Origin of the sequence: Streptomyces sp. AC558_RSS880 (genome assembly GCF_019049255.1) — a bacterium.
Lineage (GTDB): Bacteria > Actinomycetota > Actinomycetes > Streptomycetales > Streptomycetaceae > Streptomyces.
Genome location: NZ_JAGMUJ010000013.1, coordinates 81,506 through 196,848, shown reverse-complemented (window position 1 = coordinate 196,848; position 115,343 = coordinate 81,506). Strand labels below are relative to the sequence as shown.

Here is a 115,343-nt window from a genome sequence, read left to right as displayed (position 1 = left end):
CCGGGGCGACCCGGCGCTACGTCGTCGCCCAGGAGGGCGACCGGATCGTCGGCTACGCGGGCCTCACCACCTCCGGTGCGGAGTCCGACGGCGGCGAGGCCGGTGACGGCGACAGTGTCCTGGCGGCCGACGTGCAGACCATCGCCGTCACCCGGGACCACTGGGGCACCGGCCTCGGCTCGCGGCTGCTGACCGAACTGCTGCGGGCGGCGACCGCCTTCGAGTGCGCCGAGGTGCTGCTGGAGTGCCGGGTCGACAACGTGCGCGCCCAGAAGCTCTACGAGCGCTTCGGCTTCGAGACCATCGGCGTCCGGCGCGGCTACTACCAGCCGGGGAACGTGGACGCCCTGGTGATGCGACTGACCGACCCCTCCACCTCCGTGAACCCGGCGAGTCCCGTCGACGGGAACGGCGTACAAGGAACCGAAACCAATGGCTGACGAACCCCTGGTCCTGGGGATCGAGACCTCCTGCGACGAGACCGGTGTCGGCATCGTGCGCGGGACCACCCTGCTGGCGGACGCCGTCGCCTCCAGCGTCGACGAGCACGCCCGCTTCGGCGGCGTCGTCCCGGAGGTGGCGAGCCGCGCCCACCTGGAGGCGATGGTCCCCACCATCGACCGCGCGCTGAAGGAGGCGGGCGTCAGCGCCCGCGACCTCGACGGCATCGCCGTCACCGCGGGGCCCGGACTCGCCGGCGCGCTGCTGGTCGGCGTCTCGGCGGCCAAGGCGTACGCCTACGCCCTCGGCAAGCCGCTCTACGGCGTCAACCACCTCGCCTCGCACATCTGCGTCGACCAGCTGGAGCACGGCGCGCTGCCCGAGCCGACGATGGCGCTGCTGGTCTCCGGCGGGCACTCCTCCCTCCTGCTCTCCGCGGACATCACCTCCGACGTCCGTCCCCTCGGCGCGACCATCGACGACGCGGCCGGCGAGGCCTTCGACAAGATCGCCCGCGTGCTGAACCTGGGCTTCCCCGGCGGCCCGGTCATCGACCGGTACGCGCGCGAGGGCGACCCGGAGGCGATCGCGTTCCCGCGCGGTCTGACCGGCCCGCGCGACCCCGCGTACGACTTCTCCTTCTCGGGGCTGAAGACGGCGGTGGCCCGCTGGATCGAGGCCAAGCGGGCGGCGGGCGAGGAGGTCCCCGTGCGTGACGTCTCGGCGTCCTTCCAGGAGGCGGTCGTGGACGTGCTCACCCGCAAGGCCGTACGGGCCTGCAAGGACGAGGGCGTCGACCACCTGATGATCGGCGGCGGTGTGGCCGCCAACTCCCGGCTGCGGGCGCTGGCCCAGGAGCGCTGCGAGGCGGCCGGTATCCGGCTGCGCGTGCCGCGCCCCAAGCTGTGCACGGACAACGGCGCGATGGTGGCGGCGCTGGGCGCGGAGATGGTCGCCCGGGGCCGCCCGGCCTCGGACTGGGACCTGTCGGCCGACTCCTCGCTGCCGGTGACGGACCCGCACGTGCCGGGCACCGCCCACGCGCACGACCACGTGCACGAGACCGCCAAGGACAACCTGTACTCATGACGGTCGCGCTGATGTGGGAGGCCCGGGCGGTGTCCGGCCGGGGCGCGGACCTGGTGGCCTGGGCCGAGGAACACGCGCGGGAGCTCGCCCGCCGCCCCCTGCGCCGCGAGACCTTCCGTGCCCCGCAGGACCGCGTCCTGGTCATCACCTGGTGGGACGCTCCCTACGACGCCGATCTGCCCGAACTGCCGGAGCCGGACGGGGGTTTGATCACCCGTCCGGTGCACCGGTGGCGGTTCGAGTCGCTCGGGGGCGTCTGACCCGGCGCCTTCACACCCCGTTCACGGCGGACCGGTCGCGTTCATCGTCCCGGCGAACGGAATTCATCCGTCCTCCCCGAATCGCTCTTAGCTTGACGTGGCCACAGCAAGATCATGCTGGACGGGGGAGGGCCGGGATGGTTCGTCGTGCGCGCAGTCGCCGGAGGGCGGGCGGATCCGTCGCCACGGTCGCGATCAGTGCGGCCATCGGAGTCACGGTCGGACTGCTGCCCTGGGGGGCGCTCCCGGCTCAGGCGGTGGGACCCGCCGGGGCCACGGCCTCGGCACCGGCCGCCGGGACCGGGGAACCGGCCGTCGCGGCCACCGAGGAGGAGGCGCTCGCGCAGGCCGCGCGCCTCGGCCGGAACGTCGAGGTGCTCTCGCTGCGCGGCGAGTCGAGCGACGTGTACGCCACGCCCGAGGGCACCCTGGAGGCCCGCGAGTACCTGCGCCCGGTGCGGACCCGTGTCGACGGCGAGTGGAAGGCCGTCGACACCGGACTCGCCCCCGTCGCCGAGGGCCCGGACCAGGGCATGGTCGCGCCCGTGGCGGCCTCGGTCGGGCTCGCGTTCTCCGGGGGCGGCGACGGCCCGCTGGTCCGGCTGGAGCGGGCCGGACGGACCCTCGAACTGTCCTGGCCGGGTGACGTACCGCAACCGCGACTGGACGGCGACACCGCCACCTACCCCGACATCCTCCCGGACGTGGACCTCCGGCTCGCCGCACGGCCCGAGGGCTTCACCCAGCTCCTCGTCGTGAAGTCGGCCGAGGCCGCCGCGAACGAGGAACTCGACGAACTGCGGCTGCGGCTGGGCGCCGAAGGCCTGACCGTCCGGGAGACCGCGAACGGCGGCCTGGAAGCGGTGGACGAGGGCGCGGGCGGCGCCGTGTTCGAGGCACCCCGGCCCGTGATGTGGGACTCCAGCACGGGCGAGGACACGGCGTCGTCGTCCCCGGAGCCCGCGTCGGCCGTACGACCCGCCGCCCTCGCGGCAGCGGACGACGGACCCGGCGCCGCCGCGGACACGGAGCCCGGCGCCTCCGACTCCGGCCGGCAGGCCCCCGTCGGCGTCGACGTGCCGTCCGGTGGTGACGAACTCGTCCTCACTCCCGACCGGGAGCTGCTCACCGGCGACGACACCGTCTACCCCGTCTACATCGACCCCCAGTGGTACACGCCGCGCGCCACCTCCTGGACGATGGCCTCCAGGTACTGGGCGAGTTCGCCCCAGTGGAAGTTCAACGACGCTTCGGACGCGGGCCTCGGCTACTGCGCCTGGGACTACTGCAAGCCCCACGACCTCAAGCGGCTCTTCTACCAGTTCCCGACGACCAAGTTCGCGGGCCGCAGCATCCTCTCCGCCGAGTTCGTCGTCCGCGAGACGCACGCCGCCTCCTGCCATGCCCGCGAGGTGCAGATCTGGCGCACCAAGGGCATCAACTCCTCCACCACCTGGAACACCCAGAACGCCGCCGGCTTCTGGATCGACCACCTCCAGTCCCGCAGCTTCGCCCACGGCTACGACGGCTGCGCCTCGGCGGACGCCGAGTTCGACGTGAAGACGGCCGTGGCACAGGCGGCGGCGCACAAGTGGTCGACCCTCACCTTCGGGCTGCGCGCCACCACCGAGGACGACCGCTACACCTGGAAGCGGTTCTCCGACGCCGCCTACCTGCGGGTCGAGTACAACCGCCCGCCGCCGCGGATCAGCACCTCCAAGCTCACCATGGACCCCGGCGGCGCCTGTGTGAACAGCTCCGCCCCCGTGCGGGTGCGCTCGCGGGCCACCGTGCGGGCCAGCGATGTGACCGACCCCGACAAGGACCGCGTCCAGGTGCAGTTCCGGGCGCTGTGGGACAGCGGTGACGGCTGGAAGCAGCGCTGGATCTCGGGCAGGAGCACGGAGAAGGCGTCCGGTTCGGACTTCTCCGTCCAACTGCCCACCTCCGTCCCGCAGAACAAGACGGTCGGCTGGCAGGCCCGCGCCTGGGACGGCGGCCAGTGGTCACCGTGGAGCTCGGAGAACGCGCACAGCTGCCACTTCGTCTACGACACCGCCGTACCCGCAGGCCCGTCGATCGACTCCGAGCAGTACCCGCGCTCCGACGCCGCCGACCCGGCCGACCCCTGGTGGGACGGCGTCGGCCGGTACGGCACGTTCACCGTCGACTCGTCCTCCACGGACGTCACCAAGTACTGGCTCGGCCTCAACGGGCCGCCCACCAGCGGCCGTACGCTGACCACCTCCGGCGGCGCCGCCAAGTCGACGAAGATCATGCCGACCAGGACCGGCGTCAACTTCATCACCGCCAAGGCCTTCGACGCCGCCGGCAACGCCTCGGAGACCCGCACCTACTACTTCCGGGTCCGCTCGGGCCAGCCCGACCGGCTGTCGTGGCAGCTCGACGAGGGCGGCGGCGCGAGCGAGGCCATGGGCGAGGGCGGTACCTGGCAGGCCTCGCTGTACGGGGGTCTCGCACCCGGTGGCGAGGGTGCCGAGGGCAACGGCCTCACGCTGGACGGCACCGACGACTACGCGGCCAGCGACTCGCCGGTCCTCAACACCTCCAAGAGCTTCTCGGTGTCGCTGTGGGCGAAGCTGCCGGACGCCCCGACCGGCGCGCCCGTCGCCGTCGCCCAGGCCGGGTCCGACACCAGCGGTTACGAGATCTACTACTCCACCGCGCTCGGCGGCTGGACCTTCCTGCGGCACACCACCGACGCCTCGGGCACCCAGACGGTCCGGGCCACCCAGCCCGCCTGCCCGAGCGGGGACACCGCCTGCCAGGCGGCCAGGGTCGGCACGTGGACCCACCTCGTCGGCGTCTTCGACAACGTCAACCGGGTGATGAAGCTCCACGTGGACGGCGAGCTCGTCGCCACCGCGGCCTTCAGCACCCCCTGGGACGCGCGGGGGCGCACCCTGCTCGGCGCCGCCTCCCACTACGGCACCGTCGGCAACTTCTTCAAGGGTTCCCTCGACGAGGCGCGGTTCTTCGACTACCAGCTCACCGACGGCCAGGTGTCCCGGCTGCACGGCCGGCAACCGGTGGACACCGGCCGTCCCGCGAAGCTGGTCCTCCCGCTGGACGAGGCCGCCGACGCCGTCGCGCTGACCGGCCGCGCCCAGCAGGTCGCCACGCGGCTGAAGAACGGCACCACGTCCGGAGTCACCGGCGTCAACGGCCGCGCGCTCGAGTTCGACGGCACCGACGACTACGCCACCACCGGCCGCCCGATCATGGACACCTACCAGAGCTTCACGGTCTCCGCCTGGGTGAAACTGCCCAAGGACAAGGAAGCGCGGGCGATGACGGCCGTCGCCCAGAGCAGCACGGTCAACCCGGGCTTCGAGCTCTACCACTCCTCGGCGCTCGGCGGCTGGGTGTTCATGCGGCCGGAGAGCGACACGGCCGGAGCCCGGGTGGTCCGCGCCACACAGACCGCGTGCCCGGAGAACTGGCACTGCACGGCCGCGCGGCTCGGCGAGTGGAACCACGTCGTCGGCGTCTACGACATCGACACCGCGCAGCTGCGCCTGTACGTCAACGGCGCGCTGGAGGCCACCGCGGCCTTCGACACGCCGTGGCTGGCCACGGGCGAGGTCACGCTGGGCGGCGCCTACTACGGGGGCAGGCCGGTCAGCCCGCTCAAGGGCGCGATCGACGACGTCCGGCTGTACGACCGGGCCGTCTCCACCGACGAGGTGCGCCAGCTCTTCAAGCGGCACCCGGTGGTCAAGAGCCGCTGGAAGTTCGAGACGGCGTCCACGGCCACCCCGCCGGTCACCCCGGACGCCGGCCCCGCCGGTGCCGGCCTCGGCCTGTACAACGGCGCGGCGGTCGGCTCCGGCTGGGTCGACGGAGGGCTCACGCTCGACGGCGTGGACGACTACGCCGCCACCGCGAGCGGCACGGTGCCCGTCGACACCTCCGCCAGCTTCACCGTCAGCGCCTTCGCGCAGACCGCGGCCACCCCGACCGGTGAGGTGGCGCTGCTCAGCGCCCCCGGGACCAACAAGGACGCCTTCTCCGTGCGGTACGTGCCCTCCGCGACACCGGAGACCGACGGGGGCCGCTGGCGGATCACCACCAGCGACGCGGACACCGGCACCGCGGGCTCCACCCAGGTGGAGAACGGACGGTTCTTCGGCCCCGAGGAGTGGACCCACCTCGCGCTGGTCTACGACGGCTTCGCCCGCGAGCTGCGGCTGTACGTCAACGGCGAACTGGAGGAGGTCGCCTGCACGGACGCCGACGACGACGGCGTGCCCGACGTCAGCGGCTGCACCGAACGGGTGTCGTACGCCGACAACGTCGTGACCTTCAAGGCCGTCCAGTCGCTCCGGCTCGGCCGCGACCGTGCCGGGGCCTACTTCCCCGGGTCCGTCTCGGACGTCTGGACCTTCCAGGGCACCCTCGACGACCTGCAGATCGAGCGCCTCGCGGTCGGCATGCCGGGGACCGGGACGACCGTGCCCGGCAGCGACTGACCGGCCTTCCCGCACATCCGAACCCACCGCCCCGACCGCTCCGTACGACGAAGGACGAGGATGAACGGTAGACCGCGGACGCGAGTCCGTGCCCTGCGCCACCGCGTCGCCCTGGCCTCGGCCACGGTCATGATCGGCACCTTGCTCCAGGCCGTGGCCCAGCCGGCCTCGGTCGCCGCCGACCGCGGCACCGGCCGCCCCGACCTGCCCGCGTCGGAGCAGCCGGTCGAGGTCTCGGCGGTCCCGGTGACGCCGCGCACCCTGGAGAAGGGGCCGCGCACTCCCGCGAAGGCCCCGCGCGCCGCCTGGCCCCTGGCGGGCGTGGCGACCGTCGACCCGCCCGAGGGCTCCTCGTCCGTCGTGCGGGCGAAGGGACTGCCGCTCGCGGTGGGCGGCAAGCAGGCGCCCGAGAAGGTGCGGACCCGTCTGTTCGACCGTGAGACCGCCGGACGGGTGGGCGCGGACGGGCCGTTGTTCAGCCTGGAGGCCGTGGGAGCGGACACGGCCGCGAAGGGAGCCACGGGCACGGAGAAGCGGAGGACCGCCGTACGCGCGCGGCTCGACTACTCCTCCTTCGCCGAGGCGTTCGGCGGTGGCTACGCCGACCGGCTCAGGCTGGTCCGGCTGCCGGCCTGCGCGCTCACCACCCCGGACGAGGCGGCCTGCCGCGAGACCACGCCCGTCGAGGCCGTCAACGACACCGAGTCGAAGACCCTCACCGCCCCGGACGTCGCGCTGAAGGCGTCCGGCGCCACCGTCCTCGCGGCCGTCGCCGACGACGCGAGCATGGGCGGCGACTACAAGGCCACCCCGCTGTCGCCGTCCGCGCAGTGGAGCACCAGCCTCAACACCGGCGACTTCTCCTGGTCGTACGCGATGAACGTGCCCGACGTGCCGGGCGGGCTGCTGCCGAGCGTCGGGATGTCGTACTCCTCGGGGTCGGTCGACGGCCGTTCCGGCAACAGCAACAACCAGGGCTCCTGGGTCGGCGACGGCTTCGACATGTGGCCCGGCTTCATCGAGCGGCGCTACAAGTCCTGCGCCGACGACGGCGTCGAGCGCGCCGACGGCGGCAAACCGGCCGACCTGTGCTGGGCGTACGACAACGCGTTCATCTCCTTCAACGGCAAGGGCGGCGAACTGGTGCCGGACGGCACCGACACCTTCCGGCTGCGCGACGACGACGGCACCAAGGTCCAGCGGCTGCGCGGCTCGTCCTCCGACGTGCGGTCCAACGGAGCCCGGGACGACGAGTACTGGAAGGTCACCACCCCGGACGGGGTGCAGTACCACTTCGGCTACCACCGGCTGCCCGGCTGGACCGACGGCAAGGAGACCACCAACTCCACCTGGACCGCGCCGGTCTTCGGCGACGACGCGAACGAGCCCTGCCACGCCTCGGCGTTCGCCGACTCCTGGTGCCAGCAGGGCTGGCGCTGGAACCTCGACTACGTCGTCGACCCGCACGGCAACGCGATCGCGTACTACTACGACAAGGAGTGGAACTCCTACGGCCGCAACCTGGACGAGAAGGCCAACACCCGTTACGTGCGCGGCGGCTCCCTCGACCGGATCGAGTACGGCCTGCGCTCCACCGGCATGTACTCCGCGCAGCCCCTGGCGAAGGTCGACTTCACCAGCGGCGAGCGGTGCCTGCCGGACGCGGACACCACCTGCGCCGACATCTCCGCGGACGCCTTCCACTGGTACGACACCCCGTGGGACCTGAACTGCGACGAGAACGCCACCTGCGACGAGGGCCGGCTCTCCCCGGTGTTCTTCACCCGCAAGCGGCTCACCTCCGTCACCACCCAGGTGCTGAAGTCCGGGTCCTACGCGAACGTCGACTCCTGGAAGCTCGTCCACCGCTGGGGCATGGCCGACACCGACTACCAGCTGCTGCTGGACTCCGTGCAGCGCACCGGTCACAGCGGCACCCCGGCGGTCACCCTGCCGAAGACCACCTTCGGGTACGTCCAGCTCGCCAACCGGCTCGACCGGACCGGCGACGGCTTCGCCCCGTTCATCAAGGAGCGCCTGGCCACCGTCGCCGACGAGTCGGGCGGCCAGATCGACGTCGGCTACTCGGCGCCGGTCTGCGACGCGAGCGCCCTGCCGACCCCGGGGACCAACACCACCCGCTGCTTCCCGCAGTACATCGGCGGCAGCACCACCGACGACCCGGACCTGCACTGGTTCAACAAGTACGTCACCTCCACCGTCACCCTCACCGACCGCACCGGCGGCTCCCCGGACCAGGTCACCTCGTACGAGTACCTGGACGGCGCGGCCTGGCACTACGACGACGACGACGGGCTGACGAAGGAGAAGGAGAAGACCTGGTCGCAGTGGCGCGGCTACGGCCACGTCCGGGTGAGGACCGGCGGGCAGGGCGGCGCGTCGGCGATGAAGACGCAGGCCGACACCTACTTCCTGCGCGGCATGGACGGTGACCGCCTCGCACCGAGCGGCGGCACCAAGTCCGTCGACGTCACGCTCGGCAGCGGCGAGGGCGACCCGCTCACCGACCACGAGTCGGCCGCCGGGTTCGCCTACAAGACCGTGCAGTACTCCGGCCCCGGCGGCAGGGTGCTCGGCAAGACCGTGAACCGGCCCTGGCACCACGAGACCGCGAAGAAGGTCCGCTCCTGGGGCACGGTGACCGCCAACCTCACCGGCACCGCCCAGGTCCGCTCCTGGACCTCGCTGGACGACGGCGCGGGCGCGAAGTGGCGCACGACCACGGTGAACAACTCCTTCGACACCGTCGCCGGACGCATCACCCGCACCGACGACCGCGGTGACGACGCCACCACCGCCGACGACCGGTGCACCCGCACGTCCTATCCGGCGGCCGGCGCGATCCTCACCCTGCCCGCCCGCGCGGAGACCGTCGCCGTGAACTGCGCCGGCACGCCCGACCGCACCGAGGACGTCATCTCCGACCTGCGCACCGCCTACGACGGCCGGGCCTACGGAGCCGCCCCGACCAAGGGCGACGCCACGGCGACCGCGGTCCTGAAGTCCCACGACGGCACCACGGCCACCTACGCGGAGAGCGGCGCCACCTACGACACCTACGGCCGCAAGCTCACCAGCACCGACCTCACCGGCACCGTCACGGTCACCGTCGCCTCCGACGCCCTGACCCGCACGGCGCGCACCGACGGCCGTACCACCACCACCGCCTACACCCCGACCACCGGCTTCCCCACCTCGGCGAAGGTCACCACACCGCCCGCGACGCCCGGCGACAGCAGCACCGCGCAGTCCACGACCACGACGAACGATCCGGCGCGCGGAGTGCCGCTGACCCAGACCGACACCAACGGCAAGGTCACCAACCTCGCCTACGACGCGCTGGGCCGCACCACCAAGGTCTGGCTCCCCGACCGGACCACGGGCGACGTCCCGACCTACGAGTACACCTACAGGGTCACCGAGAAGGCCCCGGTTGCCGTCGGCACCAAGATCATCGGCAACAACGGTGCCCAGATCACCTCGTACGTCCTCTACGACGGCTTCCTGCGGCCCCGCCAGTCCCAGACCCCGGGCCCGGACGGCGGACGGCTGCTCGCCGACACCTTCTACGACGAACGCGGCCTGACGGCCAAGGAGTTCCTCTCCTACTACGACACCTCCGCGCCCGCCACGACCCTGGTCACGCCGCAGGACGCGCTCGGCGTGGAGACCCAGAACCGCTACACCTACGACGGCCTCGGCCGGCAGACCGAGCACCGGCAGATCTTCGGCAACGGCGACGGCGGCAAGGTCCTCAACACCACCCGCACCCTCTACGGCGGCGACCGCACCACCGTGATCCCGCCCGAGGGCGGCACCGCCACCACCACGCTCACCGACGCGCGCGGGCAGACCACCGAACTGCGCCAGCACCACCAGCGCGCCGCGGAGGCCTCGTACGACACCACCACGTACGGCTTCACCGTGGCAGGAGCCCTGTCCGAGGTGACCGACCCGGCGGGCAACGAGTGGCGCTTCGCCTACGACCTGCTCGGCCGGATGACGCGGTCCGAGGACCCCGACAAGGGCACCACCCGCTTCCACTACGACGACCGGGGCCAGCTCACCTCCACGGTCGACGCCCGCGACACCACCCTCGTCAACGTCTACGACGGCCTCGGCCGCACGACCGAGCTGCGCTCCGGTTCCACCACCGGCCCGCTGCGCGCCAAGTGGACCTACGACACGGTCAGCGGCGCCAAGGGACACCTCGCCGAGTCCACCCGCTACGCGGACGGCGGTCTGGCCTACACCTCCAAGGTGGTCGCCTACGACCGGCTCTACCGGCCGCTGCGCACCTCGGTGACGATCCCGGCGTCCGCCGCCAACACCGGCCTGTCCGGCACGTACCTCTCGGCGACCACGTACAAGGAGTCCGGTCTGGTCGCCGCGGTGGGCCTGCCCAAGGCGGGTTCCCTCGCCGCCTCGACGATGGCCTACGCCTACGAGGACGACACGCTGCGGCCCGTCGCCGTGGACGGACTCGCGGGACTCGAGGCCACCACGTCGTACAGCCTGACCGGCAAGCCGCTGCAGTACGAACTGTCCGACTCGGACGGCAAGAAGGCCTGGGTCACCAACGAGTACGAGCCCGGCACCCAGCGGCTGGCGTACACCCGCGTCGACCGCCAGGACGTCGCGGGCGTCGACCAGGCCTCCACCTTCCGCTACGACGAGGCCGGCAACGTCCTGTCCGTCTCGGACACCTCACGCTCCGGCACGGACACCCAGTGCTTCACCTACGACCACCTGCGCCGGCTGACGGAGGCCTGGACCCAGCCGACCACCGCCTGCGCGAGCACGCCCGACGCCTCGGTGCTCGGCGGACCGGCCCCGTACTGGACCTCCTACGGCTACGACAAGACCGGCAACCGCAGCACCGAGGTCCAGCACGACACCACCGGTGACACCGCGAAGAACGTCACCAGCACCTACGGCTACCCGGCCCCGGGCGCGACCGCGGTCCGCCCGCACGGCCTGAAGACGGTCACCCGCACCGGGCCCGGCGTCACCGCCGGAGACTCCTACACCTACGACGCCACCGGCAACACCGACACCCGCACCCTGGGCGACGGCACCACGCAGGACCTCGACTGGGACGCCGAGGGCCGGCTCGCCAAGGTCACCGAGCCCGTCGAAGGCGGCTCGCCCAAGGTCACGGAGTACGTCTACGACGCCGACGGCAACCGCCTGATCGCCCGGACGCCCACCGAGACCACCCTCTACCTCGGCGGCACCGAGATCACGGTCGCCAAGGGCGGCACCACGCCCAAGGGCACCCGTTACATCGACCTCGGCGGCGGCCACACGGCCGTCCAGGCCGACGACGGCACCGTCTCCTTCACCACCGCCGACCACCACGGCACGGCCCTGCTCGCCATCGACGCGGCCACGCAGAAGCTGACCCAGCGCCGCTCGCTGCCCTTCGGCGGCGTCCGCGGCGAGGAACCGGCCGACTGGCCGGGCACCAAGGGCTTCGTCGGCGGCACCCAGGACGTCTCCACCGGCCTGACCCATCTGGGCGCCCGCGAGTACGACCCGTCCACGGGCCGCTTCCTCTCGGTCGACCCGATCATGGACCTGACCGACCCGCAGCAGATCAACGGCTACACGTACAGCAACAACAACCCGCTGACCTTCTCCGACCCGTCGGGGCTGTACTGCGACGGGTGCAGCGTCGACAACCCGGACTCCGTCTGGGCCCCGGACAAGGGCAACGGGCCGGGCTGCACGACGTACGCCTGCTACGACCGGGACGGCAACGTCGACTACCTGACCAACGGGACCGGCAAGCCGTACACGCCGGCCAAGCAGTCCTCGCCGGCGGTGACGGTCAACGTCACCCAGAAGAAGGGCGAGGTCTTCATCGAGAACATCCGCGTGCCGGCCGCGCGCGAACTGGCGGCGATGTTCCCGCAGTACGAGGAGGAGGAGAAGCAGCTCGAGGCGTGGGCGGAGCGCAAGTGCTTCACACAGGACGCCAACACGAAGGCGTTCTGCGGTGCGGCCGAGGCGCTCGGCATGATCCACCACGAACAGACCCTGTTCGACAAGATCGTCGTATCCCTGGTGGCCCCCGACTTCGACGCCTGGAAGAGCTGCCTGAGCGGCGACAGCCTCAAGGCCTGCGGCTGGGCGGCGACGGATCTGCCCTGGGCGCGGGTGTTCAAGGGCGCGAAGATCGTCAAGTCCTGCAACAGCTTCGTCCCCGGCACCGAGGTCCTGATGGCGGACGGCACGACGAAGCCCATCGAGGACGTCGAGATCGGCGACGAGGTCCTGGCGACGGACCCGGAGACGGGAAGGACCGAGGTCAAGACGGTCACCGCCGAAATCATCGGTGAAGGCCCGAAGAACCTGGTGACACTCACCATTTCCGTGGACGGGGAAGAGGTGGGGATCACCGCGACGGACGGCCACCCGTTCTGGGTGCCGGGCCTCGACGAGTGGATCGACGCCGGCCGACTGGCCGTCGGCCAGGAACTGCGCACCGTCACGGGGAAGACCGTACGCATCACCGGCATTGCCCATGCGCAGCGCCCGGCCACGGTCCACAACCTGACCGTCACGGACCTGCATACGTACTATGTGCTGGCCGGAGACCTTCCTGTCCTGGTCCACAATTCCGGAGGCGGCCCGGACGTCACCGGCATTCAAAACCTCCACGGAATGTCGTTGGACGACGCACACGACTACTTGGAGAGCAAGGGCTTCACCTTGAACAGCTGGTCGGACGGTAAGGGTGGCAAGGGCGGGTACATGACGTATCGGGGTTCCGATGGCAGCAAAATCACCATTCGGGACACCGACGGCAGAGTCACTCGCACCAGCGTCATCGACAATGGCCCCAACAAGAAGAACGGGGTTCAGCGCTGGGACGAGACCGGAAACAAGACGATTTCGCATGACCATGGAGAAGCAGTCAAGTGCTGAATGAGGAAATGCGGACCGAATGTGCTCGACTCGATGAGTATCTGTCCCGGCGCGAGGGGAGCTTCGTCGACGGTGTGTCGTTCTTCGCTTCAGGAGAGCGGGACCTGCTTGAAATTCGGCTGCTGGGAGAAGGGGATCTTCCTGCGGTCACTCTGCACCTGGAAGCTGTGCATTCGTACTCGCTCCAGAAGCCGACTGATCTGGATGGGGCGTTTGTCGATTCCCTGTCCGTGACTCATCTGCCGGCTGGAACCCATCCCTGGCCGGCCGGCGCGGAAAGTCTATTGAAGAAGCATTCCGGACTGCCTGATCTGTATCGGGTTCAGCTCACAGGTCCGTTCGCCCTGGACGCTGCCGGCGGCATACTGACGGTATCGGTCACCGTTTAGCCCTCGGTGACTGAATCCGCAGCCCGAAGACGTGGGCCCTGTCCGGTGATCCGTGCGGGGCCCACGTGACTGCTTGTCTTGGTCATGGGCGGTTCTCGTGGATTCTCCATTGGACCTGGGTTTCTGGTCGGTGGACGAATACCGCAGAAGCCGGGAGGCCGCCCTGAGGGGACTCGGACGCACCGCCACGGCGACCTCGCGCCTCATCGCCTCCCTCACCGCTCCGGCGGCCGCCGACTTCGTCTTCCGTCGGCCGATGTACCGGGACGGGGAGGTGGTGCACGTGCGGAACGCGGTCATCTTCCTGGACGAACTCGACGGACCGTTCGACCCGCAGGAGCCGTGGCGGTCCGTGCGGTCCCGCTGCCCGGTCGACGAGGACGGGAACCGGGTCTCCGAGTGGGTGACGAGCGCGTCCCGGGTGCGGCGGTTCCTCGAGTGCGCCTGGGGGCCTTGAGGACGTCTGCGACGATGTGCGCGGCTGTATCGAGAACAGGGGCGGGACCGTCCGCACGGGACTGGGAGACTGATCGTCGGTGTCGAGGTACTTCAACGTCCGGGGCTTTCTGGACTGTGACTACGGCGACCTGGATGTGATCAGGGACGTCGTGGCGCAGTACCGGAACAGGGCGGCGGAGTTCCAGCTGACCGAGGACGTCGTCGCGCTGTACATGGACGGGTGGCTGTGTCAGAAGAGGGAGATCAACTGGATCGCCCACGCTTTCTTCGGGGCCTCGATGAAGAAGGGCGGCGTGGACCTCGTCCTCGAACAGCTGGAGAGGCTGGCTGAGCTGATTCCCGGGCTTGAGGGAGTGTTCTTCGTCGACGACGACGAGGGCGGGCCCTCCCGGCGATGGGACGTGACGAGCGGACGCGTTTCCGTCCGCTGACGGCCCTCTCGCACACAGATGTCGGCGAATGTTTCGGGCTGGATCTCGAATATTCCGGAGTCCCGTGAGCTCCGAAGGTCTTCGTCAACGGGGCCCGCAGGGTTACGATCGCGGCCATGACTTCCTCGCAGCCCGCTGAAACCCGGACGCAAGGGCGCAGCGCCCGGACGGCGACCCTCGCCGAGATCGCCCGCGAGGCCGGCGTCTCCGCCCCGACTGTTTCGAAGGTCCTCAACGGTCGTGCCGACGTCGCCCCCGCCACCCGGAGCCGGGTCGAGGGGCTGCTGCGCGCCCACGGCTACCGGCGCCGGCGCGCCGAGGCCACCCGCTCGCCCCTGATCGACCTGGTCTTCCACGAACTGGAGAGCGCCTGGGCGATGGAGGTCATCCGGGGCGTGGAGAACGTGGCCCGGGACGCGGGCCTGAGCGTCGTCCTCTCCGAGAGCGCGGGCCGGCTCACGCCCGGACGCACCTGGGCCGACCAGGTCGCCGCGCGCCGCCCGCACGGCGTCATCCTCGTGCTGTCCGGCCTCGACGAGTCCGGGCGGGCCCTGCTGACCAGCCGCTCCATCCCGTTCGTGGTGATGGACCCGGCCGGCGACCCGGGCACCGACGTGCCCTCCATCGGCGCGACCAACTGGCAGGGCGGGCTCGCCGCGACCCGGCACCTGGTCGAACTGGGGCACACCCGGATCGGCGCGATCAGCGGACCCACGCGGATGATGTGCAGCCGGGCCCGTGTCGACGGCTACCGGGCCGCCCTGGAGACCGCCGGGCTGCCGGTCGACCCCGGGCTGATCATGACCGGGGACTTCCATCACGAGGCCGGCTACCGGCAGGGCCTCGCCCTGCTGCGCCGCGAGGACCGGCCCACCGCGGTCTTCGCCGGCAACGACCTCCAGGCCCTCGGGCTGTACGAGGCCGCGCGCGAGCTGGGGCTGCGGATCCCGGAGGACCTGAGCGTGGTCGGGTTCGACGACCTGCCGGTGGCCCGCTGGGTGGGGCCGCCGCTGACGACCGTGCGGCAGCCGCTGACGGAGATGGCGGAGGCGGCGGCCAAGCTGGTCCTCGATCTGGGCGGGGACGAGGACCCGGCGGCGGCGACCCGGGTGGAGCTGGCGACGAGCCTGGTGGTGCGGAGCAGTACGGCGGCGCCGACGGGGGCGTGAGCCGCTCCGAAAGTTTCGGACCGCCGGACGCCGTGCCGGAAGTCTGAGAATTTCACAAGAAAGCCGACCGGGGGTCGCCGCTCGTCATAATTCGGACTTATGTTCTCGCTCGTGAGGGGACATGAGAAGAGCGGCGGAACCGGGGACGGCGGAACCGGGAGCGACGGGGCCGGGAGCGACGGGGCCGGGGACCGCAGGGCCGGTGAGGAGGGCGCGGGTCTCGCGGGCATACGGACGGGCCGGCGGGCGAAGGCGCTGAAGATCACGGGGCTGGCGCTGGCGGGCCTGCTGGTCCTGGGCGCCGGAGCCGCCGGCTGGGTGTACTGGCAGCTCAACGACAACATCACCAGCGTCGACATCGACAACGCCCTGGGCGACGACCGCCCCGCCAAGGCCGCGGTCGCCCCGTCCCCGTCCCCGGACGCGTCCGCCACGGCCCCGCCCCTGCCGACCGGGTCCCTGAACATCCTGGTGCTCGGCTCCGACTCGCGCAGCGGCGAGGAGAACCAGGCGCTCGGCGGCGGCGACAGCGGCGGCGCCCGCTCCGACACCGCCATGGTCGTCCACCTCGACGCCGGCCGGAGTGCCGCGACGGTGGTCAGCATCCCGCGCGACACCCTCGTCGACCGGCCCTCCTGCCCCCTGGAGGACGGGGGGTCGACCCGTGCGGCCTCCGGTGTGATGTTCAACAGCGCGTACGAGGTGGGCGGTCCGGTGTGCGCGGTGAAGACCGCCGAGTCGCTCACGGACGTCCGCATGGACCACTACATCGAGATCGACTTCTCCGGTTTCGCCCGCCTGGTCGACGCGCTCGGCGGGGTCACCGTCACCACCGAGGAGGACATCGACGACGACCGGAGCCACCTCACCCTGGACGCCGGCACCCACCACCTCGACGGCACGGACGCCCTCGCCCTGGCCCGCACCCGGTACGACATCGGCGACGGCAGCGACCTCGGCCGCATAGGGCTCCAGCACCAGCTGGTGAAGGCCCTGCTGGAGCAGATCGCGGACGAGGACCTGCTGACCAGCCCCACCCGGCTGTACCAGCTCGCCGACACCGTCACCGGCAGCCTCACCACCGACACCGGCCTGGACTCGCTGGGCGAACTGACGCGCCTCGCCCAGAGCCTGCGGGACCTCCCGTCCGACGGCGTCACGACCCTCACCATGCCGGTCGTCCCGGCCCCCTGGGACCGCAACCGCGTGGTGGCGGACGAGCCGGAGGCGGGGGAGCTGTGGGCGTCGCTGAGGTGAGTGGCCCTGTTGATCACCCGTTCGGCTGATCGGCAGGGGATGCGGCGCGTGACGCATCCCGGGTTCGTAGTGTCGTGACGTCGCTCGTGCCGTAGAAGGTGAGGCCTCAGTGGTGGCGGACGAGCTGGATTCCGCGTCGGATTCCGATCCGGACGAGGTCCTGTGGCAGGCGTGGAAGACCATGGAACTTCCCGAGGGGCACCGGGCCGAGATCATCGAAGGCGCGATCGAGATGTCGCTCACTGGGTGCCGTCGCCATGCCGTGCTCGTCAACCGCCTCCGCCGTGCGGTGGACACGCACGTGGCGCACAGCGGCTCCGCGGCCCACAGCGGTGTCAACGTCATCCATCGTCGGAAGGCATGGCTCCCCGACCTCGTCGTGGCCCCGCTCGACCTCGACGAGATCCCGGACGAGGAGGGATTCGGCGTCGATGCCGCCGGGGTCGAGTTGGTCATCGAGATCACCTCGCCCGGCCACCGCGACCTCCAGCGCGACCGGATCCGCAAGCGCCGCGAGTACGCCCGGGCCGGGATCCCGGTGTACGTGGTCGTCGACGACTTCGACGACGACGGAGCGGTGCTCGTCCTGACCTCGCCCGACCGGAAGAAGGGCAAGTACGCGGACGAGCACCGGGCCCCCTACGGCACCGACGCGGTGGTCCCCGAGGGGCCGGCCAAGGGTTTCGCGATCGGCAAGGAGATCGTCGCGTCCTGAGGCGGACCGGTCCGGTCCTGTGTCTCAGCGCACCGGGTGCCCCAGCAGCATCGTCGGGGCGCCGGCGACGCGGGTCAGGAAGACCGTGACGGACGCGGGGCCGTGCGGCTTGGGCAGGACCTTGCGGCGCAGTTCCTCCGGCTCGACGGCCGAGCCGCGCTTCTTCACCGTCAGCGTGCCGACCTGACGCTCGCGCAGCAGCGCCTTCAGCTTCTTGACGTTGAACGGGAGCCGGTCGGTGATCTCGTAGGCGGTGGCGTACGGCGTGCGGTGCGGTTCGTCGGCGGTGACGTAGGCGATGGTCGGGTCGATCAGCCCGCCGTCCAGCTCCTCGGCCACCTCGGCGACCAGGTGGGCGCGGATGACGGCGCCGTCCGGCTCGTACAAGTACCGCCCCACCGGCCGCACCTCGGGGTCCGGGAGCATGGTGTCGGGTGTCACGTGGATGCCGGCTCCGGCGGGCAGCAGCGTCGCGCGCCGTGCCCCCGGCGTCACGTCCGGGCCGAACCACAGCATGGCCTCCTTGACGTCCCCGCCGTCCGAGACCCACTCGGCCGTCGCTTCCGGCGGGATCGCCTCGTGCGGAATGCCGGGCGCGATCTTCAGCAGGCCGAGCGGCGCCCCGAGCGCGGCGGACACGGCCCAGGACAGGGGAGGGGAGTAGGCCTCCGGATCGAAGATCCGGCCGCGCTTGGAGGAGCGCCGGGCCGGGTCGACGAACACGGCGTCGTATCCGGCCGTGTCCACCTCCGTCACGTCGGCCTCGCGCACCTCGATCAGGTCGGCGAGACCGAGCGCGTCGGCGTTGGCGCGGGCCGCCTCGCAGGTCAGCGGATCGCGATCGACGGCCAGCACCCGGATCCCGGCGCGGGCGAACGCGATCGCGTCGCCGCCGATCCCGCAGCACAGGTCGGCGACGGACCGTACCCCGAGCGCCTGGAGGCACTCGGCCCGGTACGCCGCCACACTCGCCCGCGTCGACTGCTCCACCCCGTTGGGTGTGAAGAACATCCGCGCGGCGTCCCGCTCCCCGAACTTGGCCACCGCGCGCTGCCGCAGCCGCGCCTGGCCGAGCGCGGCCGACACCAGGTCGGCGGGGTGCTCGCGGCGGAGGCGGGTGGCGACGGCGAGTTCGTGCGCGGGGTCGGTGTCGCGGACCTCGTCGAGGAGGGCGCGGCCTTCGGGGGTGAGGAGGGGGGCGAGGTCGTTCACGGCCTCATTGTGGGCCAGTCGGTGGACCGTATGCCTCAGGCCGCGGTGTCGGGCCGGATCAGGACCGGACGGCTGCGAGGATCCGGCACCATGCGAGCAGTAGGACAAAACGATAAAAAGTGGCCGTTCGGTGGTGTGCGGATCGGCCTCGCGGTACTCGCTCTCGCCTCCATCGCCTCGGGCTGCGGACCGGACGGCAGCGCTCCGGTCGAACCGGCGGGCGGCCAGCCGCCCTTGAAGGCGCCCCCGGCCCGCGCGCTCGACGCCTACGCCACCAAACTGCGCGCGGCGCACGCCGCGAGGGTCGCCGCCGCGAAACGCTGGGGACTGAAGCGGGTGCCGCTGACCGCCCCGCCGCCCCCGGCGAAGAAACCCAGGATCACCACCCGCGACGGCTTCGAGGTCGACGGCCACCGGCGGCTGGAACTCCCCCCGGTCTTCACCACCGTCCCCACCGACGAGAAGATCCTCTTCCTCACCATCGACGACGGCGCCGAGAAGGACCCGGCGTTCCTGCGGATGATGAGCGAGCTGAAGGTCCCGTACAGCGCCTTCCTCAGCGACTACCTCGTCAAGGAGGACTACGGCTACTTCAAGGAGATGCAGGACCGGGGCGTCGGCCTGCACAACCACACCCTCCGCCACCCCTACCTGCCGGCCCTGTCCTACGCCCGTCAGGAGCGCGAGATCTGCGGCATGCAGCGCGTCATCGAGAAGCGCTACGGCGAGCGCCCCGTCCTCTTCCGCCCGCCCTACGGCAATTACGACAAGGCCACCCTGCGCGCCGCGAAGGCCTGCGGGATCACCCACGTCCCCCTCTGGAACGAGGAGGTCTTCGCCGACCACTGGGAGTACCGCGAGTGGGACCGCGACCTGCACCCCGGCGACATCGTCCTCAGCCACTTCCGGGGCCGCGAGGACTGGGAGGGCACGATGCCGGACATGATCCGCCGCTTCCTGGACAAGGTCACGGCGGAGGGGTACGCGGTGGCCCGCCTGGAGGACTACCTGTGAGGGCCGGCCTCCTGGCGGGCGCCGTCGCCCTGCTGGCCGCGGTCGCCGGATGCGGTCCGTCGGGCGGGGTGGGGGACGGGGCGGGGGACGGGGCGGGCCGGTCGCCCGGAGTTGGTCCGGTACCGGGGGCCGGCGCCCTCCCGCCCGTCGTCGACCGCGTCCCGACCCGTGACAGGGTCGTCTTCCTCACCTACGACGACGGCGCCGAACGCGACCCCCGCTTCGTCGACCTGGTGCGCGAGCGCCGGCTCCCCGTCAGCCTGTTCCTCACGGACAGCGTGGTGGGCCCCGGCTACGCCCACTTCGCCCGGCTGCGCTCGGTCGGCGCGAGCCTGCAGAACCACACCCTCGACCATCCCGCCCTGCGCGGTCTGCCGTACGCCGGCCAGCGCGCCGAGATCTGCGGCCAGCAGCGCAAGCTGAAGTCCCGCTTCGGCGTCCGTCCCCGCCTCTTCCGCCCGCCCTACGGCACGTACGACACCACCACCCTGCGCGCCGCCGCCGACTGCGGCATCGCGGCGGTGGTGCTGTGGCGGGTCACCCTGGAACCCGACGGCCACCTCACCTACACCGACGGCCCCCACCACCTGAACCCCGGCGACATCATCGCCGTACCGTCGGGCGAGGCCCCGACCCTGTCGTTGACGGAACGGACCACTCGGCTGCTGACCGAGTTGGAGGAGCGGGGGCTCGAGGTGGGGAAGCTGGAGGACCACGTCGGCCACATCAGCCCGTCGGCGGTCCCTGGCGAGCACCGCTCACCTCTCAGCCCGTCCGGCGTTTGAGGACGAGGCCCGTCCAGGGCCGAAGGGGGCCTGGGGGCACAGCCCCCGGAGACGGTCACTGCACCACCGGCAAGCTGCACACCCCGGTGTGAACGACGTACCCACCCCGCGACGCGCCGCAGGCAATTGGCACTCCGCTTGACCGAGTGCTAACCGCAGTCATAGTCTCAGGTCTGGCACTCCCCCCTGGAGAGTGCCAACACACGCGACGGGCAGGTCCGGCACCCGCGACGACGGATCCACCTGGTCGCCACCTCAGACAGTTAACCCCGTGAGATCTCCGAAGGGGGAGGTCGGATCGTGACGACCGCCAGCTCCAAGGTTGCCATCAAGCCGCTCGAGGACCGCATCGTGGTCCAGCCGCTCGACGCCGAGCAGACCACGGCTTCGGGCCTGGTCATTCCGGACACCGCCAAGGAGAAGCCCCAGGAGGGCGTCGTCCTGGCCATCGGTCCGGGCCGGATCGAGGACGGCAAGCGCGTCGAACTCGACGTGAAGGTCGGCGACGTCGTTCTGTACAGCAAGTACGGCGGCACCGAGGTCAAGTACAACGGCGAGGAGTACCTCGTCCTCTCGGCCCGCGACGTCCTCGCGATCGTCGAGAAGTAAGGGAGATCCGGGGGTCACCCCGGACAACCCGACCTCGTAGCAAGCACTTTTGCTCGAACACCGCGCCCCTGGCCCCAGCATCCGACAAGGAGCCGGGTGACCGGGGGCGCGGTGATTTCACCTAGATTTCCGAGAGGGCTCCCGCTGCCATGGCGAAGATCCTGAAGTTCGACGAGGACGCCCGTCGCGCCCTCGAGCGCGGCGTCAACAAGCTTGCCGACACGGTGAAGGTGACGATCGGCCCCAAGGGCCGCAACGTCGTCATCGACAAGAAGTTCGGCGCCCCCACCATCACCAACGACGGTGTCACGATCGCCCGCGAGGTGGAGATCGAGGACCCGTACGAGAACCTCGGCGCGCAGCTGGTGAAGGAGGTGGCGACCAAGACCAACGACATCGCGGGTGACGGCACCACCACCGCCACCGTGCTGGCCCAGGCGCTGGTCCGCGAGGGCCTGAAGAACGTCGCCGCCGGTGCCTCCCCGGCGCTGCTGAAGAAGGGCATCGACGCGGCCGTCGCCGCGGTCTCCGAGGACCTGCTCGCCTCGGCCCGCCCGATCGACGAGAAGTCCGACATCGCCGCCGTCGCCGCGCTGTCCGCCCAGGACCAGCAGGTCGGCGAGCTCATCGCCGAGGCGATGGACAAGGTCGGCAAGGACGGTGTCATCACCGTCGAGGAGTCCAACACCTTCGGTCTGGAGCTGGACTTCACCGAGGGCATGGCCTTCGACAAGGGCTACCTGTCGCCGTACTTCGTGACGGACCAGGAGCGCATGGAGGCCGTCCTCGACGACCCCTACATCCTCATCACCCAGGGCAAGATCGCCTCCATCGCGGAGCTGCTGCCGCTGCTGGAGAAGGTCATCCAGGCCAACGCCTCCAAGCCGCTGCTGATCATCGCCGAGGACGTCGAGGGCGAGGCCCTGTCGACCCTGGTCGTCAACAAGATCCGCGGCACCTTCAACGCGGTCGCCGTCAAGGCCCCCGGCTTCGGTGACCGCCGCAAGGCGATGCTGCAGGACATGGCCGTCCTCACCGGCGCCACGGTCGTCTCCGAGGAGGTCGGCCTCAAGCTCGACCAGGTCGGCCTGGACGTGCTCGGCTCCGCCCGCCGCGTCACCGTCACCAAGGACGACACCACGATCGTCGACGGTGCCGGCAACAAGGAGGACGTGCAGGGTCGCGTCGGCCAGATCAAGGCCGAGATCGAGACCACCGACTCCGACTGGGACCGCGAGAAGCTCCAGGAGCGTCTCGCGAAGCTGGCCGGCGGCGTGTGCGTCATCAAGGTCGGCGCCGCCACCGAGGTGGAGCTGAAGGAGAAGAAGCACCGTCTGGAGGACGCCATCTCCGCGACCCGCGCCGCGGTCGAGGAGGGCATCGTCTCCGGTGGTGGCTCCGCGCTGGTCCACGCCGTCAAGGTCCTCGAGGGCAACCTCGGCAAGACCGGCGACGAGGCCACCGGTGTCTCCGTGGTCCGCAAGGCCGCCGTCGAGCCGCTGCGCTGGATCGCCGAGAACGCCGGCCTCGAGGGCTACGTCATCGTCTCCAAGGTCGCCGAGCTCGAGAAGGGCAACGGCTACAACGCCGCCACCGGCGAGTACGGCGACCTGGTCAAGGCCGGCGTCATCGACCCGGTCAAGGTGACCCGCTCCGCCCTGGAGAACGCCGCCTCCATCGCCTCCCTCCTGCTGACGACCGAGACCCTGGTCGTCGAGAAGAAGGAAGAGGAAGAGCCGGCCGCCGGTGGTCACGGCCACGGCCACGCCCACTGAGCGACCCGCTCGCAGAACGCCCCGAGGGCCCGGCACCGCTGCTGTTCAGCGGTGCCGGGCCCTCGCCCTGTGCGGTGTGCCCTACTCGTACGTGACCTCGGAGGTCTCGTAGACGCAGGACGTGCCGTCGGGGCCGCTGCCGAGCGCGGTCGGCTCGTCCCCGCTGTCGTTGCCCTCGAAGCGCTCGCAGACGATGATCTTCTTCTTGCTGTCGCCGACGATCGTCACGTCCGAGAGGGTCGCGGTGTCACCGTAGTTGGCGTTGACCCCGGTGATGACCTTGCCGGGGCTCGTGACCAGGACGTTGTCGATCACGACGTGGCGCTGGTACTGGGTCCCGCAGTTGCCGCACGAGCGGTAGAGCTTGCCGAAGTCGGACACCTGGAAGTTCTTGACGGTCAGGGTGCCGGCGCCGTTGTGCTGGAAGACCTTGTCGTCGGCCTTGCGGGCACCGCCGCCGTCGACGACGTAGGCCGCCGAGGCGGACTTGCCCTTGAAGCTGGCGGCGTCCTCGCCGACGTCCTCCCACCACACGTTGATCAGGGTGCAGCTGCCCGAGCAGTGCACGCCGTCGGCGGCGGGCGAACCCAGGATCACGTTCTTCAGCGTCGCGCCGTCGGCGAGCTTGAACATCGGGTCCTGGCCCTCGTCCTGGCCGCTGCCGCCGAGGTCGCCCGAGCCGTGGAAGCGCTTCAGGGAACCGTCGTACACGCCCTTCACCTCGATGGTCGAGGAGACGGGCTGCTCGTCGGTGGCGGTGGGCCAGGAGGCGAACGCGGTGTCACCGGCCGGCTCGTCGTCAGCGGAGGGAGAGGGAGAGGCGGGGGCGCTCGCCGTGGGGGCCGCGGTGGGGGTCGCCGCCGGGGGCGTCGAGCCGTTCACCTCCTGCAGGGTCCAGGTCTTGCCGGCGGCGTTGTCGCAGGAGTTCTGCTGCAGCAGACCGCCCTTGGGGTTCAGGCACTTCTCGCTGTGCGCGTTGACCAGGCGGTAGGCGTCACCGACGGCACTCACCTTCCAGACCTGGGAGGAGCCCTCGCCGCAGTCCTGCTGCTGCACGGCCTTCCCGGCGGAGACCGAGTCGCCCTTGACGCCCGCGCACAGGCCGGTGGCGGACGACGTCACGGTGAAACCGTCACCGGAGTCGGCCAGTTCCCAGCTCTGGTCCGCGCCCCCGTCGCAGTCCGCCAGGGCCAGCTGCACCCCGGCGCCCGTGCTTCCCGACGGGACCTCCAGACAGGTGTCGCTCGCCGCGTTCACCAGGCGGTAGGTACCCGCGCCCGGTTCCGCCGCGGACGCCGACATCAGCACGCCGCCGACCACGGCGCCGCCCACGAGCGATGTGGTGAGAGCACCGATCAGGACGGTACGGCGCCGGCCGTTCTTTCTCCGGTGCCCCGTGCGCGGGGCGGTGTTACCAGTACTGCGCATGTCACGGCTTTCGTTCGATGTGCGATGGCCCTCGTTGTCCACCGCCCTGTGGTCGCCGCCGCACGGCGAGGGGTTGCCGCGCGGCGGCGATGTTTTTCGACGGGCATCCGGTGTGTGAGGGTGGGACCGCGGTGCCGGCCGGGAAGCCGGCGGGCAGGAGGGGGAGGCGATGAGCCAGGTGCTCTACGGGGAACGGTCCCGGAACCCGTTGGCGCGGACCGTGGAACTCACCGAAGGCGGGCTGCGCAGAGGCGGCCGGACGACACCGCCGGCCGAGCTGAACCTCGGCGCCATGGCCGAGGCGTACCTTCGGGGGTGTTGGCTCGGCGGCGGCGGCACGGAACGCCCCCTGGCCTCGCTGGCGCCGGGCCCCGGCATCGTGCCGGTCACCCGCGTGACCGGCACGACCACGCCTCTGAAGGTGCGCCGGGCCGCCGACTTCGCCCGCGCCCTGGGCGAGTGGGCGGTCCGCGGGTGCGGCGGGGCGGACCAGGTGGCCGCGCTCGCCGCGCGGGCGCGTGCGGAGGGCGTACCGCTGTGGATCGCGCGGCGCCACGCGCCCGGCCCCGCCGGACCGGTCGCCGTCGCCGTGGACCGGCGCCTGGTCCGCGTGGACGTCTGGGGCCCGCACGCCCCCGCCGTACGGCTCAGGGCACCGTACGGCTTCCTCGGCGACTCCACCGTCCCGGGCAGCGGCCTGGTCATGACCGTCGGTGACACCAGGGCCCGGCTCGTCCTCCAGAAGAAGTTCCGCAAGTCCAGGAGCAGCGTGGAGATACGCCTGCCCGACCGGCACTGGACGCTGCGGCGCGAGAACGCGGAGAGCTCGTGGCTGCTGCGCGGCGACCGGCGGGTCGCCCTGCTGACCCGTCCGCCACGCCGACCGGACCCCGTACCCGGGACGGTGCTGCTGCCGCTGGCCACCGTGTACCACGAGAGCCCCGACCCCCTGGACGCCGTGATGGCCCACGCGGTCGCCGTCTCCTTCGGCCTCGGGGACACGACGGGCCTGGCCAGGTTCCGCCCCCGCTCCCGGGAAGAGGCGGAAGCCGGCGCCTGGGACCTCCCTTGGTTCAGCAACCTCGGCACCGGCCGCGACGACAACGAACGCGGCGGCGGCGACGGCTGGGGCAGCGACGGCGGGGAGGGCGGCGACGGGGGCGGAAGCGGCGACGGCGGCGGTGGTGACGGGGGAGGCGGCGGAGGAGGCGGTGACTAGCCGGCGGGGACTCAGCGCATCGCGACCAGGACGACGCTGCTGAGCACACTCGTGAGCACGAAGAACGGCGCGTTGAGGACGCCGTAGTACAGCGGGCGCGGGAAGTTGGGGTTGATGGCGATCTGGAAGGTCATCGCGCTCAGATAACCGACGCCGACGAGGAGCCCGAAGACCACGGCGTCCCCCATGCCCGTGATGTCGAGCGCCTCGACGAGCACGGCGCTGGTCAGGACGGTGACGAGGAGACACACCGGCGGCCCCGCCATGGTCACCGCCGTCTGCGCGGGCGCCGGCGCGCCCTCGCGGCCGAGGGCCACGGCGTACGGCTTGGCGATCACGACCGCGAACCACACACCGGCCAGCAGGACCGAGGCGACGGCCGCGACGGCGACGGCCGCCCAGTTGATGTCGGCGAGAACGGAGAACACGCGCGGACTCCTTGCGGAACGAGCGGCCCCTGTGGCCGCGGAGGGCACGAGTCTCGGGGACGTACAGGACAGGGTGTGTCCGCTTCCCCACGGGGAGCCCTTCCTGCCGGTGGGCCATGCGACTCGTACCGGATCCCTGTACCATCGAACTGGTACGGTTTCCCTGTACCAGTTCAGTTGGAGGAGGGGTTGTGTCCATCACCGCCAGCGAGGCTCGGGCCAGGCTTTTTCCGCTGATCCAGCAGGTCAACGACGACCATGAGCCGGTGGAGATCACTTCCAGGGGCGGCAACGCCGTACTGATGTCGGCCGACGACTTCCGTTCCTGGCAGGAGACCGTCTACCTGCTGCGTTCGCCGGCCAACGCCGCCCACCTCATGGCGGCCGTCGCCGCGGACAAGGCCGCCGACACCCCGGTGATCACCAGGAGCATGGCGGAGCTGGAGGCCCTGGCGGAGGACGGCGAGTGAGGGACGTGCGGTTCCGTCCCACCGGGTGGGAGGACCTCCTGTACTGGCAGGCCGCCGACAAGACGCTGTTCCGCAAGCTCGTCCGCCTGATCGGCGAGATCCAGCGCGACCCCTTCACCGGCATCGGCAAACCGGAGCCGCTGAAGGGCGACCTGTCGGGCTACTGGTCACGCCGGATCGACGACGAACACCGACTCGTCTACCGGGCCACCGAGAAGGAAGTCGTGATCATCAAGGCCCGGTACCACTACTGACGGACCGGCGCGGTGGCCACCACCGCCCAGACGGTCTTGCCCGGGGCGCCGGGGCGCGGGGCCGTTCCCCACTCCTCGGCCAGGGCGGCGACGAGGAGGAGTCCCCGCCCGCCGTCCTCACCGGGTCCGGCGTCCCGGGCCTCGGGCAGCCGCTCGCCCCGCGCGTCGCTGACCTCGATGCGTACGCGCCCGCCGTCCTCCCTGCTGAGCCGCAACTCGGCGTCCCGGCCGGGGACCCGGCCGTGGGTCACGGCGTTGGCGGCCAGCTCGGCCGCGATCAGTTCGACGGAGTCGTGCGCCGGGGTGCCGTACCGCCAGCCCCAGGCGTCCATCTGGCAGGAGGCGAGCCGACGGGCGAGCCGGGCGCCGCGCGGGGACGGGGTGAAGCGGAACGAGAACACCGGCTGACCGGCGAGGGGAAGCGGCAGCGCGGACCGCCGCTCCGTACGAGGGGAAGTGGTCATGCCCCGAAGATTCCGCGCCCGCACCCCCGCCCACCAGCTGCGATGCCCCCACGGCAGTCGTCTGTCGGGGTGGCGGGGGAGGGTGCCGGGCTTGTCGGGGTGGGTGTTCGTCGGCCCACCCCGCCCCGACGGCCGCCCGCTGTAGCCGTACGTGCGGTCAAGCGGGCCGTGCCGAGCAGAATCGCGCTGACCTGATCGTGGAATTGAAGGGGCATCCGCCGTCCAACGGCCGCTGCCCCTTTCTTCTTGTCCCTGTGGAGCCCCCAGCTTCTACGGCCCTGTCGGCGGGTGACTGTAAGGGGGGATGAGGTCCCTTACCCGGTAGTGGGCGCACCCCGTTGTCGTCTGTGACCTCGTACACGTCGATCCGCAGCAGCTCGCGGACGCGGGCGGGAACCCGCTCGACGGTTGTGCCACTCCGCAGTTCGCGCAAGGCCAGGCTCGCGGACGGGTTGTCACAGGGGAGGGTAGGCGCTGATGTGTACGGTGCCGTCGAGAGCATCCACCCAGTTGGTCGTGGTGACGGATTCGGTGCCCTCCTCGTGGGGAGGCCGGCTGTTCACGATCCACTCGGGCCGCCATCCGTGACCCCGGTCGTTCGCCTTGAGGGTGAACGCGTCGACGGTGACATCAGAGGGCGGGTTCCCGCTGGCTTCGGCTTCCTCCCGGAGGTGGCCCAAGACCAGTTGCTCGGCCTGCCCCTTGCTGATCTTTGGGTCGGGGAGGTCGAGTTCGGTGGGGCCCATGGTGACGTCGATCTGCGAGATGCGTCCGGCACGGTTGACCTGGACGTCGAGCATGCGTGGCATGAGGATGTCGTTGTCCATGAAACGCCAGCTGGTGATCCACCCGAACTCGGCATCCTCTCCGACGGGTTCGGTTCGGTGCAGAGTGGCTCCTGCAGCCCAGCTGTAGTGGCCGCGCATGTAGGTCTCGGCGGTCCGGTAAGCGTCGTCCTTGTCTTGCGGAGCTGTGGCAGTCGCGACGGGGAAGCTGTTGGCGCCGGGCTCGCTGCTGGCTTCGAGCAGGATGTTCAGGTGCCGTTGATCGGGCCACTCCAGGGTGCCCGTGCCGTCGCCGCCGACATTGAAGATGAGATTGGTGCATTGGACGTCGAGACAGGGCTGGACGTAGACGTTCGTGACGGGAAAACGGTCACCGAAGGCTCGCTGGACGGCCTGGGTCACGGCCTCGTGCTGGTCTTCCCCCGGTGCGCTGAGGCCGGTGCCGTCGTAATGGACCGAGCTCACCAGGGTGCGGAAGACCACGGTCCCGGCGATGGCGACGGCGAGACCGGCGACGGCGGCAGGTTTGGCCCAGCCGCTCCAGTCGAGTCGGCGCTGCCGGGCCAGGAAGGCTCCTGCGGTCAGCAGCCCGATCAGGCCGCCCAGGAGGTTCATCTCGACATCGGCACTGTCACAGCCCCGGGCAACGAACGGGACTGTGGCCTGGGAGAGCTCGATCAGGCAGGGAAGCACCGCCGTGCCGAGGAACGCCGGCACCGGCCGGCGCAGGGCCAGCAGGGCGAAGCAGCCGACGGGCACGAACATGGCCAGGTTCAGCAGGCCTTGAGCCGTATGGAACGGCTCGGCGAGGTCATGGTTGATGACGCACTGTCTGCTCGCCTGGCCTCCCCCGAAGGAGGTGACACCGATGACACCGGTCACGGTAGCTGTCAGGGCTAACCACCACAGACCGTGGGGGTTCCCCTTCCTGGTCGCTGTCCACCATGCCAGGCCGCCCATAGCGAGGCCGACGAAGGTGAGGGCGGCCAGAAAACCGTAGTGGCCGTCGAATATGGCTGCAAACATGTTCGTCTTTCACGTCGTGGGCGCCGGCGCCCCACCGTATTCGGAGCGCCGGCGTCTCATGGCGATGCTCAGCAGTGGGCGGCCGGCGTCTGGTACGACCCACCGCTGTAGGAGAGCAGACCGACGCTGTTCAGGCAGGCCTTGTCGCCCGAGACTGTCCAGCTCTTCTGCTTGTTCTGGCCCGCGGCGATGCTGACGGCGCTGGCGTACTTGGTGGTGCCGCTCATGCTGTAGCCGAGCCTGGCGGAGATGGTGCTGCCGCTGTCCGGGTCCGTTCCTGGCTCCGTCAGACCCGTGCACCGGCCGGTGGTGGGGTGAGGCATCGTCGGCAGAGGGTTTCGTCGCCGGTCGGCCGGAAGAGGGTCGCCTGTACGTGGTCGCCCTCGCATTCTCGGAGGGCGGCGAGGCGGCTGGACGGGCGTGCGGGGGTGGGCTGTTCGGCGGCTGGGACGCTGCTGGTCGGGGTGGGCGCGGGCGGCACGTCGCGGAGCAGGTAGCGCAGGAGGCCGCCGGGGCGGTGGACGGGGGTGCCGTCGTCGGGGAGGCCGCGCAGGATGTGGGTGCGGACGGTGGTGGGGGTGTGGCCCGCCGCGAGCCAGCGGGAGATGAGCCGGGCCAGTTCGTCGTGCATGCCTCGGGGGATGCGGCGGAGGTCCGGGGAGAGGTGGGGGAGGGCGGCGACGAGGGCGCGGGCGGCTTCGGGGGTCTCGGTTGCCTCCGGGGCGGGCTCCGGCTCCCGCTCCGGTTCGGCGGGACGGTGGGAGGTGTTTTCCCCGGGGTCTTTCTTTGGATGACCGTCGGCGGGCCAAGGGGTCGGAGCACCGGCGGCCGGAACGCGGGCACTCGGTACGAGCTGGGGCGACACGGGGGCGTCGGGTACGGGTACGGGCATCCGGGCGAGGATCTTGGCGGCCTCGGCGTCGCTCAACGGCACGTTGGAGACGAGCTGTTGGGTGATCCAGTGACCGCCGGGCCCCTGGAGCCGCCGCTCGTGCACGAACCCCTCCTCCTTGAGCTGCCGCTTGGCCCGCGTGAAGGCGCACGCGCCGATGCGGGCGCGCTCGGCGGTGCGCGACAAGGGCTCGCGCGCCCCGTCGGGGAGCGAGAGCTGCCAGGTCAGCAGCCGCACGGCGTCGGAGGACAGCCGGGGGTGCCGGATGAGGTCGTGGGAGAACTGCGTGAAGGCGCGCGGGGGCGCGATATGGTGCCGGTAAATCACGGTGGGAGCCCTTACTTCCACTGGTGGTCCAGGCCCTCGCGGACGGCTGCAACCGGCGCGGGGGCCGCCTTCGTTCCGTGCCCGGCGTGGCACGCGGAAGACGTGATGTCGAGGTGACGGTACAGCACTCAGCGTGTACGCATGGATGCGTTGGGTGAAGAAAGCTCTCGCGAGGGTGCCCCTCTCGCCGGCGTGCTTCTGTGCGCCCTTGCCCGTCGTTCACGCGCTGGTGAGGCTTCGCCCCATGGGAACCAGGGTGTACGTAGCCGGGTCCGACTGGGATCGCATCGCCGTCGTCAACCCAGAGCTCGTTTCGGCGAAAATCGAGCACTTCTCCATGCATGGCACGGGCAGTGATGGCGGAGGGACGGAGTCGGGCGGGGGAGGTATCGACATCGTCTCCGTCACGGTGACTCTGGCGCTCGTACCGTTCCTGCAAGCGGTCACGGGAGCCCTGGGGGGCAAGGTCGGTGACTTCCTGTCGGCGCAGGCCCCGAAGAAGGTGGTCGACCTGTTCCGCAGGAGGCGGGAGGAAACCGCTTCGCTGGTCGGTGACCCGAACTTCAATTACGTGCTGCAGGTGAGCGACACGAACATCAGGATCAGGCTGCCGCGCGATCCGGCCGAGACGGCGGAAGCCGTGCAGGCGCTCTTGGGCGTGACGTTCGAGCACTTCGGGAGCCAACGGGTGGGGATCTCCTGGGACGGATCCCGGAAGTCCTGGGAGGCCTGGGTGACGGGCGATGCGGAGGTCACCCTGTGGCGGTGGGACCAGGACGGCCGGGAGTGGAAACCGGTGCGGCCGTAGTCCTGTTCGGCGAGCTGAGGCCGGGTCACATCGGCTCCCGTGCAGGTGTTCACCCGTACGGCGCAACTTGTGTCGCTTCCGGCGTGGTTGACATGGGGTCGTCCTACGGTGCGAGCACGGATGACCGGTGGACGGATGTGCTGAGGGGGCGGGTGCGATGGAGTCGGGAGCGGACTCGGGTGCGGGCGTGGAGGCCGGTGCGGGCGCCGATTCCGGCGGGGAGTTCCTGCGCTGCTTCGGCCGCCAGATGAAGCTGATGCGGGAGGCTACGGGGCTGACCCAGGCGCAGTTGGGCGAGCGGGTCGGGTACGGCGAGGCTCAGATCGCGGCGGTGGAGCAGGGGCGGCGGATTCCCCGGCCGGAGCTGGTGGACGCGGTGGACCGGGAGGTGGGGGCGCGGGGGGTGCTGGTGGCCATGAAGGGGGAGGTGGCGAAGGCCCGGTATCCGGGGTTCTTCCGGCGGTACGCGGAGCTGGAGGCGCAGGCGGTCGAACTGCACGCCTACTCGAACCATGTGGTGAAGGGGCTCCTGCAGACCGAGGAGTACGCACGAGCGGTCTTCCGCATGTGGCGGCCTCTGCTCGATGAGGAGACCGTGGAGCAGCGTGTGGCAGCTCGTATGGAGCGGAAGAAGTTCTTCGCACGGCGTCCGGCTCCTCTGCTCAGCTTTGTGATCGATGAGCATGTGTTGCGTCGTCCTCTCGGTGGACCGGAGGCCCTGCGTAGTCAGCTGGAACAACTCCTGCTCTACGGTCACGAGCGGAACATCGAGATCCAGGTCATGCCGACCGGGCGTGATGAACACGCAGGTTTGGCAGGCCCGTTCACATTGATCCATCTCGCCGATCAGCGCAGGATGGCCTATGTGGAGGTGCAGGGAATGAGCGCCCTGCACACGGAGCCCAAGAAGGTCAGCTCGCTGGAGGCGACGTACAGAGTCCTCGCGGCACAGGCGCTGACTCCCAGAGATTCGCTGATCTTCATCGAGAAGTTGTTGGGAGAGCTATGAAGGCAAGCAGCCCCGAGCCTGCCGTCGGTGACCTGCACTGGTTCAAGAGCAGCTACAGCGCGGGCGATGGCGGTGACTGCGTCGAGGTCGCGGACGCCGGTACGGCCGTACTGATCCGCGACTCCAAGCGCCCGGACACGGCGATCCTCGATGTGCCGTCCGCCCAGTGGACGGCGTTCGTACGGATGGCCGCAGGCGTCTGAGACGAACGAGGGGCGGTGGGAAGCCGTTTGTGCTCCCCACCGCCCCTCACTCATGTCCGGGGGGTGACGCTCACGCGCTTTTCTTGCGCCGCCCGCCTGCCTTCTTCTCCGGACGCCAGTTGACGGGATCCGCCTCGGACAGTTCGCGCTCCGCGCGGCCGGTGTCGAGGGCGGCCTGGAACTCCTCCGCGGGGTTGCCTCCCACTCCTCGTCGTACTCCCCGTACCACTGATGCACCCAGGGCAGCACCTCACGCAGACCGGATCGATGGGGAGGCCGCGCTGCGGCGACAGCCCGCCGCAGTGCTCGTAGGATGCCTGGATGCCCGAGCCGATACGGACGAGCCGCCGCACGTGGGTTGCCGCGTGGGTGGTGCTGTGCGCGGCCGGCCTCGTCGCCACCGCCGGACTGAACGCCTCCTCGGCACCGGACCCGCGGCCCGAGAGGCCCGTCAGCGCCGAGTGCGCCGAGTACGTCGCGGACATCGAGGCGCAGCTGGCCGAGGCCGAGAAGGAAGACGAGGGGGACGGAGTGCTGGCCTTCTCCCGAGTCAGGGTCGGCACCGGGGACGACTGCACCGAAGAGCTCCGCGACCACTTGCGTGGCGACCGGTGAGCCGCGGTGGACGGCTCGCCGCGATGGCAGCACTGGCCTGCGTCGGTGCCGGGGCGATCATCGCCGTGGGCGCCGCGCCGGAATCGGAACCGGAGCCGCGGCCCACACCGCCACGGGTGTACTCCTCTTGCCTGGCGGCCGACACCGAGCCGGTGCCCGCGGGCGGCGACCCGTGCGGCGGCCGTTGAGGAACGACTGGACGACCGTCCGCCGCGGGACGGCAGGGGCACCCGGACCCGAGCGGCTCCCCGGGACGACGGAGGGCCGTCAGTCCTCGTCCGGGACGGCCTCGGCACCGTTCCGTCCGTGCATCCCGGTGAAGAACGGGTTGGCCGCGGCGGTGCCGGTTTCCAGGGCGTCGGCCTCGTCGGGCCGGCCCTCCGCCCGCAGGGCACGGACGACGTCGTGGACCACGGCCGCCTCGTTCCACGCGTAGTCCCCCGACCGGTAGGCATCGAGGGCGGCGTCGAAGTCGGCGTGTGCCTCCGCGTAGTGGCCGAGGTCGCGGTGGGCGATCCCGCGCAGATGACGGGCCATGGCGTTGGCGTAGGTGTCACCGGCGCGTTCGGTCACCTCGATGGCGTGGCTCAGCGGTCCGAGGGCCTCCGTGGGCCTGCCTTCCTTCAGGTGCAGCCAGCCGACGTCCCGCTGGGTGTGGGCGACCCACATCTCATCGCCGACCTGCTGGAAGATCCCGAGAGCCGTCCCGGCCGTCTCGCCGGCCGCGTCCAGGTCGCCCATGCCCGCCAGGACGCGGATCCTGGCGTTGGCGACCCGCCCCACCCAGTGCCGTTCGCCCATCGGCCCGAAGATCTCCTCCGCCCGCCGGTAGCAGTCGAGCGCTTCGGCACGGCGGCCGAGGAGACGGTAGATCTTGCCGAGGGCGTAGAGACCGGCCCCCTCCCATCTGCGGTCGTTCAGCATCCGGAAGTCGTGGATCGCCGATTCCAGCAGTGGCGCCGCCTCCTCCGGCCGACGCAGGTAGCCGAGGGTTTCCGCGAGGGTCCGCCGCAGCCGGGCGCGCGCCCGGAGGTCACCGGCCTGCTCGGCCAGCCGCAGTGCCTCCCGCTGGCTCCGCTCCGCGAGTTCCGGCTTTCCCCGCCACCTCTGGAACTCACCCAGTTTCTCCAGGGAGTTCAGGACGTGCCAGGAGTCACCGGTCGTCCGCAGCCGGTCCACCGCCCCGGTCATGTGCCGCAGGGCGTCCCGGAAGTCGTGCTTCGCCGCGTGTGCGGCGGCGACGACCATCTCGTCCCTGGCCTGCTCCATCGCGTCCGGCGTCTCCCCGGCCTCCGTGCCGCCGGCCACCAGCAGCGCCAGTGCCGTGTCCGGCGAGCCCTCGGCCAGCGCCACCGTCGCGCGGGCCCGCCGCAGACTGCGCCGCACCCGCGGCCTGGTCCCGGACGGCGCGCTGAACAGCCAGTCCGCGGCACCGGACGGCAGGGTGATGTCGTTGAGGAAGTACGACAGCGCCTCGCCGATCTCGGCCGCCTCCGCGTCCATGCCGAGACTCCGGCCCCGGCCGATGGCCCACTCCAGCCGCTTCTGCTCGCCCGAGACCCAGGCGGCGGCCGACAACCGGTCCAGGCCGCCGACCCGCTCCGCGGACACCTCCGTCGCGAGCTCCGGGGCACGCTGTGCGGCGAGGTGGACGACGGCGTCGCGGAACGCCCGCACCAGGCGGGCCTCCAAGTGCCGCTGGTCGTCCGACGGCAGCCGGTCGTACTGCTCGGCCGCGTAGACCCGGATCAGGTCGTGGAGGCGATAGCCGGGGTCCGCTCCGTCGTCGCCCCGGGCCTCCATCAGGCTGACCTCGACCAGCTCGTCGCAGGCCGCGACCGCCGTTCCCCGGGCCCCCAGGACGGACGCGAAGTGCCAGTCGGTGAGCCGCCCGACCGGTAACGAGGCGATCAGACCGAAGGCCACCCGCGTGGGCTCCTCCAGCTCCCGGTGGCTGAAGCCCAGACAGGCCTCCAGGCTCCCGTCGGCATGGGAGAGCTCCCGCAGCCGGTCCCGCTCGTCCTCGAGGCGGTCCCGCATCTGGGTCAGACTCAGGTCAGGGCGGTTCCTGAGCTTCGAGCCGACGATGCGCAGGGCCAGGGGAAGCCGGCCGCAGAACCGCGTGATCCGGAGGGCGGCGGCGAGATCGGCGGCGATGCGGTCCTCGCCGGCCCAGTGCGCGAGGACACTCAGCGCGTCGTCCTCGTTCGGGAGGGACACGTGCACGGGGGGACGGGCCACGTCTCCGACGGAAAGCGCCCTGCGGCTGGTGATCAGCACCGCGCACCCCGCCCCCACCGGCAGCAGGGGGCGCACCTGTTCGGCGTTGTGCGCGTTGTCGAGCATGATCAGCAGTCGGAGGTCGTTGGTCAGCGACCGCAGGCGCGCGGCCCGGTCCGCGACGCGGGCGGGGATGTCCTCGCGCGCGACATCGAGCCTCAGCAGGAGCTCCTTCAGGGCGTCCGCACTCGTCATGGGCTCGTCGCCGTCACCCCGCAGCGCGAGGTGCAACTGGCCGTCGGGGTATTCGTCCTTCACCCGGTGCGCCGCGTTGAGGGCGAGCGTCGTCTTTCCCGTGCCGGGTGCCCCGTGGACGGCGACGATCTTCGACTGGCTGTGCGAGAGGTCGACGGACAGGGCCCCGCCCGTCGGTGCCGGAACGTCCCGGAGCATGGCGAGCAGGCCGTCGAGCAGCGTCCGGCGGCCCACCCAGGGGGCGGTGGGCGGCAGTTCGTGCCGTGGCACACCGCGTGCGACCGGTTGGGTGACCGTCGCGGGCCGGGTGCGCGCCGCGTGATACCAGGTGAGGCCACCGATCAGCACCGCCGTTCCGCTTCCCACGGCGACGGCGGTCGACCCGTCGAAGAGGTCGAAGATGATGTCACCGGTCGCGCCCAGCGCGGCCACGGTGCCGCAGAGGGCGCCGGTGGCCCAGTACGGCGAGCGACGTGAACTGACTTGATCCGCCATGGAATTCCCCCGAAAAGCCAACGTGGCGCGAGCCGATGATGCCACGATCACGAGCCCGTGCACAGCGGTGGGCGGGGGCGCGTGCCACCGGGCCCGCGCTCCCACCCGGTGGCGGATCAGCCGTCCTCATGAATCAGATCCGGTCCCGCTGAGCCGCAGGTCCTCACAGGTCCTGCAGTGCGGCGGGCGCACGTCGTGCCCGCTGAAGACCGCGGCAGCACGCGAGAAGCCGCTCGAGAAGGACAGCCGGGAAGAAGCAGGATCGGGTCGCCCCGACGGCATGGTGGCGTCATCCCGTGCCGTCCACATGAGGGCGGGCCAGGCGGCGCAGCGGGGACGTCCTGTCCCACACGTGCCAGCGCGCACCGCACACCGGGTCCGTCGCGTAGGTCACCTCGGCCGGGAAGCCGTCGACCGCGACCCGCTCGGCCGGCGGATCGACGAGGCGCCTGCCGCAGCGGGGACAGTGGTCCGGGGTCCGCATGGGATACATGCCCATCGCTCTGCTCCTGTGCCTACACCGACGCTCGTCCGGACGCCACCCACCCGCTCACCGCCACGGCACCGCTTCCGCACGCCAGGACCCGCCAGGCATCGGGGGTCCAGGCGAACACCGCGTCCTGGCCGAAGCGACGCCCGAGGTCACGCGCCGCCGCATCGCTCAGGCCGAGGACGGCGACGCTCTCCTCCCGATGCGTGCCGCGCACGTCGCCCCCCACCGCGGGCCACGAGGTGAGACCACGGTGACGGATCCCGTCGAGCAGTACGCGCTGGGCGCGGGCGTTGGCGTCGTCCGACGCGGTACGGCCGTAGGGGTTCCAGGCGGTGATCACATGGATGGTGGCGCCGCTGCCGTCCGGTACCGGGAAGAAACCCTCCGCCGTGCCCCGAGGGCGCGGTTCGACCCGCACGGCCCGGTCCCCGAACCGGATGTCGACGACTGCCGTCCGGTAGAGATCCCAGTCACGGGGCGTGCCGGGTGCGTCGATGGCGTGCACAAGGGCCTCCTGTGGAACGAAGACCCCCTTACACCTCGTGCAGGGAGATCGGTGCCCGCCCCCACGGGATCATGGAGGCGTCGGCCGCAAGATTTCATGATCCGAGCCCTGGAGCAAGAGGGCTGTGAAGGCATTGCGGAAGATCGGCGCGGGTGTCGGCTTCCCGTCCGGTCGTGTGACGGCCGACCCGCGTGAGGTGCGTGGGAGGCACGGATCACCGGGGTGCGGCAGCGCGCCACCGGGATCCTTCGGCTCCGGGAGGCCACCCGAGGTGCCCACACCCTCCGAAACACCGCGAAACCGCGCCGGCCTGCCGATCGTCGACCTCGCCGCCGCGCGGGAACTGTTCCGCACGGCCGGGTCGAGCGGCCTGGGCCGGCCGGGAACCGACGGGATCTTCGACCAGTGGCTCGACGAGTCCTGCGACCTCGCCTTCCACCGCGGCGCGGACCGGCCCTCGCAGGCACGGGCGGTCGATCAGGAGGGGGTGCGCGGCCACGTCCGCCCGGTGGGTGCGGCGGAGCCCGGTCGTGACCCGGCACGGGTGTCCGGGGCTGTCCGGGACAGTCCCGGACACCGTGAAGTGCTTGCCGTGGCGGCGCGGACCCGAGCAGTGTTCCTGTCGCACGAGCGGCGGGAACGGACTTCCCGCCCGTGCCTCACATGACCATCGAAGGGGAGGGAACATCCATGCGCAAGCACCTGGGCATGGGGCTGCCGTGCCTGGCGGCGGCCGTGGTGATCGTGGTTCCGAGCGGGCCGGGGGCGCTGGCCGCGCCGGTCGCCGGGGGCGAGGACGTCACCGTCTACGTGGGCTCCGGTGGGACGTCGTTCGCCGGGCTCTCGGGGAAGTCGCTCCTGCGGGCGGCGGGGAAGGCCGGCCTCACCGCGCAGAGTCCGGTCGGGTCCCTGCGGGACGCCCAGGCCGTGCTCGCGGCCAGGAACACGAGGAACGCGACGATCATGCTCCGCGGCGGCACCTACACCGATGCCGGGGTGGAGTGGGGGCCGGGCATCGCCGACGGTACGGTCACGGTCAAGGCCCAGCCGGGGACGGGCCCCGTCACCTTCGACGGGCGGGCGGCCAAGGCCGGGTACTGGACGAAGGTGGGCCCCAAGTCCCCCAAGCTGAACTTCCAGGGGCCGTACACCGTGAAGCGCTACGGCGACGGCGGGATCAAGGCCACGGGGACCAAGAAGGACGGTCCGGTCAAGGGGCTCGTGGTCAACCGGATCACCTTCAAGCAGATCGGCAACGCCTGGGTCAAGGGCGGCAAGGGCTACGCCGGCGTGCACCTGAACTACGTCTCGAAGGCCAAGATCACCAACAACTCGTTCGTCAACCTCGAGAACAAGACGGTCCCGGGGAACACCCACGGCGTCTACCTCGCCTTCAACCAGACGCAGAAGACCCCCGGGAGCAACGGGAACCTGGTGGAGAGGAACACCTTCCAGGTCATCTCCGGTGACCCGGTCCGCGCCAGCGACGGCAGCAGCGGTAACAAGGTCCGGAAGAACGTCTTCAGGAAGGGCCGCGACCACAAGGGGAAGACCAGGGGGAACGGCAACCACGGGATGTTCACCTACTGGGCGTTCCCGAGGGCCAACACCTGCGGAAAGGGTGGGAACACCTTCTCGGGCAACACCTACACCGTGAACTACTACAACAAGAAGGCGCCGGCCGTCCGCTCGGGCTCCGACACCGGCCGCACCTGCAGGTCCGTCAAGGACGGGGGCGGCAACACCTACAAGCGCTAGGCGGGCGGCGCCGGCAGCGCGAAGGGCGATCCGTGCTGTCAGTGGGGCCCGTTACCGTCGGCCCATGTCGATCACCGCACAACTGCGCGACTCGGTGAGGCTGCCGGGTGGAGGCGCACTGGTCAACGGCTTCGCGTTCGAAAGCCGTGGGGACGGTTCCGGCCGCGCCCTCCTCCGCAACGGGCACGAGCTGGAGGTCTACGACCTCCGGGAGTTGTTCGCGGGGGAGCGCGCGCCGACGGCCGTCTTCCCTCTTCCCTGGCCCCGGTGGGACCACGGCGTCCACTCGGTGAGCCCGGACGGCACGTTCGCGGTGTTCTCGGGGCAGCGCGCGGTACGGGCCATGGGCAAGGGGGGAGAGACGCTGTGGGAGTACCGGCACGGCTGTTGGGGACCCGAGCTCGGCCACCCGCACACGGGGGACGAGCAGGAGGTGTGCCGGGGCCTGGAACACGGCTCCTGCCGGATCTCGGACGACGGCCGGCTCGTGTGGGCGCACGTGGTGGGAGAACCGGAGCCGGGCGGCTGGGAAGAGCGCTGGGTGGTCCTGGACGCGCGTAACGGAAGGGAGTTGGCGCGGCTGCCGCTGGAGAGCGCGGCGGCCGGTTCGAACCACCTCTCCCACCCGGACGGTGTCCACATGGGGCTGAGCATCGGCATGGGCCAGGACGGCATCCTGCTGCACTGGGCGCGCTGGGACGGTGGGAAGCTGACCGGCTGGGACGTGAACGAGGGCCTGGACCGCATCCTGGCGGACGTCCACGCGGGACACCCGGGCTTCCTGACGGTCGAGCACTACGGCACGGACCTGCAACTGCACGCCCTGGACGGCACGGTGATCGCCGAGCAGGAGCCCGAGTCGGCCGACGACGAGGACGAGACCTACTGGGACTACGCCTGCGGCTTCGTCGACGCCGACACCGTCATCGCCTCGACGGTCGACTCCGACGAGGAGCCGGAGGAAGCCCGCCACTGGCTGCTCGACGCTCACACCCTGCGGATACGCGGGGTGGTCGCGTACCCGACGGGCCCCGTCGACAGTTACGTACGTCCGCTCGGCGACGGGACCTGGCTCACGTACGACGACAAGAGCGAGACGCTCAACCGCTGGACGCGGTCGGCGCCCGGGACGAGCTGACCGGCCTGCCCCCGAGGGCTCCACCCGGCCGGGGCGCGGTCGGCGTCAGGACCCGTCGATCAGTTTCCGTACCTCCGGGGGAAGCTCACCGCCCGAGTGGGCGGCCACGAAGGTGGTGTCGTCGGGGCTGTTCCCGACGGCGACGGCCACCTCGGAAGGGACGCCGTCCACCTTGTAGGCGGTCGTCGTCTCCCCGGCCTGTCCGGCGTCATCCCGTCCGCCGGTGTCGTCGCACGGCGGGAGGGTGGCGGGACCGAGCTCCTCCCCTGCCGTGAACCGCACGTCGGCGACGTCCCGGTAGGTGCGGTCCTGGTAGAGGACGCGGTAGGCGCAGGATGCCGCCTGCTCGCCTCCTTCGTCGCCACCGCTCTCCGACGTGCAGGCCACGGCCAGCATCAACATGGCCGCCACCAGTGGTGGGCGCGTGGTTCGTCCCGGCCGATTCATTGTTCCTCCCCGGCGATCGTCCTGGACGCGCACGAGTTCGTGTACGTCGCGAGGCCGGAGTGGTCGAGCCGACGCGTCCCGATGTGAAGACGCGTCCGGCCTCATGAGGACGACGGGGTGGATGCGGTGTTCGTTCGAGCAGCAGCCGGTCGACTCGTTCGTGAAGCCGTGGTCGCGGATCCCGGACCGGACCGGACCGGTCGGATCGCGTGGCCGCCGGACCGGTCGGACCGCGTGGCCGCCGTTACGACCCCGTCGGCTCCAGCGCCCCCAACTGCACCATCAGCCCCAGCCGGTCGTACTGCCACCAGCCCTCGACGATCTTCCCGTTGTCGCCGAAGCGGAAGATGGTCGTGCCCGTCATGGCGGCCTTCCTCCCCGTCGCCGGGATGCCGAGGAAGTCGCCCTTGTGGGTGCCCTCCCAGCTCCACCGGGTGCACACCCGGTCCCCTCGCGCGAGCTGGTCCTCGATCCGGAACGCGAAGTCGAAGCCGCCGCGCCACACGTCCATCTCGCGCCGGAAGTGGTCGAGGCCGATGACGTCCTGCTCGTTGGCCGGATCGTGGTCGTGGTAGTGCTCCTCGATCAGGCCCGTCATCGGGGACAGGTCGTCCGCGGTGGCGACCACCTCGAAGAAGCGCCGCGCGGAGTCCGTGTTCAGCTGCGCGTCGCGCACCACGTCCAGGTCCGTGAACGTCGGCACACCGTCACACAGGGCCACCATCTCCCGGAAGATCCGGTCGGTCTCCGGCAGCTTCGAGTTCCGCATCGCCTCCTCGTACGACGGGAACTCCACGATCTCGACGACGTGCGACGTGTCCGCGCGGTCCTTGCCGACCACCGCGTGGGTCGCCGTCCGCTTCCCCCTGGTCTGCTCGACCCACTGGTCCATGAGCCGGTCCATCTCCTCGAACCGGCTGGTCCGGCAGTCGATGAGCTGTACGAAGGTCATGGTGCTCGCCTCCGGTCCCCTGGGTCCGGGTCGGTCTGTCAGCACCCATTTTCTCCCGGGGAGCGGAGTCCGTCCCGCCGTGACCGCGCGACCGTCGGACCACGGCTACCGGGGCCCGTACTTCCGTCCCGTCCGCGACGAGATCCCGCCCAGCAGCCCGCGCGGGACCAGCTTCGCCGCCCCCATCAGCGCCTTGTAACGCGGATCCGGGATCGACAGCGTCTTGCCCCGGGCCAGGTCCGCGAGCGCCGCCGTGGCGACCTTGTCCGCGTCCAGCCACATCCAGTTCGGGATGTTGTCCGTGCCCATCCCGGCCCGCGCGTGGAACTCGGTGCGCACGAACCCGGGGCACAGCGCCATCAGCCGTACGCCGTGGCCCGCCAGGTCCTGCGCCGCACCCTGGGTGAACTGCACGACCCACGCCTTGGACGCCCCGTAGGTCCCGCGCGGCACGAACGCGGCGGTCGAGGCGACGTTCACGACGCCTCCGCGTCCGCGCTCGCGCATCGTCTCCACCGCCGCCGACGTCAGCCGGAGCACCGCCTCGCAGTGCACCTTGAGCATCCTCAGCTCGTCGGCCATGGGGACCTCGAGGTAACGGCCCCGGTGGCCGAAGCCGGCGTTGTTGATCAGCAGGTCGACGGGGTTCTTGCGGTCGCCGAGGCGGTCGGCCACCGCCTCGATGCCCTTGTCCTGGGCCAGGTCGGCGGTCAGCACCTCCGCCTCGATGCCGTGGCGGTCGTGCAGCTCGGTCGCCTGTTCGCGCAGCCGTCCGGTGTCGCGGGCGACCAGCACCAGATCATGTCCGTCGGCCGCCAGCCGCCGCGCGAACGCGGCACCGATCCCAGCCGTCGATCCCGTAATCAGAGCCGTTGTCATGGCGCAAGAGTAGTTACCCGGAGTGGAGTCGTCCGCTTCATGTCATCCCATGGACATGCGGTCAGGCGGTCGGCCCCGCCCCGTACTTCTCCACGTACGTCCGCGCCATCGCCAGCGCCTCCGGATGCAGCGCCCCGCCGGCCGCCAGCAGCCGGGGCAGCAGCGTCCGCTCGGTCGTCACCGCGCGGAACTGCAGCGCGACCGTCACCTCGTGCTCCGGCCGGTGCATGATCCGTACGGCGTCACCCGCGCGTATCTCACCGGGCCGGATCACCCGGAAGTACGCGCCCGGCGCGCCCCGCTCGGTGAACCGCTTCACCCAGCCCTTCTCACCCAGATGGCCCTGGAAGGTGCGGCAGGGGATACGCCCGGAGGTGACCTCCAGCACCACCTCGGGACCGACGGCCCAGCGCTCGCCGATCAGGGCGCCGGACACGTCGATCCCCTCGGTGGTGAGGTTCTCGCCGAACATCCCGTTGGTCAGCGTGCGCCCCAGCGTGCGCTCCCACTCGTCGAGGTCCTCGCGGGCCACGGCGTACACCGCCTGGTCGTCCCCGCCGTGATGCCGCGTCTCGCACACGGCGTCCCCGGCCAGACCGCTCGCGCCGGTCCCCTTCGCCCCCGGCGCGGCCACCCGCACCGGTCCGTCCACGGGTTGCTTGTCGATGCCGGTCACGCCGTCGCGCTGCTCCGTGTACGGCACGGCCTTGGGTCGCCCCAGGTTCACAGACAGAAGCTTCATGAGTCGCACGGTAGGCGATGGGCATCAAAGCGTCGACGCATTATCCGGCGCCGTGTCAAAGGTCGGCTTATCCTTGAGGGGTGATCGAAGCCCGTCATCTCCGCGTGCTGCGCGCCGTGGCCACCACCGGTTCCTTCTCCGCGGCGGCCCGCGAACTGGGCTGCACCCAGCCCGCCGTCAGTCAGCAGATGAAGGCCCTGGAGGCGTCCGTCGGCACGCCCCTGCTCATACGCAGCGGCCGCGAGATGCGCCTGACACAGGCCGGAGAGGCGTTGGTGCGGCACGCGGCCGGGATCATCGCCGGACTGACCGCCGCCGAGGAGGAGGTCGCCGCCATCGCCGGGCTCCGCGCGGGCCGGGTCCGGCTCGTCTCCTTCCCCAGCGGCAGTTCCACGCTCGTCCCCACGGCCCTCGCCGCCCTGCGCGCCGCCCACCCCGGCACCCGGGTCTCCCTGGAGGAGGCCGAACCGCCCCGCTCCGTGGAGATGCTGCGCGAGGGCGACTGCGACGTGGCCCTCGCCTTCCGGTACGAGGGGGCGGCGGGCGCCGAGGAGTGGGACGACCTCGTCGTGCGGCCGCTGCTGTCGGACCGGCTGGTGGGGCTCGTGCCCGAACGGCACCGGCTCGCCCGCGCGGAGTCGGTCGCCATCGGCGAACTCGCCGACGAGCCCTGGATCGCCGGCTGCCCGCGCTGCCGGAGCCAGTTGGTCGAGGTGTGCGAGACGGCCGGCTTCACGCCGCGCATCGACTTCGCGACCGACGACTATCCGGCCGTCGCCGGACTGGTCGGCGCCGGGCTCGGGGTGGCGGTGCTGCCCCAGCTGGCCATCGAGTCGGTACGGCCCAGGGGCGTGCGCACCGTGGCGCTGGAACCCGCCGTGCGCCGGGAGATCGTCGCGCTCACCCTCCCGGACCTCGCCCAGGTGCCGGCGGTCACCGCGACGTTGGAGGAGCTGGCCGGAGCGGCCGCCCGGTAAGGGGGTTCCGGGTACGTGGGTCACCGTGCGTAAGGACCGATGGGTCACCCCCAGTGACGGAACGAGGTCGCGTGCGCGTGCCCCGTGCCGTGAAGAAACGTTCCCTCAGCTGTTCGAAGCGGCGTGCCCTCCCATGGCCGACGCCGACACCAGGCGGTTGCGCGCCCGCCCCATCAGCTCTTCGCGCTCGTCCTCGGTCAGTCCGCCCCACACGCCGTACGGCTCGCGTACCGCCAGCGCGTGTGCGGCGCACTCGGCGCGCACCGGGCACCTCATGCAGACCTCTTTGGCCGAGTTCTCGCGAGCGCTTCGAGCCGCACCACGCTCGCCCTCCGGGTGGAAGAAGAGCGAGCTGTCCACCCCGCGGCAGGCAGCCAGGAGTTGCCAGTCCCATAGGTCCGCGTTCGGTCCGGGAAGGCGGGAGAAATCTGCCATTGCGTGACCCCTTGTAGCCGTTCTGGGCGGATCCGGTGTCCACGACCGTACAACTACGATCCAAGGAGATGAAAATATGACTCATTGCGAATCTAGTACCGGACACCAGCAAAAGGGAAGAAAAGGGGCTGAATGGGGCATGGGTTGTGATGAAAGTTCGAGGGTACGTCGCGCATATCTGCACCGTGTCCGTCTCCTCACGTAGAGTGCCGAAGGTGGCAGACAGCCCCGTAACTCTTTCGAGTGACCGTCGTTGAGAGTGCGAGGCGGTTGAAGGAACAAGCGCTCGGGCGGGCGCCCGAGACGGTCGACCGCACAGGTGACGATTTCGTACCAGCCTGGAGGCTCAAGGTGACGCGCATCAGCTGCGGAGGGCGGCCATGACTTCCGTCCTCGTCTGCGACGACTCCCCGCTTGCCCGGGAGGCGCTCCGCCGCGCGGTTGCGACCGTGCCCGGCGTCGAGCGCGTGACGACGGCTGCCAACGGCGAGGAAGTCCTCCGCCGCTGGGGGGCCGACCGCTCGGACCTGATTCTGATGGACGTACGCATGCCCGGTCTGGGCGGCGTCGAGACGGTCCGGCGGCTGCTGTCCGCCGACCCCGGAGCGCGCATCATCATGCTCACGGTCGCCGAGGACCTCGACGGTGTGGCGCTCGCGGTGGCCGCCGGTGCGCGCGGCTATCTGCACAAGGACGCCTCCCGCGCGGAGCTGCGGGCGACGGTCACACAGGCGCTCGCCGACCCGACCTGGCGGCTCGCCCCGCGCCGGCTGCGCTCCGCCGAGATGGGTGCGGCGCCCACGCTCACCGCGCGGGAGATCCAGGTCCTCGAAGGCATGAGCCACGGCCGCTCCAACGCCGAGATCGGCCGCGAGCTGTTCCTCTCCGAGGACACCGTCAAGACGCACGCGCGGCGGCTCTTCAAGAAGCTCGGCGCGTCGGACCGGGCCCACGCGGTGGCGCTCGGTTTCCGGTGGGGCCTGGTGCGCTAGGGCCTTGCGTGGGGATCACGCCGGGTAGCGAGCAGGGCCCCGTGCCCTGCACCGCGGGACGGCGGCGAGGACCCGGGGCACAACGCCGGGCGCCTGTGCCTGTGCCTGCGCGGCCTGGTGCGGAACCGGGGCCACGGGGCCGGCACGATCCGAACGGCAGGCCCTGGGCCCGTTCCGCCCCGGACCGGTCCGCCCCGGTGTGCGGCATCACACGGCAGCCGATGTGCGGGGGCCTGCGGACGTCCCCGTCCGGGATCCGGCCGCGACCGCCGACGCGACACCTCCGCGTGATCGGTCGCATGCGCACCGGGCCTGAGCGAAGCTCGCCGGCCGACGGTGCGGAGTTCGGCGGCCACGGGGTTCCGCGACCCGGTGGAGCGTGGTTTCGGCGGACGTGGAGCCTGCGGTTCCGCGCGGTGCGCTTCTGGTGGGGGTGCGGGGCGTGGCTTTGTGCGGTGTGTTCTCGGTGGGGGTGCGGGGTGTGGCTCCGCGTGGTGCGCTTCCGGTGGGTCCGGGGTTTGTGGCCCCGCGCGGTGTGCTGTCGGCGCCCGGAAGGGCCGTGGCCCCGGCTGACGTCTTGCCGGTGGGCGCGAACCTCGTCGTTCCACACGGCGCGCCACCGGCCCCGCGGACCCGAACCGAGCCGTACGGCAGGCCACCGGCCCCACGGACCCGAACCGAGCCGCACGACAGGCCACGGCCGAGTGGGCCCGGGAGCACGCCGAGCCGGCGCAGTCGGCCGGATCCACCGTGCCGGAGGTGCGGACGCGTCCGTCGTTCGCCGTGCCGGGGGCGCGGACGCGTCCGTCGTTCGCCGTGCCGGAGGTGCGGACATGTCCGTCGCCCGCCGTGCCCGGGGCGTGGAAGTCCTCGTCGTCCACCGTGCCCGAGGGACGGAGAACCCCGTCCACCAGCGCATCGGCGACAGCCGCCGGACGCCCGCTGCTCGTTTCGCCGCGGATGCCGCATCCTTGAGGTGTGGAGTTCCTCGGGGACGAGTCGGTCGAGCGGAAGGGGAGGGCGCAAGGGATGAGTTCCGGCGCACCTGCTCATAACGCTTCGGTGCACAACCAGGGACACGGTGCCGCGGACCAGACGTCCGCAAGGCACCATGGACCGATGCGCGACGACGAGGCGGGCACTGCCCACGGGGCGATCGGTGCGCTCGTCCATCGCGCGGTCGACGGGGACGAGCAGGCCACGCACGATCTGCTCGCCCATGTCCACCCCCTGGCGCTGCGCTACTGCCGCACCCGTCTGTCGCGGCTGCCCGGCGACGCCCGGCACTTCGTCGAGGACCTCGCCCAGGAAGTCTGCGTCGCGGTGCTCCTCGCGCTGCCCCGCTACAAGGACACCGGCCGGCCCTTCGAGGCGTTCATCTTCGCCATCGCCTCCCACAAGGTCGCCGACCTGCAGCGCGCGGCGATGCGGCACCCCGGTTCGACGGCCGTGCCGTCCGACGAGATGCCCGAACGCCCCGACGACTCCCTCGGCCCGGAGGAGCGCGCCCTGCTCAGCAGCGACGCCGAGTGGGCCAAGAAACTGCTGGCCAACCTGCCCGAGAACCAGCGTGAGCTGCTTCTGCTGCGGATCGCCGTGGGCCTCACGGCGGAGGAGACTGGACAGATGTTGGGAATGTCACCCGGCGCCGTCCGGGTGGCCCAGCACCGCGCGCTGAGCCGACTGCGCGCCCTGGCGGAGCAGTAACCGCCGCCGCCGCGCCGCCCCTTCGGCGCATGAACGGACGACCAGCCGTTCCCGTACGAACATACGAAGCCGGGAGTCGTGCGAAACCGTGGAATGTGACACCCCCACTTCCCGTTAGCATGGACATCCGCACCGATCAAGGCCATTTGGGGAAGGTGTCATGACTGCCAACGTCGACGGAGTGCCCGGTAAATTCGCGACACTCGGGCTGACCTACGACGACGTGCTGCTGCTGCCGGGCGCGTCGGACATGGCGCCCGACGAGATCGACACCGCCTCGTACGTCTCCAAGAACGTGCGGGTCAACATCCCGCTGCTGTCCGCCGCCATGGACAAGGTCACCGAGTCGCGCATGGCGATCGCGATGGCCCGCCAGGGCGGTGTCGGCGTACTGCACCGCAACCTGTCCATCGAGGACCAGGCCAACCAGGTCGACCTGGTGAAGCGCTCCGAGTCGGGCATGGTGGCCGACCCCATCACCATCCACCCGGACGCCACCCTCGGCGAGGCCGACGCGCTGTGCGCCAAGTTCCGCATCAGCGGCGTCCCGGTCACCGACGGCAACAAGAAGCTGCTCGGCATCGTCACCAACCGCGACATGGCCTTCGAGACCGACCGCTCCCGTCAGGTGCGCGAGGTCATGACGCCGATGCCGCTGGTCACCGGCAAGGTCGGCATCTCCGGCGCGGACGCCATGGAGCTGCTGCGCCGCCACAAGATCGAGAAGCTGCCGCTGGTCGACGACGACGGCGTCCTCAAGGGCCTGATCACGGTCAAGGACTTCGTGAAGGCCGAGAAGTACCCCCACGCGGCCAAGGACGCCGAGGGCCGGCTGCTGGTCGGCGCCGCGGTCGGCGTGGCCGGTGACGCCTTCGAGCGCGCCCAGGCGCTGATCGAGGCGGGCGTCGACTTCATCGTCGTCGACACCGCGCACGGCCACTCCCGTCTGGTCGGCGACATGGTCGCCAAGATCAAGTCGAACTCCTCCGGCGTCGACGTCATCGGCGGCAACGTCGCCACCCGCGACGGCGCCCAGGCCCTCATCGACGCCGGCGTGGACGGCATCAAGGTCGGCGTCGGCCCCGGCTCCATCTGCACCACCCGCGTCGTCGCCGGCATCGGCGTCCCGCAGGTCACGGCCATCTACGAGGCGTCGCTCGCCGCCAAGGAGGCCGGTGTCCCGGTCATCGGCGACGGTGGCCTCCAGTACTCCGGTGACATCGCCAAGGCCCTGGTCGCGGGCGCCGACACGGTCATGCTGGGCTCGCTGCTCGCGGGCTGCGAGGAGTCCCCGGGCGAGCTGCTGTTCATCAACGGCAAGCAGTTCAAGTCGTACCGCGGCATGGGCTCGCTCGGTGCCATGCAGAGCCGCGGCGACCGCAAGTCGTTCTCCAAGGACCGCTACTTCCAGGAGGGCGTCGCCTCCGACGAGCAGCTCGTGCCCGAGGGCATCGAGGGCCAGGTGCCCTACCGCGGCCCGCTCTCCTCGGTCGTCCACCAGCTGGTCGGCGGCCTGCGCCAGTCGATGTTCTACGTCGGCGGCCGGACCGTGCCCGAGCTGCAGGACAACGGGCGGTTCGTGCGGATCACCTCCGCGGGCCTCAAGGAGAGCCACCCGCACGACATCCAGATGACGGTCGAGGCGCCGAACTACAGCCGCAAGTAGTCGTAAAGGCCTTCCTGGGCGGTCCCGGACACCTCCGGGACCGCCCTCGGCGTGTCCGTCGGGGATACTGGAAGGCGCTGCAACGCATCAGGGAAAGGCCACAGACGTGACTGAGATCGAGATCGGGCGCGGCAAGCGCGGCCGCCGGGCGTACGCCTTCGACGACATCGCCGTCGTCCCCAGCCGCCGTACGCGGGACCCGAAGGAGGTCTCGATCGCCTGGCAGATCGACGCCTACCGCTTCGAGCTGCCGTTCCTGGCCGCTCCCATGGACTCGGTCGTCTCCCCGGCCACCGCGATCCGCATCGGCGAGCTCGGCGGCCTCGGCGTGCTGAACCTCGAGGGCCTGTGGACGCGCTACGAGGACCCGCAGCCGCTGCTCGACGAGATCGTCGGCCTGCCCGCCGAGGCGGCCACCCGCCGCCTGCAGGAGATCTACGCCGCCCCCATCAAGGAGGAGCTGATCGGGCAGCGCATCAAGGAGGTGCGCGACTCGGGCGTGGTCACCGCCGCCGCGCTCTCCCCGCAGCGCACCGCCCAGTTCTCCAAGGCCGTCGTCGACGCGGGCGTGGACATCTTCGTCATCCGCGGTACGACGGTCTCGGCGGAGCACGTGTCCGGCGCGCACGAGCCGCTGAACCTGAAGCAGTTCATCTACGAGCTCGACGTCCCGGTGATCGTCGGCGGCTGCGCCACCTACACCGCCGCCCTGCACCTCATGCGCACCGGTGCGGCGGGCGTGCTGGTCGGCTTCGGCGGCGGCGCCGCGCACACCACGCGCAACGTGCTCGGCATCCAGGTGCCCATGGCCACCGCGGTCGCCGACGTGGCGGCCGCCCGCCGCGACTACATGGACGAGTCCGGCGGCCGGTACGTGCACGTGATCGCGGACGGCGGTGTCGGCTGGTCCGGCGACCTGCCCAAGGCGATCGCCTGCGGCGCGGACTCCGTGATGATGGGCTCCCCGCTGGCCCGCGCGACGGACGGTCCGGGCCGGGGAAACCACTGGGGCATGGAGGCCGTCAACGAGGAGCTGCCGCGCGGCCAGAAGGTCGACCTCGGCACGGTCGGCACGCTGGAGGAGATCCTCACCGGTCCCTCCCACACCCCCGACGGCTCGATGAACCTCTTCGGCGCCCTGCGCCGCGCGATGGCCACGACCGGCTACAGCGAGCTGAAGGAGTTCCAGCGCGTCGAGGTGACGGTGGCGGACTCGCAGCACCGGCGGTAGAGACCGGGCGGGCTTTGATACGGCACGGAGGGGCCGGTCACCTGGTGACCGGCCCCTTTCGCATGTCCAAGTGGGGCGCGCGTGGCGCTCAGGGGGCGCACGGTTGTTTTCGGGGCGAATCTGAGCCGACGGGGTGAATTCCGTCGGTAATGTCCGTGTTCGGCGACCCAGTTCTCTGGGGCGCCCCCTTCCAAGGAGATCGTCCCCGGACCCCGGCCCTCGGGGCCCGGCCCGATTCCAGACGGACCGCCTACCGGGTTATGGGCGGCATCGTGGAAGGGGGCGCGCCATGGGCCGTCACCGCAAGCCCACAGCCTGGGACCGGATCCGTCTGCGGATGGTGAAGTTCCGGAGGAGGTGCATCTTGTGGCGCTACGGGAAGTGAGCGGCCACCCCTACGAGAATTAGGGGTGGACACTCCGTTCACTTTCAGGAGCCTGCCGCAGCTAACCCCTGCGGTGGGCTCCACCTCTTACGGTCCCGAAGTCGCTGTGAGGCGGTCCGGTCCCGGAGGAGGTACCTCTTGCGGATCCAGGAAATACGTTACCCGGCGATCCCGCTGCCCACCACCAGCCTCTGTGGCACTTGAATCCGCGCGCCCCCTCCTCACAACCGATGCGCCGCCCCCGTAGGCGTCGCCCCCCGCGTGTCCAGCATCAGCTGGGCCTTCACCGACAGGCCCTGGAGGTCGTACGTGCGGTGCTGCTGGAGGAGGATCGTCAGGTCGGCGTCGGCGGTGGCCTCGTAGAGGGAGTCCGCGCGGGGGACGGGGCGGTCGAGGACGTTCCAGAACGGCACGTACGGGTCGTGGTAGCTGACGGAGGCGCCCAGCTCCATCAGCCGGACCGCGATCTCATGGGCCGGGGAGCCCTGCCGGTCGGCGAGGTCGGGCTTGTAGGTGACGCCGAGGAGGAGCACCCGCGCGCCGCGCGCGGACTTGCCGTGCTCGTTGAGGAGGGCTGCGGCGCGCTGCACGACGTAGCGCGGCATGCGGCCGTTGACCTCCTGGGCGAGTTCCGCCATGCGCAGGGTGCGGCCCGCGTGGGCGGTCAGGTCCTGGGGGACGGTGTGGCCGCCGACGCCGGGGCCGGGGCGGAACGCCTGGAAGCCGAAGGGTTTGGTCTCCGCGCAGCGCAGGACGTCCCACAGGTCGATGCCCAGGTCGTGGCAGAGGGCGGCCATCTCGTTGACGAGGGCGATGTTGACGTGCCGGAAGTTGGTCTCCAGGAGCTGCACGGTCTCCGCCTCGCGCAGGCCGCGCGCGCGTACGACCTTGTCGGTGATGCGTCCGTAGAAGGCGGCGGCCGACTCGGTGCAGGCGGGGGTGAGGCCGCCGATGACCTTCGGGGTGTTGGCGGGGGTGTGGTCGCGGTTGCCGGGGTCGACCCGGCTGGGGGAGTACGCGAGGTGGAAGTCGTGTCCCGCGCGGAGACCCGACACCGACTCGAGCAGGCGCAGCAGGGGGCCCTCCGTCGTCCCCGGGGGCACGGGGGACTCGAGGATCACCGTGGTGTGCGGGCGCAGCCGCGCGGCGAGGGTGCGGGCGGCCGCCTCCACCTGGCCCAGATCCAGCCCGCCGTCCGCGCCGCGCGGCGTCGGCGCGCAGATGACCGCGGTGCGCACCCGGCCGAGCTCGGTGGCGTTGGCGGTCGTCCGGAAACCCTGCGCGAGCATGCGGCGCTGTTCGGCGGCGCTGAGGGAGCCCTCCTCGGGGCCGGTCCGGTAACCGATGGTGGGGATGCCGGCGGCGACGGCGGCCTGGGCCAGGGGCAGGCCGTACGGGCCGAGTCCGATGACGGCGAGATCTGCGGGCATGGCGTGGGCCGTCCTTCCCAATAACCGGAGTGCGACAGATGCGCAAGCCCTGTGGACCGAGCAGGCGAGCGCAATGTCAGACTAGGAGTAAATATGACCGATATGTGGGATTGGTCGGCCGAGTTTCGGTGAGTCGTTCCGCGGGTTTGTCCACAGGTCGGAGGCCGTGGTGGCTGAAGTCGGGCAAGCCGGTCAGAATTTGGGCATGAGGGTGGGGGACCGGGCTTCGCCCGACGGGTGCGGCCGATGCGACCGATGAGCGGGAGGCAGCGGTGAGGACAGCGACACTGGGGCCGGCGCAGCGCGCCGAATCACTCGCGTCCATGGCCGAGCACGAACTGGACGTGCTGGTGGTGGGCGGCGGCGTGGTCGGCGCGGGTACGGCGCTCGACGCCGTGACGCGCGGTCTGTCCACGGGCCTGGTCGAGGCGCGTGACTGGGCGTCGGGCACGTCCAGCCGGTCCAGCAAGCTGATCCACGGTGGCCTGCGCTACCTGGAGATGCTCGACTTCGTGCTCGTGCGGGAGGCGCTGAAGGAGCGCGGCCTGCTGCTGGAAAGGCTCGCTCCGCATCTGGTGCGCCCGGTTCCGTTCCTGTACCCGCTGCAGCACAAGGGCTGGGAGCGGCTCTACGCCGGAGCGGGCGTCGCGCTGTACGACACCATGGCGATGGCCCGGGGACACGGGCGGGGCCTGCCCGTGCACCGCCACCTGACCCGCCGTCACGCGCTGCGGGCCGCCCCCTGCTTGAAGAAGGACGCGCTGGTCGGAGCGTTGCAGTACTACGACGCCCAGATGGACGACGCCCGGTTCGTGACGACGCTGGTGCGCACGGCCGCGGCGTACGGCGCGAAGACCGCCAACCGTGCGCGGGTCACGGGGTTCCTGCGCGAGGGCGAACGCGTCGTGGGCGCCCGGGTGCAGGACGTCGAGGGCGGTGGCGAGTACGAGGTCCGCGCCAAGCAGGTCGTCAACGCCACCGGGGTGTGGACCGACGACACGCAGGCGATGGTCGGCGAACGCGGCCAGTTCCACGTGCGGGCCTCGAAGGGCATCCACCTGGTCGTCCCCAAGGACCGCATCCACTCCACGACCGGGCTCATCCTGCGCACCGAGAAGTCCGTGCTGTTCGTCATACCCTGGGGCCGGCACTGGATCGTGGGCACCACGGACACCGACTGGAACCTCGACAAGGCGCACCCGGCCGCGTCCAGCGCGGACATCGACTACCTGCTGGAACACGTGAACTCGGTGCTCGCGGTGCCACTGACGCGGGACGACGTGGAGGGTGTGTTCGCCGGTCTGCGGCCGTTGCTCGCGGGCGAGTCGGACGCCACGAGCAAGCTGTCCCGCGAGCACACCGTGGCCCATCCCGTGCCCGGCCTCGTCGTGGTGGCGGGCGGCAAGTACACGACGTACCGGGTCATGGCCAAGGACGCGGTGGACGCGGCGGTGCACGGACTCGACGTCCGCGTCGCCGACTGCGTCACCGAGGACACGCCGCTGGTCGGCGCCGAGGGCTACCACGCGCTGTGGAACGCGCGTGCGCGCACGGCCGCGCGCACCGGACTGCACACGGCACGGGTGGAGCACCTGCTGCACCGGTACGGCGCGCTGGCGGAAGAGGTCCTGGACCTCATCGCCGCGGACCCCGCGCTGGGCGAGCCGCTCCGGGCGGCCGACGACTATCTGCGTGCCGAGATCGCCTACGCCGCCTCGCACGAGGGCGCACGGCACCTGGACGACGTGCTGACCCGGCGCACCCGCATCTCGATCGAGACGTTCGACCGGGGGACGCGCAGCGCCCGTGAGGCGGCCGAGCTGATGGCGCCGGTACTGGGCTGGGACAAGGACCAGATCGAGCGCGAGGTGCAGCACTACGAGAAGCGGGTGGAGGCCGAACGGGAGTCGCAGCGGCAGCCCGACGACCTGACGGCGGACGCGGCACGGCTGGGGGCACCGGACATCGTTCCGTTGTAGTCGCGCCGGGAGCCGGCCCCGGAGCGAATCACTCGAACGGGTGGCGGAAACCGGGATCTTCGTTCGGAACCCGGTCGTTCTAGGAAGTGCGAGGGCAGAACTCGGCCGCGAGCACCGCGGGTTCGAGACCGGTATCCGCCATCGTGTCCGTGTTCACCCGGAAGGTGAGGACATGCCGGCCGTCGGCGGTGGCCGCGGTGCGCACGTAGCTGCCGGAGATGCGCCCGTTGTGCCCCCACACCGTGGTGCCGCACGGAAGCCGCACAGGAAACAGGCCCATGCCGTACGAGCCGTGTGCGGTGCGGGTGTCGAGCATCTCGCGCAGTCGGCGCGGGGGCAGCAGTTCACCGCCGAGCAGGGCCCCGTAGAAGCGGTCCAGGTCGGCGAGCGTGGTCACCAGCTCGCCCGCGGCGCCGGCCACCCGCGGGTCGAGCCGGGTGACGTCGGTGCCGTCGGCCGCGTAGGAGCGGCCGTGCGGCGAGGGAAGAGAGGTCCGGGAACCGGGGAAGGAGGTGCCCGTCAGGCGCAGCGGAGCGATGATGCGGCGCTCGGCCTCGGCGGCGTACGAGCGGCCGGTGACCTGTTCGACGACCAGGCCGAGCAGGACGTAGTTGGTGTTCGAGTAGGAGAAGCGGCCGGGGTCGGCCGGGGGGTGGGTGAGTGCGATGCGTACGGCTTGAAGGGGGGTGGCCGGCACGGTGCCTCGCGTGTCCGCGGAGAAGTCGTGGAGGCCGCTGGTGTGGGTGAGCAGGGAACGCAGGGTCAGCGCACGGCCGTCGTTGCCCGCTCCCCGCACCAGGCCGGGCAGATGCTCCTCCACGGTGTCGGAGAGGGACAGACGGCCTTCGTCGGCCAGTTGCAGGACGACCGTGGCGACGAACGTCTTGGTGATGCTGCCGGCGCGGAAGTGGTCGGCGCGCTCGATGCCCGAGCCGGCGTCGGCGTAGCGGGCACCGGTCTCCTCCAGGGCCAGCAGGGCCGCGGCGGGGGCGCCGCCCCGCGTGACCAGGAGCGGAAGGAGTGCGTCCGTAGGCGGGACGGCCGGGGCCGAGGAGGCGTTCGGGGCCAGGGCGAGCAGGGCCAGGGACACAGGAACGGCCAGGAGCGTCCGAATCGGCGGCATCCCGGCTCCTCCCATGTCGGAGGCCCATCATGCAGGGCTGGGGAGGGCATCCGTCACCCGGGTGCCGTGCGCGCCGGGCCCGGTGTGCGGCCAGAGGCACCCTGGGCGTCGACCACTTGTCGGGTGAGGGACAATGAAGGCTCTGTCAGGGCGGGTTGCATGAGGGGACGCATGTCGGAGGCGGAGCGGGCGGAGACATCCCGTCAGAACAAGAGCGCACGTCTCCTCGCCGGGCGGTACCGGCTGGGAGATGTGCTCGGCCGCGGCGGCATGGGCACGGTGTGGCGGGCCCAGGACGAGACCCTGGGGCGGACCGTCGCCGTCAAGGAGCTCCGCTTCCCGTCGAACATCGACGAGGAGGAGAAGCGGCGGCTGATCACCCGGACCCTGCGCGAGGCCAAGGCGATCGCGCGGATCCGCAACAACAGCGCCGTGACCGTCTTCGACGTGGTCGAGGAGGACGACCGGCCCTGGATCGTGATGGAACTCGTCGAGGGCAAGTCGCTCGCCGAGGTCATCCGGGAGGACGGCCTGCTGGAGCCGCGGCGCGCGGCGGAGGTCGGTCTCGCCGTCCTGGACGTCCTGCGCTCCGCGCACCGCGAGGGCATCCTGCACCGTGACGTGAAGCCGTCGAACGTGCTGATCGCCGAGGACGGCCGGGTCGTGCTCACGGACTTCGGCATCGCCCAGGTCGAGGGCGACCCGTCCATCACCTCGACCGGCATGCTGGTCGGCGCCCCCTCCTACATCTCCCCGGAGCGGGCCCGCGGGCACAAGCCGGGGCCGGCGGCCGACCTGTGGTCGCTCGGCGGGCTGCTGTACGCGGCGGTGGAGGGCACTCCGCCGTACGACAAGGGGTCCGCGATCGCGACGCTCACGGCGGTGATGACCGAGCCGCTCGAGGAGCCGAAGAACGCGGGACCGCTCAGGGACGTCATCTACGGGCTGCTCACCAAGGACCCCGCCCAGCGGCTCGACGACAGCGGTGCCCGGGCCATGCTGAACGCGGTCGTCAACGCGCCCGCGTCCAAGGAGGGCGGGGAACCGGCGGACGCGACGAAGGTCGTGCCGCTGCCCGAGCAGCCGGACGCCGGAGGCAGGCGTGGTGAGGAGGCCGGGGAGAAGCTGCGGGGCGCGCTGCGTTCCGTGCGGAAGGCGGCGGTGGCGGCCGGCTCGGCCGGTGCCGCCGCGGCGGCCCGCGCCAAGTCCGGCAGTGGCGGCACCGCTTCGGCCGCCGCCCCGGCCGCGGGAACCAGGAACACGCCGGCGGGCGCCTCCGGGACGCGGCCCGGCACGGCATCGCCCTCCGCCCCGGCCGCGAAGCCGGCCCAGGCGTCCGGCTCGAGTGCGCGGAGGACCACGCGGCAGGAGCCGGCCACCGGTGGCCGCAGTTCGGGCTGGCCGGTGATGACGCCTCCGGACCTGCCGGCGAGGACCGTGCCGCGGGCGCCGCTCACCGATGTGGTGCCGCGACGGACACTGATCATCATCGCGGTGGTCGTGGTGCTCGCCGTGCTCGGCACCGTGCTGGCCCTCACGCTCGGCGGTGACGACGAGGGCGACAAGGGAGCCAAGGGCAGCGGCGGCGCGACCGTCGTCAGCGGGACCCCGAGCGCCGACACCAAGGGCGACGAAGGCGACGGCACCCGCACCGACGGCACGGCGACCGAGTCGACGGGCACGGGAACGGGAGCGGGGGAGGCGACCGCCGGCGCCGGCGGTTCGGCCGAGGCCGAGGACGAGGCCGGGGGAGAGGGCGAGGAAGAAGACGGCGGCGGTACGTCGGCGGCGCAGACGTACAACGGGAACCAGGGGTACTCGATCGGGCTGCCCGAGGGGTGGAAGTTCCAGTCGACGGGGGCCGCCGGGGACCGGTTCACCGGGCCGAACGGGCAGAAGCTGCTCATCGGCTGGACGACCACGCCGAAGGACGACCCGGTCGCGGACTGGAAGAACCAGGAACGCGCCATGGTGCGTGCCCAGTACCAGCGCATCCGTATCGAGGCGGTGGACTACCGCGGCTGGGACACGGCCGACTGGGAGTTCACCTATGTGGAGAGCGGGACGAAGTACCGGTCCATAGACCGGGGGACCGTCGTCGGCGACCGGCTCGGGTACGGGCTGATGTACACGGCCAAGGCCGCCGACTGGGGCAGCGACCAGCGCAAGGACACCTGGCGGACGCTGACGAAGACGTTCCGGCCGAAGTCCTGAGCATGACCGGCCCGCGGAATGGGGAGTCAGATGTGGCATCCCCTCTCTACGGGTTGCCTCCGGCACGTATCGTGAATGCTCGCGGACCGTACGCAGCCGGAACGGCCCGCCGGGCGAACGAAACCGACCGACCGTAGTGCCGGGGGAGGCAACGTGGACGACTATGCGGGACGGGTTCTCGCCGACCGCTACCGCCTGCCGCTGCCGCCCTCCGACGAGTACGAACTGACCGAGACCCGCGCCTTCGACACCTACAGCGGGCAGGAAGTCCTGGTCAGGCAGGTTCCGTTGCCGGAGGTCGTCGAGGCCGAGGTGCTGGACGCGGGAGGGCTGCCCGACGGTTTCACCGCCCGTGACGGGGGTGTGCGGCGTGGCGGTCCCGGGCCCGCGAGCGGGGGCCCGCGGCGGCCCGCCGACCCGGTCGTGCGGCGCGCCATCGAGGCCGCGCAGGCGGCGGCCGCCATCCCCGACCACCCGCGCCTGGACCAGGTCTTCGACGTGTTCGCGGAGGGCGGTTCGCTGTGGATCGTCAGTGAACTCGTGTCGGCACGTCCGCTCGCCGCCCTGCTCGCCGAGAAGCCGCTGTCCCCGTACCGGGCGGCGGAGGTCGCCTCCGACGTCCTGACCGCACTGCGGGTACTGCACTCCCACGGCTGGGTGCACCGCAACATCACCGCGCGCACGGTGCTCGTCTGCGACGACGGCCGGGTGATGCTCACCGGTCTCGCGGTCGGCGCGGCCGAGGAGGCACTGTGCGGGTACGACCCGGTGCCCCCTCCGGACGACGAGGAGCCGGGCCCCGCGGCGGCGCTCGAGGCCCTGGGCCCGGTGACACCCGCGGGAACACCGGATGCCGGGCGCGGCCCGTCCTGGCCGCCCGGGTTCACCGCTGACCCCGACCCCGACCCCGACGCCGCGCGCCGGGCCGCCATCGAGGCACGGGCCGGCCGGATGTCCGGCGCCGGGGCGGACACGGCGGGCGGTCTCTCGCCCGTGGCGGCCCCCAAGGCCCTCGACAGCGCGGGCGACGTGCGGGCGGCCCGCGCGGGGGCGATCGCCGCGTACCGGGCGGGCACCCGTGCCGCAGCCCGGGTGCAGGAGGCCCAGCAGAACGGCCGTGCCGCCCTGCCCGGCGCCCGGCCCGCCCCCGAGGGCGGCGGCCCGGCCTCCGCCCCGCAGCACGGCAGCGGCTCCGCACGGCCGCCGTATGTCTCCCGGCCGGGGGACGAGGACGCGGGCACGGCCGCCGCCGCGATCCCGCCGGGGCAGATAGCCGACCCCTACGGTGTGGGCGCCACCGACCGGCACGGGGCCGTGCCCCGCACGGGCGGCGGCAGCGGACGCACCGCCCCCGGAGCCCCCGCGGCCCTCGAACCGGCAGCCGGCGCCGCCCCGCCCGCACGCTGGGACGACCTGGCGGCCCACGCCCCCGCGCGCCGCGGCCCGACCACCGCGCTGGCCGCCGAGCGGGCGCGCCAGGCACGCATGGCCGTCGTCGGCCCCGTGACCGAGCGGTGGGCGCCGGAGCAGGCCGGACCCGTGCACGAGAACTGGCAGTTGGCTGCCCCGATCGGCCCCGCCACCGACCTCTGGGCACTGGGCTCCCTGCTGTTCCGGGCCGTACAGGGACACGCCCCCTACCCGGAGGAGTCGACGGCCGAGCTGGTGCAGATGGTGTGCGCCGAGCCGCCCGCGTTCGCCGAGGAGTGCGGACCGTTGCGGCCGGTCGTGGAGTCGCTGCTGCGTCAGGACCCCACCGAGCGCCTCGACTTCGAGGAGCTGCGCGGCTGGCTGCGTTCGCTGGTGCGGTCGGCGCCCGAGCCCGAGGCGGGCGTGCACGTCATAGCGGCGCCGCCCGTGGACGCCAGCCGGCTGCCCGTCATACGGCGCCGGGGAGAGCTGGTGCGCAGGCGCCGCGCCGGGCTCCCCGCGCACCACGGACGGCACAAGCGGACCAAACAGGACGCCGGTTCCCCGCGCAGGCTCGGCCGCACCCTGCTTCTGCTGGTGCTGCTCGCCATGGCGGCGGTGGTCGCGTACGCCATGCTGTTCATGCCGAAGTCCGGTGAGGACACCTCGGGTGCGGACGACCGCACCGGCTCAGCCGGTGCGGTGAGCCCCGCACCGAGCCCGCCGGACACCGGCGGGGAGCCGGAGGACGGGAAGAACTCGCCGAAGCCGGAGGACGGTTCCCAGGACGGCCCCGAGGAGTCGGCCGCCTCCGCCGAGACGCAGACCACCGACCCCGAGGTCGCCGACGGCTTCACTCTGGCCAAGGACCCGGAGGGTTTCCGGGTCGCCGTCGCCGAGGGCTGGCAGCGCACCGCGAAGAACGGCAGCGGCCAGGTCGTCTACGCGAGCGGCGACTTCGAGCTCATCGTCGTACCGGGCCGGGACAGCGCGCGGACGTACGGCAGCGATCCCATGGCCTACCAGCGGGACGACGAGCGCGAGCTGCAGCCCTACCGCGACTCCAGCTGGGCCACCTCCACCGGTCTGAAGACCATCGAGGTGGGCGGGCGGACCATGGCCGAGGGCCAGTTCACCTGGACCGGTGACGGCGGCGAGCTGTACGTCCGCAACCTCGCGGCGTTGATCGACGGCCGCTACCACGTGGTGCAGGTACGCGGACCGGAGGCCGAACGGGACGAGGTGACGCGGCTGTTCGAGCAGGCGGCGGCGACCTACCGGTTCACCGGCTGAACCACCGACTCCACGCAGTCGCAGGGGTTTTGGTTGCCTCCCGTCCCCAACAGCGACAACTGTCACAGTGCTGTCTCCATGGCACGCCCTCGGTTCCCAGGACGCGCCGGGATACTTACGCTGACCCTGTCAAGACCATTGCGGGGCAACGTGAATCAGATGCAGGGCTCGCTCGTCGCGGGCCGCTACCGGCTCGGCGAATCCATCGGGAGCGGTGGCATGGGCCGGGTGTGGCGCGCCCATGACGAGGTGCTGCACCGGGCCGTCGCCATCAAGGAACTGACCGCGGCGCTCTACGTCTCCGACAGCGAACAGGCCATGCTGCTGGCACGCACCCGCGCGGAGGCGCGGGCGGCCGCGCGGATCAACCACTCCGCCGTCGTCACGGTGCACGACGTGCTGGAGCACGACGGCCGGCCGTGGATCGTGATGGAGCTGATCGAGGGCCGTTCGCTGGCCGACGCGGTGAAGGAACAGGAACGCGTCGACCCCCGCGAGGCCGCGCGCATCGGCCTGTGGGTGCTGCGCGCGCTGCGCGCCGCGCACACCGCCGGCGTGCTGCACCGTGACGTCAAGCCCGGCAACGTCCTCCTCGGGCGGGACGGCCGGGTGCTGCTCACCGACTTCGGCATCGCGCAGATAGACGGCGACACGGCCATCACCCGCACCGGCGAGGTCGTCGGCTCGGTCGACTACCTCGCACCCGAGCGGGTCCGCGGCCACGATCCCGGCCCCTCCTCCGACCTGTGGGCGCTCGGCGCGACGCTGTACGCGGCGGTGGAGGGCGTCTCGCCGTTCCGCCGCACCTCACCGCTGACCACCATGCAGGCGGTCGTCGAGGAGGAGGCCGAGGAGCCCCGGCACGCCGGCCCGCTCGGGCCCGTCATCAGCGCACTCCTGCGCAAGGATCCGAACACCCGCCCCGACGCGGCCCGGGCCGAGCAGATGCTCGCCGAGGCGGCCGAGGGGCGCCGGCCCCGGGCGGCGCAGGAGTACGTGCCGACCCGGGCCGTCGACGCCCGTGCGCCCCTGCCGTACGAGACCGGACCGGAGACGGTCCCCCAGGGCCCGCAGGTTCCCCAGGGCCCGCAGGTTCCCCAGGGCCCGCAGGCCCCGCAGTACCCCCAGGGCGGCCCCACGGTCGTTCAGCAGCCGTACGCGCCCCCGGCCGTCGCGCCCCGCCGGCGGGTGCGCGGACGGGTGATCGCCCTGGTCGTCGTCCTGGCGGCGATCATCGGCGGGGGAACCGCGGTGATGCTCCAGCAGGAGGACCGGGGCGGCACCACGGCCGGCCCGTCCCCGACGGTCACCTCCACACCCACGCCCACGCCCGGTCCCACGGAGACGGGGAAGACCGAGTCGCGAGGAGGCCTCCCGGAGGGCTGGGTCCGCCGCAGCGACCCCTACGGCTTCAGCATCGTCCTGCCCGGCGACGACTGGGAGCGCGTGGTCTTCGACGAGGCGACCCGGCAGGTCGACTACACGCCCGACGGCGGCGAGCACTTCATCCGCATCGCCGTTGACGACTCGCCCGACTTCGACGACCCGTACGAGCACCTGCGCGATCTCGACCAGCAGATAGGGCAGCGCCTGGTCGACTACCAGCGGATCGTCCTGGACCGCCGCGTCTACCGGGACCGCGAGAGCGCCCGGCTGGAGTACGGCTGGACCGCGCTGGCCAAGGACACCGAGTTCCCGGGGCCGCGGCGGGCGGTCGACCAGATGTACCTCTCGCGGGACGGCGTCGAGTACGCGATCTACATGTCCGGGCCGGCCGAGGACTGGGCCACGACCAGCGGGCAGTTCGAGACGGTACTGAAGGGGTGGCGCGAGCCCTGACCCCCGTGGCGGACGCAAACACGCGCCGCTTGGCCGAATCGCCGTACCGGAGGGGACACATCCGGTGGGGCATGATGGGCCCATGGGGACCGACGGGGACGCCGAGAACGCGACCGCCAGGACCAACGGCCGGGTCATCGCGGGCCGTTACCGTCTGGAGTCGAGGCTCGGGCGCGGCGGCATGGGTGTGGTCTGGCGGGCCACCGACCAACTGCTCGGACGGGGTGTCGCCGTCAAGGAACTCCCCCTCGACGAGACGCTCTCCGCGGAGGACGCCCGGCGGCAGCGGGACCGCACCCTGCGCGAGGCGCGTGCCCTGGCCCAGCTGAGCCACCCGCACATCATCGTCGTCCACGACGTCGTCGAGGACGACGAACGCCCGTACATCGTCCTGGAGCTGATCGACGGGCCGTCCCTCGCCGACCGTGTCGCGGAGCAGGGCCCGGTCGACGCCGCCGAGGCCGCGCGCATCGGCATCGACCTGCTCGGGGCGTTACGGGCCGCGCACGCGGCGGGCGTCCTGCACCGCGACCTCAAGCCCGCCAACGTCCTGCTGGAGAACGGCACCGACCGGGTCGTCCTCACCGACTTCGGCATCGCCCGGCTGTCGGGCTCCACCACGCTCACCGAGACCGGCTCCTTCGTCGGCTCGCCCGAGTACACCGCTCCCGAGCGGATGTCCGGTGCCAGGACGGGACCGGAGTCCGACCTGTGGTCACTGGGCGCGCTGCTGTGCACGGCGCTCAGCGGCGAGTCGCCGTTCCGGCGCGACTCGCTCGGCGGGGTCCTGCACGCCGTCGTGGTCGACGAGATCCGGCCGCCCGTCGAAGCGGGACCGATTCTTCCCGTGGTGCTCGGCCTGCTGGAGCGCGACCCCGACCGTCGGCTGGACGCGGACCGGGCCGAGCGGATGCTGCGGGCGTTCCGGGAGACGGGCCGTACGCCGGAGTCGGCGCCCCCCGGACCGCTGCCCCCGCACCGGGACGCGCCCCGCCGACGGCCCCCGGTGCGGCGGGAGGAAGCGGGCGGGAGGCCCGAGGCGCGTCCGGTCCGGCGGCAGCCCACGAGGGGCGTGCTCGTCGCGGCACTGGCGGTCGCCGCCATGGCGGGAGCGGGGCTGTCCGCGGCGGCGCTGCTCCTGCAGGACCGGGGCGGCGACGGGGGCGGTACGCCGACGAGCACGGCGCCGGAGACACCCGTGGGCGCATCGCCCTCCGGCTCCCCGCGTCCCTCGGCCAGTCCCACACCGGCCGACTCCTCGGTCCGGCCGCATAGCCCCGTAAACGGGAGATAAGTCGCCGCGAGGGTCACGGGTCTGTGACCGGTCGGCATCCGCAGTGGATACGTGGGAGCTTGGCGCGATATGGATGAACCATGAGCAGCAACGGGGGAGCCCGCCACGGGGCCGACGAGCCAACCAGTTTTGGTCTGCAGCCACCGGACCCGAAACCGCCCGCGGCCGTGCCGCACCCCGACAACCCGTACGCGGCACCGACCCAGGTGGTACCACCGCAGCCGCGACCGCAGCCGCAGCCGCAGCTACAGCCACAGCCACAACCGCAGACACAGCCGCAGGACGACCCCGGTGCCGGCCGGCTGATCGCCGGCCGTTACCGGCTGCTCGCCAAGCTCGGACACGGCGGCATGGGCACGGTGTGGCGGGCCATGGACGAGACCGTGGACCGCGAGGTCGCCGTCAAGGAGCCCCGCGTCCCGGACCACCTTCCCGAACGCGAACGCTCCAACGCCTTCGAGCGGATGCGCCGGGAGGCCCGCGCCGCCGCCCGGCTGGACCATCCCGCGGTGGTCGACGTCCATGACGTCGCGGTGGTCGACGGCCGGCCGTGGATCGTGATGGAACTGGTCCGGGGCCGTTCACTGGGCGCCGTGCTGCAGGAGGAGGGCACCCTCTCCGTGCGCGAGGCGGCCAGGATCGGCCTGGAGGTGCTCGGCGCGCTGGAGGCCGCGCACGCGGCGGGCGTCCTGCACCGGGACGTCAAACCGGACAACGTGCTGCTCGGCCGGTACGACCGGGTCGTCCTCACCGACTTCGGCATCGCCCAGATCGAGGGCGAGACCAATCTGACCGACACCGGCGGATTCGTCGGTTCGCCCGAGTACATCGCCCCGGAACGGGTGCTGGGCCAGCGCCCCGGCCCCGCCTCCGACCTGTGGTCGCTCGGTGTCGTGCTGTACGCGGCGACGGAGGGCGTCTCGCCGTTCCGCCGCAGCAACACCCCCGCCACCCTCCAGTCGGTCCTCAACGCCACGCCGGCGCCGCCCGCCTCCGCGCAGGGCCCGCTGGCCGAGGTCATCACCGGGCTGCTGCAGAAGGACCCGGCGCGCCGTCCGAACACCGCCCAGGTCCGTGCCGCGCTGGAAACGGCCGCGAACCCGCCCGCGCCGCAGCCCACTCAGGTCGCCCAGTTCCCCGTTCCGGGGTCCGGCGGCAAGGGCGTCCGGATCGGCCGCAGGACGCTGACGGGACTCGGCGCGGCGATCGTCGCGGGAGCGGTGGCCGCGTACCTGGTGATCGCGGACCCGTTCGCGGGGCCGCTGCCGGACGGCTGGAAGAAGCATGACCTCGGGGACCGCGTGGGTGTGGCCCTCGCGGTGCCGGCGGGCTTCGTGAAGGACAAGCCCGCCGAGGACTCGGACGGTACCGTCGCCTCCTTCACCGACCCGAGCGGGACGGTGCGGGTCGAGGTCGACCGCGACCTCAAGTCCGAGGACAAGGACGGCGCGCTCGAGGCATCGGCCTCGGAGCGGGCGTTCGCCCACTGGGAAGAGCTCAGGGACGGCGAGTACGGCTGGGGCATCGCCGACACCCCCGCCCCGAAGGGGAGGCCGCGCGAGACCACGTACAAGGACCACGAGGCGGCCACCAACACCATCGTCTACACGACGACCACCGATCCGGCGCTGGTGCGCGAGGTGCAGGTCATGTACTACCGGAACAAGGACGGCGACATGTACCGGCTCTGGATCGTGTATCCGGGCAAGGGCCACTTCACCGAGGCCGGCCGGGAGATCGCCCGTACGGTCATCGACTCGTGGGACATCCGCGAACTCTGAACGGTCGGTGTCACGGTCAACGCCCTGATCAGGGGCTTTGTTGCCAGCGTTCACTGGCGATGTGTGAGCGGTGGGTGAATCTGTTACCGACGGGTACACAAAGTGTTCCCCCGGGCATACCCTGCGGCTCATGACGGACGCGCAGACCCGGGAAACGACCGGCACCAACCCCCTCGCCCCCGCGCCGACGGGTGCCCGCACCGCCGCCGACGTGGTCACGCCGGAGCTGGTCGCCCAGCTCACCAAGGGCGTGGCCGGCTCCGGCCGGACCGCCAACCACACGCCGTTCACCGGCGAGAAGCTGGCCGACCTGCCCGAGTCGACGCCCGAGGACGTGGCGAAGGCCTTCGAGGCGGCCCGCGCCGCCCAGGCCGTCTGGGCGCGGATCCCGGTACGGGAGCGCGCCGCCGTCCTGCTGCGCTTCCACGACCTGGTGCTGAGCCGCCAGGCCGAGGTCCTCGACCTGATCCAGCTGGAGACCGGCAAGGCCCGGCTGCACGCCCACGAGGAGGTGCAGGCCGTCGCCGTCGCCGCCCGCCACTACGGCCGCCGGGCCGCCGCCTACCTGCGGCCCAAGCGGCACGCGGGCGCCGTGCCGGCCCTCACGAAGGTCACCGAACTGCGCCACCCGCGCGGTGTCGTCGGCCAGATAGCCCCCTGGAACTACCCGCTCGAACTCTCCGTCGGCGACGCGCTCCCGGCGTTCGTCGCGGGCAACGCGGTCGTGATGAAGCCCGACACGGAGACCTGCCTCACCGCGCTGTGGGCCCGTGACCTGCTGATCGAGGCCGGACTGCCCGCCGACGTCTTCCAGGTCGTGCTCGGCGAGGGCCCGGTCGTGGGCCCCGAGGTCGTCCGGCACGCCGACTACGTCTCCTTCACCGGCTCCACCCGCACCGGCCGCGAGGTCGCCCAGGGCGCCGCCGCCCGGCTGGTCGGCGTCTCCCTCGAACTCGGCGGCAAGAACGCCATGCTGGTGCTGGAGGACGCGGACCTCGACAAGGCCGCCGCGGGCGCCGTCCGCGCCTGCTTCTCCTCCGCCGGCCAGCTGTGCATCTCCATCGAGCGGCTGTACGTCCACGAGTCGGTCGCGGACGCCTTCCTGGAGCGCTTCGCCGCCCGCACCAGGGCGATCCGCCTCGGCACGTCCCTCGCCTACGGCGCCGACATGGGCTCGCTGGTCGGGCAGCGCCAGCTGGACGCCGTCACCCGGCACGTCGACGACGCCGTCGCCAAGGGCGCCAAGGTGATCGCGGGCGGCACGGCCCGCCCGGACATCGGCCCGTACTTCTACGAGCCGACCATCCTCGACGGCGTCGAGGCCCCGATGAGCGTCTGCTCCGAGGAGACCTTCGGCCCGGTCGTCTCCGTCTACCGCTTCACCTCCGACGACGAGGCGGTCGAACGCGCCAACTCCACCCCGTACGGCCTGAACTCCTCCGTCTGGACCAGGGACGCCCGGCGCGGCCGCGAGATCGCCGCCCGGCTGCGCACCGGCACGGTCAACATCAACGAGGGGTACGCGCCCGCGTACGGCAGCGTCCAGTCGCCGATGGGCGGCATGAAGGACTCCGGACTCGGCCGCCGGCACGGCTCCGAGGGCATCCTCAAGTACACCGAGGCCCAGACCGTCGCCCACCAGCGCGTGCTGCCCATGGCCCCCTCGCTGGGCATGGACGACGAGAAGTACGCGGCCTTCATGAGCCGCAGTCTGCGCCTGATGAAGGCATTCCGGTTCAGGTGACCGACCCGAAAGGGGCGCGGGCCGCATCGATGTGCGGCTCCGCCGCGCGAGCACGCTCGGCCAAAGACGACCCGCACGCGAACTCGAAGGGGAGCCCTCCGTGCCCAAAGACGCTTACGACTACGACGTCCTCGTCGTCGGCTCCGGCTTCGGCGGCTCCGTGACCGCCCTCCGCCTGACCGAGAAGGGATACACCGTCGGCGTCCTCGAAGCCGGCCGCCGCTTCACCCGCGACACCCTGCCCAGGAACTCCTGGGACCTGAGGAACTACCTCTGGGCGCCGAAACTCGGCATGTACGGCATCCAGCGCATCCACCTGCTGGGCAACGTCATGGTGCTGGCCGGAGCGGGCGTCGGCGGCGGCTCGCTCAACTACGCCAACACCCTCTACGTACCGCCGAAGCCGTTCTTCGAGGACCCGCAGTGGGGGCACATCACCGACTGGCAGGAGGAGCTGGGCCCGTACTACGACCAGGCGAAGCGCATGCTCGGCGTACGGCTCAACCCGACGATGACCCCGTCGGACGTGCACCTGAAGGCGGCGGCCGAGCGGATGGGCGTGGGCGACAGCTTCCACATGGCCCCGGTCGGCGTCTTCTTCGGTGACGGCGAGGACGCCGACGGGAAGGTGCGGGCGAAGCCGGGACAGGAGGTGCCCGATCCGTACTTCGGCGGGGCGGGACCGTCGCGGCGGGCCTGTGCCGAGTGCGGCGAGTGCATGACCGGCTGCCGGCACGGCGCGAAGAACACCCTCAACGAGAACTACCTCCACCTCGCCGAGAAGGCGGGCGCGGTCGTGCACCCCATGACGACGGCCGTGTCGGTCACGGAGGACTCGCGGGGCGGGTTCGCCGTCGCCACGCTCCCGACCGACGACCGCCGCAAGGGCGAGGGCCGCACCTTCCGCGCCCGCCGGGTCGTCCTGGCCGCCGGCACCTACGGCACCCAGACGCTGCTGCACCGGATGAGGGCGGGCGGCCAGCTGCCGTACCTCTCGGACAGGCTGGGCGAGCTGACCCGCACCAACTCCGAGGCCCTCGTCGGCGCGCAGACCGACGACCGCCGCTACCGCAGGGCCACCGGCGCGCCGAAGGCCGACTTCACCCGCGGTGTGGCCATCACGTCGTCGATCCACCCGGACGAGAACACCCACATCGAGCCGGTCCGCTACGGCCGCGGCTCCAACTCGATGGGCGGGCTGTCCATCCTCCAGGTCCCGTACGCGGGCGGCGGCTCGGGCGCCGCCCGGGTGCTCGGCTGGCTGGGCAACGCGGCGCGGCACCCCTGGCTGCTGCTGCGTTCGCTGTCCAACCGGCGCTGGTCGGAGCGGACCATCATCGGCCTGGTGATGCAGTCGCTGGACAACTCCCTGACGACGTACCTCAAGCCGTCCGGGGCCGGTCGCGGGCTGCTCACCGCCCGGCAGGGCCACGGCGCCCCCAACCCCAAGCAGATCAAGGCGGCCACGGACGGCGCGTCGGCGCTGGCGGCCGAGATCAACGGCTTCGCCGGCTCCAACGTCGGCGAGCTGACGGGAATGCCGCTGACCGCCCACTTCCTGGGCGGCTGCCCGATCGGCGCGTCCCGCGAGACCGGTGTGATCGACCCGTACCACCGCCTCTACGGACACCCCGGCATCTCGGTCGTGGACGGGGCGGCGGTCTCGGCGAACCTGGGCGTCAACCCCTCCCTGACCATCACGGCACAGGCCGAGCGGGCGATGTCGTACTGGCCCAACAAGGGCGAGGCCGATCCGCGCCCCGCGCAGGGGGAGGCCTACCGGCGCCTGGAGCCGGTCGAGCCGAAGTCCCCGGCGGTCCCGGCGGAGGCGTTCGGCGCGCTGCGGCTGCCGTTCCTGGGGATGCCGGCGGTGCCGCCGAAGAAGTAAAGAGAAGAGGACCTGTGCCCCCCTCCGAGCTCAGGTCCTCTTCCCTTGTCCTGGGTGATGCCGCACGCGGTGCGGCCGGGCGGCGTTACGCCTCCGAACCGGCCTTGCGCCGGCGCACCACGAACACCGCACCGGCACCGGCCACGACGGCGACACCGCCGGCCAGGCCGATCATCGGCAGGGCGGAGTTCGAACCGGTCTCGGCGAGGCTGCCGGTGACCTTGACGTCCTTCACCTCGTCGAGCTCGACCTTGCCGCCGGTCTGCGGCTTGGCGTCGTTCGGCTCACCGGGGTCGGAGCCGGCGGCCAGGATGTCGAAGAAGTAGATCCAGCCGTTGGAGTCGTCGGCGATCCAGCAGCCCTCGTCGTCCGCGTACTCGGCGAAACCGCCGGTGAGGCCGAGCGCGTCGGGCACCTTGCCGCTGACGCTCAGCCGCAGCTGGTACGAGACCGACTGACCGGCACCGAGCGAGAACGCGGCGAACGTACCGCCCTCACCGGCGGCGTCCGCGAGCGTGTTCCACGTCCCGGTGGCCTTGTCGAAGACCTGGACCGTGATCTGGCCGGAGTAGTCCTCCTCGTCCCAGCCGAGGGCCGCGACGCCGATCAGCGGCTTGATGTCCTTGATCTCGTCGTCGCTGCGATTGGACACGTTGAACGAGAACGCCGTCCAGCCGCTGCCGGCGACGATCGTCTCGGGCAGCCCCGACAGACCGCTGCGCAGGTCGGCGCTGAGCTCGGCGGTGCTGTTGCCCTCCTCGTCGAGGCAGAGCTCGACGTCGTCCTCGCCTTCCGCCGGGGGGTTTTCGTCCTCGGCGGGAGGGTTCTCGTCTTCCGCCGGAGGGTTCTCGCCTTCGGCGGGCGGGTTCTCGTCTTCCGCCGGGGGATTCTCGCCGTCTGCCGGAGGGTTCTCGTCCTCGGCGGGCGGGTTTTCGCCGTCTGCCGGGGGGTTCTCGCCTTCGGCGGGCGGGTTCTCGTCTTCCGCCGGGGGGTTCTCGCCTTCGGCGGGCGGGTTCTCGCCTTCCGCCGGGGGGTTCTCGTCCTCGGCGGGCGGGTTCTCGCCTTCCGTCGGGAGGTCCTCGTCCTCGACGGACGTGCTCGTCGACGTGCTCGGCGTCTCCTCGCTGCCGGTCGCGAAGGCTGCCGGAGCCGAGAGCAGGGCCAGTGGCGCGATGACGGCCGTCGCGGCCGCTGCGGCCATGGCACGGCGAAGCTTCATGAAGACCTCGGTGAGTCCGGCGTACTGCTCGGGTGCGGTACGAGAGGGGAGGCTCCTCCGCGGAGGGAGCCACGGGTGTGATCCGTGAGGATTCGGTGAGTTCGATCAACAAGGCCGGTGGATGGTTGTCCTGCCCTTCACGGAATTTTTATGTGAGGTGGATCACAAGTGAGGGGTGATCATCATGTGGCGTACGCTCGGCCGCCTACGACCGCCATCGAGAGAAAGCCCGCGACCCCGTGGCCGAACAGCCGTCCGAAGAGTCCGGACCGGAGTCCTTGTCCCTCCCCGATGACGTCTGGGAGAAGTTCGTCCAGGACAGTGAGCGCGACATCCGTGCCTCCGCTCCCAAGGAGCCGTCGGCGCGGGCGCGCATGGTGACCGAGCGGCTGCGGGCCATGGACGAGGCGCAGGCCGGGGCGGCCGGTGGCGGCAAGCGCCGCTGGGGCAGGAAGCGGACGCCCGTGCGGCCCGCCCGGCCCGAGGGGTGGCGCACGGGCCCGGCCTGGCAGGAGACGAACGGCCGCACCTCGCGGCGGCGCCGGGTCTGGAGCGCGGTCGGCGTGGTGGTGGCCGCGGCGCTGGCCGTGGTCGTCGTCAATCCGTCCGCCGCGCTGTCCTGGCTGCCCGGCGGCCTCGGTGAGGGGTCCGGCGCGGCGGACGGGGCACGGACGGCCGACGCCACGCCGCTGGCCCCCGAGACCGCCCGGCCCAGCACCGCGCCCTCCGCCGTCCCCGCGGACGTCCCCACCCGTGCGAGGCCGTTCGCCGGATCCCCGGCCGCCCGGTGGGAGGCGGGAGCGGATGCCGTCCGGCTGCCCGAGGCCGAGGCCGTCAACGGAGTCCCCGCCGCCCGGATCGAGGCCGCGCTGAAGGGGACGAAGGAGTTCCTGGTCGCCTCCAACCTCGATCCCGCGGTGCTGAAGGGCGGCCGGCCGGGGAAGGCGTTGGACCTCGTGGACCCGCTGGAGAAGGACTACCTCGCCGAGCTGCGCGCCGGGCTGCGCGAGCCCACGGTGAAGAACGACCCGGTATGGACGTTCACCCGCTTCGATCCCGAGGAGGTCGAACTCGTGGGCGACGTGCGGGTCCGTGGCCGTATGACGGTCGAGGCCGTGAGCGGAACGGCCGGGAGGGCCGTGATCAAGGCCGACTACACCTTCGTGTACCCGGTGGCCCGGGTCGGCGGCGGTGACGAGGTGACCCGGGCCGTCGTTCGCCGGTCGGTCGAGGTGGAAGCCGTGGACCCGGCCAGGTTCCAGAACAGCGAGGGGCACATCTGGCTCGCCGCCGTCAACAGCGAGATAGCCAACGACGACTGCCGGGAGGGTGACGGCGTGATCCGTCCGCAGTTCTTCGCCGACCGGCGGACCGCCGCTCCCGAGTCGTCCGGGGAGGCGCGCGATCCGTACGACCGCAGCAAGGAGCTGACGGCGGACGGGCGCGACGAGGAGTGCGGCGTCGTGACCCGTACCTGAGACGCGCGCCGTTCGTCCGGCACGGTCTCGGACGGTTCCCGCCGGCCGGTCCCGGGCGTCCCCGGGACCGGCCGTTCTCTGGGGTGACCGGGCCGCTGTCCCCTGCTGTCCGGTCACTCCTCCGGAGCGAGGTCCCACGGCGTACGGCGGAGCCGCACGCCTCATCGCTCCGGAGAGCCACGCGTGATCCTCCGGGTCCGTCCCTGGCCGGCACGGACACCGGTACCAACGAAGCGGTCCCGGTGCCGGTCACGCGCCGGACGGGTGAGGAGCACGCGTACGTCTGTACCGCGAACGCGGACTCAGATCCTGCCGCGGCACAGCTCCAGCAGGGTCATCGCGAGCGCGGTGCCCGGCTTGCCCAGGGCGTCCCTGTAGTGGGCGAGGACCTCCATCTCGCGGGACAGGTTCACCCGCCGTCCGCCGGAGGCGATCCGTTCCTTCTGGATGACGGCCGACACGGCCATCCGTTCCTGCACCAGACCGATGATCCGGTCGTCGAGCGCGTCGATCCGCTCGCGGGCGTTGGTGATCAGCTCGGCGGCCTCGGTGGTGCGGGCGCCGGTCTTCTCGGTCGACTCCGTCGTGGTGGCGGTCATGCCGGGGCTCCTCGGTGGGTGGGTGCGGTGCCCCGGAGCGGCAAGGTCCGGATGAAAACGCCAGGCGCCCCGGACCTTGTCGGCCCGGGGCGCCTGGGAAGTCGCTTGTCAGTTGCTCAAGCAGCACGACCATGGCAGCCGGCGGGCCGGTCGCCATAGGTAAAGAGGAAGGTCGGGTGCGTGAGCATGGGGGCAAGTATGCCCGGCCCGCCGCGGCTGTCCAACACGGATCGCATGGTGAGACGGGGCCCCGGCGGGGGCGCTGACCCGGTCCGGGACGTGCCCCGCCGCCACCTCGGTAGAATTGGGAGGCACAAGACCCCCGCCCCACCGCCGGAAGGCACCTCGTGTCATCAGCGTCTCCCGCTGCCAACGCGCCCGACACCGTCCTGGTCGTCGACTTCGGCGCGCAGTACGCCCAGCTCATCGCCCGTCGCGTCCGCGAGGCGCGGGTCTACAGCGAGATCGTGCCGAGCACCATGCCGGTCGAGAAGATCCTCGCCAAGAACCCGGCGGCGATCATCCTGTCCGGCGGCCCCTCGTCCGTGTACGAGGAGGGCGCCCCCCGTCTCGACCGCGAGATCTTCGAGGCCGGCGTCCCCGTCTTCGGCATGTGCTACGGCTTCCAGCTCATGGCCCAGAGCCTGGGCGGCCAGGTGGACAACACCGGCGCCCGTGAGTACGGCCGTACCGACCTGCACGTCTCCAAGAACTCCTCCACCCTCTTCGAGGGCACCCCGGACGAGCAGGCCGTCTGGATGTCGCACGGCGACGCCTGCTCCGCCGCCCCCGAGGGCTTCTCCGTCACCGCCTCGACGGACGTCGTCCCGGTCGCCGCGTTCGAGAACGACGAAAAGAAGCTCTACGGCGTCCAGTACCACCCCGAGGTGATGCACTCCACGCACGGGCAGCAGGTGCTGGAGCACTTCCTGTACCGGGGCGCGGGCCTCACCCCGGACTGGACCACCGGCAACGTCATCGACGAGCAGGTCGCCGCGATCCGCGAGCTGGTCGGCGACAAGCGCGCCATCTGCGGTCTGTCCGGCGGCGTGGACTCCGCCGTCGCCGCCGCCCTCGTCCAGAAGGCCATCGGCTCCCAGCTGACCTGCGTGTACGTCGACCACGGTCTGATGCGCAAGGGCGAGACCGAGCAGGTCGAGAAGGACTTCGTGGCCGCGACCGGCGTGCAGCTGAAGGTCGTGGACGCGCAGGAGCGGTTCCTCACGGCTCTGAAGGGCGTCTCCGACCCCGAGGAGAAGCGGAAGATCATCGGCCGGGAGTTCATCCGGGTCTTCGAGCAGGCCCAGGCCGAGATCATCGCGGACGAGGGTCCGGCGGTGGAGTTCCTGGTCCAGGGCACGCTCTACCCGGACGTCGTCGAGTCCGGCGGCGGCACCGGCACCGCCAACATCAAGTCCCACCACAACGTGGGCGGCCTGCCCGAGGACCTCGAGTTCCAGCTGATCGAGCCGCTGCGCAAGCTGTTCAAGGACGAGGTCCGGATGGTCGGCCAGGAGCTCGGCCTGCCGGAGGAGATCGTCCAGCGCCAGCCGTTCCCCGGCCCGGGCCTGGGCATCCGGATCGTCGGCGAGGTCACCAAGGAGCGGCTGGACCTGCTCCGCGAGGCCGACGCCATCGCCCGTGAGGAGCTGACCGCGGCCGGTCTCGACCGGGACATCTGGCAGTGCCCGGTCGTCCTGCTCGCGGATGTGCGCTCGGTGGGCGTCCAGGGCGACGGCCGCACCTACGGTCACCCGATCGTGCTGCGCCCGGTCTCCAGCGAGGACGCCATGACCGCCGACTGGTCCCGGCTGCCGTACGACGTCCTCGCGAAGATCTCGACCCGGATCACCAACGAGGTGCGGGACGTCAACCGCGTCGTCCTCGACGTGACCTCCAAGCCGCCGGGCACCATCGAGTGGGAGTAGTCCCCACCGTCACGTCCGCCTGAGAGTGCGCACCGGCTCTCCGGGCTTCCAGACCTGGACGACCAGGTACTTGTCGTCCTCGACGTAGGTCCGTACGACCTCCGTCAGCTCGGTGCGGAAGAGGTGGAACGGCTCCGGCGGTTCCACCTCTTCGGCGTATCCGGCCCGGGTCTCCGTGTCGTCGTCGGCGATCTCGACCGCCCGGCCGCCGATCCGGACGTCCCCGCCGCCCATGCCCGTGCCGTCACCGGGGTTCGCCTGGAGCGCGAAGCGCGGGTCGCGGCGCAGATCGAGTGCCTTGAGCGAGTCCGGCATCATGCCGAGCCAGAGTTCTCCTTTCAGGAAGCGGACCTCCAGGCCGGTGGTGCGTGGTGAGCCGTCCTTGCGCAGGGTCGCGAGGACGTGGTGGGTGTATGCGGCGAAGCGTTCCTCCACGGTCTTCGCGAAGTCCGGTTCGGCGGCGGCGAAAGCCTCCCAGTTCGTGTTCATGACGCCGAGTGTGGCGGGGATATCGGACACCTTGTGTCGGGTATCGGCGGTGTCCTCCGGATGGAGCAGCGAGGCCCGCGCCGCTTCTTTATCGAAGAGAGCTGTCGTCCGGGGCTGCCCGCCGGTAACTTCCGCCCCGTACGCAACCCCCGCGGGAGGATTCATGCACGGGCCCACGCCGCCCCTGCCGTTACCCACCGACAGGCTGCGCTTCGCCATGCCGCCCCGGCACGAGTCGGTCGAGGACGAGCGCCGGCACCGCAAGGAGCGGCTCGCGGGCGCGCTGCGGCTCTTCGGGCGGCTCGGCTTCGAGGACGGTGTCTCCGGGCACATCACCGCACGCGACCCGGAGTTCAGCGACTGCTTCTGGGTCAACCCGTTCGGGATGTCCTTCCGGCAGGTCACCGTGAGCGACCTGGTGCTCGCCAACCGGGACGGCCAGGTCGTCGAGGGCGGCCACCACGTCAACCAGGCCGCGTTCACCGTGCACGCCCAGGTGCACGCGGCCCGGCCCGACGTCGTCGCCGTCGCCCACTGCCACTCGGTGCACGGCCGCGCCCTCGCCGCCCTCGGCGGCCTGCTCGACCCGATCACCCAGGAGAGCTGCGCCTTCTACGAGGACCACGCCCTCTACGACGCCTACAGCGGTGTCACCGTCGACGCCGAGGAGGGGCGGCGGATCGCGGGTGTGCTCGGCTCCCGCAAGGCGCTGGTGCTGCGCAACCACGGGCTGCTCACCGTGGGCGACTCGGTGGACGCGGCGGCCTGGTGGTTCGTGGCGATGGAGCGGTCCTGCCAGGTGCAGCTCGCCGCGAAGGCGGCGGGCCGGCCCGTCCTCATCGACCACCGGCAGGCGGTGGCGACGCGGGAGCAGCTGGGCGGGGACCTGGTGGCGTGGATCAACTACCAGCCGATGTGGCAGGACATCAGCCGGAGCGAGCCGGATCTGCTGACATAGGCGGCGGGTCAACCTGGCGTTGTGAAGTTCACTCGTACGGACCGGGCCTGCCGGACGGGTAGGGGACGGGGTAGGGCACAATTCGCTGTCGTCACCGGGGACTTGCGCGGGGGGCGGTGGCAGTGATCGTGGGTCGATTCGTGGTCGTGACGGTGGGGAAGGCGGGCTTCGGGCGTGGCGGTGCAGGAGGCGAGGCAGGGCGGTCCCGACAGGGGCGCCCACGGGGGTGGCTGCACCTGCGGGGACTGTCCGCACGGGGTGCGTGAGGGGCATCGGCGCGCGGTCGCCGCGTTCCTGCTGAAGCGGGACGAGTTCGCGGCCGGGCAGGGGGTGCCGGCCGCGGTGGCCCACTCCGCCTCCGCTTCCCGGCAGTGGGTGTCGGAGGAACTGACGCAGGCCGCGGAGGTCGTCGCCGAACGGGGGCGGGCCGAGGGCGCGGCGTGGCTGGTGCGGCTGTGGCGGCGGACCGCGGGTGTGGTGTGGGCGGGCGTCGTGCTGCTGCTCCTGGGGCAGGCGCTCACGGCGATCGGCGCGGGGTGGACCGCCGCGCGCACCGCCGGGTTGCTGGCCGCGCTGGTGGTGGCCGGGGCGCTGACCGCCGCGTCGTGGTTCCACCGGGCGCGCGGGGGTGTGCTGGCGCCGGTGATCGGGGAGGACAACCGGCTCTCCACCTCCCGTGCGGTGGCCGCGTGCTGGGTGCTGTTCCTGGCGTTCGCGGTGCTCGTTCTGGTGGGGCGGCTCGCGGCCGCCTCCGGCAACCGGGAGCGGGACGCCCTGATCGACGGGCTGGAACTCGCCCGCGGTGCCGGTGTGGTGACCGTGCTGGCCGTGGTGTGCGGGATCGCCGTGCTGGTGCGGCGGGTGGTCGGGCTGCGGGTGCTGGGGCAGCGGCTGCAGAAGGTACGCGCGTACCGGCCCAGGGCGGCGGACCTGCTGACCGACGACTCGGGGCGGGGGAGCTTCACCGACATCCAGTACGTCGTGATCAGCGGTGTCGCCCTGGCGTTCGCGGCGGTGCGGCTGGCCCGGCGGCCGGACCAGTTGCCGGATCTGCCGTGGGGGCTCGCGGTGGTGGTGCTGGTGTCGGCGGCGACGTATCTCGCGGGGAAGTACGCGGAGGGTGGGCGTCCGGTCATTCTGTCGGTGGTGCGGGCGCGGGAGGCCGGCGATCTGGACGCGCCGATCCGGACCGGGGACGACATCGAGATCCGGGGGGCCGGGTTCGTACCGGTGGGGGCGCAGGGGGCGGACCGGTTGTCGCGGATGGTGGTGCGGGTGGGGCCGGTGAACGTACATGTGCCGTTGGTCCCTGTGACGGGTGGCTTCGACAACCCGACGGACGCGCTGCTGACCGTGCCCGTGCCGGCGGAGGTGGAACCGGGGCGGGTGGAGGTACAGGTCGTCACGGCGGCGGGCGTGGAGACGAACCGGTACGCGATCGACGTGACGGACTAGCACCTACGGCCGGTGGGTGGGTCGGGGCCACGCCGGAGGTGTCTGCCCCCTGGCCCGCATGGACCCGCGCTGCTTCTGAAGAAATACCCTTCGCTCAGGGTTGAGCCGGGATCGATTGTCGTACGTATGGACTGACGCGGAGGCCCCGGCACGGCAGTGAGAGGCGGCGGACAGCGATGACTCACGGTATGCGCGCGGACACGCACTCCCCACACTCCGGCGGCGACAGGGACTGGCGGGACACCGCCACCCGCTACGCCCTCGTGCCCCTGCGCGTCTTCCTGGGCATCACCTTCATCTACGCCGGCCTCGACAAACTCACGGACAGCGCGTTCATGAAGGACGCCGGCGCCGGATCGATCGGCGACATGATGCGCGGCGTCCGCGACTCCTCCGCCGTTCCCGCGCTGGTCGACATGGCGTTGGAGAGCCCTGTCGCATTCGGTTACGTCATCGCCCTCGGGGAGTTGGCCGTCGGGATCGGCACCCTGCTCGGCCTGCTCACCCGCCTGGCCGCCCTGGGTGGCGCGCTGATCTCCCTCAGCCTGTGGCTGACCGTGAGCTGGGCCGCCGATCCGTACTACTACGGCAATGATCTCCCGTACATGTTTTGCTGGGTACCCCTCGTTCTGGCCGGCGCGCCCCTCTGGTCACTGGATGCCCTGATCAGGAGCCGACGCCGCAGGAGGGCCTGCTAGGGCATGTCCGATGGGTCGTGTGAGCTTGCCTGGACGGTGTCCTAGTGTTTGGTGCTGAACCCAGGGGGATCGCTTGGCGCGGGATACGGCCGATGCGGAGGCGGGGATGAAGGGGATCACGTTCCCTGCCTGGCACGGAAATCACTACGTGACCCTCGCCGAACTACTGGTCCGCCTCGGCAGCTTCGGCCTGGACCTCACGTGGCGCGTCGAGTTCGACGAGATCGTGGATCCTCGCTGCGTCGAGGTGGAAAGACGGTCCGCCGGCGCCGGCATGGACACGTTGACGTTGTTGTCGTTGACCACCCCGTTCCTCCAGCTGATCGACGCCAAAGCGTGTGGGTTCGCTGAGGACGTGCTGGTGATCGTCCTGACCGAAGCGGATAGCTCGTTGTGGGACGTCAGGGCCGCCGACGAGCGCGTGATCAGCGAACTCCGTCGCCACTGTCCGGGCGCGACGGACCTCTGAGCGGGTCCTTCATCCGGGGCGGAGCCACAGGCGGATGGAGGCCACGGTCACCGTGCCGTGAAAGACGTAGGCCCTCTTGTCGTAGCGGGTGGTGACCGCGCGGAAGGTCTTCAGTCTGTTGACCGTCCGTTCGACTTCGTTGCGGTGACGGTAGGTCAAGCTGTCAAAACCGGTCGGTCGGCCGCCTCTGTTGCCGCGGCGCTTGCGGTTGGCCCGCTGGTCCTTGGGCTCTGGGATGGTGTGCTTGATCTGGCGACGCCTTAGGTAACGGCGGTTGCGGCGGATCGTCGGCTGGGTCCGAAGCCACCGCGCTCGTGGCCGCTCGAGGCGACTACGCGTCGCGCCTCTGCAGCAGCAGGCCGCCGACCAGCATCGCGGCCGCGGCCCACGCGGCGAGCACACCCAGGCCGGCCCACGGGCCGATGGGCATCCCGGACAGATTCACGGTGGCCTGGACCGTGAGTCCGGCGGGCATCGGCGCGATCCGCTGGAGGTGGCGCTGCCATTCCGGGTCGTTGACCACCTGGGTGACGACCGGGAAGAGGTAGAGCAGCCCGAGCGTGATCCCGATGGCTGTCGCCGCCTCCCGTACCGCCATCGCCACACCGAGGCCGATCAGGGCGATCAGGCCGAGGTAGAGGACCGAGCCCGCGGCCGCGCGCAGGGTCGGGCCGTCGGCCAGGGACAGCGGGGCGTAGCCGTGCGCCTCGGTGAATCCGTTGCCGGGCAGGATGTAGTGGCCGGCGAGGAGGGAAGCCAGGACGGCGATCGTCCCGAAGGCCAGGACGACCGTGGTGAGGCCCGTCGCCTTGGCGATGAGGACGGTGAGCCGGTTCGGCACCGCCGTGAGCGTGGTGCGGATCATCCCGGTGCCGTACTCGCCGCTGACGGCCAGCACCGCGAAGACGGCGATGACCGCCTGCCCGACGGTGACGCCGGTCAGGGCGAGTTTGACGGCGTCCTGGCCGCACCTCGTGTCGGGGCACTTCACGGCCTTGGCGGTGCCGCAGCCGACGGCCACGGTCAGAGTGACGGCGAGCAGGAGCAGCCAGCCCGTTCCCTCTGCGGTGCGCAGCTTCGTCCACTCCGCGCGCAGGGCGAGGCCGAAGCCCTCGAGCCCTGTGCCGTCCGCCTTGCTCATGGGTCGTGGGTCGCGCAGGAGACTCATACGTCCCTCCTGCGCAACCGCACCACGGCCAGGCCGAAGGCGATCACGGCGTAACCGCACAGCACGGCAGAACCGGCCCACGGAGCCAGCGGGTAGTACCCGGTCGACGGCTCGTACACGCTGAGCACCTGCGCGTAGTAAGGCAGGGTCTGCTGGACGGCGAAGCCCGCCGCCGGAGTCACCCGCAGCAGCCACTCCGAAACGCCCGGGGGCAACACGCCGGAGGTGGCAAGCAGGAAGGGCAGCACGATCGACGCGATGACCAGGGCAGCCGCCGTGGCGCTGCGCCGCAGCAGGGTACCGACGCCGAGGGCGAGCACGGCGGCGGCCGCGCAGAGCAGTCCGGTGCCGGCCACGACGCGCAGTTCGGTCGCCACCGTGACGGGAAAGACATGGAAGCCCCGGCCGAGCGCGCCGCGTTCCCCGATGGGGATGGTGATCGCGGCGGCGACCAGACCGACGGTGAACGCGACGCCCCCGGCCACCAGCGCCTTGGCGCCAAGTACCCGGCCTCGCAGTGGGATTGCCGTCACGGTCGTACGCAGCAGACCGCGCCGGTACTCGCCGGTGATGAACACCGTGCCCACAGCGATCACCACGATGAGCCCGGCGAACGTACCGACAAGGAAGTTCTCGACGGAGAAGCCGACGCCCATGACGGGCCCGCCGACGACCGGCGCGATGTCACCGGCCCCGGTCACGGTGAACCCGCCGACGGTCTGGGTGAAACCGCCCCTGGTGGTGGTCGTGTAGCTGCCGGATGTGCCCGCGTCGCCGCCCACCTGTGTGCCGCTCCACGCGCCCCGGGACCAGCTGCCCTTGAGTTCCGGGGCACCGAAGGTGCCAGTGGCCACGGCGGGGCTGAAGCCCGTGCCCGCCGCGGTGTCCTGCTTCGCCTCCGGTGACGCCGCGAAGAACCCGGCCTGCACGGTGTGCGTCAGGCCGGGCAGCTTCACGCTGTCGACTTCCGTCCAACGGGAGCCGTCGGTGGAGGCGTAACCGGTGAGACTGTCGCCGGAGCGGACCAGGCGCAGCCGGAGTGAGGAGTCCATGGAGAGCTTGCCGGAAGGGCCCGCCGTGTCGTGGGTGTAGTCGTACTGCATGCGCACGCCGTGGCCGCCGGTCGCCATGACCGCCGCATACGAGGATCCCGGGGTGAGGCTCTCCTTCATGATGATCCCGGCCTTTGCCCAGGGCTGGGCGCCCTTGGCCGGCTTGTCGCCGATCCCGGTGTCGGCCACTCCGGTCAGGGATCGCAGTTCGACGGTGATGCTGCCGTCGCCGGTCAGCTTCTTGTGGACGAGGTAGAAGTTGTCGTTGACGGCCTCGCCGCCGGGGCCCTTCGGATAGGAGGCGGAGCCGGTGCCGGGGCCGGTGGAGCCCGGCGCGGCCGTACCGAGCAGGCCGACGACGATCGTCGCCAGGAGCGCCGCCGCCATGGCGAGTACCCAGCCCCGTACCGTACGGAACTTCGTCCACTCGGCATGCAGCGTCGCGAGGAATCCACCTCGTTCAGCGCGTCGCGTGGTCGGGGGACGTGGGGTGAGGGTGGTGGTCATCGCGTGGCCTCCCCCGTCGGGACGCCCCGGTATTCCACCGCGTCCCGGGTGAGCTCCATATACGCCTCTTCGAGCGTCGCCCGGTGTGCGGACACCTGCGAGAACGGCACCCCGTTCCGGGCGAGCAGGGCCACGATCTCCTCGTCGGGCAGACCCGTGACGCCGAGGGTGTCAGGGCCGGTGGTGACCACTGTGGCGCCCGCGCTGTGCAGCACCTGGGCGGCGTGCGGGGGCGCGGAGGTACGCAGGACGACCCGGCCGCCGGACGTCTCGGCGAGCAGCTCGGACACGCTGGTGTCCGCGACGACCCGGCCGCGTCCGATCACCACGAGATGGTCCGCGGTGTCTTCGAGTTCGCTCATCAGATGACTGGAGACCAGGACGGCGCGACCCTGCCGGGCAAGCGTCGCCAGGAAGCCGCGCATCCACACGATGCCGTCGGGGTCCAGGCCGTTGAACGGCTCGTCCAGCATGACCACCGGCGGATCCCCGAGCAGCGCCGCCGCGATCCCCAGGCGCTGGCGCATGCCCAGGGAGAAGCCGCCCGCCTTGCGCCGGGCCACCGAGCCCAGACCCGCCTGCTCGATGACCTCGTCCACCCGCCCGGCGGGCAGCCCTTGCGAATGGGCCAGCCACAGAAGGTGGTTGCGGGCGGTGCGGCTGGGCTGCAGTGCGGAGGCGTCGAGCAGTGCCCCCAAGTGCCGCAGCGGGCGACGCAGGCTCCGATACGGCACCCCGCCGACCAGCGCCTTCCCTTCCTCGGCCGCGTCCAGGCCCAGGATCACGCGCATGGTGGTGGACTTTCCCGCGCCGTTCGGGCCCACGAAGGCGGTCACCCGTCCCGGGCGCACGCTGAACGTCATCCCGTCCAAGGCCAGCTGCGGCCCGAAGCGTTTGCGTAGACCGATGACCTCGATCGTCGCCTTCGCGGCGTAGCTGTCGTAGCTGCCGCCGTCGACAGCGCTCTCCTCACTCATGGGCCCCAACCCTGTGACGGCATGGGTTACAGGGGCCGAACGGACGCTGTCATCTCACTGTTAGGCGCCGCCGCTTAGCCTGGTCACGGGACCTTGGCCGGGAGGTCCCTGGTTCAGGTCGCGAGAAGGGAGCAGGCGGATGAAGTGGGGTCCGCACCGACGGCTCACAGGCCTGACCGCCCGGCGCGGACTGCGCCGAGGCACCGCCCGCGCCCGCTTCACCGCCTTGTACGTCACTCTCTTCCTGCTGTCCGGAACGACACTGCTCGCCATCACCGCCGTGGTGGCATCCGGCGGATCGAGCGACAGCCAGGCCGCGCCCGGCAACGGCATCGGTCAGCCCGCCACGGCGGCACAGGCCCAGGGCCGCATCGACGAGCTGGAACAGCAGCTGGCCCAGGCGCACGACACCCAGTCCCAGCAGATCTTGATCGGGTCCGCCATCGCGCTCGGCGTCATGGCGGTGATCTCGGTCGGCCTCGGCTGGTTCGTCGCCGGCCGGGTACTGCGCCCGCTGCGCGTGATGACGGCGGCCACCCGCCGGATCACCGCCGACAGCCTGCACGAACGCCTGGCGATCGGCGGGCCCGGCGACGAGGTGAAGGACCTCGCCGACACCATCGACGACCTCCTCGGCCGCCTGGAAGGCTCCTTCGACGCCCAGCGCCTCTTCGTTGCCAACGCCTCCCACGAACTGCGTACCCCGCTCACCACGATGCGGGCCTCCCTGGACGTGGCCCTCGCCAAACCGGGCCCGGTATCCGAGACCACGGCCACCCTGGCGGCCCGCATACGCGTCGAACTCGACCAGGTGGACCGATTGTTGGAGAGCTTCCTCGTCCTGGCACGCACCCAGCACGGCGAGTTCACCGACTCGGGACTGCTCGCCCTCGACCGGCTCGCACTGACTGCCCTGGCCGGACGGGCCGAGGACATCGCGGCCAAGGGGCTGACGGTGTGTGAGAACCCGATCGACGACTCCGCGTGGGTGTGGGGCAGCCAGACGCTGCTGCGCCGCGTGGCCGACAACGTGATCGACAACGCGATCACGCACAACGACTCCGGGGGCTGGATCGGCGTCACGGTACTGGCCGGAGGAGGCGAAAGGGGCGACGGCGGCGCCGTGTCCCTTGTCGTCGAGTCCAGTGGACCGGTCCTCGACCAGCAGCGGGTGGCGGACCTCGCACAGCCCTTCCGCCGCCTCGGCGCCGACCGGACCGGCACCGGCCGGGGCAGTGGCCTCGGCCTCTCCATCGTCGCGGCCATCATCGAGGCCCACCACGGCACCCTGGACCTGCGTGCCCGCCCCGACGGTGGCCTGCGCGTCACCATCGCCCTCCCCCACCCAGGCGACAGGGCGGCAAAAGGCCCCAGCGCAGAGACGGGCGTGGCGCGTTGAGAGTCCTGGTGGTCGAGGACGCCCGCCCTCTCGCCGAGGTCATAGCCGAGGGACTGCGTGACCAGGGCATGGCCGTGGACGTGACCCACGACGGGCTCGACGCCGCAGCCAAGCTGGACGTCAACGCGTACGACGTCGTCGTGCTCGACCGCGACCTGCCAGGCATCCACGGCGACACCCTCTGCCAGATGATCACCGAGCGGGACAGCCGCGCGATGGTCCTGATGCTGACCGCCGCCGACTCACCCGGCGACCGCGTCAGCGGCCTGACCCTGGGCGCCGACGACTACCTCGCCAAGCCCTTCCACTTCCCCGAACTCGTCCTGCGCGTCCGCGCCCTGGCCCGCCGCCGCCCCGCCGCCCGGTCCCGCACCCTGCGCACGGCCGGCATCGAGCTCGACCCGATGCGCCGCACCGTCAGCCGCGACGGCCGCCAACTCGACCTCTCCGTCAAGGAATTCGCGGTACTCGAAGCCCTCTTGAACGCGAGCCCCGCCTTCCTCGGCACGGAGGACCTCCTCGAACAGGTCTGGGACGAGCACGCCGACCCGTTCACCAACACTGTCACGGTGACCATCAGCCGCCTGCGCCGCAAACTTGGCGACCCCCCGGTCATCGCCACCACACCCGGCGTGGGGTACCGGATCATCGACCCAGCTGCCCCACTCGACTGAGCGGCTGGCAGGGGAGGGCCACTGGAGTCCCTGTTCCACCCTGTCTCGTAAACCTTGGCACCCTCAAGTGATCAACGCACCACCCACGGATGATCATGTGAGCGTGGAGGCACAGGTGCGTGACTACGGGTTTTCGCCAGCTCAACAGGATGAGATCTGGAGGCGCTGGCGCGAAGGGCAGTCGTTCAGCTTGATAGGGCGGGCGCTCCGTTGCTGTCCGTGGACACCGCTCTGCGGGCGGGGCGGCCACGGACGGGGGAGTACCGGTAGCTCCCGCTCAGACCGGTAGCTCCCGCTCAGGGTGTCGTCTCCGTGTCGGTTCCCCGGGGGACCGACCTGCCTCGGCGGCGGCGCATGAGGCCGGTCAGGGAACCCACCGCGCCGGCCAGGCAGAGCCCGCCGGTGACCACGGGGATCACCACGAACCACGGGGTCTCCCAGATGCCGCCCGCGTCGCCGGCGTAGATCACCGCGGCGAGGGTGAGGAAGGCGCCGGCGACCAGCCTGCCGGGCTGGAACTCATGACGTAGCACGGCTCACCTCCGCCTGTCCCGCGCCGACCTGGAGATCGAGGTCGAGCGTGCCCGCCTCCTCGACGCCGGCCGGCGGCTCCAGGGTCACCTCCTTGTGCTTGCCCGGTGCCACGTCCACGTCCTTCTGTCTGTCGCCCGGCAACTGGATGTCGCCCATTCCCACATCGATGCTCAGCCTCACGGTCACGTCCCTGGGCACGATCACGTGGATCCGGCCCAGGCCGACATCGGCCCGTGTCGAGACGGTTCCGTCCGCGGGGACGCGTATCGCCGACAGGTCCAGGACGCCTTCGCCGGTGCCCAGTTCGTAGGTCGGGCGTATCTGTGCGACCGAGGTGGGCTCCCAGGTCGTGCGCATCCAGTCGGTGCCGATGTCCTTGGGCACGGCGGCCGATCCGGCGAGCAGGCCCGCCGTGATGATCGCCAGGATGATCGATCCGGCCCCCGTGCGGCCGAGGAAGGCGCTGACGGCCACACCGATGCCGAAGACGGCGAGCGCGCAGGCGAGACCGGTCTGCAGGCTGGTGCCGAGGGGGTGTTCCTCCCACGTCAGCCCGGTGCCGAGGCCGCCGGCGAGCAGGGCGAGCAGGAAGATCCAGCCGCCGGTCCCGCGGGGGCCGCGCGGCTCCGGCGGCCGGCGGAGCGGTGCGTACGCGGTGTCGCGGGTACGGGTACGGGTGCGGGGGTCGAGGCCGATGTCGACGGCGGCGGCGATGTCCATGTCGCGGGAGTCCCGGGGGCCCCACAGATAGCCCGTGCCCCCGACGTGCGTGCCGTCCTTGACGATGGGGTCACGCCACCACGACGGGAAGGCGGAGGGGGCCGGCGGTGCCTGGGGCTCCGGCGGGGCGTCGGCCACGGCCTGGGCGGCGATGTGGTCGGCGCTAGGCGCACCGCGCCGCCGTGACCAGTACCCGGCGCCGGCGAGCAGCAGGGACAGTATGACGGCGAAGCTCAGCACCCCGTCGTTGCTCAGCATGGTGAGGAAGACGCCGCAGCCGACCAGCGCGAACAGCACGGCCGTCAGGGTGTGGCCGTCGACCCGGCCGGTCAGCAGCCGGCGGATCTCGTTCTCGTCCTCGTCCTCGTACGGGACGAAGAGCCAGGCGAAGCCGTAGAAGATGAGGCCGATGCCGCCGGTGGCGGACAGGACCGCGAGCGTGATCCGGAAGATCACCGGGTCCATGTCGCACTGCCGGCCGAGCCCCGCGCACACCCCGCCGAGCATCTGGTGCCGGCGGTCGCGCCGGAAGCGTCCGCTCTCGTCGGCCGGCTCCGGTGGCGGGGCGGTCGCTCCCTCCGGGGCGGAGACGGGTCCCGGATCCGTCGCGGCGTGCTGGTGATCGGTCATGGGTCCATGGTGACGGGCGAGCCGCCGCGGCGGCAGTCGGTACGACCCTGGCCGGACCCTGATATCGGTCCCCGAGCGGGGCCGGGGGAGCGTTCGACGGTCCCGGCCCGTGGAGATCAGGGGAGTCTCCGGGGCCGACCCTGATGCTCCGGTACTTCGGGCGTGTGACCATCATTGGCATGTCGGAAGCCGCAGCAGCGCCCGTAGCCGAGCCGCGGCCGCCGCGCAAGCTCTACCGCAGCAGTGACGGACGCTGGCTCGGTGGTGTGGCGCGGGGGCTCGCGGGACACCTCGGGCTGCCCGTGATCTGGGTACGTCTCGTCTTCGTCGGTCTGTTCATGGCCGACGGCCTCGGCGCGCTGCTGTACGCCGCGTTCTGGTTCTTCGTACCGCTGGGCGTCGGCGGTGTGGACGCGCAGAAGCCGCCCTCCCTGGTGACGACGGAGACCTCGCCGGACGGCCGGCGCAGGCTCGTCACCCGGAAACCGGACAAGGGCCAGATCGTCGCCCTGCTCCTCATGGTCGTGGTGGCCATGATCTTCGTGGGCAACGTGAATCTGAGCAACGGCGCCAAGGCCTACCTCTGGCCGACCGTGCTGGTCGGCGCGGGCGTCGCCCTGGTCTGGCGGCAGGCGGACAACGCCCGCCGGGCCCGCTGGATGGAGGTCGGCCGCCGCCGGCGCACGGTCACGCTGCTGCGTGCGGTGGCCGGCGTCCTGCTGGTGACGGCGGGCGCCTCGGGCATCTTCGTCCTGCGGGGCTCCGGCAGCCACCTCGGCTCGGTGCTCCAGGCGGCCCTCGCGGTCCTCGTCGGCATAACCCTCCTCGCCGGCCCCTACCTCGTGCGCATGACACAGGACCTCTCCGAGGAGCGCCTGATGCGCATCCGGGCCCAGGAACGCGCGGAGGTCGCCGCCCATGTCCACGACTCGGTGCTGCACACCCTCACCCTGATCCAGCGCAACGCGGACAACGCGGGCGAGGTGCGCCGCCTGGCCCGGGCCCAGGAGCGCGACCTGCGCGCCTGGCTCTACAAGCCGGAGGGCAACGGCAAGGACGAGGACGAGGAACCCACCACGCTCGCCGAGGCGGTGAAGCGCAACGCCGCCGAGGTGGAGGACAAGCACGGCGTCCCCCTCGAGGTCGTGGTCGTCGGCGACTGCCCGCTCGACGAGAGAATCAGCGCACAGATGCAGGCCGCGCGCGAAGCGATGGTCAATGCCGCCAAGTACGGTGGCGAGGGAGGTGCGGTGCAGGTCTACGCCGAAGTCGAGGGAAGGACGGTCTTCGTGTCCGTCCGGGACCGCGGCCCCGGCTTCGACCTGGACTCGATACCCGCCGACCGCATGGGCGTCAGAGAATCGATCATCGGCCGCATGGAGCGCAACGGCGGCACGGCGCGGCTGCGCGCGGTGCCGGACGGCGGCACGGAGGTCGAGCTGGAGATGGAGAGGGCGGAGAGGACGTCATGAGCGAGCCGACCGAGGCGAACGGAACGACGGGACCGGCGGAGGGTGCCGGGCGTCATGTGCGCGTCGTCCTCGTCGACGACCACCGCATGTTCCGCACGGGCGTCCAGGCGGAGATCGGGCAGACCGCGCAGACCGGTGTCGAGGTGGTCGGCGAGGCCGCCGACGTCGACCAGGCGGTCACGGTCATCACCGCGACCCGGCCCGAGGTGGTGCTGCTCGACGTGCACCTGCCCGGGGGCGGCGGCGTCGAAGTGCTGCGCCGCTGCGCCCCGTTGATGGGCGACGCCGAGCAGCCGGTCCGTTTCCTCGCCCTGTCCGTGTCGGACGCGGCGGAGGACGTGATCGGGGTGATCCGGGGCGGTGCCCGCGGCTACGTCACCAAGACGATCACCGGAACCGACCTGGTCGACTCGATCTTCCGGGTCCAGGAGGGGGACGCCGTCTTCTCCCCCCGCCTGGCCGGCTTCGTCTTGGACGCCTTCGCCTCGACCGACGCCCCGCCGGTCGACGAGGACATGGACCGTCTCACCCAGCGCGAGCGGGAGGTGCTGCGGCTGATCGCCCGCGGTTACGCCTACAAGGAGATCGCCAAGCAGCTGTTCATCTCGGTGAAGACGGTCGAGTCCCATGTCTCGGCGGTCCTGCGCAAGCTCCAGCTGTCCAACCGCCACGAACTGACCCGCTGGGCGACGGCACGGCGACTGGTCTGAGGGGTCGTTCAGACCACGCGCGTGGCGCCCGCGAAGGGCATCTCGTCGAGGAGGGGGCCACGCGGACCGGGGCCGCCGCCGCGGTACTGCGCCGCCGCCGCGCCCAGGGCGTCCCGTGCGGAGGTGAGCCGGTCCTTCCCGGGGGCCGCCCGCCGTGCGCTGTCGGGTCCCGCGGTGCGCTGCCACCTGGACTCCCGTCCTTGGCCACGACCGCGCGGAGCGGACCGCCGTCCGGCGGTCCGGCGGCGGGTGCACGGGGGAGCGTCCGCCGCCGGACCTACTCGGCGGTGGTGTCCGGCTGCCGCCCCTGGACCGGGCGGCGGTGGAGATCCGGTCACCTGGGGAGGACGCTAGGCCCGGCCGCGCGGCCCCGGCGACGGGTTGTGCGGAAGTGGCGTGAGCGGACTGCCCGTGACCGGGAGTGGCCGTGATCCCGTTCCGGTTTGGCCGTCTTCACTTGGGGTGATGACCGATGTGCCGGAGGAGGGGCGGATGAGGGCGCCGGAGTGCTACGAGGCGGCTATGGCTAGGCTCCGGCCTCATGGACGTACTCATCCACCTCTTCGTCGGTCTGCACATCATCGGCATCGCGTCGCTCCTCGGTGGTTTCCTCACCCAGATGAAGGCGATGGGCGCGGGCACCGCCCGGTTCAGCCCGGCGATGCTGCACGGCGCGCTGACGATGCTGGTCACCGGGGTGGTCCTGGTCGGCCTCAACCAGGCCCAGGACTACTCCGTCGACAACATCAAGATCGGCGTGAAGCTGGCCCTGCTGATCGTGATCCTCGGCCTGGTCTATGTGAAGCGGGACGAGGAGAAGGTGGACAAGGGCCTGTTCGGCCTGGTCGGCCTGCTGACCGTGACGAACGTCTTCATCGCGGTGCTGTGGACCTGACGGCCTTCGCCCGGCGCCGCGTGTCGTAGCGCCGGGCTCCGTGCCCCCGGGCAGGTCAGGCCGGGCACAGCCCTCGGTCAGGTCAGGCCGGGCGCACCACGCTGTGGATCGAGGACTCGCCGTCGTAGTAGATCGACTCCTCGCGGACGTACGTGCCGGGCTTCGGCGCGTGGATCATCATCCCGTTGCCGATGTAGATGCCCACGTGGGTGACGTCGTCGTAGAAGAAGACCAGGTCACCCGGCTGGGCCTGGGAGACGGGGACCGTCGTGCCCGCGTCGACCTGGTCGTAGGTGGTGCGCGGGAGGGTGACGCCGGCGGCCTTCCAGGCGGCCTGGGTGAGGCCGGAGCAGTCGTAGGAGCCGGGGCCGGTGGCGCCCCAGACGTACGGCTTGCCGATCTGCGCGCGGGCGAAGGCGAGGGCCTTCTCGGCCTTGGTGGCGTACGAGGAGTCCGTCGACGGTGAGGTGGTCGAGCCGGAGGATCCGGAGGTGCTGCCCGAGGTACCGCCGTCCTGCTGGGCGGCGGCCTCCTCCTGGGCCTTCTGCCGCTCCGCCTGCTGCCGGGCGAGCTCGGCGGCCTTGCGGGCGGCCTCATCCTGCTTCTTCTTCTCGATCGCCGCGAGCCGCGCCTTCTCCTCGGCGGTCAGCTTCGACATCAGCTCGCGCGCGTCGGTGAGCTTCTTCTGGACGGTGGCCTTGGCCGTCTTCAGGTCGCCCTGGGACTCGGTGAGCGTCTCGAGGCTCTCGGTGGCCTCCTGGCGCTTCTTCATCGTCTCGGACTGCTGGGTGACGTAGTCGTCGACCGCTTCCTTCTGGCGGCCGGTCATCCGGTCCATCAGCTGGGACCGGTCGAAGAAGTCCTGCGGAGTGTCCGCGAGCAGGAAGGTCGCGGTGTCGGGGACACCGGCGCCGGTCCGGTACTGGGCGGCGGCGAAGGAGCCCAGTTCCTCCCGCGCCTCGTTGAGCTTCTGGGTGCGCTCGGCCACGTCGTCGAGGAGGGTGTCGACCTGCTTGCGCTGCTTGGCGGTCTTCTCCTTGGCCGCGTTGTACTTCTCGGTCGCCGACTCCGCCTGGCGGTAGAGGTCGTCGACCTTCTTCTCGACCTCCTCCAGGCTCGGCCTGCCGTCGTCTGAGGGGGCGGCGCCCGCCGTCTGGGACAGCAGGGCCACGGAGGTCAGGGCGGCCGTGGCGAGGGCCGGGGTCCGTATGCCCGCCACGCGGGTGCCGGGGATGCGCGACTTGCGGTGCGACGCCAAGGGAGGCGACTCCTTCCAGTGCTCCGCCTACCGGGTTAGCTGTCGGGTTCGGGCGGGTGTTTCGGAAGGGTTGCCCTACGGCCGCTCCGCGAGGGAGTGGGCCGATTCACCCCAAGGTCTCGGTGGGTCCCCGGCTCCGGCTGCCGCGATCGGCAGGGACGGACTCGGCGGAGGCCGCGCGGCCCGGCGAGGTTCGCCGGTGGGGGTCGTACGGCCCGCCCGCACCGTAGCCAACTGGTGTGGCCCCTGTGAAGGTTGATGGGCGATATGACCGATACATTTTCGTGACCTTACGCGCGGGGTCACGCAGGGTGAGGTGATGGTTCTGGAGGGTGCGTGCCCTGTGCCGGCCGCCGGAATCCGGGGATGTTCCCGGGGTGGCCCCGGGTTGTCGGTGGAGCGCCCTAGACTCGGAGAGCGATGAGCAGCCTCTTTGACGACAGCTTCCTGGCGGACCTCCAGGCCCAGCAGGGCCCCGCGGACGAGCCCCCGCCGCCGCCCGAGGACGAGCACGTACCGGAGCAGATCCCGGACGACCTGTTCGGCGGGAAGTTCGACGTGCCGCCGGACCGATGGGGGTCCCCCCGCTCGAGCGAAGCCGAGAGTGGGGGAGGGTACTACCGCGACGGCGCCCCGCGCCCGGTGATCGACGCCGCCGCGCTCCTCGAAGGGCTGAACGACAACCAGCGCGCCGCCGTCGTGCACTCCGGCTCCCCGCTGCTCATCGTGGCCGGTGCCGGCTCCGGCAAGACCCGCGTGCTCACCCACCGCATCGCCCACCTGCTGGCCGAGCGGCACGTCCACCCGGGCCAGATCCTCGCGATCACCTTCACCAACAAGGCCGCGGGCGAGATGAAGGAGCGCGTCGAGCAGCTCGTCGGCCCGCGCGCGGGCGCCATGTGGGTCATGACGTTCCACAGCGCGTGCGTGCGCATCCTGCGCCGCGAGAGCAAGAGGCTCGGCTTCACCTCGTCGTTCTCGATCTACGACGCCGCCGACTCCAAGCGTCTGATGGCCCTGGTCTGCCGCGACCTGGACCTCGACCCCAAGCGCTTCCCGCCGAAGTCCTTCAGCGCCAAGATCAGCAACCTGAAGAACGAGCTGATCGACGAGGAGGACTTCGCCGCCCGGGCCGCCGACGGTTTCGAGAAGACCCTCGCGCAGGCGTATGCCCTCTACCAGTCGCGGCTGCGGGAAGCCAACGCCCTTGACTTCGACGACCTGATCATGACGACGGTCAATCTGCTCCGCGCCTTCCCGGACGTCGCCGAGCACTACCGCCGCCGCTTCCGGCACGTCATGGTCGACGAGTACCAGGACACCAACCACGCCCAGTACGCCCTGGTGCGTGAGCTCGTCGGCACCTCCGAGCACCCCGCCGACGCCCCGGCCGGGGCCGAGGTCCCGCCCGCCGAGCTGTGCGTGGTGGGTGACGCCGACCAGTCGATCTACGCCTTCCGCGGCGCGACGATCCGCAACATCCTCCAGTTCGAGGAGGACTACCCGGACGCGACGACGATCCTGCTGGAGCAGAACTACCGCTCCACGCAGACCATCCTGAGCGCGGCCAACGCCGTCATCGAGCGCAACGAGTCCCGCCGTCCCAAGAACCTGTGGACCAACGCCGGCGCGGGCGCGCGGATCACCGGGTACGTCGCGGACACCGAGCACGACGAGGCCCAGTTCGTCGCCGACGAGATAGACCGCCTCACCGACGCGGGCGAGGCGAAGGCGGGCGACGTCGCCGTCTTCTACCGGACCAACGCCCAGTCCCGCGTCTTCGAGGAGATCTTCATCCGCGTCGGCCTGCCCTACAAGGTCGTCGGCGGCGTCCGCTTCTACGAGCGCAAGGAGGTCCGGGACGTCCTGGCCTATCTGCGGGTGCTCGCCAACCCCGAGGACTCGGTGCCGCTGCGCCGCATCCTCAACGTGCCCAAGCGGGGCATCGGCGACCGCGCGGAGGCCATGATCGACGCCCTCGCCCAGCGCGAGAGGATCAGCTTCCCGCAGGCGCTGAAGCGCGTCGACGAGGCGTACGGCATGGCCGCGCGGTCGTCGAACGCGGTGAAGCGGTTCAACACGCTGATGGAGGACCTCCGTACGGTCGTCGAGTCCGGGGCGGGCCCGGCGACGGTCCTGGAGGCGATCCTGGAACGCACCGGCTACCTCGCCGAGTTGCAGGCGTCCACCGACCCGCAGGACGAGACCCGGATCGAGAACCTCCAGGAACTCGCGGCCGTCGCCCTGGAGTTCGAGCAGGAGCGCGGCGAGGGCGAGTCGGTCGCGCTGTCCGACTTCCTGGAACAGGTCGCCCTGGTCGCCGACTCCGACCAGATCCCCGACGAGGACGAGGACGGCTCCGGCGTCATCACCCTGATGACCCTGCACACCGCCAAGGGCCTGGAGTTCCCGGTCGTCTTCCTCACCGGCATGGAGGACGGCGTCTTCCCGCACATGCGCGCCCTGGGCCAGACCAAGGAGCTGGAGGAGGAGCGGCGGCTGGCGTACGTCGGCATCACGCGCGCGCGGGAGCGGTTGTACCTGACCCGGTCGACGCTGCGCAGCGCGTGGGGCCAGCCGTCGTACAACCCGCCCTCGCGCTTCCTGGAGGAGATCCCGGCCGCCCACCTGGAGTGGAAGCGGACGGGGGCGAGTTCGCCCGTGTCGTCCGGTCCGGCGTCGGGAGTGGCGGCCTCGCTGTCGTCGTCCCGTTCCCGCTCGTCGGCGTCGGGCGCCTCCGGTTTCGCCACCCGGCGGACGGAGGAGAAGTCCGTGGTGTCACTGGCGGTCGGGGACCGGGTCACGCACGACCAGTTCGGCCTCGGCACCGTGGTCGCGGTGAAGGGCACGGGCGCGAACACGGAGGCGACGATCGACTTCGGGGACACCAAGCCCAAGCGGCTGCTGCTGCGGTACGCGCCGGTGGAGAAGCTGTAGCGGCGCGGGCCGCGACCCGTCGGGGGGACGGCCCTTACGACGGGTCGAGGCCGTGGCTGCGGAACCAGGCGAGCGGGTCGATCGCCGAGCCGCCGCCGGGGCGCACCTCGAAGTGCAGATGCGGGCCGGTCGAGTTGCCGGAGTTCCCGGAGAACGCGATCGTGTCGCCGGCCTTCACGGTCGTACCGGAGGCGACCTGGTAGCTGGAGAGGTGGCAGTACCACGTCTCCGTGCCGTCCATCGCGGTCACGATCATCATGTTGCCGTAGGCGGAGTTGTACTGCGTGCGCACCGTGCCGTCGGTCGCGGCCATGACCTTCGCGCCGTACGAGACGGGGAAGTCGATGCCGGAGTGGACGGACATCCAGTTGATGCCGGACTGGCCGTAGTAGGCGCTGAGTCCGTGCTGCACGACAGGGAGCGCGAACTTCGGGCGCAGCCGTTCCTTGCGGGCCGCCTCTTCCGCGGCCGCCCTGCGCTCGGCCGCCTGCTGCGCCTTGAGGTCGATGCGCTCCTGGGTGCGGCTGGCCCGGTCGGCGAAGTCGTCGGCGCCGGCGGCGAGGCTCTCCAGCTGGGTGTCCAGCTTGATGTTGGCGGCGGACGGTTTCACCGGCTGGACGTCCGCCGCGGTCGTGGCCGTCTCCTGGCCGCCGTCGTCGGTCAGATCGCCGACCGAGGCCGCGGCGATGCCGGCGACGCCCATCACGCACGCCGAGGGCACGGCCACCGTCAGCAGCGCGGAGCGCTTGGCGGGCGTACGGCGGCGGGAACGGGACCCGGAGCGCGAGGCCGCGCGCGGCGCCGGGGCGGGAACGGTCTCCTCCTGCTCCTCGAGCAGGTGCACCGCGGGCAGTTCACCGGTGTCGGCCGGCTCGTCGGCGGCGGGAGCCTCGTAGGGCTCCTGGCCGAACGACTCGGCCTGCGGCTCGTAGGGCTCGGCCTGGTGCTCGTAGGACTCGGCCTGCGGTTCAGGGGAATCGGACGCGGACTCCGGGGCGGTGGTGTCGCCGCCGTCGGAGTTCCACTGGGTGGCGTCGTGGACACCGCTGTCGAAGGTCTGCGTGCCCCAGTCCCACTGCTGGGTCCGGTCGGCGGGGTTCCCGGCCTGATCGGGCTGGAGCCACTCACCGGCGTCCCACTGCCCGCTGGTCTCCAGCGGGGTGGCCTGCGGCGGGATCACCGTCATCGGGTGATGGCCGGTGCCCCAGGCGGTCGCGTCGTAGCCGCCGGTGTCGTACGCGGACGGGTACGGGGCCGCGTACGTGTCGTACTGCCCGGTGTCGTGACCGCCCGCGGGCCAGTGCCCGGTCTCGTACGCGCCCGTGTCGTGGCCGCCGCCGGGGAGGTCGCCGAAGAGGGGGTCGGCGGCGAAGGTTCCGGTGGTGTGGCCGCCGGTCCCGAAGTGGGTGGCGGCAAAACCGGTGGCGTCGTACTCGCCGTACGTGGTGAGGTCGCCGTACTGGGCCTCCTGGGTGCCGTACGACGCGTAGGGCGCCGAGGCGGCATCGGAAGCCGGAGTCGGGTCCATGGTCCCCGACGGGTGACGGTCGTTCACCAACTTCTCTTTCGCCTCGACAACAGGGGCTGCCAGAGCAGTGCGGCGACTGTACCCGGCGGTACGCGGGCACGACAATCTTCCGCAGGTTTCGCGCGCGCAGGAAACGGGCAATCGGTCGTCTTTTGGCGGACGACGGGCGCGGTCTTGGCTTTTTGTTCGAGGTTTGTTCGAAGTGGTGGAGGGGTCGGCGGCGGTAAGTGGGCCGTTCCGGACCGTCGTTGTTCGGATTGTGGGCGAGGGGCGCGCGGTCCCGGCTGTCTCGCGGCGCCGGTGCCGGGCGTGTCGCGTCACTGCCGCGCGTCACCTCCGCGCGGCGGGGTGGCCGGGCCCGGCCGGCTGTCAGGCCACGGTCAGGCCTTCCGGGCGGCCGGTGGACGGCTCCCCGGGAAGCGCCGTGTCCAGGGCCTGCCGTATGCGGGTCGCCACGGCGGGGTGCACGGGCAGGGCGAGATGGCCCACGCCGCTCACCCGTACGTTCATCGTCGTCAGGTCGGGGTGCTCGATGCACGCCGACTCCAGCGGGTCCATGATGTGGTCGAGGTCGCTCCAGAAGGCGACGAAGTGCGTACGACAGCCCGGTGCGGGCTGAGTGAGCTCCTCGAGCACCGGCGAGCCGGGGCGCATCTGGCGCACGATGGGGTGCGCGTTGGCCAGCGGCGCGACGCGGGTGCCGGAGTGCGGGGTGCCGAGCGTGACGAGCGTCCGCACGCGGGCGTCACCGCCCAGGCGCTGCACGTAGTACCGCGCGATGAGCCCGCCGAGGCTGTGCCCGACCACGTCGACCCGCCGGCTGCCCGTGCGTTCGCACACCTGCTCTATGTGTCGGCCGAGCAGTTCGGCCGCGATGCGGATGTCGCAGGTCAGCGGCGAGTAGTTGAGCGACTCGATCTGCTGCCTGCCGTGCTGGGCGAGGCTGCGGCGCAGCAGGACGAAGACCGACCGGTTGTCGATGAAGCCGTGCAGCAGCACCACCGGGGGCTTGGCCTCCGCCGGCAGCTGCGCGGCGCCGCCCGGGGTGGGCAGCGCGGGGCTCGCACCCCGGCGCTCCTGGACGATGCCGGCGGGATAGAGCAGGAGGTGGCCCGCCAGGATCGCCAGCTCCAGGGCGGTCGCCTTCAGCAGGGCCAGGGAGAGATCCGCCAATCGGGTCGGCAGAAGACGCCGACAGAGCGGCAGGAAGGGAAGAGCTGCCTCGGTGACCTTCATGGCCGACCTCCTGTCGGCACGCGGAAGGACAGCCCTGTCCTCCGTGTGCCCTCATGGGAAATCGCTACGAGAGCGGTCGACGGTGCGCGCGTGCGATGCGTGGAGGGGGCGCGGCGGTGCGGCGGCCTCGGTGCGGATCCCTTGTGCGCATGTTCCCACCGTTGCCCGAGTGGTGCACGGGCACGCGGTGTGCGGGGCCCGGAGCCCGGGAACGCTGCGCGGTGAACGTGTCCCTCCGTGTGATTTGCCCCTCGCTGTGCACCGTGAAACTGCCGGTTGCGGGATGCTGGAGATAACGTTCGTTCACTTCTCCGGCCGGTTCGGGCCGGGGTGCCCGAGCGATGTGTACGGCACGACGGATGTGTGCGGTACTTGTCGGTACGGATGGATGTAGTCGCTTCATGGAGGCAGTGATGGGTGTGGCAGCCGGTCCGATCCGCGTGGTGGTGGCCAAGCCGGGGCTCGACGGCCACGATCGCGGGGCCAAGGTGATCGCGCGGGCGCTGCGCGACGCCGGTATGGAGGTGATCTACACCGGGCTTCACCAGACCCCCGAGCAGATCGTCGACACCGCGATCCAGGAGGACGCCGACGCGATCGGTCTGTCCATCCTCTCCGGGGCGCACAACACGCTCTTCGCGGCCGTCATCGAACTGCTCCAGCAGCGGGACGCGGCGGACATCCTGGTCTTCGGCGGCGGGATCATCCCCGAGGCGGACATCGCTCCGCTGAAGGAGAAGGGCGTCGCGGAGATCTTCACCCCGGGCGCGACCACGGCGTCCATCGTGGACTGGGTGCGGGCGAACGTGCGGCAGCCTGCGGAGGCGTAGGGCGGCTTTGTGGCGCCTCGCGTGTCGCGGCTGGGCCGGGGCCCCGGCCCCGGCGCCCCGGAATCGGTGCGGGGCGGGGGTGGGGCACGCCGCCCGGCGTTTGCGGGGCGCCTCCCCCACTCCCGGCTCCGCTCGAGCGGGAGGACCCCCATCGCCCACCTTCCCCCACTCTCGGCTCCGCTCGAGCGGGGGGACCCCCACCGCCCCAGCGGCACGACTGCCCGCAGTCGACGTGGTGCGGCTGCCCGCGGAGACGCGAGCGGGGACGGTCTCGTGGCCGTCCCGGACGGTCAGGGGGCGGCCGGCGTCAGTTCGGTCAGCATGGCCGCGCGCAGGCGCAGGGTGGTGACCAGGCGCTGGAAGGCCTCCGACCAGTAGCCGCCGGCTCCGGGCGACGCGTTCTCCGGCTCGTCCGGTACCGCCAGGAGCGCGTCGAGGCGGCCGGCCTCGGACGGGTCGAGGCAGCGTTCGGCCAGGCCCATGACTCCGCTGAAACTCCATGGATAACTCCCTGCGTCACGCGCGATGTTGAGCGCGTCGACCACCGCCCGCCCGACCGGCGCGGCCCAGGGCACGGCACACACCCCGAGCAGCTGGAACGCCTCGGACAGGCCGTGCGTCTCGATGAACCCGGCCACCCACTCGGCCCGTTCGGCGGCGTCCAGCGTGCCGAGCAGCTTGGCGCGTTCGGCCAGGGACACCGCCCCCGGGCCGCCCGCCTCCGGCGCGGAGGGCTCTCCGAGCAGCGCCCGGGACCACGCCGCGTCGCGCTGTCGTACCGCCGCCCGGCACCAGGCCGCGTGCAGTTCGCCCTGCCAGTCGTCCGCCACCGGCAGCGCCACTATCTCCCGCGGCGTGCGCCCGCCGAGCCGCCGCGACCAGCTGCCCAGGGGTGCCGCCTCCACCAACTGGCCGAGCCACCAGGACCGTTCGCCCCGGCCAGCCGGAGCCCTGGCCACCACGCCGTCACGTTCCATGGCCGCGTCGCATTCGTGCGGCGCCTCGACGACGATCGTCGGTGTGTCCCGCGTACGGTCGACGGCCACACACGCCCCGGCCCGGACCGCCATGCGTTCCGCCAGCGCCGAGCCGGGCAGTGCCGACAGCAGCTCCGCCGCCGTCGCCCGTACGTTGCGGCTGCGGTCGGCCAGGGCCTGCTCGAGGAACGGCTCGTCGTCCGGGCCGAGTCCGGTGCGCAGCGAGTCCAGGAACATCAGGCGGTCCTCCGCCCGCTCCGTCGCCCAGCTCGCCGAGAGGAGTTCCCTCGCGGTGGCCGGCCTGCGGGAGCGCAGGGCGGTGAGGAGGGCGACCCGTTCGGCGAAGAGGCCCTCCTGCCAGAGCCGCCGTATGCCCTCCGTGTCGTGGAGGCGGGGCACGGACGTGCCCCCGCCCGGTGTGGAACGCAGGGCGAACCGCCAGTCCGGGTTGAACCGGGCCAGCCACAGGGCGCGCGGCCCCGCGAACCGCAGTGCCGCCGGACGCAGGTCGGTCCGTCCCCGCGCGGCGTCGAGCAGGGCGGGCAGCGCGGCCGGGGGTGCCGCGAAACCGCGGGCGTTCGCCGCCGCCAGCCACTGGGGCAGCAGCTCCATGAGGTCCGGAGCCGTGCCCCGGCGGCCACCGCCGAAGGCGCCGGGACGGTCGGCGAGCAGCATCGTGAGCCGGCGCGCGGCGGCGGACGGGAGCGGAGGACGCGGGTCCGCGGGGGCCGGCCGCGGACGCTCCGCGGCCCGTGCCGGCCGCAGCCCGGCGCGTCGCCGTACGGTCGCCACGGCCGCCGCGTCCAGCAGGGCCGACGGCGCGCCCGGCCCGGGCGCGGAGCCCGCCGGGGTGCGCCGGTCCGTGCCCAGCAGGGCCGCGGTCACCAGCTCCTCCCAGGAGTCCGGGAGGGAGGCGCCCACGGTGGTGGTCGTCCTGCTCATGAGCTTCCTTTCCGACGGGCGTCCCGGCACGGTCGAAGACTCATGCGCACCGAGTGTCCAGTGATGTCCGAAAGATTCCTGGGGTGGACGGGAACGGGGACGAGTGCACCGCTCAGCACAGCGGCACCGCCTCACCGGGCCCCTCCGGCCATGCCGCCAATGGAGTGAATCCCTGGTGGCCGCACTCGCCGAAGACCCTGACCGGGGCGCCGCCCGACAGGGCGACCAGACGCCACAGACCGGGGCGGGACCGCGCGGCCGGCGTGAGCGGCAGGGCCGCGTCCTCGTCGGCGTCGGCCAGCTGCCAGCCGTCACCGTCCGGAGCCGGTACCACCCGGTCCAGCGTCACCGGGACCGAGTCCAGCCAGGGGTCGTCGCGCAGCGCCTCGCCGTAGCCGGCGGCCGCCCGGGTCGTCGTCGTCCCCGGCGGCCGTACGTCCGTCGGGGCGGGCGGCGCGAACCGCTCACCCAGGGCCATCCGCGGCTGCCCCGCGCCCGGGTACGCGGACAGCTCCGCGTCGAGGGCCAGCCCGACCGGCAGCGCCAGCTCCGGGGCGCGGCCCGCCGCCCCGTAGGAGAGGAGCAGCGCCGTGCGCCCCGAGTCCGTGCCGTACAGCCAGACGCGGCGGGTCGTCAGACGGCTGTCCGCCGTGTCGTACTGGGCGAGGACCAGCCAGCGGTCCCGTATCGCCGGGCCGTCCGCCGACGCGGGCAGGCCGATGCGGGAACGGACCGTCGCGGCCAGGCCCTCCGGCAGCCGCTCCCGGCGCAGCCAGCCCCGGCCGAGGAGGTGGAGCAGCGCGCACTCCTCCAGCAGCCGCACCGGCCCGCCCGGCCCGGTGCCCGCGAGCGCCCCCAGCTCCCGCACCCGGGCGGCCAGCCCCGGCGCCTGGGCGTCGACCATGCGGGCCGCCGTCTCCTCCCACAGCCCGTACCCCGACTGCTCGGCCGCCGCCAGGCCGCCGCGGAGCAGATCCGCCAGGCGCTGCTCCAGCTCCACCGCGCCCGCCGTCACCCGCTCGGCCCGGCGCTCCGCCCTGCGCCGCGCCGCCTCCGGGCCGGCGGAACCCGAGGAGCTCGAGGGGCCCTCGGCCCGCTCCTGTCCCGCGCGCCCGCGCCGGCCCGCGATCCACTGCTCGGCCCACTCGGGCGCCTCCCCCCGCGGCACCGCCCCGTCCCCGCCCGACCAGAGCAGCAGCAGGCCGAGCGCGTGCTTGCACGGGAACTTACGGCTCGGGCAGCTGCAGTGGTACGCGGGCCCGGAGACGTCCGCGACGTCGACGACCGTCCGGTACGGAGTGCTCCCACTGCCCTCGCACAGACCCCACACCGTCCCCTCGCCCGAACTGCCGGCCCCGGACCACGGACCGGCCGCGCCGAGTTTGCTTCCCGCCGTGCGTGACGCGGCGTCAGGCGCCAGTGCCAGCACCTGGTCCGCGGTCCAGCGCACCCCCTGCTCAGTCATGCCACCGAAACTAGATCCCGGCACTGACAATCGCCCTGGCGAAGGCGTTCGTGCAGGTCAGAGCGATTGTCAGTGGTGTGGTGCACGGTTGGTGACAGATCCGAACCGGCCGAGCTGGAGGAGGACTCAACCATGCCTGTCTCTGTTGAACCGACGTCCGTCGACCCGAGCCGGGACGGCTCCGCGCCCGCGGACACGACGACGGCGGAGACGCGGGCGCTGCGACCGCACGCCGAGGACGCCTTCGCCGCCGAACTCGCCGCGCTGGCGGCGCAGGACGACCGTCCCCGACCCGCCCGCTGGCGGCTGTCGCCGTGGGCCGTCGCCACCTACCTGCTCGGCGGCACGCTGCCGGACGGCACGGTCGTCACGCCGAAGTACATCGGCCCGCGCCGCATCGTCGAGGTCGCGGTGACCACCCTCGCCACCGACCGCGCCCTGCTCCTGCTCGGCGTGCCCGGCACCGCGAAGACCTGGGTCTCCGAGCACCTGGCCGCCGCGGTCAGCGGCGACTCCACCCTGCTCGTGCAGGGCACGGCCGGCACCCCGGAGGAGGCCATCCGCTACGGCTGGAACTACGCCCGGCTGCTCGCCCACGGCCCCAGCCGCGACGCCCTCGTGCCCAGCCCGGTGATGCGGGCCATGGCGGAGGGCATGACGGCCCGCGTCGAGGAGCTGACCCGCATCCCGGCCGACGTCCAGGACACGCTGATCACCATCCTGTCGGAGAAGACGCTGCCGATACCGGAGCTGGGCCAGGAGGTGCAGGCGGTCCGCGGCTTCAACCTGATCGCCACGGCCAACGACCGCGACCGGGGGATCAACGACCTGTCCAGCGCCCTGCGCCGCCGCTTCAACACCGTGGTGCTGCCGCTGCCGGAGACCCCGGAGGCGGAGGTCGACATCGTCTCGCGCCGGGTCGACCAGATCGGCCGCTCCCTCGACCTGCCGGCCGTGCCCGACGGCATCGACGAGATCCGCCGGGTCGTCACCGTCTTCCGCGAGCTGCGCGACGGGGTCACCACCGACGGCAGGACGAAGCTCAAGTCGCCCAGCGGCACGCTGTCGACGGCCGAGGCGATCTCCGTCGTCACGGGCGGGCTGGCGCTGGCCGCCCACTTCGGCGACGGCGTGCTGCGGGCCGGGGACGTCGCCGCGGGCATCCTCGGCGCGGTCGTCCGCGACCCGGCGGCGGACCGTGTCGTCTGGCGGGAGTACCTGGAGACCGTGGTCCGCGAGCGCGACGGCTGGAAGGACTTCTACCGGGCCTGCCGGGAGGTCAGCGGTTGATTTCCTCCCCCGTCCGAAGGCGGGGCACCCACGAAAGGACTCAGATGAACGGCAGGAAGGCGGACACCGCGGGGCCGCTGCTGCTCGGCGTGCGGCATCACGGGCCGGGGTCCGCGCGGGCGGTGCGGGCGGTACTGGAGGAGGCCCGGCCGGCTGCCGTGCTGATCGAGGGCCCGCCGGAGGCGGACGCGCTGGTCCCGCTCGCCGCCGAGAAGGACATGCGGCCGCCCGTCGCGCTGCTCGCCCACGCGGTGGACGAGCCCGGCCGCTCGGCCTTCTGGCCGCTGGCCGAGTTCTCCCCGGAGTGGGTAGCGCTCCGCTGGGCGCTGGAGCACGAGGTCCCGGCCCGTTTCATCGACCTGCCGGCCGCGCACACCCTGGCCTGGGAGGACGACGAGGACCCCGGGCCCGGCGCGGGCGACGACGTGCGGGTCGACCCCCTGGGGATGCTCGCCGAAGCCGCCGGGTACGACGACGCGGAGCGGTGGTGGGAGGACGTCGTCGAGCACCGGGGCGTGGGCGAGGGGGACGCGGTCGCGCCGTTCACCGCGCTCGAGGAGGCCATGACCGCGCTGCGGGAGGAGTACGGAAGCGGGGGGCACCGGCGGGACCTCGTGCGCGAGGCGCACATGCGGCTGCAGGTCCGGACGGCGCGGCGGGAGTTCGAGGACGGCGTGGCCGTGGTCTGCGGGGCCTGGCACGTGCCGGCGCTGCGGCACAAGGCCACCGTCGCCGCCGACCGTGCCCTGCTGAAGGGGCTGCCCAAGGTGAAGACGGACATGACCTGGGTGCCCTGGACCCACCGCAGGCTCTCCCGGACGAGCGGCTACGGCGCGGGCATCGACTCCCCGGGCTGGTACGGGCATCTGTTCGGCGCCCCGGACCGGCCGGTCGAGCGGTGGCTGACCAAGGTGGCCGGGCTGCTGCGGGCCGAGGACCGGACCGTCTCCTCCGCGCACGTCATCGAGGCCGTACGGCTGGCGGAGACCCTCGCGGCGCTCCGCGGACGCCCGCTGCCCGGCCTGAGCGAGACGACCGACGCCGTACGGGCGGTGATGTGCGAGGGCTCCGACGTGCCGCTGGCACTGGTGCACGACCGGCTGGTCGTCGGCGACGTGCTCGGGGAGGTGCCGGCGACGGCACCCGCCGTCCCGCTGCAGCGGGACCTCGCGCGGATCCAGCGCCGGCTGCGGCTGAAACCCGAGGCCGGGGAGCGGGAGCTGGAGCTCGACCTGCGCAAGGAGACCGACGCGGAGCGCGGCAGACTGCTGCACCGGCTGCGGCTGCTCGGCATCGGCTGGGGAGAGCCGGCCGCCGCACGCGGCGGCACGGGGACCTTCCGGGAGACCTGGCGGCTGCGCTGGGAGCCCGAGCTGTCCGTGCGGGTCGCCGAGGCCGGGGTCTGGGGGACGACCGTACTCGCCGCCGCGACCGCCAGGGCGGAGGCGGACGCCGTCGGCGCGCGGGGGCTCGCCGAGGTCACCGGGCTCGCCGAGCGCTGCCTGCTCGCCTCCCTGCCCGAGGCGCTGCCCACGGTGATGCGGGTCCTCACCGACCGCGCGGCCCTCGACACCGACGTCGGCCACCTCGCCCAGGCGCTGCCCGCCCTGGTCCGCTCACTGCGCTACGGCGACGTGCGCGGCACCGACACCGCGGCGCTGGCCGAGGTCGCCGCCGGGCTCGCCGAGCGGGTCTTCGTCGGACTGCCCCCGGCCTGCGCCGCCCTGGACGCGGACGCCGCCGACGAGATGCGGCGCCACGTCGACGCGGTGCACGGCGCGGTGGGCCTCCTCGGCGACGCCCCCGCGCCGGGCCACGGGAAGCTGCGCGCCCGCTGGCAGTCGGTGCTGCGGACCCTGTCCGCACGGGACACCGTGCCCGGCGTCATACGGGGGCGGTCCGTGCGGCTGCTGCTGGACGACGGGGAGCTGCCGCAGGACGAGGCGGCACGGCTCATGGGGCTCGTGCTGTCACCGGGCACGCCGCCGGCGGACGCGGCCGCGTGGATCGAGGGCTTCGTCGGCGGCTCGGGCGGCGGACTGCTCCTGGTCCACGACGAGCGGCTGCTCGGGCTGGTCGACGCGTGGCTGACGGGCGTACCGGCGGAGGCGTTCACGGACGTACTGCCGCTGCTGCGGCGGACGTTCTCGGCGTACGAGCCGGGGGTGCGGCGCACCCTCGGTGAACTGGTCCGGCGCGGACCGGGGGCACGCGGCGGCACGGCGGCCGCGGTGTCCGGCGTCCCCGGCTTCGCCCCCGACCCCGACACCGCCCGCGCGGACGCCGTGCTGCCGGTCCTGCGGCTGCTGCTCGGGCTGGACGGGGAGGACGGGGAGGACGAGGAAGCGCGCGACGGACTGGCGGGGGTGACGGGATGAGGGACACACAGAGCGAGGCGGCCACGACGACGGACCCGGCGCAGGAGCGGCTGCGGCGCTGGCGGCTCGTGCTCGGCGGTGACACGGCCGACGGGACCGGACGCGCGCTGTCCGGGCAGGACGCCGCGATGGACGGGGCGCTCGCCGCGCTCTACGGCAAGGGGGACACACCGCAGGCGGGCCGGGACCGTTCGGCGGGGCTCGGTGCGTCGGCACCGTCGGTGGCCCGCTGGCTCGGGGACATCCGGACCTATTTCCCCTCCTCCGTCGTCCAGGTCATGCAGCGCGACGCCATCGACCGGCTGGGCCTCGCCACGCTCCTGCTGGAACCGGAGATGCTGGAGGCCGTCGAGGCCGACGTCCACCTCGTCGGCACGCTGCTGTCGCTCGACAAGGCGATGCCGGAGACGACGAAGGAGACGGCACGGGCGGTCGTGCGCAAGGTCGTCGAGGACCTGGAGAAGAGGCTCGCCACCCGCACCCGGGCCACCCTCACCGGCGCCCTCGACCGCAGCGCCCGCGTCAGCCGGCCACGCCACCACGACATCGACTGGAACCGCACGATCGCGGCCAACCTCAAGCACTACCTCCCGGAGCACCGGACGGTCGTGCCCGAGCGGCTCATCGGCCACGGGCGTGCCTCGCGGTCGGTGAAGAAGGAGGTCGTCCTCTGCGTCGACCAGTCCGGATCGATGGCGGCGTCCGTCGTGTACGCGTCGGTGTTCGGGGCGGTGCTCGCCTCCATGCGGTCGGTCGACACCCGGCTTGTCGTCTTCGACACGGCGGTCGTCGACCTCACCGACCAGCTCGACGACCCCGTCGACGTCCTCTTCGGCACCCGACTCGGCGGCGGTACGGACATCAACCGGGCGCTGGCGTACTGCCAGGCGCGGATCACCCGGCCGGCGGAGACGGTGGTCGTGCTGATCAGCGACCTCTACGAAGGGGGGATACGCGACGAGATGCTCAAGCGGGTGGCGGCGATGAAGGCGTCGGGCGTGCAGTTCGTGACGCTGCTCGCGCTGTCCGACGAGGGGGCGCCCGCGTACGACAGGGAGCACGCGGCGGCGCTCGCCGCGCTGGGCGCACCGGCGTTCGCCTGCACACCCGATCTGTTCCCGGAGGTGATGGCGGCGGCGATCGAGAAGCGGCCGTTGCCGATACCGGACACGGCATGAGGAGCGGACTCGGGCCGGTGAAAACGGACATGAGTACCCATCGGTAACGGAGGGCTTGCGCGACCTCGGGAGTCGCGTGCAAGGATCGGCGCCGTTCGATGAAGGACCCGTGAAGCGTCTCCAGCCGTCCAGCCGTCCAGCCGTACCGTCGTCCGGGAGGATCAGCCCCTCTTGATCCGGTCAGCAGCCTTGCCCGGTGCCGCTCTGCGCGCGATGCGCACGGTGGCGGGGCGGCGTGCGGTCCTGTTGGCGCTGCTGGTGGGCGCGGTGTTCGTGCTCGGCGTGCTGTGCGGGGAGCGGGCGCGGGCGGCGGACGGCGGGCCGGTCGAGCGGACCCCCTCCACCATCAGGTCCTCGGTGTCGACCGGCTCGGGCACCGCGCCCGACCCGAACGGCCCCGCGCCGGTCGTCGAGACCCTCACCGTGCCGCGCCCGGACGTGGCCGATCCGATCCGCCCGCTGACCGAGACGGTGGTCCGGTCCGTGGACGAGCGGATCGTACGGCCGGTCGGGGACCTGGTCGGCACGGTGACCGGCCGGCTGGACGAGGCGACGCCGGGACAACTCCCGGCCCTGCCCACGCTGCCCGCCCTGCCCGCGCTCCCCGGCCTGCCCGCCCTGCCCGCCCTCCCCGGCCCGGAGCGGCCCGCGCCGCTGCCGGGGCTCCCGCACCTGCCCGACGCGCCGGAGCAGACGCTCCCCGAGCCGAGCGCGCCCGCCCCGCAGCCGGGCACCTCGACACCGTCGTCCGGCACGCCCGGGCAGGACACCCCGGACGAGCCGAAGGGGCCGGACAGACCGTCCGGGACCCCGGAGCGGACCACGGGCCCCGGAGCCCACGGCCCGGAGCTCATCCGTGCCGACCGCGCGCCCCACGCGGACCGGGGACACCGGCCCGCGCAGGACGCCGTACACGTCGTGGACGCCGGCTCGGCCCCCGCACCGCACGCTCCCGGCACTCCCGGCACTCCCGGCGGTCCCGCCGGTCAGTCGGACGGCACGACGGGCAACCGCCCGGCCGCGGACCACGGCGCGCCGCGGCACGGTGACGCGTGCGCCGTCACCGCGCATCACCGGCCGCCGCTCCGGCTCGTACCCGGCGACACCGTGCGCGCCGAGGCGGCCGGTACGCGGGACCCGTACCGGGACGTCCCGGTCTCGCCCGCTTAGGGGCACCCCCCCCTCGCCGCGGACACGTGCGCGCGAGGGCGGCGCGGCGGCCTGCCCGTCCGGGCACCTTCGTGTCCCGGCGGAAGCGAAGCCGCCGCGGACCCCTCACAGCCGCGGACCCCACACACCGGTCCGGCCGCACGCGCCCGCGCCCCCACCCGTACCTGACTCACAGGTGGCAAAGGACTCCGCGGGGCATCAGGACCCGGACAGCCGAAAGCCGTCGGTCCGTCCGTCCGGAACCTCGTGGAGGGGCGACCGGCCCCCATTGGGGTGGGGACCCGGTCACCCCGCATCCCGGAGAACAGGGTGTTCACCGCCCCTCCGGGCTGTTCGACAGGGCCTCACCGGGCCAACCCCAGCCCGGTGAGGCCCCTCACGTACGGCACGCCGTGCCAGAGATGGAGGCATCATGTGACAGGTATCACCGCTCACGTGTGACCCGCGATTTAGAGAGGTCCCCCCAGCGGCGATAACCTGCGAGACGGACATGCCGCGCGCTCGGACACCGTGTGCGCCTCCCTTGTGACACAGCGGACGTCACGTTGCCCTTCGCGGCACGCCCACGCATCCAACGAACCGCGAGATCACTGATAGGGACGGAAGCGCGTGGACCTGTTCGAGTACCAGGCGAGGGACCTCTTCGCCAAGCACGATGTACCGGTGCTGGCCGGTGAAGTCATCGACACGCCTGAGGCGGCCCGCGCAGCCACCGAGCGGCTCGGTGGCAAGTCCGTCGTCAAGGCCCAGGTGAAGGTCGGCGGCCGCGGCAAGGCCGGTGGCGTCAAGCTCGCCGCGACCCCGGACGAGGCCGTCGCCCGCGCGACGGACATCCTCGGCATGGACATCAAGGGCCACACGGTCCACAAGGTGATGATCGCCGAGACGGCCCCGGAGATCCTGGAGGAGTACTACGTCTCCTTCCTCCTCGACCGTGCCAACCGCACCTTCCTCTCCATCGCCTCCGTCGAGGGCGGCATGGAGATCGAGGAGGTGGCGGCCACCCGCCCCGAGGCCGTCGCCAAGACCCCGATCGACGCCAACGAGGGTGTGACCCCCGCCAAGGCCCGCGAGATCGTCGAGGCCGCGAACTTCCCGGCCGAGGTCGCCGACAAGGTCGCCGACATCCTGGTCACCCTGTGGAAGACCTTCGTCGCCGAGGACGCGCTCCTCGTCGAGGTCAACCCGCTGGCCAAGGTCGCCTCCGGTGACGTCATCGCCCTGGACGGCAAGGTCTCCCTGGACGAGAACGCCGAGTTCCGTCAGCCGGAGCACGAGGCCCTCCAGGACAAGGCCTCGGCCAACCCGCTCGAGGCGGCCGCCAAGGAGAAGAACCTCAACTACGTCAAGCTCGACGGCGAGGTCGGCATCATCGGCAACGGCGCGGGTCTCGTCATGAGCACCCTGGACGTCGTCGCCTACGCCGGTGAGGCGCACGGCGGCGTCAAGCCCGCCAACTTCCTCGACATCGGTGGTGGCGCCTCCGCCGCCGTCATGGCGAACGGCCTGGAGATCATCCTCGGCGACCCGGACGTCAAGTCCGTCTTCGTCAACGTCTTCGGCGGCATCACCGCCTGCGACGAGGTCGCCAACGGCATCGTGCAGGCGCTGCAGCTGCTCGCGGACCGCGGTGAGGAAGTCACCAAGCCGCTGGTCGTCCGCCTGGACGGCAACAACGCCGAGCTGGGTCGCAAGATCCTCTCCGACGCCAACCACCCGCTGGTGCAGCGCGTGGACACCATGGACGGCGCGGCCGACAAGGCCGCCGAGCTCGCGGCTGCTGCGAAGTAAGGGACGAGGGACTACACAGCCATGGCTATCTTCCTCAACAAGGACAGCAAGGTCATCGTCCAGGGCATGACCGGTGCCACGGGCATGAAGCACACCAAGCTCATGCTGGCCGACGGCACGAACATCGTCGGTGGCGTGAACCCGCGCAAGGCCGGCACGTCCGTCGACATCGACGGCAACGAGATCCCGGTCTTCGGCACGGTCGCCGAGGCGATGGAGAAGACGGGCGCGAACGTGTCCGTGCTCTTCGTCCCGCCGGCCTTCGCCAAGGCCGCCGTGGTCGAGGCCATCGACGCCGAGATCCCGCTCGCGGTCGTCATCACCGAGGGCATCGCGGTGCACGACTCCGCCGCGTTCTACGCGTACGCCGTGGAGAAGGGCGACAAGACCCGGATCATCGGCCCGAACTGCCCGGGTCTGATCACCCCCGGTCAGTCGAACGCCGGCATCATCCCGGGCGACATCACCAAGCCGGGCCGCATCGGCCTGGTCTCGAAGTCCGGCACGCTGACGTACCAGATGATGTACGAGCTGCGTGACATCGGCTTCTCCTCGGCCGTGGGCATCGGCGGCGACCCGGTCATCGGCACCACGCACATCGACGCGCTCGCCGCGTTCGAGGCCGACCCCGACACCGACCTGATCGTGATGATCGGTGAGATCGGCGGCGACGCCGAGGAGCGGGCCGCGGCGTTCATCAAGGAGAACGTGAAGAAGCCGGTCGTCGGCTACGTCGCGGGCTTCACCGCGCCCGAGGGCAAGACCATGGGCCACGCCGGCGCCATCGTCTCCGGTTCCTCCGGCACGGCCGCCGCGAAGAAGGAGGCCCTCGAGGCCGCCGGCGTCAAGGTCGGCAAGACCCCGACCGAGACGGCGAAGCTGGCGCGCGCCATCCTCGCCGGCTGAGCCGGCGGCGCAGAGCGGCACCGAGCGACACCGAGCGACACCGAGCGACACCGTACGGGTGGGCCCGTTCCCCGCAGTGGGGGACGGGCCCACCGTCGTTTCTGTCCTTGGCTGCCGCACCCCGGCTGTCACGCCTAGGCTGTCGCGCCCCGGCTACCGCGCCTGCGGCGCCAGCCGCTCCGGCCCTCGCGGCAGCTCCTTCCGCAGCCGGGTGCGCAGCTCCCGCTCCTCCTCCGACAAGGGACCGGGCGCCACCCGCGGCGGAACGCCCCGCACCGTCTCGCCCGGTGGCACGGGTGGCTCGTAGCGGGTCGGGGCCGTGCGCAGGGTGAGTGCCGTGGTGCCGATCAGCGCGACCGTGAACGCGACGGCGGCCCGGGTCCAGAACCGGGCCCGGCGCTCGCTGCCGCCGCGCACCACCGGCGGCTCGGCCGCCCGCAGCCGCCCGGCGGAGGCCAGCTCGGCCAGCCGCCGGTGCAGCTCCCGCGGGTCCGACAGGTCCGGGAGCCGGGCGGCGACGGTCTCGCGCGCGTACGTCAGCCGGCCGGCCGTCGCCCGGGTGCTGGCCTCCGTCTCCGCCGCCGTCTCGGGCAGACCGAGGCCGAGCCCGTCGTACAGCAGGAGCGTGCGGCGGTACGGCGGCGGGAGGCGCAGCAGCACCTCCAGGAGCGCCCGGTCGTCCTCCTCCGGGGGCGGCGGTTCGGGCTGCCGGTGGCGGCGGCGGAACCGGTGCCACGGGGAGAGCGCCCACTCGTACGCCGCCGCGCGCACCCAGCCGGCCGGGTCCGGGTCCCGGGCCACCTCGGGCCAGCGGTCCCAGGCCAGCTGGAAGGCCCGCTCCACGGACTCGCGGGCGAGCGTGCGGCGGCCGGTGAGCAGGTAGGCCTGCCGGACGAGGGCGGGGGCGCAGAAGGAGTACAGGGCGTCGAAGGCCTGAGCGGGCGTGAGGTCCGGGAAGGAGGCGGAGGCCGGCGAGGGTGCCTGCGCGAACGCTTCGGGACGGCCGTCGCCGCCCGGCTTGTCCAGACACACCGTCACCACCGCTGTGACCTCCTTCTCCCGACGGACGGGCACGGACTCCGGCGTCCCCGCGTCGGCGGTCCCTTCCGCCAGGTCGGCCAGCAGCTTCGCGTACGCCTCCCGGTTCCGGCCGTGGGGTGTGCTGCGGCCGGACTCCCACGCACGTACCGTCCCGGGCCGGACGCCCACGCGTTTCGCGAGCTGAGGACGCGTCAGCGAGGCCGTCTCACGCAGGCGCCGGCGTTCACCGGGTGGGGGGAGCGGGGTGGTGGGGCTCCGTGTCACGGGGAGCCCCTCCGTCCAGAAAAGTACATAAACGTATATTGAGCGACACAGCCGTTTTTTGCCCGTTACAACGGGAAAGCGCGTGTCGTTGGGAGCATGGCGGACGTGATCCAGATGACCGCTCGCCGTACGACGCCGGCCACCCTGCTCACCCGCGTGCGCGACCGCTCGCCAGGGCTCGCCCCCGGCCTCCTCGGCGGCGCCCTCGCGGCCGGACTGGGGCTCGGGGTGTTCGCCGTGCTCGTGATCCTGCTGTGGGTCAGCTCGCCCTACCCCGACAGCGGGCCCGGCGGCGCCCTGCGCGTCGCGGCGGCGCTGTGGCTGCTGGCGCACGGCACCGAACTGGTCCGCATGGACACGCTGTCCGGTGTCCCCGCGCCCGTGGGCGTCCCGCCCCTGCTGCTGCTCGCGCTGCCGGTGTGGCTGCTGCACCGGGCGGCCCGTGACGTGGCGGAGGGCGGCGCGGGAGGCAAGGCCCCGCTCGTCCCCGGCCGTACGGCGTGGGCGGGCGTCCTCCTCGGCTACCTCGCCGTCGGCGTGCCCGCCGCGCTCTCCTGCGCGGGCGGTGGGCTGCGGCCGGCGTGGGGGACCGCGGTGTGCGTGCCGCTGGTCGCCGGACTGGCCGCGGGGGCGGGGGTGTGGACGGCGTACGGCCGTCCGAGCGGACCGCTGGAGCGGGTGCTGGGCGCGGTGCTGCCCAGGGGCGCACGCCATCTGGTCCTCGGACCGGACGGTCGTCCCGGGGTCGCGGTGCGGGCGGCGGTGGCCGGGGTGACGGTGCTGGCCGGCGGCGGGGCGCTGCTGTTCGCGGTGTCGCTGGGATGGCACGCCGGGGAGACCGGGCAGGGGTTCCTGCGGCTGACGGAGGGCTGGTCGGGATGGCTGGCGGTGCTGCTGCTCTGCGTCACGCTGGCGCCGAACGCCGCGGTGTGGGCGGCGGCGTACGCCCTCGGCCCCGGCTTCCTCCTCGGCACCGGCACCCAGGTGACTCCGCTGTCCTCCCCGCCCGCCCCGCCGTTGCCGCCGTTCCCGCTGCTCGCGGCGGTGCCGGACGTGGGAGCGGGGACCGCGCCGAACTGGGCGGCGGCGGCGCTGCCGGTGACGGCCGGACTGGTGGTGGGGTGGTTCGTGGGACGGGGCGCCGCGAGGAGTGGACCGGCGCCGGCCCCGGCCTGGACCCGCGGCCGGACCGTCGGGGCGGCGGGACTGGCGGCCGTGCTGTGCGCGGCCCTGCTGTCCGTGCTCGCCGCGCTCGCGGGCGGGCCGCTGGGGGCGGCCGCGCTCGCCCGGTTCGGCCCGGTGGGATGGCAGGTGGGAGCCGCGGCACTGGCATGGCTCGCGCTGGTGGCGGTCCCCGCGTCACTGGCGGTACGCGCCTGGCGCCGCCGCCCGCCCGGAGGCGACCCCGGGAACCGGCTCCCGGGGCCCGGGGCACCACGGAACCGCCGTGCTCCGAAGGAGGCGAGGCCGGCGCCGCCCGTACGCCGCCGGCCGGCCCCGCCACCCCCGCGCGACGACCCCGACGAGCCGTACCCGTCCCACCGCACCCGGGACTCCGTGTCCGGCCTGTGGGACTGGGACATGCCGTTCGGCGTGCGGGACGCGGTCACCGCGCCCGGAGAGGAGGACCCCCCGTCTGGCCCCCGGGAGTGAGCACGGAGGTCAGTCGGTCGTGCCCAGGAGGTCGCGCAGCTGCTCCGGGAGGAGGTCGCCGCAGGACTGGCGGGCCTCCTGGGTGAGGGCGTCGTTGGTGCAGGTGTAGTAGTCGCTGTAGACCAGCTGGGCCGTGAAGGACGCGGCGACCAGGGCGAGCGCCAGCGACCCCGTGACCACTCCGCTCACCGCGGCCGTGGTCTGCGGGCGGCCCTTCGGCTCGGGCGCCGGGGCGTCCGGGTCCTGCGCACGGGGCTTGGCGCGCAGGGCGCTGATGCCCCAGTACAGGGCGAGCGCGCCCAGCAGCAGTGCGACGTACGGCCAGCTGAAGAGGCCGAAGAAGAAGGCCCACATACCGGACAGCAGGGCGTACCGCGCCCGGCGCTGGGCCGGGTCCGTGGGGTCCCAGCGCATACCGGGCCCTTGAGAGCCGCCGCCGCCCTGCCCCTCGGGGCCGCGCGGACGCTCGCCGAAACCGCCGGGGGAGCGGCCGGGCTGCCGGTCGCTCCAGTTCCGGCCCCAGGAGGAGCGGCCGTCGCCCTCCTCGCCGGACGGGTGCCTCGGCTGCCAGGGCCGGTCGGGAGCCCCTTCCGGCGGCGGCGCGAACGGGTTGTCGTCCTGTGACTCCTGGGAGCCCTGGGCCCCACGGCGTCCGTCGTCGCCCTGGGGGGCGTCGGGCGGCGAGGCGGGGCGCTCCCGCAGCAGCACGGCGCCCCGCTCCCCTCCCCGGGCGGACTGCTGGGGGAACGTGAGAAGTCGCAGGCTGCGGTCCGGCATCAAGTGAGCGTCTTCCCCTTAATGAAGCACGGCGTGGTCCGGCGCGACCGCCTCGCACGACGTATTGACTACGACTGGGCTGGTGAACCGGTGCGTTCCCGTCGGCTCTCCGCGGCCCGGGTCCGTCATCCTGTGAACGCCCGGTGCACGGTTCGCGTTCCCACGCGCCCCGGCGTTCCAGGACCGGCTCTTCCCAGACGCTACCTTCCGGCCACGCCCCCGTCCCGTGGGGGCCGCCCGGTGTGCCGGTATCGTTGCTGACGGTCGGCCGCTTCGTAGGCTTCCCCGTATCCGGGGACCCGAAGCATTCGTACGAATACACAAAGCGCTGTGCCGCCGACCGCACGGACGCTCCCCGAGAAAGGGCCCCACCGTGGCCGCCAAGCCCGTGGCCGAGCGCGCCAGGCGTCTCGTCGTGCTGGTCTCCGGATCCGGCACCAACCTCCAGGCGCTCCTCGACGAGATCGCCGCCGTCGGCGCCGAGGCGTACGGGGCCGAGATCGTGGCCGTCGGCGCCGACCGCGAGGGCATCGAGGGACTGGCCCGCGCCGAGCGCGCCGGGCTGCCGACCTTCGTCTGCAAGGTCAAGGACCACGCCACCCGCGAGGAGTGGGACGCGGCGCTCGCCGAGGCCGTCGCCGCCCACGAGCCCGACCTGGTGGTGTCCGCCGGGTTCATGAAGATCGTGGGGAAGGAGTTCCTCGCGCGCTTCGGCGGGCGGTTCGTCAACACCCACCCCGCCCTGCTGCCCAGTTTCCCCGGGGCCCACGGCGTACGGGACGCGCTCGCGTACGGCGCCAAGGTCACCGGCTGCACCGTCCACTTCGTCGACGACGGCGTCGACACCGGGCCGATCATCGCGCAGGGCGTGGTGGAGGTCCGGGACGAGGACGACGAGAGCGCTCTGCACGAGCGCATCAAGGAAGTCGAGCGAAGGCTGCTCGTCGAGGTCGTGGGGCTCCTCGCCCGCAACGGCTATCGCATTGAGGGACGAAAGGTAGTTATCCAGTGACCGCCGAGAGCAACAAGCGGGCCATCCGACGGGCGCTCGTCTCCGTCTACGACAAGACCGGCCTCGAGGACCTCGCGCGCGGGCTGCACGAGGCCGGCGTGGAGCTCGTCTCCACCGGGTCCACCGCCGGGAGGATCGCCGCCGCGGGCGTCCCCGTCACCAAGGTCGAGGAGCTCACCGGCTTCCCCGAGTGCCTGGACGGCCGCGTCAAGACCCTGCACCCGAAGGTCCACGCCGGCATCCTCGCCGACCTGCGCCTGGAGGACCACCGCAACCAGCTCACCGAGCTGGGCGTGGAGCCGTTCGACCTCGTCGTCGTCAACCTCTACCCGTTCCGGGAGACCGTCGCCTCCGGCGCGACGCCCGACGAGTGCGTGGAGCAGATCGACATCGGCGGCCCGTCCATGGTGCGCGCCGCCGCCAAGAACCACCCGTCGGTCGCCGTCGTCACCAGCCCGGCGCGGTACGCGGACGTCCTCACCGCGGTCGAGGACGGCGGCTTCGACCTCGCCGCCCGCAAGCGGCTCGCCGCGGAGGCCTTCCAGCACACGGCCGCCTACGACGTGGCGGTCGCCTCCTGGTTCGCCTCCGAGTACGCCCCCGTGGACGACACGCGGTTCCCCGACTTCCTCGGCGCCACCTGGGAACGCAAGAACACCCTCCGCTACGGCGAGAACCCGCACCAGCCCGCCGCCCTGTACGTCTCCGGCACGGGCGGTCTCGCCGAGGCGGAGCAGTTGCACGGCAAGGAGATGTCGTACAACAACTACACGGACACGGACGCCGCCCTCCGTGCCGCGTACGACCACGAGGCGCCCGCCGTCGCGATCATCAAGCACGCCAACCCGTGCGGCATCGCGGTGGGCGCGGACGTCGCCGAGGCGCACCGCAAGGCGCACGCCTGCGACCCGCTGTCCGCGTTCGGCGGTGTGATCGCGGTCAACCGCCCGGTCTCCAAGGAGATGGCGGAGCAGGTCGCCGAGATCTTCACCGAGGTCATCGTCGCGCCGGACTACGAGGACGGCGCCCTCGAGGCCCTCACCAAGAAGAAGAACATCCGCGTGCTGCGCGCCCCCGAGGCCCCGTCCGCCCCGGTCGAGGTCAAGCCGATCGACGGCGGCGCGCTCCTCCAGGTCACCGACCGCCTCCAGGCCGAGGGCGACGACCCGGCCACCTGGACCCTCGCCACCGGCGAGGCCCTGACCGGGGCGGAGCTGGCCGACCTCGCCTTCGCGTGGAAGGCCTGCCGCGCGGTGAAGTCCAACGCGATCCTGCTCGCCAAGGACGGCGCCTCCGTCGGCGTCGGCATGGGCCAGGTCAACCGCGTCGACTCCGCGAAGCTGGCGGTGGAGCGCGCGGGCGCCGAGCGGGCGGCCGGTTCGTACGCCGCCTCGGACGCGTTCTTCCCGTTCCCCGACGGCCTGGAGATCCTCACCGAGGCCGGGGTGAAGGCCGTGGTCCAGCCCGGCGGTTCGGTCCGCGACGAGCTGGTCGTCGAGGCCGCGAAGAAGGCGGGCGTGACGATGTACTTCACGGGCACGCGCCACTTCTTCCACTGACGCCTTCGTCCGCCCGGCCGCTCACATGGGCGGCCGGGCGGAGGGGTGTCCTACTGGTCCACCTCGTACTGGCCGGTCTCCAGGAAGTACCGTAGCTCCTCGGGCGTACCGTCGATGACCTCCTCGGCCGCGGCGCGGAGCGCGTCGCTGATGTCCGGGTCGGCCAGCATGCGCGCGACGGCGACGCGGTCGTCCTCGGCCTGGGCGAGGCGGTAGCCGGTCTCCAGCCAGGTGCGGAGCTTCTCCGGGGTGGGTGCGTCGAGGAGTTCGTAGATCTCCTGCTTGACGCGCTTTCCGGCGTAGGGCTTGCCGAGGATGGTGAAGACGGCGACGCGGTCGTCCTCGTACTGCGCGAGACGGTAGCCGGTCTCCAGCCAGGTGCGGAGCTTCTCCGGGGTGGGTGCGTCGAGGAGTTCGTAGATCTCCTGCTTGACGCGCTTTCCGGCGTAGGGCTTGCCGAGGATGGTGAAGACGGCGACCCGGTCGTCCTCGTACTGGGCGAGCCGGTAGCCGGTCTCCAGGAACGTCCGCATGTCCTCCACGGTGCCGTCCAGGGCCGCGTTGGCCTCCCGGGTGACGCGCTTCCCGGCGTAGGGCTTGCCGAGGATCGTCAGGATGGCGACGCGCAGCTCCTCCTCCGACATCTCGTCCACCGGCGTGCCGGGGTCGTCCGTGGCGGCCGACGCCGTGACGGCGACGGGAGCCGGCGCCGAGTCCGCGGCGAACGCCGGACCGGTGAGAAGGAGGGCCGGCGTGAGCGCAGTGGCGGCCACCGCCAGAACACCGCGGGTCAGTCTCATACGTGAACCTGCCTGTTCGGTAAGGGCTTTCACGGAAGACGGCGACTGCCGTCCCGAACATCCTTTCA

94 protein-coding genes, 2 pseudogenes and 1 riboswitch (1 of these 97 cut by a window edge) are annotated in these 115,343 nt (G+C 72.0%); of the genes and pseudogenes, 60 read left to right on the top strand and 36 right to left on the bottom strand.

The annotated features are described in order from the left end of the window. The 11 genes from rimI to KUM38_RS05590 form a co-directional block, all read left to right on the top strand. A protein-coding gene (gene rimI / locus KUM38_RS05640) for a ribosomal protein S18-alanine N-acetyltransferase (protein ID WP_217128159.1) crosses the window boundary here: on the top strand, positions 1-440 show its 3' portion. It extends 142 nt beyond the left edge of the window; the window shows 440 of its 582 coding nt (coding positions 143-582); its start codon lies off the left edge, out of view; it ends in the stop codon at positions 438-440. After that, positions 433-1,530, top strand: a complete 1,098-nt coding sequence (gene tsaD, locus KUM38_RS05635; RefSeq protein WP_217128158.1) for a tRNA (adenosine(37)-N6)-threonylcarbamoyltransferase complex transferase subunit TsaD — start codon at positions 433-435, stop codon at positions 1,528-1,530. The genes rimI and tsaD overlap by 8 nt, the downstream gene beginning before the upstream one ends. Further along, positions 1,527-1,790 (top strand): hypothetical protein, encoded by a 264-nt coding sequence (locus KUM38_RS05630; protein ID WP_217128157.1) that lies wholly within the window; start codon positions 1,527-1,529, stop codon positions 1,788-1,790. Before tsaD ends, KUM38_RS05630 begins: the two co-directional genes overlap by 4 nt. 137 nt (positions 1,791-1,927) lie before the next feature. Next, positions 1,928-6,283: a LamG-like jellyroll fold domain-containing protein gene (locus KUM38_RS05625; RefSeq protein ID WP_217128156.1), complete on the top strand. Its 4,356-nt coding sequence runs from the start codon at positions 1,928-1,930 to the stop codon at positions 6,281-6,283. 60 nt (positions 6,284-6,343) lie between these two features. Next, positions 6,344-13,237, top strand: a complete 6,894-nt coding sequence (locus tag KUM38_RS05620) for a polymorphic toxin-type HINT domain-containing protein (protein WP_254396706.1) — start codon at positions 6,344-6,346, stop codon at positions 13,235-13,237. Further along, on the top strand, positions 13,231-13,626 hold the full coding sequence (locus KUM38_RS05615) for a hypothetical protein (RefSeq protein ID WP_217128155.1): 396 nt from the start codon (positions 13,231-13,233) through the stop codon (positions 13,624-13,626). The genes KUM38_RS05620 and KUM38_RS05615 overlap by 7 nt, the downstream gene beginning before the upstream one ends. Before the next feature lie 97 nt (positions 13,627-13,723). Then, a complete protein-coding gene (locus tag KUM38_RS05610) occupies positions 13,724-14,083 on the top strand; it encodes a hypothetical protein (RefSeq protein WP_308408906.1) in 360 nt (119 codons plus the stop codon). A 79-nt stretch (positions 14,084-14,162) separates the two neighbouring features. Then, a complete protein-coding gene (locus tag KUM38_RS05605; RefSeq protein WP_217128154.1) occupies positions 14,163-14,516 on the top strand; it encodes a hypothetical protein in 354 nt (117 codons plus the stop codon). Positions 14,517-14,632: 116 nt separating this feature from the next. Beyond that, positions 14,633-15,685, top strand: coding sequence for a LacI family DNA-binding transcriptional regulator (locus tag KUM38_RS05600; RefSeq protein ID WP_217128153.1), 1,053 nt, complete (start codon positions 14,633-14,635; stop codon positions 15,683-15,685). Between the two features lie 99 nt (positions 15,686-15,784). Beyond that, on the top strand, positions 15,785-16,942 hold the full coding sequence (locus KUM38_RS05595) for an LCP family protein (RefSeq protein WP_217128152.1): 1,158 nt from the start codon (positions 15,785-15,787) through the stop codon (positions 16,940-16,942). Between the two features lie 112 nt (positions 16,943-17,054). Next, positions 17,055-17,657, top strand: a complete 603-nt coding sequence (locus tag KUM38_RS05590; protein ID WP_308408904.1) for a Uma2 family endonuclease — start codon at positions 17,055-17,057, stop codon at positions 17,655-17,657. A 24-nt stretch (positions 17,658-17,681) separates the two neighbouring features. Here the strand turns inward: KUM38_RS05590 and KUM38_RS05585 are convergent, their stop codons facing one another. Next, entirely contained in the window at positions 17,682-18,869 is a 1,188-nt protein-coding gene (locus KUM38_RS05585; RefSeq protein ID WP_217128151.1) for a methyltransferase domain-containing protein, read from the bottom strand. A 135-nt stretch (positions 18,870-19,004) separates the two neighbouring features. On the opposite strand from KUM38_RS05585, the gene KUM38_RS05580 reads away from it, so the two are divergent. The 4 genes from KUM38_RS05580 (at position 19,005) to groL (ending at position 23,052) form a co-directional block, all read left to right on the top strand. After that, positions 19,005-19,883: a polysaccharide deacetylase family protein gene (locus tag KUM38_RS05580; protein WP_308408903.1), complete on the top strand. Its 879-nt coding sequence runs from the start codon at positions 19,005-19,007 to the stop codon at positions 19,881-19,883. Next, the gene (locus KUM38_RS05575) at positions 19,880-20,668 is read left to right on the top strand and encodes a polysaccharide deacetylase family protein (protein WP_217128149.1); all 789 of its coding nucleotides are present in this window, start codon (positions 19,880-19,882) and stop codon (positions 20,666-20,668) included. Before KUM38_RS05580 ends, KUM38_RS05575 begins: the two co-directional genes overlap by 4 nt. 300 nt (positions 20,669-20,968) lie before the next feature. Continuing rightward, entirely contained in the window at positions 20,969-21,277 is a 309-nt protein-coding gene (groES, locus tag KUM38_RS05570; RefSeq protein ID WP_073932713.1) for a co-chaperone GroES, read from the top strand. 149 nt (positions 21,278-21,426) lie between these two features. Then, on the top strand, positions 21,427-23,052 hold the full coding sequence (groL, locus tag KUM38_RS05565) for a chaperonin GroEL (protein WP_217128148.1): 1,626 nt from the start codon (positions 21,427-21,429) through the stop codon (positions 23,050-23,052). 81 nt (positions 23,053-23,133) lie between these two features. Here the strand turns inward: groL and KUM38_RS41585 are convergent, their stop codons facing one another. Further along, positions 23,134-23,934 (bottom strand): pectate lyase, encoded by an 801-nt coding sequence (locus tag KUM38_RS41585; RefSeq protein WP_374227040.1) that lies wholly within the window; start codon positions 23,932-23,934, stop codon positions 23,134-23,136. Positions 23,935-23,976: 42 nt separating this feature from the next. Next, a pseudogene (locus KUM38_RS41580) lies at positions 23,977-24,354 on the bottom strand (RICIN domain-containing protein); the annotation flags it as partial. A gap of 295 nt (positions 24,355-24,649) precedes the next feature. On the opposite strand from KUM38_RS41580, the gene KUM38_RS05555 reads away from it, so the two are divergent. Next, positions 24,650-25,699, top strand: a complete 1,050-nt coding sequence (locus tag KUM38_RS05555; RefSeq protein ID WP_217128147.1) for a hypothetical protein — start codon at positions 24,650-24,652, stop codon at positions 25,697-25,699. Positions 25,700-25,710: 11 nt separating this feature from the next. Here KUM38_RS05555 and KUM38_RS05550 read toward each other — a convergent pair whose 3' ends face one another. Next, entirely contained in the window at positions 25,711-26,127 is a 417-nt protein-coding gene (locus KUM38_RS05550; protein WP_217128146.1) for a DUF1761 domain-containing protein, read from the bottom strand. 191 nt (positions 26,128-26,318) lie between these two features. Here KUM38_RS05550 and KUM38_RS05545 point away from each other — a divergent pair, with 191 nt between their 5' ends. After that, a complete protein-coding gene (locus KUM38_RS05545) occupies positions 26,319-26,597 on the top strand; it encodes a type II toxin-antitoxin system Phd/YefM family antitoxin (RefSeq protein WP_006130733.1) in 279 nt (92 codons plus the stop codon). Further along, on the top strand, positions 26,594-26,851 hold the full coding sequence (locus KUM38_RS05540; protein WP_217128145.1) for a Txe/YoeB family addiction module toxin: 258 nt from the start codon (positions 26,594-26,596) through the stop codon (positions 26,849-26,851). Before KUM38_RS05545 ends, KUM38_RS05540 begins: the two co-directional genes overlap by 4 nt. On the opposite strand, the gene KUM38_RS05535 is transcribed toward KUM38_RS05540, so the two are convergent. From KUM38_RS05535 to KUM38_RS05520, 4 genes are all read right to left on the bottom strand, one after another. Beyond that, positions 26,845-27,315, bottom strand: a complete 471-nt coding sequence (locus KUM38_RS05535) for an ATP-binding protein (RefSeq protein ID WP_217128144.1) — start codon at positions 27,313-27,315, stop codon at positions 26,845-26,847. The genes KUM38_RS05540 and KUM38_RS05535 overlap by 7 nt on opposite strands. Before the next feature lie 455 nt (positions 27,316-27,770). Beyond that, entirely contained in the window at positions 27,771-29,126 is a 1,356-nt protein-coding gene (locus KUM38_RS05530) for a VanZ family protein (RefSeq protein ID WP_217128143.1), read from the bottom strand. Between the two features lie 68 nt (positions 29,127-29,194). Continuing rightward, positions 29,195-29,449 carry a hypothetical protein gene (locus KUM38_RS05525; RefSeq protein ID WP_217128248.1) on the bottom strand — a complete coding sequence of 85 codons (255 nt, stop codon included), beginning with the start codon at positions 29,447-29,449 and terminating at the stop codon, positions 29,195-29,197. Next, positions 29,413-30,345, bottom strand: coding sequence for a hypothetical protein (locus KUM38_RS05520; protein ID WP_217128142.1), 933 nt, complete (start codon positions 30,343-30,345; stop codon positions 29,413-29,415). Before KUM38_RS05520 ends, KUM38_RS05525 begins: the two co-directional genes overlap by 37 nt. A 244-nt stretch (positions 30,346-30,589) precedes the next feature. On the opposite strand from KUM38_RS05520, the gene KUM38_RS05515 reads away from it, so the two are divergent. From KUM38_RS05515 to KUM38_RS05505, 3 genes are all read left to right on the top strand, one after another. Continuing rightward, a complete protein-coding gene (locus KUM38_RS05515; protein ID WP_217128141.1) occupies positions 30,590-31,153 on the top strand; it encodes a hypothetical protein in 564 nt (187 codons plus the stop codon). A gap of 157 nt (positions 31,154-31,310) precedes the next feature. Then, complete coding sequence (locus KUM38_RS05510; protein WP_217128140.1) at positions 31,311-32,162, top strand: helix-turn-helix transcriptional regulator; 852 nt, start codon at positions 31,311-31,313, stop codon at positions 32,160-32,162. Then, complete coding sequence (locus KUM38_RS05505; RefSeq protein WP_217128139.1) at positions 32,159-32,365, top strand: DUF397 domain-containing protein; 207 nt, start codon at positions 32,159-32,161, stop codon at positions 32,363-32,365. The genes KUM38_RS05510 and KUM38_RS05505 overlap by 4 nt, the downstream gene beginning before the upstream one ends. Before the next feature lie 70 nt (positions 32,366-32,435). Here the strand turns inward: KUM38_RS05505 and KUM38_RS42830 are convergent, their stop codons facing one another. Further along, the gene (locus KUM38_RS42830; RefSeq protein WP_302181168.1) at positions 32,436-32,570 is read right to left on the bottom strand and encodes a hypothetical protein; all 135 of its coding nucleotides are present in this window, start codon (positions 32,568-32,570) and stop codon (positions 32,436-32,438) included. Positions 32,571-32,686: 116 nt separating this feature from the next. On the opposite strand from KUM38_RS42830, the gene KUM38_RS05500 reads away from it, so the two are divergent. Further along, positions 32,687-32,980, top strand: coding sequence for a hypothetical protein (locus KUM38_RS05500; protein ID WP_217128138.1), 294 nt, complete (start codon positions 32,687-32,689; stop codon positions 32,978-32,980). Between the two features lie 267 nt (positions 32,981-33,247). Here the strand turns inward: KUM38_RS05500 and KUM38_RS05495 are convergent, their stop codons facing one another. The 3 genes from KUM38_RS05495 to KUM38_RS43230 form a co-directional block, all read right to left on the bottom strand. Beyond that, positions 33,248-35,950, bottom strand: coding sequence for a tetratricopeptide repeat protein (locus KUM38_RS05495; protein ID WP_217128137.1), 2,703 nt, complete (start codon positions 35,948-35,950; stop codon positions 33,248-33,250). Between the two features lie 289 nt (positions 35,951-36,239). Beyond that, positions 36,240-36,449, bottom strand: a complete 210-nt coding sequence (locus KUM38_RS05490) for a hypothetical protein (protein ID WP_217128136.1) — start codon at positions 36,447-36,449, stop codon at positions 36,240-36,242. A 16-nt stretch (positions 36,450-36,465) separates the two neighbouring features. Then, positions 36,466-36,948, bottom strand: a complete 483-nt coding sequence (locus KUM38_RS43230) for a DUF3293 domain-containing protein (protein ID WP_217128135.1) — start codon at positions 36,946-36,948, stop codon at positions 36,466-36,468. A 271-nt stretch (positions 36,949-37,219) separates the two neighbouring features. Between KUM38_RS43230 and KUM38_RS05480 the strand changes: the two genes are divergently transcribed. The 3 genes from KUM38_RS05480 (at position 37,220) to KUM38_RS05470 (ending at position 39,844) form a co-directional block, all read left to right on the top strand. Continuing rightward, positions 37,220-37,615, top strand: a complete 396-nt coding sequence (locus KUM38_RS05480) for a hypothetical protein (protein WP_217128134.1) — start codon at positions 37,220-37,222, stop codon at positions 37,613-37,615. Positions 37,616-37,638: 23 nt separating this feature from the next. Then, positions 37,639-38,706, top strand: a complete 1,068-nt coding sequence (locus KUM38_RS05475) for a right-handed parallel beta-helix repeat-containing protein (RefSeq protein WP_217128133.1) — start codon at positions 37,639-37,641, stop codon at positions 38,704-38,706. Between the two features lie 64 nt (positions 38,707-38,770). Further along, the gene (locus KUM38_RS05470; protein ID WP_217128132.1) at positions 38,771-39,844 is read left to right on the top strand and encodes a hypothetical protein; all 1,074 of its coding nucleotides are present in this window, start codon (positions 38,771-38,773) and stop codon (positions 39,842-39,844) included. A gap of 45 nt (positions 39,845-39,889) precedes the next feature. Here the strand turns inward: KUM38_RS05470 and KUM38_RS05465 are convergent, their stop codons facing one another. The 4 genes from KUM38_RS05465 to KUM38_RS05450 form a co-directional block, all read right to left on the bottom strand. Then, positions 39,890-40,246 (bottom strand): DUF6281 family protein, encoded by a 357-nt coding sequence (locus KUM38_RS05465; RefSeq protein WP_254396704.1) that lies wholly within the window; start codon positions 40,244-40,246, stop codon positions 39,890-39,892. Positions 40,247-40,535: 289 nt separating this feature from the next. Further along, positions 40,536-41,243, bottom strand: a complete 708-nt coding sequence (locus KUM38_RS05460) for an ester cyclase (protein ID WP_217128130.1) — start codon at positions 41,241-41,243, stop codon at positions 40,536-40,538. Between the two features lie 105 nt (positions 41,244-41,348). Then, complete coding sequence (locus KUM38_RS05455) at positions 41,349-42,122, bottom strand: SDR family oxidoreductase (RefSeq protein ID WP_217128129.1); 774 nt, start codon at positions 42,120-42,122, stop codon at positions 41,349-41,351. A gap of 61 nt (positions 42,123-42,183) precedes the next feature. Further along, complete coding sequence (locus KUM38_RS05450; protein ID WP_217128128.1) at positions 42,184-42,864, bottom strand: MOSC domain-containing protein; 681 nt, start codon at positions 42,862-42,864, stop codon at positions 42,184-42,186. A gap of 80 nt (positions 42,865-42,944) precedes the next feature. Here KUM38_RS05450 and KUM38_RS05445 point away from each other — a divergent pair, with 80 nt between their 5' ends. After that, a complete protein-coding gene (locus KUM38_RS05445) occupies positions 42,945-43,841 on the top strand; it encodes a LysR family transcriptional regulator (RefSeq protein WP_217128127.1) in 897 nt (298 codons plus the stop codon). 105 nt (positions 43,842-43,946) lie between these two features. On the opposite strand, the gene KUM38_RS05440 is transcribed toward KUM38_RS05445, so the two are convergent. Continuing rightward, complete coding sequence (locus KUM38_RS05440) at positions 43,947-44,276, bottom strand: WhiB family transcriptional regulator (RefSeq protein ID WP_217128126.1); 330 nt, start codon at positions 44,274-44,276, stop codon at positions 43,947-43,949. A gap of 380 nt (positions 44,277-44,656) precedes the next feature. Here KUM38_RS05440 and KUM38_RS05435 point away from each other — a divergent pair, with 380 nt between their 5' ends. The 4 genes from KUM38_RS05435 to KUM38_RS05420 all read left to right on the top strand — a co-directional run bounded on the left by KUM38_RS05435 (position 44,657) and on the right by KUM38_RS05420 (position 49,872). Further along, a complete protein-coding gene (locus KUM38_RS05435; RefSeq protein WP_003948568.1) occupies positions 44,657-45,268 on the top strand; it encodes a response regulator transcription factor in 612 nt (203 codons plus the stop codon). Positions 45,269-46,387: 1,119 nt separating this feature from the next. Continuing rightward, positions 46,388-46,975 carry a sigma-70 family RNA polymerase sigma factor gene (locus KUM38_RS05430; protein WP_217128125.1) on the top strand — a complete coding sequence of 196 codons (588 nt, stop codon included), beginning with the start codon at positions 46,388-46,390 and terminating at the stop codon, positions 46,973-46,975. A 160-nt stretch (positions 46,976-47,135) separates the two neighbouring features. Next, entirely contained in the window at positions 47,136-48,641 is a 1,506-nt protein-coding gene (guaB, locus tag KUM38_RS05425) for an IMP dehydrogenase (protein WP_217128124.1), read from the top strand. A gap of 106 nt (positions 48,642-48,747) precedes the next feature. Beyond that, the gene (locus tag KUM38_RS05420) at positions 48,748-49,872 is read left to right on the top strand and encodes a GuaB3 family IMP dehydrogenase-related protein (protein WP_145867692.1); all 1,125 of its coding nucleotides are present in this window, start codon (positions 48,748-48,750) and stop codon (positions 49,870-49,872) included. A gap of 606 nt (positions 49,873-50,478) precedes the next feature. Here the strand turns inward: KUM38_RS05420 and KUM38_RS05415 are convergent. Next, entirely contained in the window at positions 50,479-51,687 is a 1,209-nt protein-coding gene (locus KUM38_RS05415) for a nucleotide sugar dehydrogenase (protein WP_217128123.1), read from the bottom strand. Positions 51,688-51,959: 272 nt separating this feature from the next. On the opposite strand from KUM38_RS05415, the gene KUM38_RS05410 reads away from it, so the two are divergent. After that, the gene (locus tag KUM38_RS05410; protein WP_217128122.1) at positions 51,960-53,666 is read left to right on the top strand and encodes a glycerol-3-phosphate dehydrogenase/oxidase; all 1,707 of its coding nucleotides are present in this window, start codon (positions 51,960-51,962) and stop codon (positions 53,664-53,666) included. Between the two features lie 79 nt (positions 53,667-53,745). Here the strand turns inward: KUM38_RS05410 and KUM38_RS05405 are convergent, their stop codons facing one another. Further along, positions 53,746-54,789: a serine hydrolase gene (locus KUM38_RS05405; RefSeq protein ID WP_217128121.1), complete on the bottom strand. Its 1,044-nt coding sequence runs from the start codon at positions 54,787-54,789 to the stop codon at positions 53,746-53,748. 171 nt (positions 54,790-54,960) lie between these two features. On the opposite strand from KUM38_RS05405, the gene KUM38_RS05400 reads away from it, so the two are divergent. The 7 genes from KUM38_RS05400 (at position 54,961) to KUM38_RS05370 (ending at position 68,252) form a co-directional block, all read left to right on the top strand. Beyond that, on the top strand, positions 54,961-57,003 hold the full coding sequence (locus KUM38_RS05400) for a serine/threonine-protein kinase (protein ID WP_217128120.1): 2,043 nt from the start codon (positions 54,961-54,963) through the stop codon (positions 57,001-57,003). Between the two features lie 153 nt (positions 57,004-57,156). Then, a complete protein-coding gene (locus KUM38_RS05395) occupies positions 57,157-59,706 on the top strand; it encodes a protein kinase (RefSeq protein ID WP_217128119.1) in 2,550 nt (849 codons plus the stop codon). Positions 59,707-59,865: 159 nt separating this feature from the next. Further along, positions 59,866-61,545, top strand: coding sequence for a serine/threonine-protein kinase (locus tag KUM38_RS05390; protein ID WP_217128118.1), 1,680 nt, complete (start codon positions 59,866-59,868; stop codon positions 61,543-61,545). Positions 61,546-61,627: 82 nt separating this feature from the next. Further along, positions 61,628-62,839 carry a serine/threonine-protein kinase gene (locus KUM38_RS05385; protein ID WP_217128117.1) on the top strand — a complete coding sequence of 404 codons (1,212 nt, stop codon included), beginning with the start codon at positions 61,628-61,630 and terminating at the stop codon, positions 62,837-62,839. An 80-nt stretch (positions 62,840-62,919) separates the two neighbouring features. Beyond that, a complete protein-coding gene (locus tag KUM38_RS05380; RefSeq protein ID WP_217128116.1) occupies positions 62,920-64,620 on the top strand; it encodes a serine/threonine-protein kinase in 1,701 nt (566 codons plus the stop codon). A 130-nt stretch (positions 64,621-64,750) separates the two neighbouring features. Next, complete coding sequence (locus KUM38_RS05375) at positions 64,751-66,364, top strand: succinic semialdehyde dehydrogenase (RefSeq protein WP_217128115.1); 1,614 nt, start codon at positions 64,751-64,753, stop codon at positions 66,362-66,364. Between the two features lie 100 nt (positions 66,365-66,464). Further along, a complete protein-coding gene (locus KUM38_RS05370) occupies positions 66,465-68,252 on the top strand; it encodes a GMC family oxidoreductase (RefSeq protein ID WP_217128114.1) in 1,788 nt (595 codons plus the stop codon). A gap of 85 nt (positions 68,253-68,337) precedes the next feature. On the opposite strand, the gene KUM38_RS05365 is transcribed toward KUM38_RS05370, so the two are convergent. Next, positions 68,338-69,471: an LAETG motif-containing sortase-dependent surface protein gene (locus KUM38_RS05365; RefSeq protein WP_217128113.1), complete on the bottom strand. Its 1,134-nt coding sequence runs from the start codon at positions 69,469-69,471 to the stop codon at positions 68,338-68,340. Between the two features lie 278 nt (positions 69,472-69,749). Between KUM38_RS05365 and KUM38_RS05360 the strand changes: the two genes are divergently transcribed. Continuing rightward, complete coding sequence (locus tag KUM38_RS05360; RefSeq protein ID WP_254396702.1) at positions 69,750-70,949, top strand: hypothetical protein; 1,200 nt, start codon at positions 69,750-69,752, stop codon at positions 70,947-70,949. A 302-nt stretch (positions 70,950-71,251) separates the two neighbouring features. Here KUM38_RS05360 and KUM38_RS05355 read toward each other — a convergent pair whose 3' ends face one another. Next, on the bottom strand, positions 71,252-71,548 hold the full coding sequence (locus KUM38_RS05355; protein WP_217128111.1) for a chorismate mutase: 297 nt from the start codon (positions 71,546-71,548) through the stop codon (positions 71,252-71,254). 347 nt (positions 71,549-71,895) lie between these two features. Here KUM38_RS05355 and guaA point away from each other — a divergent pair, with 347 nt between their 5' ends. Next, complete coding sequence (gene guaA / locus KUM38_RS05350; protein WP_217128110.1) at positions 71,896-73,476, top strand: glutamine-hydrolyzing GMP synthase; 1,581 nt, start codon at positions 71,896-71,898, stop codon at positions 73,474-73,476. A gap of 9 nt (positions 73,477-73,485) precedes the next feature. Here guaA and KUM38_RS05345 read toward each other — a convergent pair whose 3' ends face one another. Continuing rightward, positions 73,486-73,965: a pyridoxamine 5'-phosphate oxidase family protein gene (locus KUM38_RS05345; protein ID WP_217128109.1), complete on the bottom strand. Its 480-nt coding sequence runs from the start codon at positions 73,963-73,965 to the stop codon at positions 73,486-73,488. Positions 73,966-74,128: 163 nt separating this feature from the next. Here KUM38_RS05345 and KUM38_RS05340 point away from each other — a divergent pair, with 163 nt between their 5' ends. The 4 genes from KUM38_RS05340 to KUM38_RS05325 all read left to right on the top strand — a co-directional run bounded on the left by KUM38_RS05340 (position 74,129) and on the right by KUM38_RS05325 (position 77,545). Continuing rightward, positions 74,129-74,923 carry a class II aldolase/adducin family protein gene (locus KUM38_RS05340; RefSeq protein ID WP_217128108.1) on the top strand — a complete coding sequence of 265 codons (795 nt, stop codon included), beginning with the start codon at positions 74,129-74,131 and terminating at the stop codon, positions 74,921-74,923. Positions 74,924-75,097: 174 nt separating this feature from the next. Continuing rightward, positions 75,098-76,378: a hypothetical protein gene (locus KUM38_RS05335; RefSeq protein ID WP_217128107.1), complete on the top strand. Its 1,281-nt coding sequence runs from the start codon at positions 75,098-75,100 to the stop codon at positions 76,376-76,378. Between the two features lie 176 nt (positions 76,379-76,554). Then, positions 76,555-77,076 (top strand): DoxX family membrane protein, encoded by a 522-nt coding sequence (locus KUM38_RS05330; RefSeq protein ID WP_217128106.1) that lies wholly within the window; start codon positions 76,555-76,557, stop codon positions 77,074-77,076. A 106-nt stretch (positions 77,077-77,182) separates the two neighbouring features. Continuing rightward, entirely contained in the window at positions 77,183-77,545 is a 363-nt protein-coding gene (locus KUM38_RS05325; RefSeq protein WP_217128105.1) for a hypothetical protein, read from the top strand. A 9-nt stretch (positions 77,546-77,554) separates the two neighbouring features. On the opposite strand, the pseudogene KUM38_RS05320 reads toward KUM38_RS05325, so the two are convergent. The 4 genes and pseudogenes from KUM38_RS05320 to KUM38_RS05305 all read right to left on the bottom strand — a co-directional run. Continuing rightward, positions 77,555-77,881 (bottom strand): annotated as a pseudogene (locus tag KUM38_RS05320) (IS5/IS1182 family transposase); the annotation flags it as partial. Further along, positions 77,877-78,713: an ABC transporter permease subunit gene (locus KUM38_RS05315; RefSeq protein WP_254396701.1), complete on the bottom strand. Its 837-nt coding sequence runs from the start codon at positions 78,711-78,713 to the stop codon at positions 77,877-77,879. The pseudogene KUM38_RS05320 and the gene KUM38_RS05315, both read right to left, overlap by 5 nt. Next, positions 78,710-80,272, bottom strand: coding sequence for an ABC transporter permease subunit (locus KUM38_RS05310; RefSeq protein ID WP_217128104.1), 1,563 nt, complete (start codon positions 80,270-80,272; stop codon positions 78,710-78,712). Before KUM38_RS05310 ends, KUM38_RS05315 begins: the two co-directional genes overlap by 4 nt. Then, complete coding sequence (locus tag KUM38_RS05305) at positions 80,269-81,249, bottom strand: ABC transporter ATP-binding protein (RefSeq protein ID WP_217128103.1); 981 nt, start codon at positions 81,247-81,249, stop codon at positions 80,269-80,271. The genes KUM38_RS05310 and KUM38_RS05305 overlap by 4 nt, the downstream gene beginning before the upstream one ends. A gap of 139 nt (positions 81,250-81,388) precedes the next feature. Between KUM38_RS05305 and KUM38_RS05300 the strand changes: the two genes are divergently transcribed. Further along, entirely contained in the window at positions 81,389-82,648 is a 1,260-nt protein-coding gene (locus KUM38_RS05300) for a cell wall metabolism sensor histidine kinase WalK (protein ID WP_254396700.1), read from the top strand. Then, on the top strand, positions 82,645-83,322 hold the full coding sequence (locus KUM38_RS05295) for a response regulator transcription factor (RefSeq protein WP_217128102.1): 678 nt from the start codon (positions 82,645-82,647) through the stop codon (positions 83,320-83,322). Before KUM38_RS05300 ends, KUM38_RS05295 begins: the two co-directional genes overlap by 4 nt. A 296-nt stretch (positions 83,323-83,618) precedes the next feature. Here the strand turns inward: KUM38_RS05295 and KUM38_RS05290 are convergent, their stop codons facing one another. Together KUM38_RS05290 and KUM38_RS05285 are read right to left on the bottom strand one after the other, a co-directional pair. After that, the gene (locus tag KUM38_RS05290) at positions 83,619-83,855 is read right to left on the bottom strand and encodes a hypothetical protein (protein WP_217128101.1); all 237 of its coding nucleotides are present in this window, start codon (positions 83,853-83,855) and stop codon (positions 83,619-83,621) included. Further along, positions 83,842-85,206 carry a PspC domain-containing protein gene (locus KUM38_RS05285; protein ID WP_217128100.1) on the bottom strand — a complete coding sequence of 455 codons (1,365 nt, stop codon included), beginning with the start codon at positions 85,204-85,206 and terminating at the stop codon, positions 83,842-83,844. Before KUM38_RS05285 ends, KUM38_RS05290 begins: the two co-directional genes overlap by 14 nt. Positions 85,207-85,385: 179 nt before the next feature. Here KUM38_RS05285 and KUM38_RS05280 point away from each other — a divergent pair, with 179 nt between their 5' ends. The 3 genes from KUM38_RS05280 to KUM38_RS05270 all read left to right on the top strand — a co-directional run bounded on the left by KUM38_RS05280 (position 85,386) and on the right by KUM38_RS05270 (position 88,283). Beyond that, entirely contained in the window at positions 85,386-86,678 is a 1,293-nt protein-coding gene (locus KUM38_RS05280) for an ATP-binding protein (RefSeq protein ID WP_217128099.1), read from the top strand. Continuing rightward, positions 86,675-87,388, top strand: coding sequence for a response regulator transcription factor (locus KUM38_RS05275; protein WP_217128098.1), 714 nt, complete (start codon positions 86,675-86,677; stop codon positions 87,386-87,388). The genes KUM38_RS05280 and KUM38_RS05275 overlap by 4 nt, the downstream gene beginning before the upstream one ends. Before the next feature lie 541 nt (positions 87,389-87,929). After that, entirely contained in the window at positions 87,930-88,283 is a 354-nt protein-coding gene (locus KUM38_RS05270; protein WP_217128097.1) for a hypothetical protein, read from the top strand. 82 nt (positions 88,284-88,365) lie between these two features. Here KUM38_RS05270 and KUM38_RS05265 read toward each other — a convergent pair whose 3' ends face one another. Beyond that, complete coding sequence (locus KUM38_RS05265; protein WP_217128096.1) at positions 88,366-89,541, bottom strand: C40 family peptidase; 1,176 nt, start codon at positions 89,539-89,541, stop codon at positions 88,366-88,368. 7 nt (positions 89,542-89,548) lie between these two features. Then, positions 89,549-89,706: riboswitch (cyclic di-AMP (ydaO/yuaA leader) on the bottom strand. Positions 89,707-89,961: 255 nt separating this feature from the next. Here KUM38_RS05265 and pcrA point away from each other — a divergent pair. After that, on the top strand, positions 89,962-92,478 hold the full coding sequence (gene pcrA / locus KUM38_RS05260) for a DNA helicase PcrA (protein ID WP_217128095.1): 2,517 nt from the start codon (positions 89,962-89,964) through the stop codon (positions 92,476-92,478). Between the two features lie 34 nt (positions 92,479-92,512). On the opposite strand, the gene KUM38_RS05255 is transcribed toward pcrA, so the two are convergent. Both KUM38_RS05255 and KUM38_RS05250 read right to left on the bottom strand, forming a co-directional pair. Then, a complete protein-coding gene (locus tag KUM38_RS05255) occupies positions 92,513-94,006 on the bottom strand; it encodes a M23 family metallopeptidase (RefSeq protein ID WP_254396728.1) in 1,494 nt (497 codons plus the stop codon). Positions 94,007-94,375: 369 nt separating this feature from the next. Next, positions 94,376-95,242, bottom strand: coding sequence for a triacylglycerol lipase (locus KUM38_RS05250; protein WP_217128093.1), 867 nt, complete (start codon positions 95,240-95,242; stop codon positions 94,376-94,378). 413 nt (positions 95,243-95,655) lie between these two features. On the opposite strand from KUM38_RS05250, the gene KUM38_RS05245 reads away from it, so the two are divergent. Beyond that, the gene (locus KUM38_RS05245) at positions 95,656-96,072 is read left to right on the top strand and encodes a cobalamin B12-binding domain-containing protein (RefSeq protein WP_217128092.1); all 417 of its coding nucleotides are present in this window, start codon (positions 95,656-95,658) and stop codon (positions 96,070-96,072) included. Positions 96,073-96,362: 290 nt separating this feature from the next. On the opposite strand, the gene KUM38_RS05240 is transcribed toward KUM38_RS05245, so the two are convergent. Further along, complete coding sequence (locus KUM38_RS05240; protein WP_217128091.1) at positions 96,363-97,991, bottom strand: DUF5691 domain-containing protein; 1,629 nt, start codon at positions 97,989-97,991, stop codon at positions 96,363-96,365. A 112-nt stretch (positions 97,992-98,103) separates the two neighbouring features. After that, entirely contained in the window at positions 98,104-99,456 is a 1,353-nt protein-coding gene (locus KUM38_RS05235) for an SWIM zinc finger family protein (RefSeq protein WP_217128090.1), read from the bottom strand. A gap of 132 nt (positions 99,457-99,588) precedes the next feature. Here KUM38_RS05235 and KUM38_RS05230 point away from each other — a divergent pair, with 132 nt between their 5' ends. The 6 genes from KUM38_RS05230 (at position 99,589) to sucD (ending at position 108,169) form a co-directional block, all read left to right on the top strand. After that, a complete protein-coding gene (locus tag KUM38_RS05230) occupies positions 99,589-100,746 on the top strand; it encodes an AAA family ATPase (RefSeq protein WP_217128089.1) in 1,158 nt (385 codons plus the stop codon). 44 nt (positions 100,747-100,790) lie between these two features. Further along, positions 100,791-103,124: a DUF5682 family protein gene (locus KUM38_RS05225; RefSeq protein WP_217128088.1), complete on the top strand. Its 2,334-nt coding sequence runs from the start codon at positions 100,791-100,793 to the stop codon at positions 103,122-103,124. Beyond that, on the top strand, positions 103,121-104,302 hold the full coding sequence (locus KUM38_RS05220; protein ID WP_217128087.1) for a VWA domain-containing protein: 1,182 nt from the start codon (positions 103,121-103,123) through the stop codon (positions 104,300-104,302). The genes KUM38_RS05225 and KUM38_RS05220 overlap by 4 nt, the downstream gene beginning before the upstream one ends. Before the next feature lie 171 nt (positions 104,303-104,473). Further along, complete coding sequence (locus KUM38_RS05215) at positions 104,474-105,472, top strand: hypothetical protein (RefSeq protein ID WP_217128086.1); 999 nt, start codon at positions 104,474-104,476, stop codon at positions 105,470-105,472. A gap of 609 nt (positions 105,473-106,081) precedes the next feature. Beyond that, entirely contained in the window at positions 106,082-107,263 is a 1,182-nt protein-coding gene (gene sucC / locus KUM38_RS05210; RefSeq protein WP_145867657.1) for an ADP-forming succinate--CoA ligase subunit beta, read from the top strand. 21 nt (positions 107,264-107,284) lie between these two features. Further along, positions 107,285-108,169, top strand: a complete 885-nt coding sequence (gene sucD / locus KUM38_RS05205; protein WP_030829714.1) for a succinate--CoA ligase subunit alpha — start codon at positions 107,285-107,287, stop codon at positions 108,167-108,169. A gap of 153 nt (positions 108,170-108,322) precedes the next feature. Here the strand turns inward: sucD and KUM38_RS05200 are convergent, their stop codons facing one another. Then, on the bottom strand, positions 108,323-109,474 hold the full coding sequence (locus KUM38_RS05200) for a helix-turn-helix domain-containing protein (RefSeq protein WP_217128085.1): 1,152 nt from the start codon (positions 109,472-109,474) through the stop codon (positions 108,323-108,325). Positions 109,475-109,570: 96 nt separating this feature from the next. Between KUM38_RS05200 and KUM38_RS05195 the strand changes: the two genes are divergently transcribed. Next, on the top strand, positions 109,571-111,127 hold the full coding sequence (locus KUM38_RS05195) for a DUF6350 family protein (protein WP_217128084.1): 1,557 nt from the start codon (positions 109,571-109,573) through the stop codon (positions 111,125-111,127). A 9-nt stretch (positions 111,128-111,136) separates the two neighbouring features. Here KUM38_RS05195 and KUM38_RS05190 read toward each other — a convergent pair whose 3' ends face one another. Beyond that, entirely contained in the window at positions 111,137-111,904 is a 768-nt protein-coding gene (locus tag KUM38_RS05190; protein WP_217128083.1) for a hypothetical protein, read from the bottom strand. A gap of 373 nt (positions 111,905-112,277) precedes the next feature. On the opposite strand from KUM38_RS05190, the gene purN reads away from it, so the two are divergent. Both purN and purH read left to right on the top strand, forming a co-directional pair. After that, the gene (gene purN / locus KUM38_RS05185; RefSeq protein WP_217128082.1) at positions 112,278-112,916 is read left to right on the top strand and encodes a phosphoribosylglycinamide formyltransferase; all 639 of its coding nucleotides are present in this window, start codon (positions 112,278-112,280) and stop codon (positions 112,914-112,916) included. Continuing rightward, positions 112,913-114,475, top strand: coding sequence for a bifunctional phosphoribosylaminoimidazolecarboxamide formyltransferase/IMP cyclohydrolase (gene purH, locus KUM38_RS05180; RefSeq protein ID WP_217128081.1), 1,563 nt, complete (start codon positions 112,913-112,915; stop codon positions 114,473-114,475). Before purN ends, purH begins: the two co-directional genes overlap by 4 nt. Positions 114,476-114,525: 50 nt before the next feature. Here purH and KUM38_RS05175 read toward each other — a convergent pair whose 3' ends face one another. After that, positions 114,526-115,275 carry an ALF repeat-containing protein gene (locus KUM38_RS05175; protein ID WP_217128080.1) on the bottom strand — a complete coding sequence of 250 codons (750 nt, stop codon included), beginning with the start codon at positions 115,273-115,275 and terminating at the stop codon, positions 114,526-114,528. Positions 115,276-115,343 lie beyond the last annotated feature (68 nt).

Bases quoted from the DNA above. Each gene is read 5' to 3' on its own strand.
- KUM38_RS05415 (WP_217128123.1), bottom strand. From the start codon at position 51,687: ATGCCCGCAGATCTCGCCGTCATCGGACTCGGCCCGTACGGCCTGCCC.
- KUM38_RS05455 (WP_217128129.1), bottom strand. From the start codon at position 42,122: ATGACAACGGCTCTGATTACGGGATCGACGGCTGGGATCGGTGCCGCG.
- KUM38_RS05620 (WP_254396706.1), top strand. From the start codon at position 6,344: ATGAACGGTAGACCGCGGACGCGAGTCCGTGCCCTGCGCCACCGCGTC.
- KUM38_RS05495 (WP_217128137.1), bottom strand. From the start codon at position 35,950: ATGGCGGATCAAGTCAGTTCACGTCGCTCGCCGTACTGGGCCACCGGC.
- KUM38_RS05525 (WP_217128248.1), bottom strand. From the start codon at position 29,449: ATGCCTCACCCCACCACCGGCCGGTGCACGGGTCTGACGGAGCCAGGA.
- KUM38_RS05175 (WP_217128080.1), bottom strand. From the start codon at position 115,275: ATGAGACTGACCCGCGGTGTTCTGGCGGTGGCCGCCACTGCGCTCACG.
- KUM38_RS05230 (WP_217128089.1), top strand. From the start codon at position 99,589: ATGCCTGTCTCTGTTGAACCGACGTCCGTCGACCCGAGCCGGGACGGC.
- KUM38_RS05490 (WP_217128136.1), bottom strand. From the start codon at position 36,449: ATGGGCATGTATCCCATGCGGACCCCGGACCACTGTCCCCGCTGCGGC.
- KUM38_RS05380 (WP_217128116.1), top strand. From the start codon at position 62,920: ATGAGCAGCAACGGGGGAGCCCGCCACGGGGCCGACGAGCCAACCAGT.
- KUM38_RS05345 (WP_217128109.1), bottom strand. From the start codon at position 73,965: ATGAACACGAACTGGGAGGCTTTCGCCGCCGCCGAACCGGACTTCGCG.
- KUM38_RS05340 (WP_217128108.1), top strand. From the start codon at position 74,129: ATGCACGGGCCCACGCCGCCCCTGCCGTTACCCACCGACAGGCTGCGC.
- KUM38_RS05285 (WP_217128100.1), bottom strand. From the start codon at position 85,206: ATGACCGATCACCAGCACGCCGCGACGGATCCGGGACCCGTCTCCGCC.
- groL (WP_217128148.1), top strand. From the start codon at position 21,427: ATGGCGAAGATCCTGAAGTTCGACGAGGACGCCCGTCGCGCCCTCGAG.
- KUM38_RS05595 (WP_217128152.1), top strand. From the start codon at position 15,785: ATGTTCTCGCTCGTGAGGGGACATGAGAAGAGCGGCGGAACCGGGGAC.
- KUM38_RS05390 (WP_217128118.1), top strand. From the start codon at position 59,866: ATGCAGGGCTCGCTCGTCGCGGGCCGCTACCGGCTCGGCGAATCCATC.
- KUM38_RS05235 (WP_217128090.1), bottom strand. From the start codon at position 99,456: ATGACTGAGCAGGGGGTGCGCTGGACCGCGGACCAGGTGCTGGCACTG.
- KUM38_RS05535 (WP_217128144.1), bottom strand. From the start codon at position 27,315: ATGACCACTTCCCCTCGTACGGAGCGGCGGTCCGCGCTGCCGCTTCCC.
- KUM38_RS05305 (WP_217128103.1), bottom strand. From the start codon at position 81,249: ATGAGTGAGGAGAGCGCTGTCGACGGCGGCAGCTACGACAGCTACGCC.
- KUM38_RS05630 (WP_217128157.1), top strand. From the start codon at position 1,527: ATGACGGTCGCGCTGATGTGGGAGGCCCGGGCGGTGTCCGGCCGGGGC.
- KUM38_RS05405 (WP_217128121.1), bottom strand. From the start codon at position 54,789: ATGCCGCCGATTCGGACGCTCCTGGCCGTTCCTGTGTCCCTGGCCCTG.
- KUM38_RS05465 (WP_254396704.1), bottom strand. From the start codon at position 40,246: ATGTTGATGCTGGCCGTGGCCTGCACGTCGGAGAGCGGTGGCGACGAA.
- KUM38_RS05300 (WP_254396700.1), top strand. From the start codon at position 81,389: ATGAAGTGGGGTCCGCACCGACGGCTCACAGGCCTGACCGCCCGGCGC.
- pcrA (WP_217128095.1), top strand. From the start codon at position 89,962: ATGAGCAGCCTCTTTGACGACAGCTTCCTGGCGGACCTCCAGGCCCAG.
- KUM38_RS05515 (WP_217128141.1), top strand. From the start codon at position 30,590: ATGGGAACCAGGGTGTACGTAGCCGGGTCCGACTGGGATCGCATCGCC.
- tsaD (WP_217128158.1), top strand. From the start codon at position 433: ATGGCTGACGAACCCCTGGTCCTGGGGATCGAGACCTCCTGCGACGAG.
- KUM38_RS05315 (WP_254396701.1), bottom strand. From the start codon at position 78,713: ATGAGTCTCCTGCGCGACCCACGACCCATGAGCAAGGCGGACGGCACA.
- KUM38_RS05310 (WP_217128104.1), bottom strand. From the start codon at position 80,272: ATGACCACCACCCTCACCCCACGTCCCCCGACCACGCGACGCGCTGAA.
- KUM38_RS05365 (WP_217128113.1), bottom strand. From the start codon at position 69,471: ATGAAGCTTCGCCGTGCCATGGCCGCAGCGGCCGCGACGGCCGTCATC.
- KUM38_RS05255 (WP_254396728.1), bottom strand. From the start codon at position 94,006: ATGGACCCGACTCCGGCTTCCGATGCCGCCTCGGCGCCCTACGCGTCG.
- KUM38_RS05275 (WP_217128098.1), top strand. From the start codon at position 86,675: ATGAGCGAGCCGACCGAGGCGAACGGAACGACGGGACCGGCGGAGGGT.
- KUM38_RS05555 (WP_217128147.1), top strand. From the start codon at position 24,650: ATGAGCCAGGTGCTCTACGGGGAACGGTCCCGGAACCCGTTGGCGCGG.
- KUM38_RS05355 (WP_217128111.1), bottom strand. From the start codon at position 71,548: ATGACCGCCACCACGACGGAGTCGACCGAGAAGACCGGCGCCCGCACC.
- KUM38_RS05400 (WP_217128120.1), top strand. From the start codon at position 54,961: ATGTCGGAGGCGGAGCGGGCGGAGACATCCCGTCAGAACAAGAGCGCA.
- KUM38_RS05625 (WP_217128156.1), top strand. From the start codon at position 1,928: ATGGTTCGTCGTGCGCGCAGTCGCCGGAGGGCGGGCGGATCCGTCGCC.
- KUM38_RS05325 (WP_217128105.1), top strand. From the start codon at position 77,183: ATGAAGGGGATCACGTTCCCTGCCTGGCACGGAAATCACTACGTGACC.
- KUM38_RS05450 (WP_217128128.1), bottom strand. From the start codon at position 42,864: ATGAAGCTTCTGTCTGTGAACCTGGGGCGACCCAAGGCCGTGCCGTAC.
- KUM38_RS05245 (WP_217128092.1), top strand. From the start codon at position 95,656: ATGGGTGTGGCAGCCGGTCCGATCCGCGTGGTGGTGGCCAAGCCGGGG.
- KUM38_RS05330 (WP_217128106.1), top strand. From the start codon at position 76,555: ATGACTCACGGTATGCGCGCGGACACGCACTCCCCACACTCCGGCGGC.
- KUM38_RS05375 (WP_217128115.1), top strand. From the start codon at position 64,751: ATGACGGACGCGCAGACCCGGGAAACGACCGGCACCAACCCCCTCGCC.
- KUM38_RS05435 (WP_003948568.1), top strand. From the start codon at position 44,657: ATGACTTCCGTCCTCGTCTGCGACGACTCCCCGCTTGCCCGGGAGGCG.
- sucD (WP_030829714.1), top strand. From the start codon at position 107,285: ATGGCTATCTTCCTCAACAAGGACAGCAAGGTCATCGTCCAGGGCATG.
- KUM38_RS05240 (WP_217128091.1), bottom strand. From the start codon at position 97,991: ATGAGCAGGACGACCACCACCGTGGGCGCCTCCCTCCCGGACTCCTGG.
- KUM38_RS05430 (WP_217128125.1), top strand. From the start codon at position 46,388: ATGCGCGACGACGAGGCGGGCACTGCCCACGGGGCGATCGGTGCGCTC.
- KUM38_RS05225 (WP_217128088.1), top strand. From the start codon at position 100,791: ATGAACGGCAGGAAGGCGGACACCGCGGGGCCGCTGCTGCTCGGCGTG.
- KUM38_RS05270 (WP_217128097.1), top strand. From the start codon at position 87,930: ATGGACGTACTCATCCACCTCTTCGTCGGTCTGCACATCATCGGCATC.
- KUM38_RS05500 (WP_217128138.1), top strand. From the start codon at position 32,687: ATGCCCGAGCCGATACGGACGAGCCGCCGCACGTGGGTTGCCGCGTGG.
- KUM38_RS05505 (WP_217128139.1), top strand. From the start codon at position 32,159: ATGAAGGCAAGCAGCCCCGAGCCTGCCGTCGGTGACCTGCACTGGTTC.
- KUM38_RS05470 (WP_217128132.1), top strand. From the start codon at position 38,771: ATGTCGATCACCGCACAACTGCGCGACTCGGTGAGGCTGCCGGGTGGA.
- KUM38_RS05280 (WP_217128099.1), top strand. From the start codon at position 85,386: ATGTCGGAAGCCGCAGCAGCGCCCGTAGCCGAGCCGCGGCCGCCGCGC.
- KUM38_RS05190 (WP_217128083.1), bottom strand. From the start codon at position 111,904: ATGCCGGACCGCAGCCTGCGACTTCTCACGTTCCCCCAGCAGTCCGCC.
- guaB (WP_217128124.1), top strand. From the start codon at position 47,136: ATGACTGCCAACGTCGACGGAGTGCCCGGTAAATTCGCGACACTCGGG.
- KUM38_RS05600 (WP_217128153.1), top strand. From the start codon at position 14,633: ATGACTTCCTCGCAGCCCGCTGAAACCCGGACGCAAGGGCGCAGCGCC.
- KUM38_RS05250 (WP_217128093.1), bottom strand. From the start codon at position 95,242: ATGAAGGTCACCGAGGCAGCTCTTCCCTTCCTGCCGCTCTGTCGGCGT.
- KUM38_RS05440 (WP_217128126.1), bottom strand. From the start codon at position 44,276: ATGGCAGATTTCTCCCGCCTTCCCGGACCGAACGCGGACCTATGGGAC.
- KUM38_RS05195 (WP_217128084.1), top strand. From the start codon at position 109,571: ATGGCGGACGTGATCCAGATGACCGCTCGCCGTACGACGCCGGCCACC.
- KUM38_RS05220 (WP_217128087.1), top strand. From the start codon at position 103,121: ATGAGGGACACACAGAGCGAGGCGGCCACGACGACGGACCCGGCGCAG.
- KUM38_RS05385 (WP_217128117.1), top strand. From the start codon at position 61,628: ATGGGGACCGACGGGGACGCCGAGAACGCGACCGCCAGGACCAACGGC.
- KUM38_RS05460 (WP_217128130.1), bottom strand. From the start codon at position 41,243: ATGACCTTCGTACAGCTCATCGACTGCCGGACCAGCCGGTTCGAGGAG.
- KUM38_RS05475 (WP_217128133.1), top strand. From the start codon at position 37,639: ATGCGCAAGCACCTGGGCATGGGGCTGCCGTGCCTGGCGGCGGCCGTG.
- KUM38_RS05510 (WP_217128140.1), top strand. From the start codon at position 31,311: ATGGAGTCGGGAGCGGACTCGGGTGCGGGCGTGGAGGCCGGTGCGGGC.
- KUM38_RS05530 (WP_217128143.1), bottom strand. From the start codon at position 29,126: ATGTTTGCAGCCATATTCGACGGCCACTACGGTTTTCTGGCCGCCCTC.